Source organism: Citrobacter sp. wls615, assembly GCF_005281355.1.
Classification (GTDB): domain Bacteria; phylum Pseudomonadota; class Gammaproteobacteria; order Enterobacterales; family Enterobacteriaceae; genus Citrobacter; species Citrobacter werkmanii.
Map to the genome: position 1 here is coordinate 115,344 of NZ_SZXM01000027.1, position 115,343 is coordinate 230,686.

The window sequence follows — 115,343 nt, forward strand, 5'->3', positions numbered from 1 at the left end:
TAATTGCGGTGGCGCAAAGCGTCGGTTACTTAATACCGGAAGTTGGGCCCTGACCTGCTTCACCCGCTCTGCTGAAACCTCGGCCATAATCAGCGCAGGCGTTTCTGCCGCGGCGGCAATGGTCACGCCAAAAGGATCGATGACCCGGCTTTGACCAATGTTCTTATTACCACATTCTCCTGCCGCAATAACATAGCAAGTGGCATCCAGGGCTCTTGCCGCCAACAATGTTGCCCAGTGATGCTCTTTTAGTGCTCCCCGCACCCATGCGGCAGGTAAAGCGAGTATGTCTGCCCCCTGCAGAGCGTGCGCTAACGCCAGCTCAGGGAAACGCAGGTCATAGCAGGTCATCAACCCTACCTTTAATCCGTCTACGTCCAGCAGCGGCGCTATGGCGTCTCCAGCATCGACATTCCGCGACTCCTGAATCGCGAACGCGTCGTAAAGATGCAATTTTGCATAATGGGCAACCACCCGGCCTCCTCGTAACGCCACCAACATGTTAAATGCCCGGCCTGGCACAGAAGGAACATGAATCGTCAGGATTGTCGTCATCTCATTTTGCGCGCTTTCCTGGAGTAAACGTGTCAGAAACCCACCCTCCAGCAATTGTGCTGACTTTACTGACAGGTCAGGGTCAATATCGTTACGGGCCAGCAACGCCTCCGGTAGTACCAACAACGATACTCCCTCTCCTGCGGCCTGAGACATCAATGATGCACAGGTTTCTGCATTCCTTTCCCACGAAGGTCCCACGGCAAACTGCCCTGCTGCAACGAACATATTCCCTCCAGAAAAGTTTGTCAGGCTCGCCAACAACGATTATTCAGCGTTACACTCACCCTATATACAATCAAATAGCAGGATTTAGCAGTGTTACAACTTCTTTTAGCGGTTTTTATCGGTGGTGGTACAGGTAGCGTAGCAAGATGGATGTTGAGCATGCGCTTCAACCCACTGCATCAGGCTATTCCATTCGGTACACTGGCGGCAAACTTACTTGGCGCGTTTATCATTGGTATGGGTCTGGCGTGGTTTAATCGTATGACAAACATCGATCCAATGTGGAAGGTTCTGATTACTACCGGCTTTTGCGGCGGGCTGACAACGTTCTCCACCTTCTCGGCAGAGGTCGTGTTTTTACTTCAGGAAGGACGCTTTGGCTGGGCTATGGTGAATGTGCTGGTTAATCTACTGGGATCATTTGCGATGACCGCTCTGGCATTCTGGCTGGTTTCTGCCTCTCCCGCACATTAGAGCGAAAAAAACCCGCAATTAAGCGGGTTTTGAATGCTTGCTGTCGTATGCTTACAGAGCGATTACGTTTGCAGCAGAAGGGCCTTTGGCACCGTTAGTGATTTCGAACTCTACGCGCTGACCTTCAGCCAGAGTTTTAAAACCATTGGTCTGGATTGCAGAGAAGTGTACGAACACGTCTTTGCTGCCATCTTCCGGAGTAATGAAACCGAATCCTTTGGACTCATTAAACCACTTAACGTTACCTTTAATCTTAGACATCAAAATTACCTTTACATGAAAAATAGACACAAATGCTGTGTCGGGTATCAGTACAACAATTGTGGTGCGCTTTGTCCAGTCGAACTTTATCAAAAAGTGATAAATGTCGCGTTATTTTTCAGTGAGAGTTGCCATCTATCTGTTTTTTAATGATTTTTAATACCTGGCTGACACTACAGGTAGCCTATCAAAACTGGAAGCGTAACCACGCAAAGTAGACGTTACCATTGTTATAGGTTCCTGGAATGTAGGTCATCTGGAACGTTGCCGGACCATAACCAATTGACGCCAGCGGTAACAGCACCGGCACGGGTATGTAGTTCCAGTTATCGCGCGCGGTAAAGCCAGCAGTAAAGCCAAGGCCGGTATGGAAGTTTTCATCAGGCAGCGGACGCCATGTTTTCTCCCAGCCGTAGCCGCCAATCGGTTCCCATTTATTGTAGGAATCCTTAAAGGCCATAATATAAAGCCCGTGCCAGTTTCCTTTATCATCCCAGCGGGATTGGCCAAATCCTGCCCCCCAAGGTCGCTCGTTGTAGCGATCCGTTTTTTCTTTATCGTAAGCAAAACGGGCATGCCAGGTAATAGCCGGTACATACAGATCATAATGTTCCGGCTGCTGCCAGGTTTCACTGACATTATCTTTAAACGTGGCAAACCAGCCTTTATCTTCAGCAGCCCCCTGGGGAATGAAAGCTAACTGAATAAAAAGAAATGAAAAAATGAGAAAATATCGTTTAGCGACAATCACAACTTAATTACCATCCTGGGAGTTATTAGCAATTGTAGCAAACTCAACCTTAATGTTAACTTAACAAAAATGCGCAGGTAAAAAATCAGAATATTCTTTGGATAATGCTTATAAGATGATTCCCCTCTATTTACTGGGCTTTATTACAGGGATAAGTTTCTCTTAATTGCTATTAAATTGTTCTTTTCAAACGTGACAAGCAAATAAAGAAACAACAATTTAACATTTTAATATCAAAATACGCACAACAGCAATGCGTTTCACAGTTTTTGCCGGGGAGATTCTTTTTTAAACCACGATGTTGAAAAAACAGTCTGGCCATCGGTTGAATCCGTATTTTTATTGATTTCAATCAGCAATAGTTATCGGTTTATTAGGCACATTCTGTCACCACTTTTTACTTTTTTTAGTTTTTTTACTTTCTGGGCAGCAATGCGACAGGGGAAACAATGTTGACATTTATTGAACTCCTTATTGGGGTTGTGGTTATTGTGGGTGTGGCGCGCTACATCATCAAAGGTTATTCCGCCACCGGCGTACTGTTTGTTGGCGGTCTGGTTTTGCTGATTATCAGTGCGGTGATGGGACATAAAGTTCTGCCTTCCAGCGCAGCAACGACAGGCTATACTGCTACAGACATTGTTGAATACATTAAAATTTTGCTGATGAGCCGCGGTGGCGATCTCGGCATGATGATTATGATGCTGTGTGGTTTTGCCGCCTACATGACGCATATTGGCGCGAACGATATGGTAGTTAAGCTGGCCTCCAAACCGCTGCAATATATCAACTCACCTTATCTGTTGATGATTGCCGCCTATTTTGTCGCCTGTCTGATGTCGCTGGCAGTCTCGTCAGCTACCGGCTTGGGTGTATTGCTGATGGCAACGCTGTTCCCGGTCATGGTAAACGTTGGGATCAGCCGTGGCGCCGCGGCGGCCATATGTGCCTCCCCCGCTGCAATCATTCTTTCACCGACATCCGGTGATGTGGTGCTGGCGGCAAAAGCCGCAGAAATGCCGTTGATTGATTTCGCGTTTAAAACCACGCTGCCAATTTCCATTGCCGCCATCATTGCTATGGCGATCGCACACTTTTTCTGGCAGCGCTACCTGGATAAAAAAGAGAACATTTCTCACGAAATGTTAGACGTGGCAGAAATCACCACTACCGCGCCGTCTTTTTACGCCATCCTGCCGTTTACACCGATCGTAGGCGTCCTGATTTTTGATGGTAAATGGGGTCCACAGCTGCACATCATTACGATTCTGGTACTGTGCATGCTCATCGCCGCCGTTCTGGAATTTATTCGTGGATTCAACACTCAAAAGGTGTTTTCAGGTCTGGAAGTCGCTTACCGTGGCATGGCGGATGCCTTTGCCAACGTAGTAATGCTGCTCGTTGCAGCGGGTGTTTTTGCCCAAGGGCTGAGCACCATCGGCTTTATTCAAAGCCTGATTTCTATCGCCACCTCGTTTGGCTCAGCGAGTATTATTCTGATGCTGGTACTGGTGATCCTGACCATGCTGGCGGCCATGACCACGGGTTCCGGTAACGCCCCGTTCTATGCTTTCGTTGAGATGATCCCGAAACTGGCACACTCTTCCGGCATTAACCCGGCTTACCTCGCTATCCCGATGCTTCAGGCTTCCAACCTCGGGCGTACCATATCTCCGGTCTCCGGCGTCGTTGTGGCGGTGGCAGGGATGGCGAAGATTTCTCCGTTCGAAGTCGTGAAACGTACCTCGGTTCCGGTACTGGTCGGACTGCTGGTGGTGATTATCGCCACCGAAGTGATGGTACCAGGCTCTTCTTCAGCCGTTGTTGGCGGCTGACTTTCATCGAAATGTAGGCCGGATAATGCATTTACGCCGCATCCGGCATTTCAACCCCGTTGCCGGATGGCGATGCTAAAGCATCTTATCCGGCCTACTTCAGAAATCAGCATTTAGCCGCCGTGATAAATACGCTGCGGCCTGCCTACCTTCCCGTGAATAATCTCCGCGATAATCAAATGGCGGCTGGCACAGTACTCCAGATAGCGTCTGGAGGTCGTACGACTGATGGTGAGCGCCTGGGCGATCGTTTCCGCAGTATGATGTACCGTCGGATCGGCAAATAGCTTCAGCACCGCATTCAGCGTTAACGCATCAATCCCGGTCGGCAAATCGCCTTTCGGCTCGCCGCGCGCGTAGGCGTTAAACATTTCATCAATCTGCTTTTGACTAGCGTTGTCATTGCCTGCCAGCATGCGTCTGCGCTGTTGATACCGCGTAAGCGTCTGCCCCAACCGCTCGTAAGCGATAGGTTTGACCAGATAATCAAACGCGCCGCTGCGCACGGCCTCGGAGACCGTTTCCATATCGCTGGCCGCCGTGGTAAAGACCACACCGCCCGGATAGCGCGCCTGGGTCAGCTCATGCAACAAAGTAATACCCTTACCGTCCGGTAAGTAGTTATCAAGAAGAATCAAACCGGGCTTAAAACGCTCAATCATCATTCTTGCCTGCGCAAGATTACCCGCCAGCCATATCTGGCTGAAGCCGGGTATATGGCGGATATATTCAGCATGCATTTCCGCCAGTAGCGTTTCATCCTCAACGATCAGTAGCGTTAATGGTTCCGTCATTATTTTTTTTCACTTTCGGAAGAAATAAAGAAAATAAGGTGCCGCAAGGGGAGTTATCTTCGAGCGTAATCACCCCGTTACAGCGCCTCACATAACTTGCAATCAGATACAAACCGATGCCATGTTCGCCTGGTTCATCGGTACGGGTGCTTACACCCTGTTCAAATATTTTTTCACGCAATGCTTCCGGCACACCGCATCCCTGATCGGCAACTTCGATGACCACATCATCCCCTTCGTCGCTCAAATAGAGTTCGACGACTTTGTTGCCTTGCTGGGTGCGTAAACTCGCTTCAAATGCATTATCAAGCAGATTGCCAACAATTGCTGCAAACTCTGTGCTATCCAGCCCTTCAGGCAGTTGGTGCAGTCGGCTGCCAGGAACAATGGCCATCGTAAGACCCAGTTCCCGCGCACGTTGTACCTTACCAAATAACAATCCCGCCACCTGACGATCGGCAAAGGCGCCGCGCAGGCTGTCAATCAGTTGCTGCTGTGCCTGTGACTCTCCCTGAACCATAGCCAGCACCCGGTCATACTCTTTCATTTGCAGCAGGCCATTGATGGTCGACATCCAGTTCAGGTGCTCATGACGCAGCGTTCTCAGGCTCTCAACATACTGTTTGATTTGCGTTAATTGTGCATTAAGGGTAGCAATTTCATCTTTACTACGAAAACTGATAATGGCGCCGAGCAGGTCGTCACCGGAGCGAATCGCCTCACGGTTGGCGATAACGCTCAACCCATTAAAATTAACCATCGCATCCTGGCGTTGTTCCGCAATCTGCTGGGTGAAAAAGTCCGATGGCTGAACGACTTCATTTACCGGTTTGCCCAGCCACTTTCGACCCGGCGATGACAGCCCCAGCATTTTCCTCGCACTGCGGTTAATCGCGGTGATATATCCGTCAGGATCAACGGCAATCAACCCTTCATACACCGAGCTGAACAGCGCTTCCTGCTGACGCACCACCCGCGCGATTTGTTTAGGTTCCATCCCTAACATCTGCCGACGAATATGGGCAGCAAAAAACCAGGAGAGCAGCATAAGTACCAACAACAACAGGATAAATACCCCAGCCATTGGCAGTAAGAAATCCGATCGCCAGCTGTCAATTTTACTGATCAGATAGCCAATTGAGACCACGCCAATGATTTTGCCATCGTCATCAAAGATAGGAGTTTTGGCGCGCATTGCCATCCCAATAGATCCTTTACCGGTAATAAAGTAGCTCTCACCTTTTTCCAGCGCGCCAGGCTTGGTGAACTGCATCGGGTAACCAATTTTTTCCGGGTTCGGATGATAAAGACGAATGGAGTGCGTATCTCCAATAACGACATAGTCGAAATCAGTCCCACTCTGTAGTTTGTCGGCAATAGTCGCCAGACGCTTGTAATCACGATGCTTCACCGCCGCGATGATGCTGTCATTAGAGGCGATGATTTTGGCCTGGTTCATTGCCATATCACGGACGTGTGTCGTCAGATAATCTTCAAAACTGGCGGTAAAGTATTGTGCTAACGCTGCGATAATAAGAACAGAAACGACCAGAATGAGCAGAAAGATGCGTAACGGAAACGCCAGACTGCGAAAAAAAGGAAACCGTGTTTTATTTTTCTGCTCTGCCATAATTTTTCCTCACCGACGTTACCGAAACTTATTTTCTATTGTAGTTGTAATAAAAATGTTTTATTTAAAAGTCACGGTATAAAACAGGATCGTTGCAGATTCCCCACCTTAAATCAATTAAACAAATTAAAACCGCGCACTATTTCCGAGTTAAATTAATTAAAAAACTTAAAACCATAAAACACATTAAAACCTTCTAACTTATTGTGAAATAAATCAAAAATTACCTCCAAAATACTCCTTACGATGTATGCAGCAGGGAAAAAAAGAAATACTCCGTAATAAAAAATCATTCCCTTCAATTGCAAACGAAACGTTATCAGGTTGCTAATCAGAGCAACAAAAACAGAAACCCAGTAACAAATATAGCGTCGGGGCTCTATTCACTATGTTCGGTAATAATATATTCACGCAAGTCAAACGCTCAGAAAATAAAAAGATGGCGGCTATCGCGCAATTTCTGAAAGAGAACGATCTGAGCGTTGATACCACCGTCGAAGTATTTATCACCGTCACCCGTGACGATCGCCTGATTGCCTGTGGCGGTATCGCCGGAAATATCATTAAGTGCGTCGCGATTTGTGAGTCCGTGCGCGGTGAAGGCCTGGCGCTGACGCTGGCGACAGAACTCATCAACCTCGCCTATGAGCGCCACTGTACGCACCTCTTCATCTATACCAAAACTGAGTACGAATCGCTGTTTAAACAGTGCGGCTTTTCCACGCTCACCAGCGTGCCCGGCATTATGGTATTGATGGAAAACAGCACCACACGGCTGAAACGCTACGCCGAATCGCTGGCAAAACAGCGTCATGAAGGGAAAAAAATTGGCTGTATCGTCATGAACGCCAACCCCTTCACCAACGGTCATCGTTTTCTGATCCAACAGGCGGCCGCGCAATGTGACTGGCTGCATCTGTTTTTGGTGAAAGAAGATACCTCGCGTTTTCCGTATGAAGACCGACTGGATCTGGTACTCAAAGGGACAAAAGACATTCCGCGTTTAACCGTGCATCGCGGTTCGGAATACATCATTTCCCGCGCCACGTTCCCGTGCTACTTCATCAAAGAGCAGAGCGTTATTAACCACTGCTACACCGAAATAGACCTGAAAATCTTCCGCCAGTACCTGGCCCCGGCTCTCGGCGTTACGCACCGTTTCGTGGGTACCGAGCCGTATTGCACCGTCACCTCCCAGTACAACAACGATATGCGTTACTGGCTGGAGACCCCAACGCTTCCCGCCCCACCGATTGAACTGGTGGAAATTGAGCGGCTGTGCTTCCAGGAGATGCCGATTTCCGCCTCCTGGGTGCGCAAGCTGCTGGTTAAAAAAGATCTCACGGCTATCGCATCCCTGGTTCCTGACGCCACGCTGCGCTATCTGCAAAGCATGGCTGAACGAGCCTCATCGGGTGCGGCAGTCCGCCAAAATACCCCCGCATTAGCAACAGGTGAAAAATGAAAATAAACCAGGCAGCCGTCGCAGGCACACTCGAGTCCGGTGATGTGATGATCCGCATCGCCCCACTCGATTCGCAGGATATTGACCTGCAGGTTAACAGTAGCGTCGAAAAGCAGTTCGGTGATGCCATTCGGGCCACCATTCTGGACGTACTGTCCCGCTACAACGTACGCGGCGTGCAATTAAATGTTGATGATAAAGGCGCACTGGACTGCATTTTACGTGCGCGACTGGAAGCACTACTGGCCCGCGCTGGCGGTATTCCGGCACTGCCATGGGAGGATTGCCAGTGATTGCCGAATCTTTGCAACAACGTAAAACCCGTACCCGCCGTAGCATGTTGTTCGTACCGGGCGCCAATGCCGCCATGGTCAGCAACTCGTTTATCTACCCGGCTGATGCGCTGATGTTCGACCTGGAAGACTCCGTCGCGCTGCGTGAAAAAGATACCGCCCGCCGCATGGTGTACCACGCGCTGCAGCATCCGCTGTATCACGACGTTGAAACCATCGTGCGCGTGAACGCCCTCGACTCCGAATGGGGCATCAACGATCTCGAAGCTGTTGTGCGCGGCGGCGCTGACATCGTGCGTTTACCGAAAACCGATACCGCACAGGATGTCACCGACATTGAAAACGAAATCCTGCGCATCGAAAACGCCTGCGGACGTGAGCCCGGCAGCACCGGCCTGTTAGCCGCCATCGAGTCGCCGTTAGGCATTACCCGCGCGGTAGAAATCGCCCACGCTTCAGAACGCCTGATTGGTATTGCCCTGGGTGCAGAAGATTATGTGCGTAACCTGCGTACTGAACGTTCCCCGGAAGGGACTGAACTGCTGTTTGCCCGCTGCTCTATTTTACAGGCTGCGCGCTCTGCCGGTATTCAGGCGTTCGATACCGTCTATTCCGATGCCAACAACGAAGCAGGTTTCCTGCACGAAGCCTCACACATCAAGCAGCTGGGTTTTGACGGCAAGTCGCTGATCAACCCTCGCCAGATTGAACTTCTGCACAACCTGTATGCCCCGACGCGTAAAGAGCTGGCTCACGCCCGTCTGGTGGTGGAAGCCGCTGAAGCTGCCGCCCGCGAAGGTCGTGGCGTGGTTTCCCTGAACGGCAAGATGGTTGACAGCCCGGTTATCGAGCGCGCCCTTCTGGTTATCTCCCGGGCAGAACTTTCCGGCATTCGCGAAGAATAAGGCAAAAAAATGACGCAGAAAATCGAACAGTCTCAACGCCAGGATCGCGTGGCGACCTGGAGCCGTCATGCAGAAAGCGAGCTTTCCGCTTATCAGAGCACCGCAAAAGCAGAACTGCAGGCGCAAAAACCGCGCGACAAAAAGCTGTGCGCTAATCTGGAAGACGCTATTCGTCGTTCAGGTTTACAGGATGGTATGACCATCTCTTTCCACCACGCATTTCGCGGTGGCGATCTGACGATTAACCTGGTGATGGACGCCATCGCCAGCATGGGCTTTAAAAATCTGACGCTGGCCTCAAGCTCCCTGAGCGACTGCCATGCGCCGCTGGTTGAGCACATCCGTCAGGGCGTGGTCAGCCGAATTTATACCTCCGGGCTGCGTGGCCCGCTGGCAGAAGAGATCTCTCGTGGTCTGCTGGCTGAGCCAGTGCAAATCCACTCCCACGGCGGTCGTGTACACCTGGTGCAAAGTGGCGAGCTCAACATTGATGTCGCATTCCTCGGCGTACCGTCCTGCGACCAGTTTGGTAACGCTAACGGTTATACCGGTAAAGCGTGCTGCGGTTCACTGGGCTATGCCCGCGTCGATGCCGAAAACGCCAGACAGGTTGTCCTGCTGACAGAACAGCTGCTGACCTATCCGCATAACCCGGCCAGCATTACCCAGGATCAGGTGGATCTGATCGTGCAGATCGACCAGGTCGGCGATGCGGACAAAATTGGTGCGGACGCGACCCGTATGACCACCAATCCACGTGAATTGTTGATCGCCCGCAGTGCGGCAGACGTCATTGCTAACTCCGGTTACTTCAATGAAGGCTTCTCATTGCAGACAGGCACCGGCGGCGCATCTCTGGCCGTTACCCGTTTCCTGGAAGACAAAATGCGTAGCCGTGACATCCATGCCGATTTCGCGCTGGGCGGCATCACCGCCACCATCGTTGATCTGCATGAAAAAGGCTTAATCCGCAAACTGCTGGATGTACAAAGCTTCGACAGTGCCGCCGCGAAATCTCTGGCCCGCAATCCAAATCACATTGAGATCAGCGCTAACCAGTACGCTAACTGGGGCTCGAAAGGCGCATCCGTTGACCGTCTGGACGTTGTGGTCCTGAGCGCATTAGAAGTCGACACCAGCTTCAACGTTAACGTACTGACCGGCTCCGACGGCGTACTGCGTGGCGCTTCCGGTGGTCACTGCGATACGGCTGTGGCCGCAGCGCTTTCCATCATCGTCGCACCGCTGGTTCGCGGACGCATCCCGACACTGGTAGATAACGTGCTGACCTGCGTAACCCCAGGTTCCAGCGTTGACATTCTGGTTACCGACCACGGTATCGCCGTCAACCCTGCCCGCCCTGAACTGGCGGAACGCCTGCAGGAAGCTGGCATGAAAGTGGTGTCGATTGAATGGCTGCGCGAACGTGCCCAGCAGTTAACCGGTCAACCGCGCGCCATCGAATTTACCGACCGCGTAATTGCCGTTGTGCGCTACCGCGATGGTTCGGTCATTGACGTTGTGCATCAGGTGAAGGAATAAGCCATGCACCTGCTCCCTGAACACGCCACCTGCCACGCGGTCTCCATTCCCGGGCTGCTCGCCAGCCGCGATGAGAGACAGGCAAGGCAGCATGCCTGGCTCACGCGTCATCACGCGCCACTGGTCTCGTTTACCGTGGTCGCGCCAGGTCCGGTTAAAGACAGCGAATTAACCCGTCGCATCTTTAATCACGGCGTCACCGCCCTGCTCGCGCTGGCGGAAAAATCCGCCTGGATTGTCAGGGAGCAAACTGCGCTGGTCTCTGCCAGCGGACCGGAAGGCCTGCTGGCCATTGAGGCTCCGGCCCGGGACCTCAAGCTCGCCACTATCGGACTTGAGCATTCACATCCGCTGGGACGGTTATGGGACATCGACGTCCTGAACCCTGAAGGGGAAATTCTGTCCCGGCGTCATTTCGCGCTCCCTGCCCGCCGCTGTCTGCTGTGCGGGCAAAGCGCTGCCGAATGCGCGCGGGGTAAAACTCACGCGCTTTCCGACTTACTCATTCAGATGGAGGCACTGCTGCATGATGCCGATTCCCGCAACATCAACTCATAACGCAGTCCTTCCTCTGGATCTGCCTGCCGCTTACGCCATGCTGGCGTGGCGCGCCATGCTGACGGAAGTCAACCTGTCGCCCAAACCGGGTCTGGTAGATCGTATTAATAACGGCGCGCATAAAGATATGGCGCTGGAAGATTTTTATCGCAGTGCTGAAGCGATTCAGACATGGCTACCGCGTTTTATCGAATACGGCGCATTTAGCGCACAGCAGTCGCCGGAAGATGTCCTGCAAGGACTGCGTCCTCTGGGCATGGCCTGCGAAGCCGATATGTTTCGCGCCACTGCCGGAGTGAACACCCATAAAGGCAGCATCTTCTCGCTGGGATTACTGTGCGCCGCCATTGGCCGCCTGCTCCAGCTCCGCCTGAGCGTTACCGCTGAAACCCTTTGCTCTACGGCAGCAACATTTTGCCGTGGCCTGACCGGGCGCGAACTGCGCCAGAACAACCAACAACTCACGGCCGGCCAACGTCTTTATCAGCAACTGGGATTAACCGGCGCCCGCGGCGAAGCCGAAGCAGGATATCCCCTCGTTATTCAGCATGCTCTGCCGCACTACCGTGCGCTGCTGGCTGAGGGCCGCGATCCTGAACTGGCGTTACTCGATACGTTACTGCTGCTGATGTCTGTCAACGGCGACACCAACGTGGCTTCCCGTGGTGGCGCAGAAGGTTTGCGCTGGCTACAGCAGCAGGCCTCCACCTTGTTACAACAAGGCGGGATTCGTACCCCTGCCGATCTCGAATACCTACGCCAGTTCGACCAACAGTGCATTGAACGCAACCTCAGTCCCGGGGGCAGCGCCGATCTGCTGATCGTCACATGGTTCTTAGCTCAGATTTCACAAGTTCATCATTATCACAATTAAAGATCCTTTCCGGAGAATCACACACATGTCTTTAGCAAAAGATAAAATTTGGAAGTTACTGGCCCCATTGGTAGTCATGGGCGTCATGTTTCTTATCCCCGTCCCTGATGGCATGCCCCCACAGGCATGGCACTATTTTGCCGTGTTCGTGGCCATGATTGTCGGGATGATTCTGGAGCCAATTCCGGCAACAGCAATCAGCTTTATCGCCGTGACGATCTGCGTTATCGGCAGTAACTATCTGCTGTTTGACGCTTCCGAGCTGGCCGACCCGGCATTCAAAGCGGGTAAGCAAGCGCTGAAGTGGGGTCTGGCGGGCTTCTCCAGCACCACCGTGTGGCTGGTGTTTGGCGCGTTTATTTTCGCACTGGGTTATGAAGTTACCGGCCTGGGTCGTCGTATCGCGCTGTTCATGGTGAAATTCATGGGTAAACGTACCCTGACGCTGGGCTATGCGATTGTTATTATCGACATCCTGCTGGCGCCGTTTACACCGTCCAACACCGCGCGTACCGGTGGTACCGTATTCCCGGTTATCAAAAACCTGCCGCCGCTATTTAAATCATTCCCGAACGATCCTTCCGCGCGCCGTATCGGCGGATATCTGATGTGGATGATGGTCATCAGTACCAGCCTGAGCTCCTCTATGTTCGTGACCGGCGCGGCGCCGAACGTACTGGGTCTGGAATTCGTCAACAAAATTGCTGGCATTCAAATCAGTTGGCTGCAATGGTTCCTCAGCTTCCTGCCGGTCGGTATTATTTTGCTGATCGTTGCGCCGTGGCTGTCCTACGTTCTGTACAAACCAGAAGTCACTCACAGTGCTGAAGTTGCCGCATGGGCCGGTGAAGAACTGAAAACCATGGGTAAACTGACGCGTAAAGAACTAACCCTGATCGGTCTGGTTCTGCTCAGCCTGGGTCTGTGGGTCTTCGGGGGTAAACTGATTGATGCCACCGCGGTGGGTCTGCTGGCCGTTTCCCTGATGCTGGCGCTGCACGTTGTACCGTGGAAAGATATTACCCGCTATAACAGCGCATGGAACACCCTGGTTAACCTCGCCACGCTGGTTGTTATGGCAAATGGTTTGACCCGTTCAGGCTTCATCGACTGGTTCGCGAACACCATGAGCACGCACCTGGAAGGTTTCTCGCCTAACGCGACCGTGATCGTGCTAGTGCTGGTGTTCTACTTTGCTCACTACCTGTTTGCCAGCCTTTCCGCACACACCGCCACCATGCTGCCGGTTATTCTGGCGGTCGGTAAAGGTATCCCAGGCGTTCCAATGGAACATCTGTGTATCCTGCTGGTGCTGTCCATCGGTATCATGGGCTGCCTGACTCCGTATGCAACAGGCCCTGGCGTTATCATCTACGGTTGTGGTTATGTGAAGTCCAAAGACTACTGGCGTCTGGGAGCTATCTTCGGCGTTATCTACATCGCTATGCTTCTGCTGGTCGGTTGGCCGATTCTGGCAATGTGGAGCTAATCATTCCTGCTCACGCCTGATGAAAATGATGCCAGTCAGCTAATCCTGACTGGCATTTTTTATGATTAAATAGATGATATTCAGAATTTATATAAGTATCCGAAATCATCATGACATCAACGTGGCGTTATTCTTCTTTACTGGCAGCACTTATGCTCCCAGTTTCTGCGGCTCAGGCCGATGAACTTCAGGCAAAACAGTACGCTGATTTTGACCGCTACGTGCTGGCCCTTTCCTGGCAAACCGGTTTCTGTCAAAGCCAACACGAGCGTAATCGTCAGGAGCCTGACGAATGTCGTCTGCAAAAAGAGAGCGCGGACAAAGCGGATTTCCTGACCGTTCACGGCCTGTGGCCCAGCCTGCCAAAATCGATCGCCGCTCGCGGAGTAGATAACCGCCGCTGGATGCGTTTTGGCTGCGCAACGCGTCCCATTCCTAACCTGCCTGAAGCGCGTGCCAGCCGTAAATGCGCAGCACCTGAAACCGGCCTGTCACTCGAGAGTGCGGCGAAACTGAGCGCGGTGATGCCCGGGGCTGGCGGAACATCCTGTCTGGAACGCTACGAGTATGCCAAACACGGCGCCTGTTTTGGTTTTGATCCCGACGTGTACTTTGGCACGATGGTGCGGCTGAATAATGAGGTTAAGAACAGTGAAGCGGGCAAGTTCCTCGCGGATAACTACGGTAAAACCGTCAGCCGCAACGCATTTGACGCCGCTATCGCCAAAAGCTGGGGCAAAGAGAACGTCAAAGCCGTGAAGCTAAGCTGCCACGGCAATCCGGCTTATCTCACAGAGATCCAGCTATCCCTGAAAGCCGACACCATCAACCAACCGCTATCTGCGCAGTCATTCTTACCGCAGCCGCATCCGGGTAACTGCGGTAAACAGTTTATTATCGACAAGGCAGGATATTGAAAATAGCGACCGACGCCGCAGCCTGGCGTCGGTCTGCATGGTTAGCGTTTTGCTCGGGCGTCCGGGCGAACTAAATCAAAGCGGTGTGTTTCACTGATCGAATAATACGCCGTTGGCCCACCAGCACGCAGTACCGGTTTCGCTTTCGCCGTCTGATAGATGCCGTCTTCCAGGAGCGTTTCGTCTATGTGAATGCCTACCACTTCCCCCAATACCAGCCAGGTATCAACCGGTGAGCCATCAGCGGTAGTCAGTTGCAGGCTTTGCGATAAGCGGCACTCAAAATTAACCGGGCTTTGCGCCACGCGCGGCACGCCGACAATCCGGCTGTCGGCTTTACTCAGCCCAGCGGCAAAAAACTCGTCCTCACCGTGCGGCAAACTGGCAGACGTTTCATTCATCGCGCCAGCCAGTTCAAGGGTGGTCAGGTTCCAGACAAACTCACCGGTTTCGACAATATTCTGCACGCTATCTTTCCAGCCGCTGCTGGCAAAACCAATAATCGGCGGATGGTAGTTAAAGCAGTTAAAGAAACTGTACGGCGCCAGATTATGTCGCCCGTTGCTATCGCGCGACGCAATCCAGCCAATGGGGCGCGGTCCAATGATGGCATTGAGCGGGTCGTGCGGTAAGCCGTGTCCCTGTGATGGTTGATAGAAATACATAGCCTTCTCTGGTGTCGTTAACGGTAGCGCAGCACGAATTATGCTTCGCTCATCTCCCTGGAAAAAGAGGATCAGCGTAGAACAATCCGTTAAAGATTACGACTGAATAAAGTTAAGCAGATCGCCATTGATCTGCTGTTTATGGGTGGTGCAAATGCCGTGAGAACCACCGGCATACACCTTCAACTGCGCGTCCGGCAATATTTCTGCCGCGACCTTGCCGCAGGTTTCAAACGGGACAATCTGATCGTCATCGCCGTGGATCACCAGCGTCGGGATGGTCATTTTTTCGAGGTCGCCACGCAGGTCTGTTTCTGAAAACGCATGAATGCAGTCGTACAACGCTTTGATAGACCCTTGTAAGCCCTGTTCAACAAAACTTTCCCGGACAGCTTTCGACTCTTTCGCGCCCGGACGGTTATAACCATAGAATGCCGCGGTCAGTTCATAGAAGAAGGCGGCGCGATCGTTCACTACCCCTTCCCGGATGCCATCAAACACCTCTTTCGGCACGCCATTCGGGTTAAAGTCGGTCTTGATCATGATGGGCGTCACCGCGCCAATTAACACCGCTTTTGCCACCCGCTGCGTCCCATGGCGACCAATGTAACGCGCCACTTCCCCCCCGCCGGTAGAGTGCCCAACGTGCACGGCATCTTTAAGATTGAGATGCGCGGTAAGTTCAGCCAGATCGTCAGCATACTGATCCATATTGTGGCCATCCCACGGTTGGGCCGAGCGGCCATGTCCGCGCCTGTCATGGGCGATCACACGAAATCCTTTCGACCCAAGAAACAGCATCTGATCCTCAAACGCATCTGCCGTCAGCGGCCAACCATGGCTGAACACGATGGGCTGTCCACTTCCCCAGTCTTTAAAATGCAAATAGCTGCCGTCTTTTAAGGTAAGTTTGTCGTACTGGCTCATGAGATCTCCTGTAGCGGAACACTGAGTTGTATTGACGCACCCGCAACGAGCGCTTAAAAAGCATAATGCAAATTGGAGAACGATCACGTTTTTCGGCTAAAATCACAGCATACGCGACAATATTGATGATTTACCTGAATGTGAACTAAATCACTTCAAACATAGGGTAAGTCTCAGTATCATCATAAAAGCTAAACCCTTGCCGCCTGACGGTGAGGGTTTTCTTTTGGGATTATTTACCTGCGCACCCGCAGTATCGACGACATGGAGTAATAAATGTCCAGACCAACTATCATCATTAACGACCTCGATGCGGAACGCATTGACCGCCTGTTGGAGCAACCTGCGTTTGCTGGTTTACCGATTGCCGACGCCCTGAACGCTGAACTGGATCGCGCGCAAATGTGTTCTCCAGAAACCATGCCGCACGATGTCGTGACCATGAACAGCCGCGTGAAATTCCGCAATCTGAGTGATGGCGAAGTCCGTGTGCGTACCCTGGTGTATCCGGCCAACATGACTGACAGCAGCACGCAGCTTTCCGTCATGGCGCCTGTTGGCGCGGCACTTCTGGGTCTTCGCGTTGGCGACACCATTCACTGGGAACTGCCGGGCGGTACCTCAACACACCTCGAAGTCATCGAACTTGAGTACCAACCAGAAGCTGCGGGCGACTACCTGCGCTAACTCTGTCTTATCAAAGCTATTCGCTTTATCTTGCAGGGGATGCATCTGCATCCTCTTTCCGGTTACTCCTCATCTCCCTACCCTCGCGTTATTTCCTGTTCGCAAAACATAAATCTGTGCCGTGACTGACAGAATCATTTTTAATACTATGCTGTTATGTGTTCATGTAATGACAAGGAGAATGTTTATGTACAACACAATCATAATGCCTGTTGATGTATTCGAAATGGAACTGAGTGACAAGGCTATTCGCCATGCAGAATTCCTGGCACAGGAAAACGGCGTTATCCATCTGCTGCATGTGCTGCCAGGCTCAGCGAGCTTAAGCCTGCACCGCTTTGCGGCTGACGTTCGTCGTTTTGAAGAGCATCTGCAGCACGAAGCGGAAACGCGCCTGCAAACAATGGTCGGTCACTTCAGCATCGATCCTTCCCGCATTAAACAGCACGTGCGCTTTGGTAGCGTCCGTGACGTGGTCAACGAGTTGGGTGAAGAGTTGAATGCAGATGTGGTGGTCATTGGGTCGCGTAACCCGTCCATCAGTACCCACCTGCTCGGATCAAACGCCTCCAGCGTTGTCCGCCATGCTACTCTGCCGGTATTGGTTGTTCGTTAATAACGTCTGATTTGCTGTAAAAACCCCCTGCCAGGTTAACATCTGACAGGGGGTTTTATTATCGTGCAATCAATACAAATGACCGATATTCACGATGGTGCTGACCGTATCGCCAAAGAATGTCAGACGACTGAGGATTACGCCAACAAACAGCAGAACAAACAACGCTTTTGCCCGACGTTCGCCCTGACGACTCAACACAAAGGCCAGCGCCAGACAAACCAGGCTCGCCAGATAAAGCGGCGAGGTCAGCCAGGCATGCGCGGTCATCTGCATAATGGTCCCGCCGCTTAACCAGATAATTGGGGCTGCGATCATGACCGCCATACAAACAACAATTCCCTGGCGTAATGCGGCAATGGTAGGTGCGAGATTAAGCAGCGGAATCGCCGCACAACCCATAACCCACACGGTGATGAAGAACAGCAGCATCGTCAGACCGTTGGCGATCGCCACCATCGCCGGTGCGGCATAGGTCATACCCTGTACCGCCACCAGCGCAATTCCAAGGACAGACGCCAGAACAGCCGGAACCTTGTGCCCTTTTGCCAGGAACGTCACGCCCACCGCCGCGCCATATAAGGTTGCGCCAAGAATTTCACGGCTCAGCCAGGCGTGCTGCAGGTTTATCAGGGCGTTGTAGGCACGGTCCGGATGCGCAAGGTGCAGGATCGCTGCCACGGACGCAGTCGCCAGAACCAAACCGGTAACCAGCCAGTACAAGCGTTTGCTTTCCAGTTTTCCTTGCAGCGTGCGTAGCGTCAAAATCAGCGTGATCCCAACCGACATCTGACTCAGTACGGTAAAAATGACCAGAGGAAGTTCATACTTTTCCATTACTTGACCTCCGGCTGCTTCGGTTGACGCGCCAGGATAAAACGCGTGCCCGGATTAAGCTGCGGCATGCGTGGGAACCCCGGCGGATACTGGACGGCATTGTTGGGTATCGGGTCGGCATCCAGATCGATTAGCGTCAGCGCCCCCACCGGACAAGCATTTACACATGCCGGTTGCATACCAACGTCAAGGCGTTCGTAGCACATGCTGCATTTTTCCGCCTTTTTCGTCTCTTCATTGAAACGCGGCGCTCCGTATGGGCAATTACGGATACAGTTTTTGCATCCAATACAACGTTCCGGGTTATGCACCACAACACCATCCTCACGTTTGGTGTAAGCCTCGACCGGGCAAGCCGCCAGGCAGGCTGGGTTTTCACAGTGATTGCAAGCCAGCGAGTAGAACGCCCGCTCTTCATGCGGATAAATTTCTTTATCCAGCGGATAGACGTAGCGCCAGAAACGTTCAGGCTCCAACTGGTTAAAACTCTTACACGCCATCGCGCAGCCACGGCAACCGATGCATTTATCGCTATTGACTAAAAACGCGCGTCTCATGCCGCTGCTCCTTTACTTACCAAAATGATATCCGCAAACTGACTGTGGATCGCCGCACCCGGTGCACCGGTTTTCATCAGCCCCATATCGGCCGGGGTATCCGCCACCACGTTTTGTACGTTGTATTTCCGTTTCGGAAACCACGCCTCGTACATCACCAGGAAATCTTCCGGAACGTTAGCGGTCACCTTCGCACGCAGTTCTACTTCACCTACGGTGTTAAACACTTTCACCAGGTCGTTTTCGGCAATGCCTCTTTTTTCTGCAGAAATCGGATGCATATAGACAAACGGCTCCGGATAGAAGACCTGCATCCAGTCAAGGTTGATAAATTGGGAGTGGATACCGAACTGCACATGCGGTGTAAACAGGTGGAATGGCAGTGTACTTTTCGCCTCCGATTTATATTCCGGCAGCGCCGTATGGCCATTTTTCTCACATAGCTCAGATTTGAATTCAAACTTTCCAGAGGGGGTTTTAAATTTACGGTCATACCAGGCCGCAGAACTCGGTAAAATGGCTTTTTTCGGGCCATCCAGCAAGTCATCCCAGGAGGAGATGCCAAACATTTTGCCCATCCCGTCATTGAATTCCTGGTCCAGCCAACGCTTATGATCGAACTCCTGTGGGAATGTGCAAGAACCCGGCTCCAGCTTGTTAATCGCCCGGGAGAGTAAAACGGCAATTTCCAGATCGCATTTCGCCTCATACATCGGCTTAATGGCCGGTTGGTTGATAGAGAGCCAGTAATGCCAGTAGGAGGCATCAACATTCCACTCTTCAAAGGCCGTAGTGACCGGTAAGACGATATCGGCGTGCTGGACGGTTTCATTAAAGAACTGATCGGCGCACACCACCATTTCCAGTTTTTCAAACGCCTTTTCCATCTTACTGCGATCGAAATCCTGAGCAAACGGGTTCTTACAGGCGACCCAAAGCATACGAACAGGCGGTTCGTTGGCTTCCAGAATTCCCTTGGCGGTCTGGTTGATATTAAGAGAACGATCGGAATATTGCGCCACTGCCCCAGCAGAACCGAACTCACTGGTTGTACCCGCTGCTCCAGGCATACCGATGGAGCCTACCGGTGGCTTTTGCAGCATGGCATTGTAGTTAAAGCCCCAGGTATGCAGATGCCCATAACGAGCGCCGCCGCCTTCAATACCGATATTACCCGTCATGGCGACGAAAGCATCAATGGCACGAACATTCGCGCCACCATTAACATGGCGCTGCATGCCATAACCAATCCACACGGTAGCAGGATTAACCGCCGTAAATTCTTCCGCCAATTGACGAATGACATCCGCAGACAAACCACAGATTTCAGCCGCCCACTCAACGGTCACACTGTTGCGCAGATAGGCTTCGAATTCCGGGTAACCATGAGAATAGTTGTTGACGAAATCCTGGTCCACCAGGCCTTTATCCACCAAATGGCGTGCCATACCCAGCGCCAGCGCACCATCAGAACCTGGACGAACGCGTAAATAAAGATCGGCTTTTGCGGCGGTCTGCGTTAACAGCGGATCGATAACGACCACTTTCGCCCCTTTCTCCCGCGCCTGGTAGATATACTTCATGGTGTGCATTGAGCACCATGCCGGATTAGCACCCCAGATGATGATGTATTTTGCTTTCACAAAATCTTCCGGGTCGTTACACCACATATCGCCCATATCGTAGTTCTGGGCATCGATACCGGCAAGCCAACAAGGCGTTCCGGCAAAACGGGTGGTGTAACCCAGCGAAGACATCATCCCTTCAACCGCATAGTTCAATACCCCGAATTTGCCGGAATATTTGGTCATCGCCAGGCCCAGCATTGAACCATCTTTCTTTTTGATCTCCAGCATCTTGGTCGCAATGCGCTGCATTGCTTCGTCCCAGGAAATACGACGCCAGTTACCGCTACCGCGAACATCCTGAACCATTGGATATTTAATGCGATCCGGGCTGTATACCCGACGCGGGTAGCTCAACCCTTTAACACAGGGTGCTCCATGCGTAAACGTTGACTCAGGCGCGCCTTCTACAAAGGTGATGACATCGTCCTTCACCCATGTTTTCAGGCTACAGGTGTCATAGCAGTTACGCGGACAGGCGTTGCGATAAATTTTGTAGGTTTTCGGGTTAAAAGGAATGGGCGGTTGCGCTAATGCGCAACGTGAAGTCAGCAGTCCCCCTGGTAGGGCAGCCACCGTGCCAAGGGCAATCAACCCTTTCAAAAATGAACGTCTGTTCAGAACTCCCGGTTCATTGCTCATATGATACTCTCGTGTTTAATTCATCAAGCCAAGAAGACAATTTTCCCGCTACGGTTCTCAACGTGGCGGTCTGTGCATTTATCTTTATTTTTTCTATAAAATCGGGAACCCAAACCACTATATACTCATTTACATATCGAGTGAGGGCAGTCTGATATTCTGCTGATGCCCGGGCGTTTACCGATAATAAAACGGCCAACTCCAATACATATGAAATATGATCATCAGGAATATTATTCACATGATTTATAGATAGGCCGATATTTGCCATGAATTCCCGAATACTCAGGGTTGATTGACCCATAACAAGAGCATCTTCTTCGAGATAAACTGAAGCAAACGGTGCGGCCTTGAGCGCCTGCGGCCCGATAAAGAGTGCATTGAAGTCATACTCCGCTTGCAGCCACTCGTGCTCTGTCAACGTCGAGGCATTTGTATCCAGCGCGGAATAAGCTTTTTTCAGCGTATTACTATCAGAAGAAATAAAAAAATCACGCAACAATAACCCTGTCGATTCAAAGATCGTCAGGGTTTCATATATTTCACCCATGAATTAACCAACCATTTATTCACACAAGAAATGAAAACATAGTGCAGGTTAATATAATAAAGAAAATGCCTATTCTTTTTTTGATAAAACTAATAATCAGGCTAATTAAATGAATATTTAATGCAGTTTATTGTTTCAAGAATTGACAATCTGAAAGCGCGGAAATAAAAAACCGCCAGCGGATGACTGGCGGTTTTGGCATGCAGGTGAGTCTTACTTTTTTATGCTACTGTTGTGCGAATCAGATAATCAAAAGAGCTTAACGAGGCTTTCGCGCCTTCGCCTGTCGCGATGATGATCTGCTTATACGGTACGGTTGTGCAGTCACCCGCAGCGAAAACACCTTTCACGTTGGTTTCGCACTTCGCATCGATGATAATTTCACCCATGCGGTTGCGTTCAACGGCGCCTTCCAGCCAGTTGGTGTTCGGCAGCAGACCAATCTGTACAAAGATACCTGCCAGCTCCACACTGTGAATATCTCCGCTTACGCGGTCACGATACTCAAGACCAGTCACTTTGCTGCCATCGCCTTTTACTTCTGTCGTTTGCGCATTCAAAATGATGTCGACATTTTTCAGACTGCGTAGTTTATTCTGCAGTACCTGATCGGCCTTCATTTCAGGAGCAAACTCCAGCAGCGTCACATGTTCAACGATGCCCGCCAGGTCGATAGCGGCTTCAACACCGGAGTTACCGCCGCCAATCACCGCCACGCGCTTGCCTTTAAACAGCGGACCATCACAGTGCGGGCAATAGGTTACGCCTTTGGTGCGATACTGATCTTCGCCCGGAACGTTCATGTTGCGCCACTTCGCGCCGGTCGCGATGATAATACTGCGCGCTTTCAACACCGCGCCGGATGCCGTTTCAATCTGATGCAGACCACCTTCCTGCGCCGCAGGAACCAGTTTGCTGGCGCTTTGGCTATCGATAACGTCAACATCATAGTCATCAACGTGGGCTTTCAGCGCGCCCGCCAGTTTCTGGCCTTCGGTTTTTGGCACCGAGATATAGTTTTCAATATCAACGGTATCCAGAACCTGGCCGCCAAAGCGTTCGCCCATCAGACCGGTGCGAATACCTTTACGTGCAGAGTACACCGCAGCAGCAGCTCCCGCAGGGCCGGAACCAACAATCAGTACGTCATAGGCATCACGCGTGTTCAACTCCTCAGCCGCACGTTTCTCTGCGCCGGTATCCACTTTCGCCACGATCTCAGTCAGCGTCATGCGGCCCTGGCCGAACTCTTTACCGTTCATAAATACCGCCGGAACGCCCATCACGTTGCGATCGGTGATTTCGTTCTGGAAAGTACCGCCATCAATCGCCGTATGCTTGATGCGTGGGTTCAGTACCGACATCAGGTTCAGCGCCTGCACCACGTCCGGACAGTTATGGCAGGAGAGTGAATAATAGGTTTCAAACTCAAAATCGCCGTCGAGATCGCGGATCTGCTCCAGCAACGCCTGCGCCTCTTTTGACGGATGACCACCGGTCCACAACAGCGCGAGCACCAGCGAGGTAAATTCATGGCCCAGCGGAGAACCCGCAAAGCGCGGCCCCTGGTGAGAGCCAGGATTGGTAATCAGGAACGATGGCTTACGCACTGCCAGAGTATTGTCTTCTGTAAAGGTGACTTTTTCTGACAGTTCAGCAATTTCAGTCAGCAGTTCCTTGATTTCTGCCGATTTAGCGCTGTCATCCAGCGTAGCAATCAGCTCAACAGGTTTGGTCAGTTTCTCAAGGTAAGCCCTGAGCTGGGTTTTCATATTTGTGTCGAGCATTCTTCTTCCCTCTCTGAAAACATCATCATGCAAGCCGACTTCGCGGGACTGCGTTAATGCAACTTGCGTCATGGTGCTGGAATGAAACAGGCGCAAATTTGCGCCTGTGGAATGCCGGATGCACTACGTTTATCCGGCCTATAAATTAGCTTAGATTTTACCAACCAGGTCTAAAGATGGAGCCAGAGTTGCTTCACCTTCTTTCCATTTAGCCGGGCAAACTTCGCCTGGGTGGGATGCAACATACTGTGCGGCTTTAATTTTGCGCAGCAGGTCAGAAGCATCACGACCGATACCTTCAGCGGTAACTTCGATTGCCTGGATGATACCCTGCGGGTCAACAACAAAGGTTGCGCGGTCAGCCAGACCTTCATCTTCACGCATGTTGTCGAAGTTACGGGTCAGGGCGCCAGTCGGGTCGCCGATCATCGCATATTTGATTTTTGCGATGGTGTCAGAGCTGCTGTGCCATGCTTTGTGCGTAAAGTGGGTATCGGTAGAAACAGAGTAAACGTCTACGCCCAGTTTCTGCAGTTCTTCATAATGGTCTGCAACGTCGCCCAGTTCGGTCGGGCAAACGAAGGTGAAGTCAGCCGGGTAGAAGAAGAAGACGCTCCAGCGACCTTCGGTATCTTTCTCGGTTACTTCGATGAACTCACCGTTTTTGAACGCCTGGTTTTTGAAAGGTTTAATTTTGGTATTAATCAAAGACATCTGTACTTCCTCCGTGTTTTCGTTGAGAGATAAGTTAACGAAAATCTCTTCAAAGGGCTAATGCGTTTCCTTTATCAAATCAATAAGCGTTAACTAACAACTTACTCAATCGAACCTAAAAGACAAAAGTAAAAAAGGCCCCCTATGCAGGGAGCCTCATTACCCGAGCTACCCGCAGGTAACGTCAGTACCAGCAGAGCTGGCTATGTGTTGCGCTCTACATTACCTTAACAAAGGTCGTAACAGCGATTGGGATTACATCACCCAACTAAAGAAAGGGCAATCGACAGACTGTCGATCTTACCTATGGCTGTGATAGGTTTTGCAATTCAGTCCCCTTTCCTTCTGATTTTATAAGGAAAATCAATGTTTAAACGTACCTTACTCTTATCATTGCTTCCCGCTATTGTCCATGCCGAAGATCTACCTGCCCCTGTTAAAGCCATTGAGAAACAGGGTATTACCATCGTGAAGCCCTTCGACGCGCCAGGTGGAATGAAAGGTTATCTTGGTAAATACCAGGATATGGGAGTAACCATTTATGTCACTCCTGACGGCAAACATGCCATCTCCGGTTATATGTATAACGAAAAAGGGGAAAATCTTAGTAATACGCTGATAGAAAAAGAGATCTATGCCCCAGCAGGGCGCGAGATGTGGCAACGAATGGAAAAAGCCTCGTGGATTCTGGATGGAAATAAAGAGGCTCCGGTAATTGTCTACGTGTTCGCCGATCCCTTCTGCCCTTATTGCAAGCAGTTTTGGCAGCAGGCGCGTCCGTGGGTCGATTCCGGTAAAGTTCAGCTGCGTACGCTGTTAGTGGGCGTAATCAAACCCGAAAGCCCGGCAACAGCTGTCACAATCTTGTCGGCAAAAGATCCGGCCAAAACCTGGCATGACTATGAAGCCTCCGGCGGCAAAATGAAGCTGGAAATTCCTGCCTCTCTCCCGCCCGAGCAGATGAAGATACTCAATATCAACCAAAAGTTGATGGATGATTTGGGCGCTAACGTGACGCCAGCCATCTACTACATGAGTAAAGACAATACGTTACAACAGGAAGTCGGGTTACCCGATAAGGAAAAATTAAACATTATCATGGGAAATAAATAAAGGTAACAAAATGAGTGATTGTTATCGTTCTCATTTCAATCACTCAGTACAATTCTTTTTTTCTCGTAAAAATTAAGCACTCTGTGTTATGTTAGTTTAAATTAATCGGTCATTAAGCACTGAATCATAAAGCCTGTAAATAAGTACATTTTAAATTATTTCATATTTTAATTATTTCAAATTTTACCGTCAAAGGAAAGTATACATGGCTAATCTGTACGATCTTAAAAAATTCGATCTCAATCTGCTCGTTATTTTTGAATGCATCTACCAGCACCTGAGCATCAGCAAAGCCGCGGAAACACTTTTTATTACTCCTTCAGCCGTGAGCCAGTCGCTACAAAGATTGCGCACGCAACTCAACGACCCGCTGTTTGTTCGTTCAGGAAAAGGAATTGCACCCACAGTGATGAGCATCAATTTACACCACCACCTCGAGAATAATCTCAATCATCTGGAACAAACGATAAATATTATGCACAGTTCCAGCCTGAAGAAAAAATTCATTATCTATAGTCCGCAGATTATACATAACATATATGCTAGCACATTAGTTAATCTCATCAGAGAGGATAAGAATGTTGAAATCGAACACAATGACATATTAATGACCTCAGTGTTGGCTGAAGAACTGCTAGCATACCGCAAAGCAGATGTGGTCATCACTGCATACCCTGTTGAGAACCGTTCGATTATATGTAGTCCGTTTACAAAGGTCGAAACAGTTTTGGTCTGCAGTAAAAATCATCCCAGGATTAAGGGTAAAACGACTTTAACTAAAATACTTGAAGAGGAGTTTTCCCTGCTGAACACTGAAGATGCCGGTGTAAAAAAATACCAGTCTCAAGCAAATTCCTTTTTACAAAATAGAAAAATAGGCTTTTCCAGTAATTCACTCATATCAATTATTAACATCATTGCCAACACCGATATTATTGGCTTGCTTCCCAAAGCAACATATGAACTATACTCGTCTGCTTTGAACTTAAAAGAGATCGGCATTGATATTGAGATGCCATCATTAGATTTTTTTATCATGTATAATCGCGCCTCGCTAAATAATAAAAGCTTTGAGGCATTTATAAACAAAATAAATGACAAAGAACACTAATCTTATATATTTTGCCAAAGACAAATTGACGCCACGAATAAACCATGAGTGATAAATTCATTCCGTAAATATATTTAAAAGTTGCACGTCGCGTAAATTAGCCTATCTTATTACAAGTATACATTGGAGATGTAACTCATTTATTATTTCAATATGGACTTGCTATGTCTGTTTACAAAATCCCGCTTGGACAAAATGTTCTGGAAGCGTCCCTGGAACGCATTGCCTGGACTCTGGAAGCCCTGCCTCGCGTATGCGTGTCATTTTCAGGAGGAAAAGATTCCGGTCTTATGCTACATCTTACGGCCACCTTTGCCCGCCAGTTACATAAAAAAATTAGCGTACTATTTATTGACTGGGAAGCTCAGTTTTCTTGCACCATCGACTATGTTCAAACATTGAGAGAGCATTATTCTGACGTTATTGAAAAATTTTATTGGGTTGCATTACCTCTAACCACGCAAAACTCACTTTCACAATATCAACCCGAATGGCAGTGCTGGGAGCCGAATATACAGTGGGTTCGTCAGCCGCCGACCGATGCCATTACCGACCCTAATTTCTTTTCTTTCTATCAGCCCGGCATGACCTTTGAACAATTTGTTCGCGAGTTTGCTGACTGGTTTTCAGAAAAACGACCAGCCGCGATGATGGTCGGCATTCGCGCGGACGAGTCCTATAACCGCTTTGTGGCCATCGCCAACTCGCGTAAGCAACGTTTTGCCGATGACAAGCCGTGGACGACGGCAGCGCCAGGTGGACACACCTGGTATATTTATCCGTTATATGACTGGAAAACAGCCGATATCTGGACATGGTTTGCAAAGACAAAAATGCCATGCAATCCCTTGTATAACCTGATGTATCAGGCCGGGGTTCCAACACGATATATGCGTATTTGCGAGCCCTTTGGACCGGAACAACGCCAGGGGCTGTGGCTGTACCATGTCATTGAGCCACAGCGATGGGCGGCTATGTGCGCCCGCGTCAGCGGCGTTAAAAGCGGCGGGATTTACGCCGGTCATGACAACCATTTTTATGGCCATAGGAAAATACTCAAGCCTGAACATTTAAGCTGGCAAGAGTACGCCATGCTGCTATTAAATAGCATGCCAGAAAAGACTGCAGAGCATTACCGCAACAAAATCGCCGTCTATATACAGTGGTATAAGAAAAAAGGTATGGACAATATCCCGGAAAGCCAGGAAAGCGATATTGGTTCCAGGGATATCCCCTCATGGAGAAGGATCTGCAAAGTACTCCTGAATAATGATTACTGGTGTCGAGCACTTTCGTTCAGCCCCACAAAAACGAAAAACTACCAGCGATATACTGAACGAATGAAAACCAAACGCCAGGAATGGGGGATCTTATGCAGCAACGACTAACTCAGGAACTCACGGACTTTCTTTCTGGTTTGCCAGAAAAAGATAGAATTGAAGCCATTAATGAATTCAGAATGGCAATCCACAGCGTCAGTCCATTTCGTGAAGAACCAGTAGATTGCGTGTTATGGATTAAAAGCGATCACATTTCGCCCAATGATTACAATCCTAATAACGTTGCGCCGCCGGAGAAGAAGCTGCTGTTGAAATCCATCGAAGCGGATGGCTTCACCCAGCCGATTGTCGTGGTTCACTCAACGGAAGAAGAGTATGAAATCATCGATGGCTTTCACCGCCATGAATTAGGTAAAAACAAAGCATCGCTAAAACCGCGCTTAAAAGGCTATCTGCCCGTCACCTGCCTGCAACGCAATCGTCATGAGCGTATGGCGGCGACAATCCGCCACAACCGCGCTCGCGGACGCCACCAAATCCACGCCATGTCGGAAATCGTACGTGAATTATCGCAACTGGGCTGGAGTGAAGAAAAAATCGCTAAAGAACTCGGCATGGATAACGACGAAGTATTGCGACTGAAACAAATCAACGGCCTGCAGGAGTTATTTGCCGACCGTCGGTTTTCCAAAGCCTGGACAGTGAAATAATTACAGCGAAACCAGACGCTCTGCGGCTGCTAACAGCGTCGATTCTTGCTTGGCAAAACATAGGCGGATCAGCTTATGCGGGAAAGGATCGGCGCAGAACACCGACAGCGGTATCGCCGCAACGCCCACTTCTTTAGTTAACCACTGACAAAACTCAACGTCATTAAGCGTTGAGACTGCACTGTAATCGACCAGCAGAAAGTACGTCCCCTCACACGGCAGAATTTCCAGTCGACTGTCGCGTAACGCATTCACCAGTACATCACGCTTTTTCTGATAAAACGTGGGCAGCTCGCGGTAGTGTATTGGGTCCTCCCGCAGCATATCCGCCAGCGCCAGCTGAGCCGGCGTGTTGACTGAGAACGTCAGGTACTGATGGATTTTGCGTAGCTCGGCGCTAATGGCGGCGGGTGCAACGCAATAGCCAACTTTCCAGCCGGTCATATGATACGTTTTACCGAATGATGAAACGGCAACAGCGCGTTCCCGTAGCTGCGGATGAGCCAGCACGCTCGCATGTCCATGAGCGGCAAAGCAGATATGCTCATAAACTTCGTCGCTGATAACAAAAATCTCACGCTCTTTAATCGCCTGCCATAACGCATCAAAATCAGTGCGCTGCCAGACGGTCGCAGATGGGTTATGCGGTGTATTGAGGATCACTAACCGGGTACGCTCGCTGAGCAACGTGGCAAATTCCTGCCAGTCCACACGAAATAACGGCGGTTGCAGCGCAATACGTTTCACCACGCCGCCGGATAACGCCACCGCAGGCGCATAGCTGTCGTAGCTCGGATCAAAACAGATCACTTCATCACCAGGCCGCACCAGCGCCGTAATCGCTGCATACAATGCTTCTGTGGCCCCAGCCGTGACGGTGATCTCACTTGTCGCGTCGGGCTTATAGCCGTACAACTCCGCTGTTTTATCGGCAATGGCTTCGCGCAGCGGCTGCACGCCCGTCATCGGCGCATACTGGTTAGCGCCATGCGCAACATGATATGCCAGACGTTCCTGCAAGAAATGTGGACCGTCAAAATCAGGAAATCCCTGCGAGAGGTTAATGGCCTGATGCTGCTGCGCCAGCGCGCTCATCTGCGTGAAGATTGTGGTGCCCAGATTAGGCAGTTTACTTTGCACAATCAGCGGGTTATTACTCATTATTGTTATCCCAGAGAGTGATGTTGTTGTTGAAGCCACTATAGCACGATGCTAGTATTTGGCAATCAAGACGTTCAGACGTCTATATAAATATAACCTGCCAGGACAGGACAGCCAAAAGGACAACACAACATGAGTAATACCGAGATTCGCGTCGTCACCGGCCCGGCCAACTATTTTTCCCATCCCGGCAGTTTGTCGAGACTCAACGATTTTTTCACAACCGACCAACTCTCACGCGCTGTCTGGGTTTACGGTGAGCGCGCCATCGATGCGGCCCGCCCTTATCTGCCAGAGGCTTTTCATCTTGCCGAGGCTAAGCGCCTACTGTTTACGGGACATTGCAGCGAAACCGATGTTGCTCAACTGGCAAAAGAATCGGGAGATGATCGCAGCATCGTGATTGGCGTGGGCGGCGGTACACTGCTCGATACGGCTAAAGCGCTGGCTCGCCGCCTTGACTTACCTTTCGTGGCGATCCCGACCATTGCCGCCACCTGCGCGGCCTGGACGCCGCTTTCCGTCTGGTACAACGATGCCGGTCAGGCTCTGCATTTCGAAATATTCGACGATGCCAATTTTTTGGTGCTGGTTGAGCCACGAATCATACTCAACGCGCCTGAAGAGTATTTACTGGCCGGTATTGGCGATACGCTGGCGAAATGGTATGAGGCAGTGGTGCTGGCTCCGCAGCCAGAAACGTTACCTCTGACCGTACGTCTGGGCATCAACGGCGCGCTGGCCATCCGCGACGTCCTGCTGGAAAGCAGCGAGCAGGCGCTGGCAGATAAGCAGCGTGGTGAACTAACCCAGGCGTTTTGCGACGTGGTGGATGCGATTATAGCCGGCGGCGGCATGGTTGGTGGTCTGGGCGAGCGCTACACCCGTGTGGCGGCGGCACACTCGGTCCATAACGGTCTGACCGTCCTCCCGCAAACGGAGAAGTTTCTCCATGGCACCAAAGTGGCGTATGGCATTCTGGTGCAGAGCGCATTACTTGGGCAAGATGATGTTCTGGCGCAACTTGTCACCGCTTATCAGCGCTTCAATCTCCCCACCAGGCTGGCCCAGTTAGACGTGGATATCGCAAATCGCGCTGAGATCGATAAGGTGATTGCGCATACCCTGCGCCCGGTGGAATCTATTCATGCGCTGCCGGTAACGTTAACGCCAGATACCCTGCGCGCAGCATTTGAGAAAGTAGAATCGTTGACGGTGTGACTATGGTGCAGGTTGCCTGATGACGGCTTCGCCTTATCAGGTCAACGACGACTAATTATAACGGCAAATGCTCACAATAATTCGAAGAGTTGTAGGCCGGATAAGCGTCAGCGCATCCGGCAAAAAATTAACAGCACTTCGCGCCGCCTTTCCCCCCATAGCGCGCATCCTGCCGCTCGCGGAAAAACTCTTCGTAGGTCATTGGCGTCTGGTCCGGGTGCGTGACACGCATATGCTCAACATAGTTGTCGTAATCCGGCACACCGATCATCAAGCGGGCGGTTTGCCCTAAATACTTCCCGGCTTTAGCGAGTGTTTCAAACATAGTGATTCCCTGGCGTACAAACGCCCTCCCTGTTCAGGGGAGGGCTATGTTGGTTAAGAGAATATTAATGCGCGCCTTTCGCCTGCGCCACGATCTCTTCGACATTCTCAGGCATCGGTTCGTACGGCGTTTCTTTCGACGTCGGTTTGTCCTCTTTCAGTGCTGCCAGCGCAGTTTTAATCGAGAACAGACCCAGCACCACGACGACCACCATGAAGAATATGGTAAGACCCGCATCCAGACGGTTGTTAAACACCAGTTGCGTCAGCTGCGACTGGGTGTATTGCGCCGGAATATTACCGCTGTCGATCATCGCCTGGAACTTGTTGGCGATAGCCAGGAAGCCAATTTTCGCATCCGGGCTAAACGCTTTCTGCCAGCCCGCAGTCAGAGTACAAATCAGCAGCCAGGCCGTTGGCACCAGCGCTACCCATGCGTAGCGCTGACGTTTCATCTTGAACAGCACCACCGCACAGAGCATCAATGCCATACCGGCCAGCATCTGGTTGGCGATACCAAACAACGGCCACAGGGTGTTGATACCGCCCAGCGGATCCACCACGCCCTGGTGTAAGAAGTAACCCCAGGCCAGTACGCACAGCGCTGTAGCCAGCAGGTTCGCAGGCAGTGAATCGGTACGTTTCAGGCTCGGTGATACCACGCCCAACAGATCCTGCAGCATAAAGCGTGCGGCGCGTGTACCGGCGTCAACCGCCGTCAGAATAAACAGGGCTTCAAACAGAATGGCAAAGTGATACCAGAACGCCACATCCATCATGCCGCCCAGCGCACCATGCAGAATATACGCCATCCCAACGGCCAGCGTCGGCGCACCGCCTGCGCGGGAAATTATGGATTGTTCGCCGACTTCATTGGCGATTTGATGCAAGGTGTCTGGGGTAATAGCAAAGCCCCAACTGCTGACCACCTGCGCCGCAGAAGCCACGACATCCGCCGTACCCGCCGGAGCCAACACCGCCATCGGGCTGTTCATCGCGAAGTACACGCCTGGATCGATGATGCACGCGGAAACCAGCGCCATAATGGCGACAAAGGATTCCATTAACATTCCGCCATAGCCGATAAAACAGGCCTGCCCTTCGTTCGCCAGCATCTTCGGCGTGGTACCGGAAGAGATCAGCGCGTGGAAGCCAGATACCGCACCACAGGCAATGGTAATAAACAGGAACGGGAACAGGTTACCGGTCCAGACCGGGCCAGTACCGTCAACAAACTTGGTCAGCGCAGGCATGGTCAGCGTCGGACGCATGATCAGAATACCCACCGCCAGACCAACAATGGTGCCGATCTTCAGGAAGGTAGAGAGATAATCACGCGGGGCCAGCAACAGCCATACTGGCAGCACGGCAGCGACAAAGCCGTAACCCACCAGCATCCACGTCAGTTGTACGCCGGTAAAGTCAAAATACGGTGCCCAGGTCGGACTTTCGGCCACCCAACCGCCGGAAATAATGGCAAACACCAGGAATACCAGACCGATGACCGACACTTCGCCAATGCGGCCCGGACGCAAATAACGCAGGTAGATCCCCATAAAGATCGCCAGCGGAATGGTAAATGCGACGGTGTAGGTTCCCCACGGACTGTGAGTCAGCGCTTTCACGACGATCATCGCCAGTACCGCGAGGATAATCACCATGATCATAAAACAGGCTACCAGCGCAATAACGCCCGCCGTTGGGCCCATTTCTTCTTTCACCAGTTCGCCAAGGGAACGACCATCGCGACGGGTAGAAACAAACAGTACCATGAAGTCCTGCACTGCCCCCGCAAGTACCACCCCGGCAAGCAGCCAGATCATCCCCGGCAAATAACCCATTTGTGCCGCCAGCACCGGTCCGACTAACGGACCCGCCCCGGCAATCGCCGCAAAATGGTGACCGAACAGCACTTTTTTATCGGTAGGAACATAATCCAGACCGTCGTTATGGCGCACGGCTGGCGTCATACGCGTTGGGTCCAGCGCCAGCACATTTTTCGCAATGTACAGGCCATAGAAACGGTAAGCGATAAGGTAGACACAGACCGACGCCACGACTATCCACAACGCGTTGATCTGTTCACCACGGTTTAATGCGATATAGCCGAGGGCAAATGCTCCCATAACGGAGAGCACTGTCCAGACGAGGTACTTCCCTGATTTATTCATATTGATTATCCGTTGTCCAGGTCAGAGAGATGTTACATTTTGTTTCTATAACATCTTTTCTGAATTTAACAACATGACAACCATGCAAACCCGAAGTATCACTGAATTTTTACATTGCAGTGTTAACTAGATCACTTCATTTACCTGTTAACCCTGCAATTTCATTTTACTTTGCCGGGCGACTTCACCCCATCACCGCAGTACCTAATCGGCAGGTACAACAGCGTCGTCCTTGCTCATCAAAGATAACGATTTCCCAGCTTTGGTTCTGCCGTCCAAGATGCAATGGCTGGCAAACACCGCGCACTTTGCCCTGTGAAACCGCCCGATGGTGCGTGGCGTTCAGTTCTGTACCGACCACACACTGCCCGTCGCGGGTCATCAGATAACCCGCCATTGAACCCAACGTTTCGGCCAGTGCCGCCGACGCGCCACCGTGCAGCAAACCAAACGGCTGATGCGTGCGGGTATCAACCGGCATTTCGGCCTCCAGCACATCATCGCCCAGCCGGGTATAAAGGATGCCTAAGTGCGCGACCATGGTGTTGCGGCTGGTGGCATTTAATTCGTCCAGCGTGAGATGGCGTTTCCAGATCATCATCATGCTCCCAGCGTTGAGCCGCCATCCACCACGATATCCTGTAGCGTAATGTGGCTGGCAAGGTCGGAGGCGAGGAATAAAATGGTGTTGGCGATCTCCTGTGGACGGGCGATTTTCCCCAACGGGATACCAAGCTTAAACTGCTCGCCAAACCCGCGAATACGCTGCTGTTCCGCGTCATCACTGACCCATAACGTGCGCTGCATGTCAGTATCGGTCGAGCCTGGCGAAACCACATTACAGCGCACACCGCTGCCCGCCAGTTCCAGCCCGACGGTGAGCGCCAGGCTTTTTAGCGCAGCTTTTGACGCTCCATAAGAGCTCATGCCGATACGCGGCGTGTGCGCCGCATCCGACGCCACGGTCACGATCGCCCCGCCCTGCTGACGACGAAACTGCGCCATCGTCTGCTGAAACAGATTGAACGCGCCGCCAACGTTAACGGCAAACGTCTGCTGCCACTCCTCAGCGCTCAGTGCGTCAGTGGCCCCCATGCGCAGAATACCGGCGGCATTGACCAACACATCCAGCCGCTCGCACGCTTTAAGGACGCGCTGGCACACCTCAGCCACCTGTCCGGCATCGGCCACATCCAGCACTTCGGTCGCAAACGGGTAATTATCCTGAGGAAATTCACGATCGAAGCCAGTCACCTGCGCACCTGCTTTCACAAATGCCAGTGCCGTAGTGTAACCAATGCCTTTTCCCGCGCCGGTTACCCAGACAGTTTTCCCTGCAAACTCAAATCCGGCCATCAGTTCACCTCGCGGGAGAGCAACTTCCACCAGGCGTCTATGGTCGGATTTTTCGCCAGCATCACGAAATCAATATCGCCATGAACTTTACGCCAGCGTGCCGCCAGCGCCATCATGCGCACGGAATCCAGCCCGTAGTCGATCAGGTTTTCGTCATCCATTGGCTCCTCGGACTCATCCAACAACGGCAGAATAACGCTGCGCAGCGCCTCTTTACTCGCCGGGACCGGCGTCGGCAAAAGTTCCTGGGTCATCACCACCCGACCGGAGCGTCCGGCCACATATTTCAGCGACATTAGATGTTCATCACGGCTGAAGTCCGCCAGCGCATCGGCGACCATAAACGGCTTGATATCGCGCATAAAAGCGTCCGTCGCAGTGGTCATGCAGCCAATATGAGCATACACACCGGTAATAATCAGTTGATTACGTCCGGTTTCCTTGAGCATCTGCTCCAGCGGAGATCGATGAAATGCGCTATAACGCCATTTCACCAGAATGGTATCCGCTTCATCCGGCGCCAGCGCCTCAACGATCTTTTGTTGTTCCGGGGAACGCGTCAGGCCCGGTCCCCACATATCATTGAGCAGAGCGCGATCTTCATCACTCTGTTCTTTCGGCTGAGCGGTGTAATACACCGGAATGTTATGCTCTTTGCAGTACTGGCGCAGCGCGGCGATGTTCGCGATGACCTGCTCCATCATCGGGCAGTTATCGCCCCAAAAGCCGATAAAATAATCCTGCATGTCGTGGATCAGCAGAGCAGCGCGTTCAGGGTCAAATACCCAGTCGACTTTGTTCACCGGAACATCGAGCGCCGTTGGTAGCGCATAAGCCTGCAGTTTAGGAATTGCCATTTCTATTTCTCCTTCAGGCCAGTGAACGTGATGCCAGCCACTGACGTAATTGTTTTTTATCCACTTTACCGACCGGGGTCAGCGGGAGTGACTCAACGCACTCCACGCGGTCAGGTAATTTGAATTCCGCCACGCCCTGGTCGCGCAGGAAACGGCGCACCTGCACCGCGCGCAGCGGCTCTTTCACCACCAGCCAGGCACAGCTTTTCTCGCCCATCAGTTCGTCATCCATACTGACCAGGGCCGCATGGATCACCAATGGGTGGCGTAACAGCAGATTTTCAATTTCTTCTGCTGCGATCTTCTCGCCACCCCGGTTGATTTGATCCTTTTCACGTCCTTGTACGGTGATATAGCCATCCTGATCGATAGCGATCAGATCGCCGGAGCAGTAAAAACCGTTGGCATCAAAAGCGCTGGCGTTGTGCTCCGGGCTTTTGAAATAACCGCGGAAGGTGTACGGACCACGCGTCATCAGACGTCCGGTCTCTCCCTGGGCTAAGGGGTTGCCGTCAGCGTCTGCTACCCAGACTTCATCATCGGGACACATCGGACGACCCTGGGTATTGATGATGCGCTCAGGACTGTCGTCCAGACGGGTGTAATTCACCAGCCCTTCCGCCATGCCAAAGACCTGCTGCAACTGGCAGCCAATCTCCGCTGGAATACGCGCCGCAAGCGAGGCAGAAAGCCGTGCCCCACCAACCTGCAGCAGCGTCAGCGAAGCCAATTGCGCATTACTCCCCCACTCCGCAATCGCCTGCAGCCACAGACTCACCGCCGGCGGCACCAGCGCCGTGACGTTAACCTGATGCTGTTCAATCAGTGGGAAACACAGGGTTGCGCTCGGGTCAGCCGCCAGTACCACGGTGCCGCCAGCCAGGAACACGCCCAGCGCGCCAGGCGAACTCATGGCGTAGTTATGCGCCGCCGGGATCGCGCACAGATAGCGCGTTTCCCCGGTGAAGCGGCAGATCTCATTACTGCGTCGCACGCTGTAGTAGTAATCGTTATGAGTACGAGGAATAAGCTTTGGCGTGCCGGTGGTACCGCCGGAAAGCTGGAAGTACGCCACCTCATCAGCAGGCGATGGCGTCGCGGTAAAATCAGCCGCAGGCTGGTCTATCGCCGTTTGCAGGTTATGTTCGCCTTCATCATTGCGCAGTTGCACCACGCGCACTGAATTGTGTTCAGCCACAAAGGTATTGAGAAAATCTTCCCCGCTAAACAGCGCATGCTGGCGATCGGCAATCAGCAGCGCCGGTTCAACCTGTTTGGCATAGGCGTTGAGTTCGTTACGCTGATGGCTGAACAGGGCCAGCACCGGAGCGACACCCAGCTTGAGTAACGCAAAGAAGGTGATGTACAGCTCAGCCACATTGCCCAACTGCACCAGCGCGGTTTCGCCAGGTTTGATTCCCTGACGACGCAGGCTGCAGGCGAGATTGTCAGTGGCCTGATTCAGCTGGCGATAGCTCAGATGGCGTTCGCCATCGATTACCGCCGTATGGTCGCTCTCGGCGTGACGGGTCAGAATGTCGGTCAGCGGCAAATCCTGCCAGTAGCCTTTTTCACGATAACGGCGGGCAAACTCCTCCGGCCAACGGGTGAAAGGAATACTCATCATGACTCCTTAATGCAGTCCAAAAACATTCAGCATGGTGGCAAGCTTGGCTCCCGTTTCACGCCATTCCGCAACCGGAGAAGATGCAGGCACAATTCCGGCGCCGGCAAAGAAACGAACCTGATTACGCAGCAGCTTCGCGCAGCGGATCGTCACCACCCATTCGCCGTTGCCTTCGGCATCACACCAGCCGACAATGCCGCCGAACAGTTCGCGATCGAACGGCTCCAGCTCGGCGATCAGCTTGCGCGCAACCTGATGCGGGAAACCGCTCAGCGCAGGCGTCGGATGCAACAGGCACGCCAGCGTCAGCGCGTTTTCCTCTGCGTTGGCTTTACCTTCAAACGGCGTACCGAGATGCCAGAGCGTAGGCGTAGTGACCAGTTGCGGAGAGGAAGGTAGTTGCAGTTCACTGCTGCGATCGCGCAATACCGTTTTCATCGCCTGCGTCACCAGGTCGTGCTCATGGCGGTCCTTCTCAGACGCCAGCAGGCGGATCCCTGCTTCGCGATCCAGCACATCATCAGGCTGACGACGCGCCGAACCGGCCAGCGGCAGCGAGCTAAAACGATCGCCCTCTTTGCGTAACAGCAGTTCCGGGCTGGCGCCAATCAATACGCCACCGTCTTCAATAGGGACATGGAAGTTGTAACTCGCCGGATTTTGCGCCACCAGACGCTCAAGTAACGCCCCACTGTCAATATTGGCATCGGTGGTGATATCGATCAGGCGTGACAACACCACTTTGTCGACTTCCGGGGTTGCCGTCAGCGCCGCCGCCCGGGCAACCATCTCTTCAAAAAAGTCCTGTTCCGGAATCGATTTACGCTCAACGACGTTTAATGACTGATGCCGATTAAAGTAACGTGATGATTGCTGCTTTGCCGTGCGAGAGAAGCTCTGCCACGATTGGGGAATAAACAGCGATGATGGCTGGCGGGTATCGAAAGGAATTGCCCCGACCATGATGGGGTTAGCGATGCCCTGTGATTTGGCATCAGCAAACAGTGCGTGCATTTTGTGTTGGAAAGGGCTGTCTGGCGAATCGCCATCAATTGCCGGTTCCGCATAGCGGGCGAAGCATCCTGACGTCGTAAAACTACGATACGGCGACATAAAGAAAAAAATGTCGGGAGCGAGCGTCGGCATAGTCTGCGTTTTTTCCTCGGCCAGTGACATATCCATATCATCCTCCAAAAATGATAAAGGCTCTAATAATGATTATCATTTATATTTTCGGTCGCTAACCTAAAAGCAAAGCGGCTGTATGTCAACTCTTGTGGCAGCACAATGTGCGACTTTGGCTTGCATCCTTGCTCGCTAACAATGAAAATGAGAAGCATTAACCATACTGATAACAGGAAGCTGATTCGTGAGTCTCCCCTCTTTTTGTCGCACCGTGCTTTTATTGACTGGTGTGTTTATTTCAGGAGTTTCTTTAGGTGACGCCGCCGACTGGCCGCGTCAGATCACCGACAGCCGTGGCACGCATACGCTGGAGCATAAGCCGCAGCGCATTGTCTCCACCAGCGTCACCCTTACCGGCTCGCTGCTGGCGATTGATGCTCCGGTCATCGCCAGCGGCGCCACCACGCCGAACAACCGCATTGGCGATGCGCAGGGCTTTTTACGTCAATGGAGCGATGTGGCCAGGGAACGCAAACTCAGCCGTCTGTACATCGGTGAACCGAGCGCTGAGGCCGTAGCGGCACAAATGCCGGATCTGATTCTAATCAGCGCCACCGGCGGCGACTCCGCCCTCGCGCTATACGATCAGTTGTCCACCATCGCGCCCACGCTTATCATCAACTACGACGACAAAAGCTGGCAGTCGCTGCTGACGCAACTGGGTGAAATTACCGGTCAGGAACAACAGGCAGCAGCGCGTATTGCCGAATTTGATAAGCAACTGCAAGCGGTTAAGCAACGTATCACCCTGCCACCACAGCCGGTCAGCGCGCTGGTCTATACCGCTGCGGCGCACAGTGCCAATCTTTGGACGCCTGAGTCGGCACAGGGCAAGCTGATGGAACAGCTAGGCTTCACGCTGGCGCCGCTACCTGCCGGTTTGCACACCAGCCAGAGCCAGGGCAAACGCCACGATATCATCCAGCTTGGCGGTGAAAATCTGGCGGCAGGCCTGAACGGCGAAGCGCTGTTCCTGTTTGCTGGCGACAGCAAAGATGCCGAAGCCATTTATGCCAATCCGCTTCTGGCGCATCTGCCAGCCGTGCAAAATAAACGTGTTTACGCCCTGGGCACGGAAACCTTCCGTCTCGACTACTACAGCGCGACGCTGCTGTTGCAACGTCTGTCAGCTCTCTTTTAATCGCCAGCGCCGGATGCGGCTAACGCCCTATCCGGCCCGTCAGGCATTCACTGGCATTTGCCGGAATCGACGTAGTTCCCCCAGCAACAGCAGCAGTAGCAGACCAACAATCACCAGCCCAAATCCACTCACGCTTGCCGAGGCGACGGGCGTCATCATCGCCCCCAAACCGCCTAACAGCGCCGCGCCAATCGCATCCCCGGTGACGTTCTGCGCCGTCCACAAACCGTTAATTCGCCCGAGCATCGCTTCTGGCGTTTGCGTCTGTAACAGGGTGTACTGCAACAAAGAACTAACCGCACTTAACCAACCGAACAGCGCCAGGCAGACTACCCCAAGCTCCCAGACCGGCATCAAGCCAAACAGGCCGATAGCCAGGAACGAAGCCACGGTAGAACCCAGCATGATCAGTCCCGGACGAACGCTGTGCGCTAGCTGTCCGCTGGTCAATGCCCCCACCGCCGCGCCAAGAGGAATAGCCGCATACAGCAAACCTATTTGCGCGCTCGACATCTGCCAGTTAATCGCCAGCGCCGGATACAGCACGCGCACGGCGCTCGCCATGGTCAACAAGCCCCCGAGCAACGCAATGCCGCCAATCAGCGGACTGGCGAGCAAAAAGCGAAATGCTGCCAGCAGCGATTTCAGCGGATGCTCGCGCGGCTGCGGCGGTGGAGGTAACGTGGGAAGGCTCAATAGAGGCAGTAAGGTTATGAACGTGCCTGCCGCCGCCAGCCCGTAGTTCCAGGCCACGCCGCCGGTCGCCAGCAGCACTCCGCCAAGCATCGGCGAAATGACCGAACCCAAACGCACCGTCAGCATGGTAATCGCCCCGGCCTGCATCAGGTTTTCCCGCCCGACCAACGCCGGCGTTGCTGCCAGCAAAGCCGTCACGCCCAGCGAGGCAAAGAAACCGTCCCATAAGCCAAGCAGATAAATCGCCAGTAACGACGGTTCGGGTAGCAGCGCATTCAGACACAAACCAATAAAGCCGACGCCACAGGTTCCACGCGCCAACAGGATCACCTTTTTACGCTCATAGCGGTCGGCCAGTACGCCACCAACCATCAGGCCAATAAACATCGCGCTGCCGGTCAACGTCACCGACAAACCGACTTGCCAGGTCGACTGGGTCATCATCTGGATCTGTACCGGAACCGCCACACCGAGTAGCCCCAAAGAGACAATGGAAATAAAACGAGCGAGGAAGACGGCGCGAAATGCAGGGTGGGTCTTTAACAGGCTGAGATTAAGCAGCCAGGATTGTCGATTCATTACAGAGCCTTACCAGGTACTTTTTCAATATCCATTCGATGGCTGCACATGCTAACATATCCAAATAAGATCGATAACGATAATTACTATCATTATCAGGGAAGTTGATATGTCATGCTCTGTTTCCGCGACACGCGCCTTCGCCGTGCCCGGACTATTGTTATTACTTGTTCTCACCACGGTATTAAGTCTGGTTATTGGCGCAAAATCGCTACCTGCCTCCGTGGTGCTGAACGCACTCTCCGGCAGTTGCCAAAGCGCGGATTGCACCATCGTGCTGGACGCGCGACTGCCACGCACGCTGGCAGGACTGCTCGCCGGCGGCGCGCTGGGTCTGGCGGGCGCATTAATGCAAACGCTCACGCGTAACCCGCTCGCCGATCCGGGGATCCTTGGCGTTAACTCTGGCGCCAGCTTCGCCATCGTGCTGGGCGCGTCGCTGTTCGGTTTCTCTTCGCCACAGGAACAATTGCTGATGGCTTTTGCCGGGGCGCTGGCCGCCTCGCTGATTGTGGCGTTTACCGGTAGCCAGGGCGGTGGGCAGCTCAGCCCGGTACGACTGACGCTGGCGGGCGTTGCGCTGGGTGCAGTGCTCGAGGGGCTATCCACCGGCATCGCCCTACTCAACCCGGACGTCTACGATCAGTTGCGTTTCTGGCAGGCCGGTTCCCTCGATATCCGCAGCCTGCAAACGCTGAAGGTAGTACTGGTGCCGGTATTGATTGCCGCGGCTGTCGCATTGTTCCTCAGCCGTGCCCTGAATAGCCTGAGTCTCGGCAGTGACACCGCAACCGCGCTTGGCAGTAAAGTCGCTCGTACGCAGTTTATCGGCCTGCTGGCGATCACTGTCCTGTGCGGCAGCGCGACCGCGATTGTTGGTCCTATCGCCTTTATCGGCCTGATGATGCCGCATATGGCGCGCTGGCTGGTAGGCGCCGATCACCGCTGGTCATTGCCCGTCACTCTGCTGGCAACCCCCTCTCTGCTGTTAATTGCCGATATTATCGGTCGTGTGATTGTCCCCGGTGAGCTGCGTGTTTCGGTGGTCAGCGCGTTTATCGGCGCGCCGGTGCTTATCTTTTTGGTACGCCGTAAATCGCGCGGGGGTGGCGCATGATGCATCGCTCACGTCGCCTGATCATCAGCAGCATGCTGCTGGTTGTAGGTTGTCTCGTCGTTGGATTGTGGAGCCTGCGTAGCGGCGTCGTTACGCTGGAAACTCAGCAAATTATTGCCGCTCTGTTCGGCGATGCGCCGCGCAGTATTACGCTGGTGGTCACCGAATGGCGTTTGCCACGCGTGCTCATGGCGCTATTGATTGGCGCAGCACTGGGCGTGAGCGGCGCAATATTTCAGTCGCTGATGCGCAACCCGTTGGGCAGCCCGGATGTGATGGGTTTCAATACCGGAGCCTGGAGCGGTGTACTGGTGGCAATGGTGCTGTTCGGTCAGCATCTCACCGCTATCGCACTGGCGGCTATGCTGGGTGGGATCCTGACTTCACTGGTAGTCTGGGCGCTCGCCTGGCGTAATGGTATCGACACCTTCCGGCTAATAATTATTGGTATTGGCATACGCGCTATGCTGGTGGCGTTCAACACCTGGCTGCTACTGAAAGCATCATTAGAAACCGCGTTAACAGCCGGACTGTGGAACGCCGGATCGCTCAATGGCCTGACCTGGGCCAAGACCTGGCCTTCTGCCCCGCTGATTATTGTGATGCTGGTGTGCGCCACACTGCTGGTGCGCCGGATGCGTTTACTGGAAATGGGTGATGACAGCGCCTGTGCGCTTGGCGTCAGCGTTGAGCGTTCGCGTCTGATGATGATGCTGGTCGCCGTGGTACTGACCGCCGCCGCCACCGCGCTGGCAGGTCCAATTTCCTTTATTGCTCTCGTCGCCCCGCATATTGCGCGTCGACTTAGCGGCACATCCCGCTGGGGATTAACCCTGTCAGCGCTGTGCGGCGCATTGCTGCTGCTGATGGCGGATTTATGCGCCCAACAGCTGTTTATGCCTTATCAGCTTCCGGTGGGTGTGGTCACCGTAAGCCTCGGCGGTATTTATCTTATCATCTTGTTAATTCAGGAGTCCCGCAAAAAATGATCGAATCAGTTGCCCGTTTGCGCGGCGACCAGTTAACGCTGGGTTATGGCAAGTTTACCGTAGCGGAAAACCTCAATGTGTCGATTCCCGACGGTCACTTTACCGCGATCATTGGGCCAAACGGCTGCGGGAAATCAACGCTACTACGTACACTGAGTCGTCTGATGACACCCGCACACGGCAAGGTTTGGCTCGACGGTGAGCATATTCAGCACTATGCCAGCAAAGAGGTCGCACGCAGAATAGGTTTGCTGGCGCAAAACGCCACCACGCCGGGTGATATTACCGTACAGGAGCTGGTTGCTCGCGGGCGTTACCCACATCAGCCGCTGTTTACCCGCTGGCGGCAAGAAGATGAAATCGCGGTAAACACAGCGATGCAGGCCACAGGGATCACGCATCTGGCAGCGCAAAGTGTAGATACTCTTTCCGGCGGGCAACGTCAGCGCGCATGGATTGCAATGGTGCTGGCGCAGGAAACATCGATTATGTTGCTCGATGAACCCACCACCTGGCTGGATATCAGCCATCAGATTGATCTGCTGGAGCTGCTCAGTGAGCTAAACAGGGAGAAGGGTTACACGCTGGCCGCCGTTCTACACGATCTCAATCAGGCCTGTCGCTACGCCACGCATCTGATTGCGCTTCGTGACGGAAAAATTATTGCCGAGGGGGCACCGGAGGAGATTGTTACTGCGGAGCTTATCGAAAAAATCTATGGATTACGCTGTATGATTATCGACGATCCGGTTGCCGGCACGCCGTTAGTGGTGCCACTAGGGCGCAACAAATAACGAGATTTAACGTATGGCGGCTGCCTGCCGCCATACGCCAATTAATCACACCAGTTGCTGATCAATAAACGTCATTTTTTGCTTACGCGACACCATGGCGTAGTTCAGCAGAACGCCGCCACAAGCCACCATGCCACCCAGTAACGCCGCCAGAATAACGATTATCGATTTAGCCGGACCATCTTTTTTCACGGGCAGTGAAGGTGAAAGCTGATATTTAAACGGCGTAAATTTTACGTCACTCACATTCATCGCTAACAGCTGATCAACGTGATATTGGCGGTTACGTAATTCTCCGTTAATCTCCGCAACATCTGTTACTGATTTTTCTATTTCTAATTTACGCGAGATACCGTCAGCGCCCAGTGAAATAGAGAAATCAGGGTCATCTTTCACCGCCTGGCCATTACTGTAGACCGGCTTTTTAATCCCGGCGGCATTCGCAATTTCCAGGGAGTAGTTGAGCCGCTGGATATTTGCTTCCATCTGGTTTTTGAGCCTGACGCGATCCATCGCCAGTCTTTCTTTCTCATAACTGGTTTTGATGAACAGTTTATTGCGAATATCTTCCAGCGTTTCTTTCACTACAATATCAGAAATATATCGGATATATCCCTGTAGCACAGACTGGGCTTCTTCGGCCTGAGGGGCGGTAAAGCTCAGCGTCCACGCGGTATACAGCGAGGTCTCATTCTTTTTGTCACGGTTGGCGTCAACCGCGGTCATTTTTTCACTGAGCCTGACGATTGCGCGGTGCAGGTCCATTTCGTCAATATCAGCGCCTTTCAATTGATCCATCACATAGGGTGAAGAACGCAGATAAACTTCTAACAATGAAGGCGACTGGAATTTTTTGATAAACAGGTTAAACACATCACCACGGCTAACGCCAATATCCATATCCAGTACGCGCAATTTGGTCAATGTATTCTCGAGGTTCTGCCACTGAACCGGTTCTGCTGGGGTCACGATGGCCTGACTGGTCCATTTTTGCGGCAGCAGGAAAGAGACCAGGATACCCACAAAGGCAAAGGCGAAAACGGTAGCCACAATTTTCGTCCTGGCGCGCCATAAGATTTCGATCAGGTTAACCAAATCTATTTCGTTGGTGTTTACCGTAGGCTGAGGATAGGCAGTAAATTCCGAAACGTTGTCTTGCTTAATATTTAATGATGACATGTTGCGTGACCTGAAAACTTTCCCAAATGAAAAACACTCCCGTGGGAGAAGTCTACCAGCTAGTCAGAATTATCTGAAACTTTCTTTGCGCATCCGCCCCTACCAAAAATTATCTTCGGAATTTATTCACTCTCCTCGCCAACCCATCCCACATCAAAGTAACAACCCCACAACATGACGCTGCATTATGGGGTTGTTCGATCGCCGCAATAGCAAAAGTGACTTTGTTACACAGATTGATTAATCAGCGCATTAATTACAGGCCCTATCGTCTCAAAGGCGGTGGGGGAAATGATGTCGACATGCGCGCAGTCCTGACGATAAACATCCAGACTGGATATCCATGGTGACCAGCTACGTTCAGGGCTAACGTCCTGCGGTAATGTGCGTTCAGCAACAAACAACGTCGCGTGGCCCGCAAAAGGTACGCTGTGGGCTGTGGTTAACAGGCGAACCGCATCGGCATAATTACCTTCAATAGCGTTGAATAACGCGTCAGACGCATTGCCCTGCTGTGCGGCCAGAAACGCTTCACGTTCACGCTCGATCTCCGCCAGTACGGCAGGATCCAACCCATTAGCCTCTTTTTCCTGCCAATTTTGCGTTTCCGGCGGCCAGGTATCCAGCAGCCCCAGAAAGGCAACTTTCTCACCCCGGGCGAGTAAACGCGCGGCAATCCCCTGCGCCAAAGTGCCACCCAGCGAATAACCTAATAAATAGTATGGACCGTGAGACTGCTGGTTAAGCAGCGTTGCCAGATGATGGTCACATACCGCATCGAGGTTTTCCGCCGTTTGCATGGGTCCATCCGGTCGCGGTGACTGAATGCCTATTATCGACCACTGTGGACTGAGGTAACGCGACAGCACGCTAAACTGCCAGGCAAAACCCGACGCCGGATGGAAGCAAAACAGCGTTGGGCCGTGACTTTCACGCAGCGGCAGCAGCGTCTCAAATCCCAGACGCTGCGACTGTTCATCATCATGGTTCTCCAGCAATGCGCTGAGTTGTTCAACGGTAGAAGCCACCATAATCTGACCTGGCGTCACCTGTCGTTCAAACAGGCGACTCAATTGTGCCGCCAGCTTCATCGCCAGCAGAGAATGTCCGCCCAGCGCAAAGAAATCTGCCTCCACATCATTGACCTCACAATCCAGCAAGGCTGCAAAAGAGTGCGCAATGGTGGTTTCGATCCCAGGGCGCGGCGCACGTCCCGTTGTACGCGACGTTAACTGAGGCATCGGTAGCGCTTTACGATCCAATTTACCGTTCGCGCTGAGCGGCAGCTCCGCCAGTTGCAACAATACCGTCGGCACCATATGCGCTGGCAGTTTTTCGCGCAGACTCTCCCGCAATCCAGAGGTGTCCAGCGGTAAACCCGATTGCGACACCAGATACCCCACCAGTTGACGCGCATCGCCGCCGGTCGCCGCCGCCTGATTAAATACGCAGGCATGGGCAACAGCATGCTCGACATCGGGCAGTTGCTGCATCACTCGATCAATTTCCCCCAGTTCAATACGCTGTCCGCGAATTTTGAGCTGGTCATCGCTGCGCCCGAGATATTCCACCGCGCCATTTTCCAGCCAGCGGGCCACATCCCCGGTACGGTACATGCGTTCACCGGCATTAAACGGATCGGCGATAAAGCGGCTTGCCGTCAGATCCGCTCGTCCCAGATAGCCCTGCGCCAGTTGGATCCCCGTCAGGTATAGATCGCCCGCTACGCCGAAGGGCACCGGACGCATCATGGCATCAAGGATCCGCAAACCGGTGTTCCATATCGGATAACCAATCGGCACGCTGTTGCCGGTTACGGCGGCGAGCGCTTCCCCCCAGGCCGGATACCAGCTCACATCGACCGCCGCTTCGGTTGGTCCGTATAAATTGTGCAATGGCGCATGGGTCAACTGTTCCCACTCACGACACAAATCTGCTGGCAAGGCTTCGCCGCTGCAGAATACCCGCTTCAGCGAGGCACAACTTTCCTGCGCAGTTTCCGGCGTCAATGACGCAATAAAAGCAGCCAGCATGGAAGGGACAAAGTGAGTGGTCGTCACCCCGTATTGGGCGAAGAATTGCTGCATCGCCAGCGGGTCGCGGTGTGCCTCAGGTTCCGCCATCACCAATTTTGCGCCGGCTATAAACGGCCAGAAAAATTCCCACACCGAGACATCAAAACTGCACGGCGTTTTTTGCGCCACCACATCCTCTGCCGTTAGCGGATAGTGATTTTGCATCCACAGCAGGCGGTTGACGATGGCCGTTTGCCCGACCATCACCCCTTTTGGTCTGCCGGTAGAACCGGAAGTAAAAATAATATAGGCCGTATGATTAGGTTGAGAGAGGGCCAACGGCGCGGTATCTCCCACAGGCAGCGGCGCGTTGTAGCACAGGCTTTCCAGTCCTGGGATATCGCCAAAGCGCGCCAGTTGCTCATCGGTTGCGATCAACAATTTTGGCTTCGCGTCTTCGAGCATCATCCGCAGGCGATCGTCCGGGTATCCGGTATCCAATGGTAGCCAGGCGGCGCCGGCTTCAACAATACCGTGCAGCGCCAGCGTCAGGAACACGGAACGCGGTAATGCTACCGCAACGCTGTCACCTGGCTGTACGCCACGCGCACGCAGTAGCTGCGCCAGCGCCACAACCTGCTGGCGCATTTCGCGATAGCTTAACTGATAGCGAGCATCGGCCAGCGCCGGGGCATCCGGCGTTTTATCGGCCTGCTGTGCCACCAGCGCGCTCAGCGTAGTGGACGGGATCTCCACCGTCGTGTCGTTAATCTTCGCCAGCCGCTCATACTCCGCTGGCAACAGCATCCCGGCCTCACCACAGCGTAGCGCCGGATTGTCGGCAAACTGTTCGATAAGCGCGGTTAAACGCGATGCGTGTTGCGCCAGCGTCGCGGCATCGTAACGCTGTTTATTGGCGAGGATTTCAATACTCAGCCCACCGTTTTCATCCGGGAATAGCGCCAGCTCAAGATCGTTGACCGGGCCTGTCGCCAGGGTATGGGTCTGCGCCTGAACGCCCGGAATATTCAGCTGATAATCGAATATTTTCACGTTCAGCACCGGGCCGAACAGCGGCTCGGCACCAGCTGCGCGCCCGCTATCGCGAACAATTTGTTCAGCGTCATAACGCTGATGTCGCCGCATTTTCTTCAACTGCGCTGCCAACCGCTGGGCCAGCGCAGGCAAGCTTTCTGCCGCATCCAACCTCACGCCAAAGGGCAAAACGTTTAAAACCGGTCCGGTGGACGTGAGCGCCGCCGATCCCATACGCCGCATAAAGATAAACCCGGCGGCATAATCCATTCGGCTGCATAAACGTCCCAGCCACAAAGCCACCAGCGCCAGGGCAAGATCTGCTCGCTGAACGTCAGGCATCCGTGCCGCAAGCTGACGGAACGCTCCTTCTGGCGCGGTTAGCTTCAGACGAATAATATCGGCACTGGCCGAACGACCCGGCAACGGTTTGTCCGACAACGAGGCCGGGGGCGGTAGTTGCTTGCGTTGCTCGGTCCAGTAAGCACCATCACGTTGCCAGGCATCGCTTTGACGATACTGTTGGTACTCTTCCACGACCTCGGCGAATGGCGTAAAAGGCGAGTCTGCCGTGGATTGTCCACACTGCCATGCGCTGTAAATGGCGGCTATCTGGCGGGTAATGGCCGGGAAACTGAAGCCATCAACCAGCAGATGATGATAACGCTGATACCAGTACCAACGTTTATCTCCCACCTGAATGAGCTGATGGAAAACCAACGGTTTAGCGCCATCAGCGCGTAAGTCCTGTTGCAGATCGGCCTGCATCAGTGCGCGGGCTACTTCATGTGGGTTGGCATTTTCACGTAGATCGAGGATTTCAGGTTGCGCAAAAGTGAGCGTAGGATCGACCCATTGCCAGACCTCGCCGTTATCTTCGCTAAACCGCATCCGCAGAGTATCAGCCTGATCCAGACCGGCAACGATTGCCTTTGCCAGCAACGGCGCGTTCAGTTCACCGGTTAATTCTACATAGTGCGCAACGCTCCATGCCGAGGGCAAGGTGGAGAGTTTTTCCGCCATCCAGATCCCCGGCTGAGCCGCGACTAACGGTAAACGCTGAGTCATGGAGCCTCCTGCACATCAACGTAGTTTGCTGGCGTCAGGGTGGTCCAGTTTGCGTCCAGCCATTGCTGGCAGGCTTCCGGCGATTGCGGTTCGCACGCGACTTGCCAGCCAGCAGGAAGGGAGCACTGCTGCGGCCAGAGGCTAAACTGACGCTGTGGGTTTTGCAGAATGTAAAACTGGCCCTGCGGATTATCGAAGGGGTTACTGAATTCCATACTCAACTCCTGTCGTGGAACATCGTCCGGTTAAATCGTCTCGGAAAGCGGCTGCCAGAGCGTCATTAGCCCTTGCATCAGGCCGCCGCGCCAGCAAAGCGCATCGTGTCCGCCATCAACCTGACGCCAGAAAATAGATTGTGGTGCAGAGGGTAATTGGGCATATAGCGCCTGATTGGCACGAAAAATTATCGGCTCGCGGATCCCGGCCTCCAGAACGATACGCAGTCCCTGAACGCTGACCTGCCCGCTCTTCAGTTGCTCAACAATCGCCCCATCCTGATGACCGCCGCGATGCGGCCACCAGTAAGAACCGGACTGGCTAAGCACACAGCCGAAGCGCGCGGGCCAGTTCAGTCCCGCATACAGCGCAGACAACCCGCCAAAACTTTGTCCGGCGACCACCGTGCGCTGCGGATCGTCACTGAACGCAGTGGTCGTCTTTACCAGCGGCAATAGCTCCTGCTGTACCGCCAACCAAAAATCGGCGTTACACGGCAGTTCGCAACTACGATGAGATGTGTCGATCGCGTCAATCAGAAGATATACGGCGGGTGGGAGATCTCCGCGGTGCGTGAGCGCAGCCAGTGCAGGCCAGACCGGCATACTTTGTGCCCAAAACTGACCGTCCAGCAGGATAGCCAGCGGACGCGCTTCTGGTCGGGCGTCACCGGTGGTAAATACCCATACGCGACGCGTATTCCCAAGCCTGGTGCTGTGCCATTGCAGGCAAACTGCGGGGCAATCGGGATCTTCAGGCTGATCCCATCCAGGCTGTACGGGAGCGTCTGGCATTTCCAGCGCAGACACCGCATGGCCACGACCTCCCCGCCAGCTCTGAGGATTAAGAGGATCGGCAATCGCCTGCGGTAACAATTGTCGCCAGCCTTCACGCAACACAGTTCGGTCAGGCGCTTCACCCGCCGTCAGCGCGGAAAAAATATCGTCCCGAGCGGTGGGAATGAAACAGTAGCTACCGCGCCAGTGGGCGCTGAGGGAAACACTCCAGCACCAAACATTCGTACCGCTAATACGTTGCATCGACTGAGGGGGGACATTTTGATGGTGGTCGGTGACGCCGGTGATATAGACCCACACACGACGAATGGCTGACTCTTTTTCCGTTCCCTGCGGGTCACGCCACCAGAAGGTTACCCGATAATTTCCGTTCTCTTCACGCTCCCACTCCGGGCCTTTTTTCGACTGCCACCACGCTTCGCTTCCCGTCTTTAACGTCGTCACCGCCATAACCCCATGTTTACTGTGAATTTTTATGATTCAGCGTGAAATATATTGATAATATTATTGATAACTATTTGCATTTGCAATAGCGTATTGTCGCGCTGTGGGAAGCGCGCACAGTTTTTCACCACTTATAAACCGACCTGGCGCTGCGTACTTTTTCTGGAATGGAGAGTTTACGCGGATGCGGGCGACATCAGACCAAATGCCGCACCACGGCACATGGGTTCTCGTGGCTAAAAGAACAGCAGGACATACAATGAACAACAAGATTCATTCACTGGCCTTATTGGTCAATTTAGGGATTTACGGGGTAGCACTGCCAGCAATGGCAGAAGATCAAACTGAAAACGCCGCTGTCTCTCATGAAGACACCATCGTCGTTACCGCCGCTCAGCAGAACCTGCAGGCGCCGGGTGTTTCAACCATCACCGCGGATGAAATCCGTAAAAATCCTCCCGCCCGAGATGTGGCGGAAATCATCCGTACCATGCCTGGCGTTAACCTGACTGGTAACTCAACCAGCGGCCAGCGCGGTAACAACCGTCAGATTGATATTCGTGGTATGGGTCCAGAAAACACCCTGATTCTGATCGACGGTAAACCGGTGACCAGCCGTAACTCCGTGCGTCAGGGCTGGCGCGGCGAGCGTGATACCCGCGGCGATACCGCCTGGGTACCACCGGAGATGATCGAGCGTATTGAAGTGCTGCGTGGTCCTGCCGCCGCACGTTACGGCAATGGTGCTGCGGGCGGCGTGGTGAATATCATCACCAAAAAAGGCAGCAATGAATGGCACGGTTCGTGGGATACCTATTTCAATGCCCCGGAACACAAAGACGAAGGCTCGACCAAACGTACCAACTTTAGCCTGAACGGCCCATTGGGCGGGGATTTCAGCTTCCGTCTGTACGGTAATCTCGATAAAACTCAGGCCGACGCATGGGACATCAACGACGGTCACCAGTCGGCTCGTACAGGGTCATACGCCGATACGATGCCAGCCGGTCGTGAAGGGGTAAAAAACAAAGATATCAACGGCCAGCTGCGTTGGGATTTTGCTCCGATGCAATCGCTGGAGTTTGAAGCAGGCTACAGCCGCCAGGGCAATCTGTATGCTGGCGACACTCAGAACACCAACAACGATAACAAAACCAATGGGCTGGTAAAAAAATACTACGGTAAAGAAACTAACCGTATGTACCGCCAGAACTATGCGCTGACGTGGAACGGCGGTTGGGACAGCGGCATTACCACCAGCAACTGGGCGCAGTACGAACACACCCGCAACTCTCGCTTAGGTGAAGGTCTGGCAGGAGGTCTTGAAGGATTATTTAACAGTAATCATTTTACTGACACTGACCTGGCGGATGTCACTCTACACAGCGAAATTAGCATTCCATTCGACCTGTTGGTTAATCAGAACCTGACGCTGGGTACCGAGTGGAATCAGCAGCGTATGAAAGACATGAGTTCCAATACCCAGACGTTTATGGGGGGGAACATACCGGGTGCCAGCAGTACAGATCGTAGCCCGTATTCACAAGCTGAAATTTTCTCTCTGTTTGCTGAAAACAACATGGAACTGACCGACAGCACCATGCTGACGCCGGGTCTGCGTTTCGATCACCACAGCATTGTGGGCGATAACTGGAGCCCATCGCTGAACCTGTCTCAGGGGCTGGGCGACGACTTTACGCTGAAAATGGGCATCGCGCGCGCCTATAAAGCACCTAGCCTGTACCAGACTAACCCGAATTATATTCTGTACAGCAAAGGCCAGGGTTGCTACGCCACCGGTTCTGCCACCGGTATTGGCTGCTATATGATGGGTAACGATGACCTGAAAGCTGAAACCAGCATCAACAAAGAGATTGGTCTGGAGTTCAAACGCGACGGCTGGCTTGCAGGCGTTACCTGGTTCCGTAACGATTACCGCAACAAGATCGAAGCGGGAACCGCACCGCTAAGCAGAACGTCAATTACCCAGAAAAACCCGACTACGGGCAAAGAAACAACAACCTACACCGATATCTATCAGTGGGAAAATGTGCCTAAAGCGGTGGTTGAGGGTCTGGAAGGGACGTTGAACGTGCCGGTTAGCGAAACCGTTACCTGGACCAACAACATCACTTACATGCTGCAAAGTAAGAATAAAGAGACCGGCGAACGCCTGTCGATTATTCCTGAGTACACGCTGAACTCAACGCTGAGCTGGCAGGCACGCGAAGATTTGTCACTGCAATCAACCTTTACCTGGTACGGCAAACAGCAGCCGAAAAAATATGATTACCAGGGCAAACCGGTTACCGGCAGTTCGGCGAGTGAAGTCAGCCCGTACAGCATCGTCGGTCTGAGCGCGACCTGGGATGTGACGAAAAACGTCAGCCTGACCGGCGGCGTGGATAACGTCTTCGACAAACGTCTGTGGCGTGAAGGTAATGCCCAAACCACCAGTGATATCAAAACTGGCTACTATATGGCGGGCGCAGGCGCATACACCTATAACGAACCGGGCCGCACGTGGTTCATGAGCGTGAACACGCACTTCTGATAACGTTTATCCCTCTCCTCGCCTGTGGGGAGAGGGAAATCATCGCTAGCATGCACACCACGCACACACCGCTCACTTTCGCAGACCACACGCTGCATATTGTCGAGTTTGATCCCGCCAGCTTTCATGAGCAGGACCTGCTCTGGCTCCCCCACCACACTCAGCTTCAGTCCTGTGGACGTAAGCGTAAAGCTGAGCACTTAGCTGGGCGTATTGCCGCCGTACACGCGCTGCGCGAATTTGGCCTCAAAACCGTACCCGGCATCGGCGCGCAACGCCAACCGTTATGGCCGCAAAATCTGTTTGGCAGCATCAGCCATAGCGCATCAACTGCGCTGGCGGTGGTGTCGACGCGTCCCGTTGGAGTGGACATCGAAACTATTTTTCCACCACCAGCCGCCGTTGAGCTGGCTGACAGCATTGTCGATAACCACGAACGACAGATTATGCATCACGCCAACCTGCCCTTTCCACTCGCCTTAACCCTGGCGTTCAGCGCAAAGGAGGGCCTGTATAAAACGTTTTCGGAACACACTACGGCGTTACCGGGGTTCGCCAGCGCTAAAGTTACCGCCCTCACCCCAACCCAGATAACCTTACGAATCCAGCCCTTATTTTCGCAAAGCCTCGCCGGGCAGGAAATTAACGTTCGCTGGTTTCAGCGCGATCGCCAGGTCATTACGCTGTGCGACGTTATTTTTTAACAAACTCACCAATCGCCTGATACGTAGCCTGCGCCTCCTGCGGAACTTTATCCTCCAGCATCAAATATGCGTGCGTCATCCCAGGAAAGTGCACATGCTGAACGGATATCCCCTCCGCCTGCAATCTGGCGACAAATGCAAAACCCTCATCCCGTAACGGATCCAGCCCACCACTGAATACCAGGGTAGATGGAAAATTCTGGCTCAGCGGCAGATAAAGCGGAGACACCTGTTTACGATCTTCTCCATTGCGGAAATATTGCTGAAAATACCAGCGTATTTTGCTTTCATCCAGCAGCTTTCCTGAACCGTTTTCCTGTACCGACGGCCAGTTCAGGGTGTAGTCCAGGCTCGGATAAATCAGCACCAGGCGATGAATAAATCCCGGCAGCTCACGGGATAAAGCAGCGGCCAGCGTCGCGCTGAATGCACCGCCGCCGCTGTCACCAATAAGCGTAAGTTGGCGAGTATAAGGAATATGCTGACTTTCGAGCAGCGACCAGACGTGTTCTATCGCGGCTTTAGCATCGCAAAGACCCGCCGGGTAAGGATTTTCTGGCGCACGTCGATAATCAACCGCAACAACGGTATTTTTTGTCGCCATCGCCAGATGTCGGGCGATAGGGTCGTACACCTCCACCGAACCACTCAGATGTCCGCCGCCATGGATAAACACCACCACCTTCGGCTCTGTAGTAAGTGTCGGGCGATAAATCCGTACCGGAATGCGACGCTCCCCGGTATCCACTTCAGTATTGATAATCGCCGCCATCGGCTCCAGGGCGGATACATTCGCTTTTGTCAGCGCCGCTAATCCTGCTCGAGAGCTGAGCGTGTCGTAGACGGGATTGGGATTATGGGGTTGCGCGGCGAGAAAATCAGCCAGCGGCGCGGGCGGTGTTTGCGCCACCGGACCGTGTTCCTGTTGCCAGCATTGTTGATAACCTTGCTGTTGCATCTGCACTGTCTCAGCGTTGACGACCTCACAGGAAAAGCACTCTGCCATCGACCTGCGTTGCCGCCCATGTTCATCAAAGTTGTCGGCAGCCAGCCAGCGCTGCAATGCGGCATCGCGCTGCGGCCATTCGCTATCAATTATTGATAACCAGTCGCTGTCGCGGTTGCGCCCCTTACGCACAATCTTCTGGCGAAAACGCCCTTCAAAGATAAATCCAAGACGCTCTGCCGCCCGTCGCGACGCCGTATTCAACGAATCGCATTTCCACTCCACACGACGGTACCCTAACGCAAACGCCTGACGCAGCAGCAGCCAGACGCTTTCGGTGCCGAGTACCGTATTTTTCATGCGCGGCGACCAGGTCACATGACCAATTTCGACCGAGCCATGCTCCCGCTCGATCGCCATAAAACACACCAGGCCAACGGCACGCCCGGAACGCTGTTCAATTACCGCATAAGGAACCAGAGAGGCGTCAGTGGATTTTGCCGTGATCCAGCAAGCCGCGGCTTCAACGCTCGTTGGGCGAGAGCTTGCAAGCCAGGTCCAGTCGCGATCGTCGGGTGCCTGCGCATAGGCATCAAACAGGTCGGCGGCATGGCTGTCAGCATCCAGAGGAACCAAACGGCAGTACTGCCCAACAAGCTCTTCCCGTGGCAGCACGGCGGCACCTTTCCAGTCCGGAACAACATCGCCGACTGTCTGTCCATACAGATTTATTTCCGGCACGACTCAACCCCTGTTGCGAAGCAAAAAATAGTTATAGCACCTGCCATTTCGCCTTCAAAGCGTCGCCAGAAGATTTTGACAACGAACAGAAAATCAGCAGCGCTTCTATACTCTAAGGATTCAATCAACGCTGAAGAGAACCCTATGTCACTACCCGATTTTCATGTTTCCGACCCTTTTACGTTAGGCATTGAACTGGAAATGCAGGTGGTTAATCCCCCAGGTTACGACCTGAGCCAGGATTCTTCCCGGCTGATTGACGCCATTAAGCCGCAGCTTACTGCCGGGGAGGTGAAGCACGACATCACCGAAAGTATGCTGGAGATGGCAACCGGAGTTTGTCGCAATATCGACCAGGCTGATGCTGAATTGTCGGCCATGCAGCAGGTAATCATGCGGGTTGCGGCAGAGCATCACCTCGCCATCTGCGGCGGTGGTACGCACCCATTTCAAAAATGGCAACGTCAGGAAGTCTGCGATGACGAACGCTATCGACGTAACCTGGAAAATTTTGGTTATCTTATTCAGCAGGCGACCGTTTTCGGTCAACACGTCCATGTTGGCTGCGCCAACGGTGATGATGCCATTTACCTCCTGCACGGGCTGTCGCGATTTGTTCCTCATTTTATTGCGCTCTCTGCCGCCTCACCTTATATGCAGACATCCGACACGCAATTTGCCTGCTCGCGCCTGAATATATTCTCCGGATTTCCCGATAACGGTCCGATGCCATGGGTGAATAATTGGCCGGAATTTACGGGACTATTTCGTCGCCTGGCTTACACCAGCATGATTGATAGCATTAAAGATTTGCACTGGGATATCCGCCCCAGCCCGCACTTCGGTACGGTTGAGGTTCGGGTAATGGACACTCCGCTGACACTTAAACACGCGGTCAATATGGCGGGACTGATTCAGTCCACCGCCCACTGGTTACTCACCAAACGTCCATTCAAACACCAGGAACAGGATTATTTACTGTATAAATTCAACCGTTTTCAGGCCTGCCGTTTTGGTATGGCGGGAATCGTCACTGACGTGAATACGGGCGATGGGCATCGCCTGGCGGATGACACGCTACGGCTGCTGGAGAATGTCGCCGCCTCTGCGGACAAAGTGGGTGCGACCAGCGCGATTGAAGCCTTACGCCTACAGGTTAAAAATGGTCATGATGAAGCACAGAATATGCGTGATTTCGTGGCGGGAGGCGGATCGTTGAGTGGTCTGGTGAAAAAACACTGTGAGATTTGGGCAGGGCTTTAGGCGGGGGATTTGCGTTGCCCGCTGAGATCCCGGACAATGGTATTTTAACTCAAGTTTAACAATACCATGAGACACCCGCTTGAATCGCTGATGACCGCCGCAGGGATCCTGCTGCTGGCTTTTCTGTCCTGCCTGCTCTTGCCCGCCCCTTCACTGGGCCTGGTGCTGGCGCAAAAACTGGTTGCCACTTTTCATCTGATGGACCTCAACCAGTTTTACACGTTGCTGTTTTGCCTGTGGTTTTTACTACTGGGGGTGATTGAGTATTTTGTGCTGCGCTACATCTGGCGGCGCTGGTTCTCGCTGGCGGATTAAACCTGCGAGAACCCGGTGCCGTTAATGCGTTCGGCTATGATTTTCTTTGCGATAAGCGCCAGGCGGTTGACTAAACGTACGGGTAAAAATACGCGTAAAGGTCTGCTGCGAATCAAATCCGTACTTCAAACAGATGTCGTACACTTTCTGATCGGTATCGCGTAGATCGCGCGCCGCCAGCAACAGCTTACGCTCGCGGATGTAACGCCCCAGACTCTCACCTTTGTACTGCATAAAAAGACGCTGTAGGTGCCATTTTGAATAACCCGCATGGCGGGCAATATCATCAATGCGCAATGGTTGATTCAAATTATCATCAATCCATTCAACAATCGTATCAATTACCTGAGCAGAAATCGTCATCATGCTCTCCCCTGTGTTCATTGATTCGCCTGCTGCCACCAGGCCGTAAACGTTTGGTCCGGTTCGGACAGGATTACCGGTTCACCCAGCATCGGCGTCAGCAGTCGGTAATCTTGTTGGCGGCTGGCAAGCGCCAGTCGTTTGTACGGATCATCCCAGGTATGTTTCGCCAGAACAAAACGACCTGCGTGCCCGGGTAAAACGGCTTTCGCATGCAGATCCGCCGCGGCCTGAGCCGTCTCTTCCGGCATCATGTGAATAAACTTCCAGTCCAGGTCATACTGACCGTTCTCCATAATCGCCAAATCAACCGAGCCAAACTGCTCGCCAATGGCTTTAAAATGCGGGCCATAGCCGGAATCCCCGCTGTAATAAATGTTTTGTTCCGGCGTTTCAAACATAAAGCTGGCCCATAGCGTCTGATTACGCTTAATGCCTCGTCCCGAAAAATGGCGGGCTGGCAGAACATGCACAATCAGTGAGTCCGTCACTCTGACGGACTGATTCCAGTCACGTTCGTCGATTATTTCGCTGCGCATTCCCCAATAACGCAGATGCGACCCCACCCCCAGCGGCGTAATCACCCGCTTAATCTTTGGCATTAACGCCTTGATGGTGGCGAGATCCAGATGGTCATAGTGATCGTGCGAGATGATAAGCAGATCGATCTCCGGCATTGTCTGTGCGGTCCACGGATAATCCCCGGCAAAGGCTTTATTCAGAAATGAAAACGGCGCGGCATAGTTGCTGAACACCGGATCAAGCAGGATGCGTTGACCCGCCATTTGCAAATACCATGAAGAGTGACCCAGCCAGACCAGAGTATCCTGCTGCGGCGGTAACCCGGCGAGATCGCTCGCCACCAACGGTAACGGCTGTGCTGGCCGCGCATTTTCACGCTTAGCGACCAGAAACTCCCACCAGGCCGCCAGCATACCTTTGTTACCGGTATAGCCCGGTGTCGGCAGTTGGTTATGAAACTGTCCATCACGATAGTGTGGCGACTGTTCAACCTGACTCAGTTGTGCCCCTTGCGGCGCCTGGCCAAATCCGGCATTGAGTACAAACGGTAAACTTGTAGCAGCGGCAATAAGCATAATAACAACCACACAAACTGTGAGACGCTTCATATCCTGACCTTAAACGCGCCTCCTTTCCGCTGGTTTGCGCGACTGACTCTTGATTATGAGTGAGTAAGCACTCATTATAGAAATCGAAAGTTCGCCGTCAAGATGATTTTCAATCTTTGACATTCGCCGTTGCGGTGCTGCAAAGGCCGTGATTCAATCATGTTTTTTACAGACTTAAGGGTAAAGTGTAGTGGCTCGTCCGAAGAGTGAAGACAAAAAATTGGCATTACTGGAAGCTGCAACCACAGCATTTGCACAATCAGGTATTGCGGCCTCTACCGCCGTAATCGCGCGCAATGCAGGGGTTGCGGAGGGAACGTTGTTTCGCTATTTCGCGACCAAAGATGATTTGATCAACGAACTTTACCTCTTTTTAAAACACGATCTCTGCCAGTCGATGATGGCAAATCTGGATCGCTCAGTGACCGATGCCAAAACCATGACTCACTACATCTGGAATAGCTACATTAGCTGGGGTCTGAATCATACCTGCGGACATCGCACCATTCGCCAGTTGGCCGTCAGCGAGAAAATCAGTAAAGAAACAGAACAGAAGGCTGACGATATGTTCCCGGAACTGCGCGATCTTTGCCATCGCTCCGTGCGACCTGAATTTATGTCGGACGAGTATCGCGCCTTTGGCGACGGGCTTTTTTTAACACTTGCAGAAACAACCATGGAATTCGCTGCCCGCAATCCTGCCCGCGCAGCTGAATACATTTCGCTGGGGTTTGAAGCCATGTGGCGCGCCCTGACTCGCGAGGAAAAATAATGGACGGAAAGACACTGCATGACTGCGCAAAGCGCCTTGCGCTAGAACTGCCTTTCACCGAGCACTGCTGGCCTTTTGGCCCGGAATACGACGTGTTCAAGGTCGGCGGTAAGATTTTCATGCTGGTGTTTGAACATCACGGACGCCCGCTGGTTAACCTGAAATCCGATCCGCAAAAATCATTGTTAAATCAACAGATCTACCCCAGCATTGAACCCGGTTATCACATGAATAAAAAGCACTGGATCTCAGTCTATCCAGGCGACGACATTACCGAGTCATTGCTGACGGACCTGGTGAATGACTCATGGCACCAGGTAGTGGATGCCCTACCCAAACGAGAGCAAAAGCACCTGCGCCCTGTCTGATTTATCGTTAACGTCGATAAGTGTTTTTGCATTTTTCTGTCTTATCTTTTTTCTGCTAACCCTGTACCCTGCTGGAACAAAACGCACCCGCAGGGTAGGAAAATCACCAGGAGTAGTTATGGATATTGTTTCTGTCGCCTTAAAACGTTACTCCACTAAGGCATTCGATCCGAATAAAAAACTGACCGCTGAGCAGGCCGAAAAATTAAAAACGCTACTGCAGTTTAGTCCGTCCAGCACCAACTCTCAGCCGTGGCACTTTATCGTTGCCAGCACTGACGAAGGTAAAGCGCGCGTGGCGAAATCCGCAGCCGGTGGCTTTGTATTCAACGAGCGTAAAATGCTGGATGCATCCCACGTTGTGGTGTTCTGCGCCAAAACGTCGATGGACGATGCGTGGCTGGAGCGCGTTGTCGATCAAGAAGAGTGCGATGGGCGTTTCGCTACCCCGGAAGCCAAAGCCGCTAACCATAAAGGCCGTACTTTCTTTGCCGACCTGCACCGCAAAGATCTCAAAGATGACAACCACTGGATGGCGAAACAGGTGTACCTGAACGTCGGCAACTTCCTGCTGGGCGTTGCGGCGATGGGGCTGGACGCGGTGCCAATCGAAGGCTTTGATGCTGCAGTAATGGATGCGGAATTTGGTCTGAAAGAAAAAGGCTACACCAGCGTGGTCGTAGTCCCGGTAGGTCATCACAGCGTGGAGGATTTCAACGCTGCGCTGCCGAAATCTCGTCTGCCGCTGGAAACAACGCTGACGGAAGTCTGATTTTTTCCGTCACGCCCGATGAGTATCACTGCCATCGGGCGTATCACTACTGATTCAACCACGCCAGAGCCTGCTCCCCCGCTTCATCCATCGGTAAATAAACCAGCAGCCGCGAACCATTACGCGGGGCGGAATACCAGTACATTTGCTGCAAGCTAAAACGTCCTAGCTGCGGATGGACAAAGTTTTTGACCTGATTTTCCACACCGCGAACGTCATAACGCTGATGCCATAATGCTTCAAATTCAGACGATGCGGCAAAAAAGCGTGCCAGTTTATTTTCCCAAACAGGATCGCTGCGATGTTCCGCCATTGCCGCACGGAAATAAGAAACAAACGTCGGTAATACATCGCAGTTTGCTATACGGCTACGCCAGGTTTCATTGGTGAGATAGAGGTAAATACAGTTGCGGTCTTCGCTCGGGAGCGTGGAAAAATCAACGCCCATCAACCGGCAAAAACTCTCATTCCAGGCCACGATGTCAAAACTGGGTTTCTGAATACTGGCGGGCTGCGGCATCAGACTGTCGAGCATTTTTCGGGTGCCTGGTGTGATCCCTTCACACACCATCACCGGCGTAGATTCCGGTGGCGTCAATCCGGCCAGCACAAACAGGTGGCGGGTTTCCAGCGGACTGCATTGCAGCGCATTCGCCACATTCAGCAAGACCGCTTGCGACGGATTGACCTCTCGCCCCTGCTCCAGCCAGGTGTACCAGGTGACGCCCACGTTAGCCAGCATCGCGACCTCTTCGCGGCGCAGACCGGGCGTTCTTCGCCGCCCAATGCGCGGCAGACCCAGACGCTGCGGATCGAGGCTTTCCCGTCGCGCACGTAAAAACGCGCCAAGCTGCTTGCGGCTATCATCGGGGAGGATAACCGCGGATTCCTGTTGCGCTATTACCGCCATAGACTCTCCAACATAGTAGTACCAATACCAGTATAATCAGGAACTGGTACCCGTTTAATTTTTCAGTGATGCTACGTCCATCTGCAAAATGATGCAATGGAGTTACTATGAGTACATCAACTGTTTCACCCGGCCGCATAGGGTTGCTCCTGTTATTGACAGGCCAAATGCTCCCGCTCATTGATACATCAATTACCAATGTCGCTCTGGATTCCATTACCCAGTCGCTCCAGGCCACTACCACGCAGCTTGAACTGATTGTCGCTTTGTACGGGGTGACTTTCGCCGTTTGTCTGGCGCTGGGCAGCAAACTTGGTGATAACTATGGTCGCCGCCGCCTGTTTATGGCGGGCATCGTACTGTTTGGCATCGCCTCCCTTTTTTGCGGGATGGCGAATTCCATTCACATGTTGCTGAGTGCTCGTGTTCTACAAGGTGCGGGTGCGGCGCTGATCGTGCCACAGATCCTCGCCACCCTGCACGTCACGTTGAAAGGTCCTGCACATGCGCGGGCCATCAGTTTGTATGGGGGAATTGGCGGTATCGCTTTTATTGTCGGCCAAATGGGCGGAGGCTGGCTGGTTTCGGCAGATATTGCAGGACTGGGTTGGCGCAACGCTTTTTTTATTAATGTCCCGATTTGTCTGTTAGTCCTGATGTTCAGCCAACGCTATGTCCCTGAAACCACCCGTGAAACCCAAACCCGCATCGACTGGCTGGGCACCAGTAGTCTGGCTGTGATTCTCTGCTGTTTGCTGTTTCCTATGGCATTAGGCCCAGAAACCGGCTGGCCGTGGGAGACGCAGGCTGCACTGGTCGCTATTCTGCCTTTAGGATGGTGGATGCGCAGCAATGCGTTACGACAAGAACAGAACGGGCAACATCCCCTCTTGCCGCCACGCCTGTTGAAACTCAGCAGCATCCGGTTCGGTGTGCTGATTGCATTACTGTTTTTTAGCGCATGGTCAGGATTTATGTTCTGTATGGCGCTGACGTTACAGGCCGGGCTGGGTATGGCGCCATGGGAATCCGGCAATAGCTTTATTGCGCTTGGCGCAGCTTATTTTATCTCTGCATGTTACGCCCCGAGATTAATTGCCCGCTATAGCACAGGGCGTATTCTGCTCACCGGACTGGTTATTCAGATCGCTGGATTAATAGGGTTAATGATGACCTTCTGGTATTCCGGTATGCATACCTCGGCCTTTACACTCGTTCCGGCTACGGCGTTTATCGGCTATGGTCAGGCGCTGATTGTGAACAGTTTTTATCGCATCGGTATGCGCGATATCGCCACGCACGATGCGGGGGCCGGAACCACCATTCTGAGTACGTTGCAGCAGGCGACATTAGGACTCGGACCCGCCGTCTTGGGGGCGCTGTTCCTGCATCTGCAGCAACATTACCATGGTGATTACACGCGCTCGGTTATCGGTTTCTTAGCCGTCGAGGCCACAATGATGACCGTGTTGTTACTGACTACCCTGTTATTTCGCCGTACGCTGAATATCAACCCGGCGTGCGTCAGCATCGCTGCAAAATCGTAGGTCAGAATAACGTAATTTGCATAAGCTCCCAACAGCGGTCATCATAGGCCGCTGTTTATTAAGGAGACATTATGCAGGAATTGATATCTCAGGTAGAAGAGCTCGGCATTGAAATAAATCACACTACCTCGCTGGTGATGATTTTTGGCATTATTTTTATCACCGCCATTATTGTTCACGTTATTTTGCACTGGGTGGTATTACGCGCATTTGAAAAGCGCGCGAACGCCAGCTCCCGTCTGTGGCTACAAATCATCACGCAGAACAAGTTATTTCACCGGCTGGCATTCACCCTGCAGGGTATCATTGTCAATATTCAGGCCGCGCTGTGGTTACAAAAAGGCAGCGAAGCCGCAGAGATATTAGTGACCTGTGCACAGCTGTGGATCATGATATACGCCCTGCTGTCCCTGTTCTCCCTGCTGGACGTTATTCTCAATCTGTCGCAAAAACTCCCTGCTGCATCTCAGCTACCGTTGAAAGGTATATTCCAGGGAATCAAACTGATTGGCGCAATTATCGTTGGGATTTTGATGATTTCCCTGCTGATTGGTCAGTCTCCGGCAATACTAATAAGCGGCCTGGGCGCCATGGCCGCCGTCTTAATGCTGGTATTTAAGGACCCTATCCTCGGTCTGGTGGCCGGGATCCAGCTTTCAGCGAACGATATGCTCAAACTGGGCGACTGGCTGGAAATGCCGAAATACGGCGCAGACGGCGCGGTTATCGATATTGGTTTAACCACCGTAAAAGTGCGCAACTGGGATAACACCATCACCACTATTCCCACCTGGTCACTGGTATCGGACTCTTTTAAAAACTGGAGTGGGATGTCAGCTTCCGGTGGTCGACGCATTAAACGCAGCATCAGCATTGATGCCACCAGCATTCATTTTCTTGACGAAGACGAACGCCAGCGACTGCATAAAGCACACCTGCTAAAGCCGTATTTAACTACGCGTCATCAGGAAATTGACGAGTGGAATCAGCTATTGGATGCGCCTGAATCGGTATTGAATCACCGCCGGATGACCAATATTGGCACGTTCCGTGCCTATCTGAACGAATATTTACGTCACCATCCGCGGATTCGCAAAGATATGACGTTAATGGTACGCCAGCTTGCGCCGGACGATCACGGTTTGCCGATCGAGATTTATGCTTTTACTAATACGGTAGTCTGGCTGGAATATGAAAGTATTCAGGCTGATATCTTCGACCATATATTTGCCGTGATCGAAGAGTTTGGCTTACGCATTCATCAGTCGCCTACCGGAAATGATATTCGCGCATTGTCAGGGATCTTTCAGCGTTAATCAGCAATGAGAAGCAGTGACCGATCTCATCACCAGGATGAGATCGGTCAGATATTAGCGGGATTTGCGGCGCAGCAGTTTGAAGGCAACAAACAGGAACAGGATCCATATTGGCAGCAGAATAGCGGACAGGCGCATATCATCCATGGTGCACATCAGCACCAGAATCATGCCGAGGAAGGCAATGCACAGATAGTTTCCGGCCGGATACAGCAGCGCCTTGAACTGGGTATCACGTCCTTTGCGGCGCATCGCCGCGCGGAATCGCAAATGCGCCAGACAAATCATAATCCAGTTTAGTAGCAGCGTCGCGACAACCAGCGCCATCAACAGACTGAACGCTTTTTGCGGCAGCACATAGTTGATCAATACCACCAGTGACGTAATCGCGCCGGACAGAATCAATGAGTTCACCGGTACGCCACGACGACTGACGCGAGTTAAAAACTTCGGCGCATTTCCCTGGACCGAGAGGCCAAACAGCATGCGGCTGTTCGAGTAAACCCCGCTGTTATAGACCGACAGCGAAGCCACCAGAATGACAAAGTTCAGCGCAGAAGCCACCACGTTACTGTCAAGATTATGGAAAATCATCACGAACGGGCTGCTATTCGATTTCACTTCCACCCACGGATACAAGGCCAGCAGCACCACCAGAGAACCGATGTAAAACAGCAGAATACGGTACACCACCTGGTTTACCGCTTTCGGAATACTTTTCTGTGGATCCTGCGCTTCCGCGGCGGTGATCCCTATCAATTCCAGCCCGCCAAATGAGAACATAATCACCGCCAGCGAGAGGATCAATCCATTCCAGCCAGTGGCAAAAAAGCCGTTGTAACGCCAGAGATTATCGATGCTCGCATGTTCCCCGCCGTTACCGGAAAACAGCATCCAGATGCCAAAGCCAATCATGCCGATAATGGCCAGCACTTTAATCAGCGCAAACCAGAATTCCGTTTCGCCATATAGACGTACGTTAACCAGATTGACGGCATTGATGATCACAAAGAAAGCGGCAGCCCAAATCCAGGTGGGGACGTCGGGCAGCCAGTACTGCATGTAGATTCCGGCCGCTGTCAGCTCCGCCATGCCAACCAGCACAAACATCACCCAGTAGTTCCAGCCGGACAAAAAGCCAGCAAAAGGTCCCCAGTATTTATAGGCAAAATGGGCAAACGATCCGGAAACGGGTTCTTCCACCACCATTTCGCCCAGTTGACGCATAATCAAAAAAGCGATGATTCCGGCTACGCCGTAACCCAGTAACACCGCAGGCCCCGCCATCTGAATGGCCGGACCAATGCCCAAAAACAGGCCGGTTCCAATTGCGCCGCCCAGCGCAATTAACTGAATATGGCGGTTTTGCAACCCCCGATGAAGCGTCGGCTCATTCGTCGACGCGGCATCAGACACGCTGGTGTCAGATGCAGTTGACGCGTTTTTCACGCCCTTCCCCTGTGTCGTTTTTATTGAAGGGGCTTCTTTTAACATTTCAACCTGGTTGCCGCAAGGCGCAATCGTTTAACATCATGGTTGTCAGCGATGCCTGAGCAGTTGTTATTTTTCATGGGTGGGCTCCTTACCAGAGTTCACGCTTTTCATAATTACAGTGAATTATTCTGGACGAAAAGGTATTGCAGGCCACAGAATGCACCTTACTGTTTTTCTAACATTTTCAAACGGGTGGGCCTGTTGTATTTAAGCCATTCGTTTTTGAGTCAGGCCAGGCAACGACTGTCATGAATAAGATCATCAAACGACTGGAAATCGTCAAAAGCGCTATTGAACTGGAAGATGAGGAGATTATTTTCCAGCAGGTGGCGCATCTGAAAAATGAGCCTTTGTCAGTCGTGCCAGACACCATCGTGCAAGCGATCGAAGCCCGGCGCTTTAGCGATGCTCTGCGTGAAATCACGGCCTGGCTGCAATCTCAGCGGGCGGTCTCTACGTGGCAGGATCCTGCGATTGCGGCGAGTAAACTCGAACTGAAAGCGCTTGAAACACAACTGCGTGACCTGATTGATAAGCGCAACACACGCATTCAAATCCTCGATGATTTCAACGATCTATACCATCTTCGTCTTGGGCCGCTGATGAGCCGCATCCTTGAGTTGCGTAAGCAACTGGCCGTCAGCGCCCAACGTAAACAGGAAGCGGAGCGAAAGCGCCGGGAAAAAGACTATAAATCCTGTCAGCACTATATTTCCCAGGCCGTTGAGCAGTTGGCCAGACTCAATCAGCAATGGATGAACCAGCACTCAGATTCGCGCGAATCTGTCGAAACCCGGCAACGCATTCAGCAACAAACGGAGCTGATCACCGCCCTGCTGGCAGAGATTCGTGAGCTGGAAAACGACTTTTCTCGCCAGGACGACAGCGCGACTCGCCAGGCACAAGAAGAGGCCAGTCATGAATATGATGAATATCAGGAGCAGCAGCAGGACGCACAGCATCGTTTTACTCGCGACCAACGACTTTCTGCCAATGAGCGTAACGAGCTAAAACGCCTGTGGCGGCAGGCCAGTCGTCTTTGCCACCCGGACGTGGTGGCGGATGATCTGAAAGAGAAAGCGCATCAGATGATGGTGCAGCTTAACCAGGCGCGCCAAAATGCCGACCTTGCCGCCGTACGGGCGTTACTGACCCAGTTACAAAGTGGTCTCGAACCGATGATGGCGAGCGACCGATTGAACGATCTGCAGCATTTACGCAGCAAAATACAGCAGCTTAGAGAACAAATTAACGCACTGCTTAAAGAGATTACCGAACTAGAGGCTGAAAACGCCTGGCGCCTTGCTTCCTCCGTGACCGATAAAGAGGCTTACTTCTCAGACCAGCAACGGGCGCTGACGGAAATCCGCAACTCGCTGGAACAACAGGTGCAACAGGTCGAGCAGGAGCTGTTAGCGGGCTGAGCGCTAGCAGCGAAGTAAGCAGGTAAAATGACAACGGCAAGCAATATGCTTAAATAAAGCACAAAAAGACCAACTCAGAATAAAAATCTAAGAATATTTATTTAATTGGATAAATCATCTTAGATTTAACTGCTTTTAGATGTTTTATGTAAATTTTGTGATATTTCCATCTTTCCTGGTTCCCCTCGCCCTTTCTTCCTAATCTTAATTAAGAATTCTCCTACCCACCAACCAGTCCATCATCACAAGCTAGCATTCCTTTGAAATATAATCATTTTTAAATAAATCGCCGCCAATAATACCAGGAATATCCTGCCTTTATGGAAAAGGTTGGCTCATTCTTATGGTGATCCATAAGCGAAATCTATCAATCATCTGCTCAGAGGTGATATAAACGATTTATCTTAAATTTTAACAAAGTGTAATATCTACTTTCAGAATAGTTAATGCTTCAAATAAATACAGAAAATATCTGTTGAATTGGCAATAAATAAGGATACGTTCAAACCAAAGAACGTTATACGAGATTTAATTAACATTCCACGCGTCGCAAGAAACTCTTTTTTCAGCCAGAAAAAAGAGGCGACCGCTTGCATTAAAATTTCAAGGAGATCGTAATGTCTAAGGCTATTTTTTTGGGTGATTCACTTTATCCCTGGCTAGGCATGCGAGAAATTCTACGTGGTTCATCCTTATATATTGATATCACATACCACTCCTCTCAGTCGTTTTCAGCAGTCAAGTTCCTGCCAGATGACACGGATTACATCATTATTAATCCTGACAAATCAGATTTTTTAAAATATGCCAGGATTATCCGCAGCATAGCTATCCGCCCTGCCACAAAAATTATTGTTTTGGCAGATGAAGCCACCTTTTCTCTTTTTCAAACCGTTTGCGGGAAGAACATGCAATTACTCGATCAAGATGCCAGTCTCGATCGGTTACTGCATGCCGTTACATGTATCATACAGAATAAAAAACAAAATAATATCAACGCACTGCGTATCAAAATCACCGCAAACGAATTCAATGTGATGATGATGCTTGCCCGGGGTTGGTCACTGGCACAAATCGCCGGGGCATCACAAAAAAGTGAAAAAACCATCGGGGCGTACAAAAGCAACATTGCCAGAAAGCTCGGTAAAAATAACACCCGGCTCAAGTACACCATTTCCCACTATAGCCAGCCATAACTGACTTATTTAAGGACAATTATCACGGTTATTATTTAAAGCTGTCCTTTCGGCTCACTTTTTAATTCCGCATCGCTCGGAAGGGAACCCTATTTCCCAAAATCACCATACCGGGTAACGCGTCCGCGGGCCAATCATAGCCAACAACTCAACGTATTAACACATACATAACAGGAATGTAGACGAGGGTTATATATGAACAAAGTTTACAGCATTATTTGGAACGCGGCGCTCGGTATCTGGGTGGTCGTTTCTGAATTAACTAAAGGTAAGAAAAAAAGTAGTTCACGTAAAACTGTCGCCGTCCTCGCTGCTGGCGCATTAAGCGGAGCGTCGATGATGGCCTCGGCTGATCCGATTATTGATACCGGCGATCATAATATTTCTACTGACTACCAGCGAGGAATTTCCGCTGGCGTTTATGAGGGAATTCATAACTACGGCTTCTTATATGAAGATAATACCACTGGTCAGGCGCTCAATATCAGCGGCGCGATCCCGGCGATTACCCCAGGCCAAAGCGGCGTTGTTGAGTCCACCACCATCAGAGAGCTGCTGCAAACCGGAAAAATCACGCTTAAGGCTACCCTGGCGTTAGCTGGCAATATCAGCGGTAAAGGCCAGTTGCACCAGAGCGGCAGCGGTATTACGGAACTGCAAGGTGAAAACAGCTACAGCGGCGCAACGTTAATTGCCAACGGCGTACTGCGGGCGGGTAACACCAACACCCTGAGTAGTGCGTCACACCACTACGTGGTCGCTGACACCATGTTGAACACGCAAGGGTATAACCAGACAGTTGCAGGCCTGAGCAACGGCGGTGATGTCTCGCTCATCGGCCAGCAGACTGGTACAACGTTAACCGTCAAAGGGGATTACGTCGGCGAAAAAGGGACCATCAACATGGCGGCCATTCAGAATGGTAGCGGTGCAGGCATTGCCGACCGTCTGATTATCGATGGCGGTAACGCCAGCGGGAGTACGCTGCTGAACGTTGATGGTTCTGGCCTCGGCGCGCCGACCGTCGGTGATGGTATCGAAGTAGTTACGGCGCTCAATGGCGCAACCACCACCGCGCAAACGTCGCGTGACGCCTTCCATCTTGCCGCCGATCGTATGGCAGCAGGCGCGTTTGAGTACCAACTGCATGCGGGCAATGCTCAGGGTCAGGGGGAAAACTGGTATCTGAGAAGCGAATACCGTCCGGAAACCATGCTGTATTCTGGCCTTGCCAGCGTTGTGCGCCAGGGTGACATTAGCCTGCTGGGTAACATGCACCAACGTATGGGCGACGAGGTTAAACTGGGTATTGACGAAGATAATCGCGCCTGGGCGAGAATGCTTGGCTACTCCGGAAAAACAAAACTGGATGATGCGGCCGGGACACAAACCAGCTCCCATACCATGGGTATTCAAGTCGGCGTTGACATGTATGCTAACGAAAACTGGAAAGCCGGGATGTATACCAGCATCCTTGACATCGACAGCAACGTGAAAGGCACGAAGACAGGCAGCGACGGCAAAGGTGGAAACATCGACGACAATGCGTTTTACGTCGGCGGTTACGCCACCTGGTTCTCGGGCGACGGGATGTATGTTGATAACGTCCTGCAGTACGGTAACCATAAATCTCGCCTGGCGGCGACCGGGAACAACGGTTCTTATACCGTCAAAGGCAACACGCTGACGGCGTCAACAGAGATGGGTAAATCGTTCCGTCTGGGTTCAAGCGCCTGGAGTCTGGAACCTCAGGCTCAGTTGATCTACCAATACAGCGATTTTGATAATGGTCGGCTTGATGGTGTGACCCAAACGAAAGTGAAAATGGACACCGCAGATTCCTTTACCGCCCGTCTGGGCGTACGTCTGGTTGCTGACTATGACACTAACCATGGCAAATTCCAGCCGTACGGCAGGGTAAACGTCTGGCAGGGTCTGGGTTCAAAAGACAAAACGCACTTTAGCAATGCGGTCGCCACCACCACGCTGGAATCCTCACAGCAGTACTCCAGCACTGAAGTTGCGGCCGGTCTGTCCTGGTCAATCGACAGAAACGTGCAGGTCTACGGTGAACTGGGTACGCAATTCAGCAACGGTGGCAGTAAGTCGCAAGTTGAAGCCCCGATCAATGCTTCCATTGGCTTTAAGAAATCGTTCTAAGCAGCCATAAACTTACCAGCCCTCTGTTCTGCAGGGGGCTTTTTTTGCTTTGCAGTTTGCAGGGTCGGGAAATATAAAAAGGAGAGATTAACGATTATACTGCGTCAGGAGTAACGGGATTTCTTCTGCTAACACCGGCGGAGAAATGAAAAAGCCCTGAATTTTGTCACAGCCAATCTGCATTAAACGGTCCAGTTGGGACTGGGTTTCCACCCCTTCGGCGAGAACTTCAATACCAAAATTGTGTGCCAGTGAAATAATGCCCTCCACAATCTTTGTCGATCGGGTATCGGGCTCAATGCCAGCAACAAATTCCTTATCAATTTTTAGGGTATCAAAAGGATACTTCAGCAGATAATTAAGATTCGCGTGACCGGTACCAAAATCATCAAGAGCGAGTTTAACCCCGATATCCTTTAGCTCCAGCATATTGTTAACCGCTATTTGGCTGTCGCGCAGTGGTGACGTTTCCGTCACCTCAATTTGGCACCGATAAGGCGGTAGCCCACAGAGGGTGAGATTACGTCTGACGCGTTGGGGTAAGAGAGGGTCACAAAATTCAAGTGCGGAAATATTGATTGATAATACAAGAGGATCGGGCCAGGAAGTCGCCACATCCCAGGGGGTGTGGGTAACCATGTCTTCAATTGAAATGATATTGCCGCTGTCTTCCAATAACGTAATAAAAATATCGGGAGAGATCATCCCCATCTGAGGGCTGTTCCAACGCATTAATGCTTCAAATCCGCTAATTTGCTGAGTGTGCAAATTAAAAATGGGCTGATAAACCATATAAAACTGACTGGTATTCAATGCCTGTTCAAGCGCGGTGAGCACCTCGTTGGAATTAAACATTCCCTCTACCTCTATAAATCATATAATTTAAAACCAGTCAACATCGCTCCCGAATTATATCTACTATGGGATGTTTTACATCAGAAAAGAATCACCAGACTAGGGTAAAAAAGACATACGATGGGTGAATCTGACAATTAATTTATTTAAATCAGAAGTATTGTTCAGTCCCAACTTGGCGACGACTCGCATTTTATGAGCCTGAATGGTTTTATAGTTAAGGTTTACTAACTCAGAAATTTCTTTAGCGGTATAACCACTTACCAGCAAACTCAGGATCTGCTGTTCCCTTTCAGTTAACCTTTTCTGCGAACGATACAGCCGGGGATTCCATTTCCCGACCGACAACGTCGCCAATTGACCGAAATCTCGCAGTGAAGATTTCTCAGTCAACACTATTGCTTTCTCAATATATAATAACTCCACGCATAATTTCGCCACCAAACTGTCAGCTACAATGACTACGACGTTATTATAGAACTTGAATCGATTTTTATTCAGAAACTGTACGACGTCTGAACACGGTTGTTCATTATTAATGATATTAAAAATCATGGTTTGATGCTGACATAATGATGACTGATGCAACATATCCTCAAACTGGAATGTTTGTACGGGTACATGTTTGCTGGTCAGGTAGGCGAACATACCGTTGCCCACAAAATTATCATTGCCACACATCAACATCCTGTTTACCGCTCCTTATAAGCTTCTGATCTTGTTACTCATTAAAAATTTGATAATAATTTTCTCGACTTCAGCCTCTTCACGACGATTTTTAAAATCGAACTCACACGAGATCTGATGACAGGAGTACAACTGATTATCCTCATCAAACTCATTGATCGTGACGACATCGATCACTTTTAAATCCAGCTGTAAACTGCCAAACGTATCAAACTCCAGCGAGGCATTTTTAATCACCGCATCTTTATAAACAAAGCGGGTATTTACATCTTTAACAATTAACGCACAGCCACCCTGAGAGATGTTTTTAATCCTGAAAGAGTAGTTTTCTCCGTTTTTGTAACGACCAAAACAGAAAAAGTCATAACCCTTCAGGAAGGAAAAACGCTGATTTTGTCGCTGCTGGGCAAAGAAAATCATATCCGGGATGAGGTAGGATAATCCTGCCTCCGCACCTGCGGGTGGAGTTTGTTCAAATCTGGCACTAAATTTTACAATCCCGCTTTCGCTGTGCAGGATAAAGTATTGGACCTTTTCAGGCACAATCTCTTCATGGCCGGAGATGACAAACCGTTCGAAATCGACCTTCTCTAGCTGTGTGATAACGCTACTGTTTTCGCATAAGACTTCCAGTTTCGTTTTCTTGTGCAGCTCTTCACGAAGGATAGCGATGATTTCAAACTTGTTGTCCTTTGCTAATCCAAAGCTCATTCTAAAACCCTTATTTCCATATTTAAGATATGTCCCGCTTTTGGTTACCCAAAAACGCGAGATCAGCATCCGCCCTGGTGCTTAATTACCATAGTGGATTCCATGTCAGACAGTTGGTTAAAAATTAAGTTTTTAACTATCTTTAGCCAATTATTGATACGTAAAAACATTTAATCAGGATAATTCTAGCTTAAGCCGCGCTTAAAACTACGCGAACTTATGGATTAACTATAACAAAAATGAATAATAATTTTATTTAAGATGCGGTTTTGAGATAACAAATAGCAAGAATTGCACAGAAAAAAACAAAGAAAAATGAAGGTGTTGGGATGGTTGGGCAATGCGCAGGTTGTCGCGCTTTTGTCGTCAGTGCGTATGATGCTTACATCTTCATATCATTAACTGCCAATACAGCCTGACGCGTGATTGTTATAAAGTGAATAATAACATTTTATATATTAAATAAATTTCCCTTAAGTCAGAAAAAAGCCAGCATCCTGCTGGCCCGGCAAATACCGAATAGAACTAGAGTGGCTTGCTATCTTACAGAGGGTACAACGTTAAAAATTCAATACCGCTGCTTAATTATTGATCGAGATGAGTCTGCGATGATCATCACTGCTCCCGCCAGCATTAGCGTGTCTTTCAATACCAGACGCCCGGCCCCGGACAAGTACGGAAAACCATGATGTAAATCGCCCAACGGCATTACCCATGCCTCTGGTGTGGTAATCAAAAAGGATAAGGTAACAATCGGCGTGGCAAATGCCAGTATGCCGCCAATTAATCCCAACCAACGGCTAACAGGATTTGCCAGCACCAATAAAGCGATAAGAACTTCGACTACGCCCAGACCATTGGAGAATGTATAGGTATTATTCGCCGCCTGCCATTCACGCTCCTGTGGCTTAAACTCACCTTCGTGGGTTAAATGCTGCTTATACTCTTCTGGATGTTCATAAAAAAATGACATTACCGGGCTATTAGCAACAAATGGCGTAATACTGTCAGCTTCGTAAGGTACAAATTTTAATAACCCAATCCAGATAAAAACAATTGCAATGCTCAGGCGAATTAAGGTCAATCCAATTTTATCGCCCTTACTGAGTAAACGCAGATACTTTTCCATGCAGGCTCTCCTCACTTGTATAAAATTGCCGTTGCGTGAGTGCTGCCATCAATGCGCATTGAGGTGATTTTCCAGGACGTTGCATTATTTTCCTGCGCCAGTTTCGCAATAGCATCCTCTATTTCGGAAGGCGCACCAGATATGGCAGACACGCTAACATGGACAACTTCGGTTTGCGCCAATGCGGAAAATGTCACCGGTGCAGTCAGTAACGCGGTCATTAGTAACGTAGTTTTAAACATGTTCATTCCTATTTCCATTAAACAGTGATTTCAGTGGCACTATAATAAAACATGCCAATTTATTTTATTTCATCCAGGACGCCAGAATAACTGTCAATGAGTATCCAGCCGTTAAAAAGACAAAAAAAGCCCCACACGGGTGGGGCAAACATGCAGACTACGCTTTTATTATTTAACGAGAGAAAAGAGATCGTTTAATGATTCACTCATACTCGGATGGGTAAATATTTGATCGCGTAAGGTTGTATAGGGTAATCCTGCATCCATAACCGTCTTGATGATATTAATCATCTCATGTGAATCCACACATAATAGCGAAACACCTAATATCTGTTTCGTTTCACTATCCACCACCGCTTTAAGTACGCCGCGTGTGTCATCCATCACTCGCGCACGCGGAATCGCCGCCACCGGCAGCGTGACTACCTGCACAGAAGCACCGCTGGCGCGAGCCTGTTCTTCGGTCATCCCCACGCGGGAAAGCGGCGGCGTCATAAAGACGGAATACGGTATATTTTGACGATCGCCGGTGTGACGTCTCCCCTCGCCTAACAGGTTGTCACGCACAATACGGAAATCATCCAGTGAAATATAAGTGAACTGCAACCCGCCGGTAACATCGCCCATTGCCCAAATATTATCTGCCGATGTACGCAAATATTTATTCACAATAATGGCACCGCGGTCGTTTACATCCACACCCGCTTTCTGCAACTGCAGGTTTTCGGTCGCCGGTTTGCGGCCCGATGCCACCAGCAGCGCATCCACAGTCTGAGCGCCCTCAGGCATTTTCACCTGTACCGCGCCGTCCCCGGACGAAACCGCCTGTACGTTGGCGTTAAGGATAATCTCAACGCCTTTGTCGCGTAAAATCCTGGCGATAGTTTCGGCAATATCCCGATCTTCACGGGCTAAAAACAGCGGAGCGGCTTCATAAAGGGTAACTTTGCTGCCGAAGTTAGCAAACATTGATGCGAACTCCACACCAATGTAACCGCCACCCAAAATTCCCAGACGTTCAGGCCGTTGCGTCAAATTCAACAGCCCGGTGCTGCCAAACACCCCCGGTGTGGTGGTTAACCCTTCCACGTCTGGAACCGTTGACTGCGCGCCGGTATTAATAAAGATCTTCTCGCCGCTTAGCTCAATCGCGCCTGTTGACTGCACGACTCGCACAGTATGGTTATCGACAAACTCAGCACGACCGTCGATCACATCGACATTTTCCAGGTCGGCCAGATTATGGAAGTTTTTATCGCGCAGGAAACTGACAACGGCAGCCTTGCGCTGCATCGCCGCAGCAAAATCATGTTGAAGTTCAGCGTCATGTACCAGGGTTTTGGTTGGAATACAGCCGATGTTGATGCATGTCCCGCCATACATGGTGTTCGACTGTTCAACAATCGCCACCCGCCAGCCCGTTTTTGCCAGGGTAGCTGCCAGCGTTTTACCCGCTTTGCCAAATCCAATAATAATCGCCTGATACTGATTCATGCTCTCTCCGCCTGGTCACTGTTCATTTGTTGAACTGAAGTATAGGGGTAACCAGACAAGGGAAATGTATCCAGAACGCGCTTATTACTGTTAAATCGTCTAAATCACTTTTAACCTCTTTTCATGAAACACATAAGCATAATAAATTAACACCTTGAAGGTATTACTTTAATTTAAACTTGACGAGATAATTCCGCCAAAACAATAGTGATTAAAACTGCCCAGGAGTCTTCATGGATGCCCTTAGTCGATTACTCATGCTTAACGACCCGCAAGGCTCGATCGATCAAAACTGTTTGTTGAGCAGAAACTGGCAACTGCCGCATGCGGCGGGCGAGCTATCCGTTATCCGCTGGCATACAGTCACTCAGGGAGCAGCCCAACTTGACATGCCTGACGGGACATCTTTCACCCTGCGACCAGGGACTCTCGTTATCCTGCCGCAGAACTCCGCCCATCGACTTTGCCAGTCAGGGGATGAACAAACGCATATCGTTTGCGGTAGCCTGCGACTGCACGCCACCTCACGCTATTTTTTAACCGCGCTGCCGGAAGCACTGATTCTGGCGCCTGAAGAAAAGAGTCCCGTCAGCCATTGGCTCAAGGCCGTGATTGCGCTATTGCAACAGGAATCCATTAGTGGGCTGCCGGGTTCCAGCGCTGTATGCAGCCAACAATGCGCCACGCTGTTCGCCTTAGCCGTTCGTGAGTGGTTAACCAGAGCATCGCCCGCACAAAACGTGTTGAATTTACTGCTGCACCCCAAACTCGGAGCCGTGGTGTTTCTGATGCTCGAATCACCGTCCTTTGCGTGGACCGTCGAAGAGCTGGCGAAACGCGTACACATGTCGCGGGCCAGCTTTGCGCAATTATTCCGTGAAGTCTCAAACGCCACACCGCTGGCGGTGTTAACCACTTTGCGCCTGCAAATCGCCGCTCAGATGTTGTCACGCGGATCTCAACCATTGATTGTGGTAGCTGAATCGGTGGGCTACGCCAGCGAGTCATCGTTTTATAAAGTCTTTCTACGCGAATTCGGCTGTACGCCGGGCGAGTACCGCAAACGCGTGAAAGCGCTGGAAGCATAGAGCTACGCCTGCTTCGGGGTACAAACCGAAGACAGGCGTATGATTGATAAGGTTACTTTTGCTTGCGATGTCTGTGCAGCCACATCAGCTTATAGGCTGCCGGAATAATGAATAGCGACAACAGCGGCGCAGTAATCATCCCGCCAATCATCGGTGCGGCGATGCGGCTCATCACTTCTGACCCGGCTCCTGTCCCCCACAAGATGGGCAACAGCCCGGCGATAATCACCGCCACGGTCATCGCTTTCGGGCGCACGCGCAGTACAGCGCCGTGATATAACGCTTCATCCAGTTTATCTGCCGTAAAGGTTTGCGGATTTTCCAGCGCAGGCTCTGCTTCTATGGCGTGGCGTAGATACATCAGCATCACCACGCCAAACTCCGCGGCCACGCCAGCCAGCGCAATAAACCCGGTTCCGGTCGCAACCGACATATGGAACCCCATCCAGTAGAGGAACCAGATGCCTCCTACCAGCGCAAAGGGAACGCTGGTGATAATCAGCAGCGCTTCGCCAAAGCGACGGAAAGCCAGATAAAGCAGGACGAAGATAATCATCAGCGTCATCGGCACCATCAATTTGAGCTTATGGCTGGCGCGTTCAAGCAGTTCGAACTGACCGGAGAACGCCACGCTGGTCCCCGGCTTTAACTGTACCTTTTCCGCGATCGCTTTTTGCAGATCGTTCACCACCGAAACCATGTCACGATCGCGGGCATCGATGTAAATCCAACTGGTGGGTCGCGCATCTTCGGTTTTTAACATTGACGGCCCAGAAACGACCGTGACATCCGCCACATCAGCCAGGGTGATTTGCTGTTTCATGGGGGTCAGAATGGGCAAATTACGCAGCGCTTGCGGGCTATCGCGATAGCTCTGCGCATAGCGAAGGTTGATAGGATAACGCGCGATCCCTTCTACCGTTTCGCCCACCATCGCGCCTCCCACAGCGGAGGTCACAAACAGCTGTACATCGCCAACGGTCATGCCATAACGGGCCGCTTTCTCACGATTAATATCCACGTTGAGATAGCGTCCCCCTACCAGACGCTCAGCTAACGCAGAGGCGACGCCCGGCACGGTTCTGGCCACCTCTTCAATTTGTTCCGCCGTGGCGTCGATATCAGCCAGAACGTTACCTGACACTTTAATCCCAATAGGGCTTTTTATCCCGGTAGAGAGCATGTCGATGCGGTTACGAATAGGTGGTACCCACAGATTCGCCAGCCCCGGCAAGCGCACGGTTTTGTCCAGCTCGGCGATAATTTTGTCCATCGTCATACCCGGACGCCACTGATCCTGCGGCTTCAGTTGGATCGTCGTTTCAACCATTTCCAGCGGCGCGGAATCTGTTGCGGTTTCCGCCTTGCCGGTTTTACCAAATACGCGCGCCACTTCAGGAACGGTCATGATCAGCTTATCGGTTTTTTGCAGCATGTCCGCCGCCTGCGCCGCCGAAATCCCCGGCAGTGTCGAAGGCATATACAGCAAATCGCCTTCATTAATCTGCGGCAGGAATTCACCACCGACTTTATTCAGCGGGTAGATAACCGTCAGTATTGACAGCACCGCGACCAGGATTGTGGTTTTGGGCCAGTGCAGCACCTTCAGCAATAGTGGATGGTAAATACGGATCAGGAAGCGGTTAAGCGGATTGCTGCTTTCCGCCGGTATTTTCCCGCGGATCCAGAACCCCATCAGGATCGGAATAACCACAATGGCCAGAAACGCCGCGCCCGCCATGGCATAGGTTTTGGTGAACGCCAGCGGACCAAACAGCCGCCCTTCCTGCCCTTCAAGGGTGAAAATAGGAATAAATGACAACGTGATAATCAGCAGGCTGATGAACAATGCCGGACCGACTTCCACCGAGGCGTCGGTAATGACCTTCCAGCGCGTGGCGTTATCCAGCGTTTCACCCGGATGCTGATGCCCCCACTCTTCCAGTCGCTTATGGGCGTTCTCAATCATCACGATTGCCGCATCAACCATCGCCCCGACGGCAATAGCAATTCCCCCGAGCGACATAATATTGGCGTTCAGCCCCTGGAAATGCATCACGATAAACGCGATACACAGCCCCAACGGCAGGGAAATAATCGCCACCAATGCCGAACGCAGATGCCACAGGAACAGCGCGCACACCAGCGCAACGACGATAAACTCCTCCAGTAGCTTGTAGCTCAGGTTATCAATGGCGCGGTCGATAAGCTGACTGCGATCGTATGTTGTAACTACCTCAACGCCTTCCGGCAGGCTGCTTTTCAGCGTATCGAGTTTGGCTTTAACGGCGGAGATCACCTCACGCGCATTTTTACCGGATCGCAGAATAACCACGCCACCCGCGACTTCGCCTTCGCCATTGAGTTCGGCGATCCCACGGCGCATTTCCGGCCCAATCTGGACGCGTGCCACATCGCGCAGATAAACCGGTACACCATCGGCCCCGGTTTTCAGGACGATGTTATTAAAATCATCAAGCGTTTGCAGATAGCCACTGGCACGAACCATATATTCGGCTTCGGCCATCTCCACCGACGAGCCGCCCGCTTCCTGATTTGACGTATCCAGCGCAGATTTCACCTCCGCCAGGCTGATGCCATATTGCGTCAGCTTCATCGGGTCGATAACTACCTGGTACTGTTTAACCACGCCGCCCACCGAGGCCACTTCCGCCACGTTAGGAATCGTTTTTAACTCATATTTTAAGAACCAGTCCTGAAGAGAACGTAATTCCGCGAGGTCATGTTTTCCGCTGCGATCCACCAGCGCATATTCAAAGATCCAGCCGACGCCCGTGGCGTCCGGCCCCATTTCAGCACTAACACCTGCCGGTAATTTTCCCTGCACCTGGTTGAGATATTCCAGTACGCGCGAGCGCGCCCAGTAAGGATCGGTACCATCCTCAAAAATGACGTACACGTAGGAATCGCCAAACTGCGAGAAGCCGCGCACCGTTTTCGCGCCGGGTACCGACAGCATGGTGGTGGTCAGCGGATAAGTGACCTGATTCTCAACGATTTGCGGGGCCTGTCCGGGGTAGCTGGTTTTGACTATCACCTGGACATCAGAGAGATCGGGCAGCGCATCAACCGGCGTGTTAATGATGGTCCAGGTTCCCCAGATGCTGAGAAACAGCGCCCCCATCATCACCAGGAAACGGTTTGCCACTGAACGGCGGATAATCCATTCAATCATTTATCATATCCTCAATGTGAATGGGTCGCCTGGGCCGGCATCGCGCCTGCGTCTTGCGCACCACTGTTCTGGGCGCGCATACGGTCAAGGGCACCAGAAATATTCGCCTCGGAGTCAATCAGGAACAGACCGCTGGACACCACTTTTTCACCTTCAGTCAGGCCTGAGCGAATAGCCGTCTGCCCCTGAGATTCATGGAAAACAGCCACCTGCTTCGGCACAAATCGACCTTCCTGATCAACGGTAATCACCCGCTGTTCGGTACCCGTATCAATTAACGCTTTAGACGGGATCAGCAGCATCGGCTCGCTTTGCGTTTTCAATTGCAGGTAAGCATTCATTCCAGGCTTGAGCGCTTCGTCGGGGTTATCAACCTGCAAACGCAGCTGGAGGGTACGCGTGGTGGCATCAACGCTTGGCAAAATACTCCACTTACTGATGGTGAATGGCTTATCCGGCCAGGCAGGAACCGTGATGCGAAATTGCGAGGCGTCTTTAATCAGCCAGGCAATAGATTCCGGGACCGACGCGCTGACCCATACCGGATCCATTCCCTGAATTTTCGCGACCACATTGTCTTTAGAAATGTTCATGCCGGTACGCAAATCGAATGCGGTGATCACCCCATCAATGGGGGCTTTCAGGGTAAAGCGGGTCTGAATTTTACGCGTCGACTTTAAACGCTGGATATCCGCTTCCGGCATACCGGCAAGGCGTAATCGCTCCAGAATCCCTTCCACCTGCGTCGCGCTGCCGCCGGTCTCGCGCAGCAGCAAATATTCGCTCTGTGCCTCAACCCAGTCAGGAATCGTCAGGTCAATGAGCGGAGAACCCTTCTTGATTTTGTCACCCACGGTAAGCGGGTAAACCTTCTCGATAAAGCCAGCGGAGCGTGCCTGGACAATAACAAACTGGTATTCGTTATAGCTCACGTTAGCCGGGAAAGTTTGCGCATAGTGCAGTGGTCCCCGACGCACGGGTTCCGTTTTTAGCCCCAGATTCTGGGTCTGAGTGGGATCGATGCGCACACCAGGTGCTGACGCGCTTGCGGTCTCTTCATCGGCATATTTCGGGATTAAATCCATATCCATGAACGGCGATTTGCCCGGCTTGTCAAAACGCGTATTCGGATACATGGGGTCATACCAGAACAGAACTTTTCTGGCTTCTTTTGGCGAAGCCTGTCCGGTTTCGGTCGATACTTTTGCGGATGAATAATAAGTATAAACACCGACAGAAATAATTCCGCCTGCAATCATGCCAGCGAGAATAAGCGCGGTATTTTTAATATTTAAAGACGCCATAATGATTTCCATTGCGCGATAATCTCACCCGCGCTCGCAAGAACCCGGGCAAGAATTAAAGAGACCAGCGAGAACGTTATTTATTGATGTGAATATCGCGTAAAACAGAGATATTTCCCTGCTGAACAAACGTAAACGCGACCTTATCACCCGGCTTAATATCGTCAGCCCTGGTATCGGCCACCAGCGTAAAACGCATCGTCATGGCCGGCCAGTTCACCGCCGGAATATGATCATGTTTAATCGTGACTTTTTTACTCTCCATATCAACAGCTTCAATCACCCCGGTAGCGCTAATGCGTTGTTCCTGCTGAGCCGCCGGCTGCATATTCATCATCTCGCTATGTTGATGCTCATTGGCCTGAGCGTTAAATATGACCACAGAGAAAAGGCTTAACAGCACGGCTTTGGCGGTAGTATTCATAATTGATGCTCCTGAAAAGTTAATATTAAGGATTACTCCACCCAACCGCCGCCTAAGGCAGCAAACAGCTTAATTTCATTAACCTGCTGGGAGTAATTAAGATCGAGCAGCGATTGCTGCGTGGCAAATAAAGAACGTTCAGCATCCAGAACTTCGATATAGCTAACCGCGCCATTCTGATAAAGCGCTCTGGCGCGTTGTAGCGTGATTTGCAATGACGCCAGGTAGCGCTGCTGGCCGCTAATTTGCTCGGCAATGCTTTGGCGCAACGCCAGCGCATCCGCCACCTCTTTAAATGCGCCCTGAATCTTTTGTTCGTAATTCACCACCGACTGCTGTTGGCGAATTTCAGCCAGATCGAGATTGGACTGATTACGTCCGGCGTTAAAAATGGGAATATCTATTTTGGAGACAAAATTCCACATGCCGCTGGCAGCATTAAATAAGCTGGAGAGATCGCTGCTGCTACTGGACACAGAGCTGGTCAGGGTAATCGACGGGAAAAATGCCGCCCGCGCGGCGCCAATATTGGCATTCGCCGCCATTAATCCGTGCTCAGCTTCCATAATATCCGGGCGCTGCAACAGTATCTGCGACGAGAGTGATGGCGGCAGCGTAACCGGTTTAATATCTCCGCGACTGAGCGCCCGATCCTCGGGTAATTTTCCGTAGGTACCCAGCAACAGTTGCAGCGCGTTATTCGCCTGCGCCAGTTCACCTTTACGCTTCGCGATTTCGCTGCGCGTACTTTCAATCACGCCCCGCGCCTGTTCCAGCGCCAGTACGTTAGTGCTACCGGTGACCAGTTGTTTTTCAACAAAGGCGTAGGAACGCTGATAGTTTTGCAGCGTTTCTTCGGCAATTTGCAGTTGTGCATAAGCCAGACGCTGATTGAAATAACTTTGCGACACGTTAGAGATTAATGAGATATGTACCGCCCGACGCGCCTCTTCGCTGGCAAAGAAATTCTGTCGATCGGCTTCACTCATATTTTTCAGCCGACCAAAAAAATCCAAATCGAAACTGAGATTCAGCCCGGCCTCGAATTCGCGATCGGTGCTGCTGTCGCCTTTTAATTTACCGCTGTAGGTACCGCTGGAGCCTGCCGTAATTTGCGGATAGCGGTCAGCGTCCGTGACGCCATATTGCGCTCGCGCCTCCTGAACCTTCAGCACTGCCATACGCAAATCGCGGTTATTGACCAGCGCCTCACCAATCAGCGCCTTCACCTGGTCGTCAACGAAGAAGGTTCGCCAACCGGTGTCCTGATAATTCCCAGAGGCTGACACCAGCGCATTCTGGCTTAAGGAGAATTGCTGTGGCACCGGTAAAGCCGGGCGCTGATAGTCCGGCGCTAATGAACAACCGGCGAGAACGAATATCGCGCTGAGGGTAAGAAGCTTAAATTTGCTCATAGTTCTTCTCGTCCTGACCGGACTGATGACCCTAAAATATGTAGGAATTTATAGGGTTGTACTTTAACGAAGTGACTCTGTTTAACCGGTGACAGGAAAATGACAAAACTGTCATTTTCCCAATAACCGATTGCTATCCGATCCCGCTTCCCTAGAATTGAAAGTCCGCACAACCAGTGCGAGAAGGAGAATGCGATGAAGGTTTTGATAGTCGAAGATGAGAAAAAAACCGGTGAATACCTGACGAAAGGCCTGACGGAAGCGGGTTTTGTCGTGGATTTAGCGGATAACGGCCTGAACGGGTATCACCTGGCGATGACCGGCGATTACGACCTGCTCATACTCGACATCATGCTGCCGGATGTAAACGGCTGGGATATCGTGCGGATGCTGCGTTCCGCCAACAAAGGAATGCCCATTCTTCTCCTCACCGCACTGGGTACCATTGAACATCGGGTTAAAGGTCTGGAATTGGGTGCTGATGATTACCTGGTTAAACCGTTCGCCTTCGCCGAACTGCTGGCACGGGTCAGAACGTTGCTACGTCGAGGCGCGGCGGTGATTGTCGAAAGCCAGTTTCAGGTCGCGGATTTAATGGTCGATCTGGTCAGCAGAAAAGTCACCCGCAGCGGTACGCGCATCACCCTGACCAGCAAAGAATTTACGCTGCTTGAGTTTTTTCTGCGCCATCAGGGGGAAGTTTTACCCCGCTCGCTGATCGCCTCCCAGGTCTGGGATATGAATTTTGACAGCGATACAAATGCCATCGACGTCGCAGTTAAGCGTCTGCGCGCCAAAATTGATAACGACTTTGAGCCGAAACTGATTCAGACCGTACGCGGCGTAGGATATATGCTTGAGGTTCCTGATGGCCAGTAAACGATGGCGACGCCCTTTTTCGCTGGCGACACGACTGACCTTTTTTATCAGCCTGGCGACAATTGCTTCATTTTTCGCCTTTGCATGGATAATGATCCACTCCGTAAAAGTCCACTTCGCCGAGCAGGACATCAATGACTTACAAGAGATTAGCGCCACGCTGGAGCGGATTATTAGCCAACCCAACGAGCCAGAATCACTCCGCCTGGAAACGCTAAAAAATGTGGTGGCGGGTTACTCGAACGTCATTATTTCTCTGGAAGATAGCAATCAGAAGGCTATTTTTCATTCACCTGGCACCCCGGATCTCCGGCAATTTATTGCCAGTGCAAGGCCGGATAAAAATGCCCATGCCCGCGATGTCTTTATTATATCTGGTCCCATGCTGCAAACGCCCAAACATACGCACGGGCAGATGACATCATCAAACTGGCGCATGATTCGTTTGCCTGTCGGACAGCTTGCCAATGGAAAACCGGCATATACGCTGTACCTGGCGTTATCGATCGATTTTCATCTGCACTATATTAATGACCTGAAAAACAAACTGATTATGACAGCATCGCTGATTAGTATGATGATTGTTTTTATCGTGCTGTTCGCCGTTTATAAAGGCCATGAGCCTATCCGTAATGTCAGTCGCCGCATCCAAAATATCACCTCGAAAGATCTCGACGTACGCCTCGACCCGCAAGCCGTGCCTATTGAACTGGAACAGCTGGTAAGTTCGTTTAATCACATGATCGAACGCATCGAGGATGTTTTTAAACGTCAGTCGAATTTCTCAGCGGATATTGCCCATGAGATCCGCACCCCAATTACCAACCTGGTCACGCAAACAGAAATTGCGCTGAGCCAGACCCGTAGCCAAAAAGAGCTGGAGGACGTGCTGTATTCCAATCTCGAAGAATTTGGCCGGATGTCGAAGATGGTGAGTGACATGCTGTTTCTGGCGCAAGCGGACAACAATCAACTGATCCCGGAAAAGACCGCGCTCAATCTGGCTGATGAGGTCAGTAAAGTGTTCGACTTTTTCGAAGCCTGGGCAGAAGAGCGTGAGGTTGGTTTACGCTTTGAGGGGCGCGAATGCTGGGTATCGGGCGATCCGTTAATGTTACGCCGGGCAATGAGTAATCTGCTTTCAAACGCCATGCGCTATACGCCAAAAGGCGAGTCAGTGACCGTGCGGGTGAAAGAGGCCGATGAACAGGTGCAGATAGTCGTTGAGAACCCCGGCCCGCCAATTCCTCCGCAACATCTTCCGCGACTGTTTGACCGCTTCTATCGGGTAGATCCTTCCCGGCAACGTAAGGGAGAAGGCAGCGGTATTGGCCTTGCGATCGTGAAATCGATAGTCATTGCCCATCAGGGAAAAGTTGCGGTGACATCTGATTCACATGCCACCCGCTTTATTCTGACGCTGCCCCGGCATGCAATTTAATCTTTAGTGACGACGGTTAAGTCATTCCTGTTCTCTGACTTAACCGTCATATTCCTGTCACGTCGCTGACAGCGTGCGCTAATTATAATTTCTTCCGTAAACCCACACAGGAGAAATATGATGAATAAGATGTCCTCTTTTTTAGCTATCGCGTTTTTTATCTCAGCGGGCGTTAATGCGGCAGAAACGTCATCCCATGCACAATCATTTTCACAAATGAATGAACATGAAAAAGCGATGGTAGTACATCAGTCGACAAATAATGCTCATTCCTATGCCCATGAGCAACAGGCGGAAAAACACCGTGCGCAGGCAAACTCTGCACAATAACGGATAACGCCAAAGGGCGCTGCGATCACAGCGCTCTCAAAAGCAGTGCGATACAGTATGCCGTTTTAAGACTGGAGTCAGGCATGGCTTTAACCCTCACGGTATTGCTTGAAAACCGGCGCGCTGCTGGTGCAGATAAATCATTACGGGCAAAGCCTGGATTAAGTCTGTTAATTCAGGATGAAACCACCACCATACTGTTTGATACCGGGCCGGATGACAGCTTCATACTAAACGCTGCGCAAATGGGGATCGACCTGACGCAATTAACCGCCGTGGTGCTGTCACATGGTCATTACGATCATTGTGGCGGCGTCCCCTGGCTTGCCGATAACAGCCGTATTATTTGCCATCCTCAAATAGCCTGCGAGCGTTACGCGTCGATAACGCTTGCGGGAAAGCCGCGACAAATTAAAAAACTCTCCCGCGATAACGACTACTCTCGTCTGAATATGGAATACACCCGCGAACCGTTGGCGATAAGCGATCGTTTTTTGTGGTCCGGGGAAATTAGCGTACCCACACCGCAAGCCTACGGTATTATTCGCGAGAAAACGCCTCAGCCGGATTACATCAGCGATGAAGGCGTATTGATCTATAAATCTGACCGCGGGCTGGTGATCATTACCGGCTGCGGGCACCGGGGAATAGAAAATATCGTCCGCCATTGCCAGAACATCACCGGCATTGGCAAAATTCACGCCCTCATCGGTGGGTTCCATTTACGCGCCGCCTCCCCCGCTAAGCTGTGGCGGACGCGGCAATTTATTAAGCAGCAGCAACCGGAAAAACTGCTCGGCTGTCATTGTACCGGTTCGTGGGGACGGATGTGGCTACCGGGAACAAAAGCCCCGGCAACGGGGGATGTCATCGTGCTGGCGAACTAAAGGCGGTAAAACGTGCTCCACATCTGCATTAGAAAACGGGAACTTACGTTCCCCGTTTATCATTAACGACAATTATGCACGTAACCTTGATCTGGTCACTTATTATACAGAGACAACCTTGGATACACTCAGGATAGAGGTAAACAAACAGGAGGTAGTGAATATGTATCGCTCAATTCTGGTGCCCATTGATATCTCTGAAGCCGATTTAACCCGCCATGTTGTGCCGCAGGTTCAGGCGCATGCCAAAACCGCCAAGGTCCATTTTCTGGCCGTTATTCCTACCGTTCCGTTCTATGCCTCGCTGGGACTGGCCTACTCTAGCGAATTCCCGGACCGCAGTGGTCTGCAGGCCAAGGCCAGCGAAAAACTCGAAGAGATTGTTAAGCAATTCAACATTCCTGCTGGCAGGAGTCAAATCCACGTCGTTTACGGCCCGCCGAAGGATCAGATCCTCAAACTGGCGGAAGCGGTTGACGCCGAACTTATCGTCATCGCCTCGCATAAGCCCGGTTTTAGCACCTACCTGCTGGGTTCAACGGCTTCTGCCGTAGTGCGCCATGCAAAATGTCCGGTGCTGGTTGTACGTTGACACTGGCTAACACAATAAAAACGGGCGTAAATTTTCGCCCGTTTTTATTCCGACGCAGATCAGCACTCAGTGCTGATAACCCAGCACGGGAATGCGCACAGCCAGCAAGATGTGTGCAACGCAGTCTTAATGAAGTAGAAATATGGCTGGAAAAGAAAGGTTCTTAGCGGTACGCAGAAGCTAAGAATTGGGGCTTACTTTGAAATGGTACGCCCTGTAGGATTCGAACCTACGACCTACGGCTTAGAAGGCCGTTGCTCTATCCAACTGAGCTAAGGGCGCATTGTGAAGTGATAACTTCATGCAGAGAAACGCGTGAATTATACGGTCAGCGCTTGCTGAGTCAATGCCTTTTGTTTCAGTTGCTGGCGAAGTGTACGAATGTTGATTTTTTCTGGCCGTTCAAGGGTATCCAGGAAATCACCTGGTAACAACTCAGCCCGCATAGCGCCAGATTTAAGGATACATGTATTTAGAATATTTATGATTTTGCTTAACATTCCCCTACCCTCTTTCCAGCGGTTCAGGAACTCTTCAATGTTAAGTATCGCCATCAAGGAAGAAAATAGTCACTTCGAACACGGGCTGAAAATCATTATTTCCCATCTGGCAAATCAGTGGCATCAGGAGATTAGTTTTTTGCCTGTCGAGGATATCGATCGCGCCGACATCGCGTTTATCTCACTGGATGAAGATTGGCTCAGCGCCGAATGCTATCAGGTTCCGGTTCACACCAGGCGCCAACACCGGGTGGTTATCTGCAACAGAAACGATAAAGATAAGCTGATGTTCCGGCCCTGCCTGTACATGTTGCCGCTGATCTATCGGGAAGATGACGTTGACGAAATCACCAAAAAATTAGTCCTCATCTTGCAAAAACGCGCGTTACGCAACAGCGTACCGGCGACTATCTGCCATTACTGCACCACCCGCAACTTTTCTATCGCAGAGCGCCAGTTCTTAATGTTTCTTGCCAGCGGGTATACGTTAGCCGAAACCGCTCACCTGCTCTCAATCAGCGATATCCATGCCAAAGCAACCCGTCGCAGCATTATGAAAAAGCTGCACGTGAAAAACGATCAGCAATTCTTAAGATACATCCGGGCGCATCTGAACTTTCTACAAAATTAGGTGGAACTTCTCCGCCTAATTTTTTATTGAGAAATATCTCACCATCAATTAAGTATCGGCTCCTACTGTACCTGGCAACTGACTGCCAGAATAATCCAGTCATACTATTCATGAGGTAACCGAAAGGTACACCCGGTAATATTTTAACTAATCCCAGAGAGAGGTTGCACTGGATAAAACGATCTTTTGGGCATTGAGTAAGACATCAGAAAACTTCCGGCAGATTATTCTGATGGGATACTCAATTGCCAGTCTGGTGATTGTTGAAGACATTGAAACCCAACGGCACAAGGGAACTCACCGTCGCGCTGGAAAAATTTGGGTCAGGGATGTTTGTTGTCAGCAATTTATCCAGACCTGCCGCAACAGAAATGGAATGGAAACGGATGCACAGCGCAAAACGCCGGGAACGACATCGCCGTATACGAAACGCTAACTGTACCCATCAATATCCCCACTGTACCTCACAAGTATTCGACCAAATCGAGTATCTGGCGCAAAAAATCGAATACACCATACCGGGCGATACTATATCTCAGGCGATTATTACAGGGGACTATTATCTTGCCTATACACTGAGCCGCCATTTATTCTCAGGCACGCGCACCGCGATCTTCCGGTCCATTGAATCGGCGCTGGTCTGCCTGCAAAAGTCGGTCATTAGTCAGTTAGTGGTTGATATGGAAGGCTTAACAAGCTCTTACTTCGATATTCTTCAGTGCCTGCGTCAACTAATTAAACAGCGGAATGATATCCAAATCTTCATATTGCTTTCCAGTCATGATGAAGATCTTAAAACCTTTATATCACTGTCTGGCCCCTTTTATATCTTATCACGCAGTCTACACCTCCCAGAGATGCGTCAGGCGTTATTATCCCCGGTGCTAAATTATATTCATTCGAGGCGCATAAAGCAGGTCGATTGGGAGATGGTGACCTTACTTTTACAAGGTAACTCCTTAAAAAAGATTGCGCAGTTACAGACACAACCCTACCACCGCATCATCTATCGCCTGAACCAGCTGATTACCCGCCTGGGATTACCAAACCGGCAGCGCTTTTTGCATCTGATACATCGTCTCAACGTTACCTCTCATCATTTAATTTAACACCATAACTCCATGTACAGTAAGATTTTTTAAGAAATTACTTATTTTCACATGAGAAAACTGATCCAATTTTCACAAATATTTAATATTTACAACTATTCCTGGTATTATAGATACCGCCTCTTCCATACTTAACCTTACTGTTTCTGCGTACATCGCTCGAAAATAGTGTTCCCGTTGACTTAACAAAACCTAAACAATTAGCTTATTGTATCGTTTTTACTATTTAAAATAAATTTTCAATCTGCCATAATTCGAACCACAGATAAATAATGCCAATAGCCATTAACACATCTGGATCTTTCAGAACATCCTAACTGCCATTAACAATCGGGATGTTGTAAGTCTTTTCCGAAAGAGCGGAGCAGGTATAATCCTCACTGTTTCCTGATTAATTGTTAGTTTTTCCAGTGTGAAATGGATGTTCCACAAATTCATTGTTCTGTAGAAGAACAACCGAATAAACAAGGACGAAATAGTATTTATTCGGTTCTCCTCAGAACAACTCTTGGCTATTTGACAATATTATAACGCCTGATGTTTTATCAAATTCGCAAGATACGCAAACAGTTTGAGGCATACAACAATGAAACCAGCATCCGTTATCATTATGGACGAACACCCTATTGTCAGAATGTCGATAGAAGTACTCCTCGAAAAAAACAGTAATATTCAGGTTGTGCTGAAAACCGATGACAGCCGCGCGGCAATAGAACATCTACGCACGTACCCTGTCGATCTTGTCATCCTGGATATTGAACTGCCTGGCTCTGATGGCTTTACATTACTCAAGAGAATAAAATCATTGCAGGAGAATACTCGGGTGCTATTTCTGTCTTCAAAATCTGAGTCTTTTTATGCCGGGCGCGCTATTCGCGCCGGGGCAAATGGTTTTGTCAGTAAACGAAAGGATCTAAATGATATCTACAATGCGGTAAAAATGATTTTATCAGGATATTCTTTTTTCCCTTCGGATACACTGAACTTTATTAACAATGTAAATGTGCAAAAAGGTGTATTAAATGATATGCCGCTCTCTAACCGCGAGGTGACGGTTTTGCGTTATCTGGCAAACGGGCTATCCAACAAGGAAATTGCTGAACAGTTGCTACTCAGTAATAAAACGATTAGCGCTCACAAGGCTAATATCTACTCCAAGCTCGGTTTACATACCATCGTTGAACTGATCGACTACGCTAAAATGCATGAATTAATGTAACAACACTCCCGGCGAGATGTCGTTCGGGAGTGTTTTGTCAGCGCAATGATTAGTTATAGTTAATCATAAACGTGGCATCAGCTCTGGCGACACCGGGCTGCACCCCATCAGCCAGCGCGATATAGTTGGCAAAAAAAGTCAGCGTGGCATTGCCATTCTCATCAATACCGACGGTCTGGCTGGCCTGCTCAAGCGGCAATCGCGTCCGGTCGCTATCGCGCAGCTCAATAGCCACCTTTTGCGCCATAAGCGCGTTATCGAGCGCCAGTAGCGTAGTGCCTGGGGCCGGGGTCCCGGAAAACGTTATCGACGCGGATCCCGGCGGGCAGCCTTCAAGCTTCAGCGTAAACGAGACCGGTTGGGTGGTGTCGCCGCTGGTCTGTAACTGCTTTGTCGGCCAGGTGCCTAAATCAACCGACTTATTGCTGTCGCTGGCAATCACCGCGCAGGTAAAATCCACCACGTTACCGCGCAGTTCAATATTGATTTCTCCCAGCGACGAGGCGGCCTGGCATAACGCGCTAAATGCCAGCATCGGCATAATCGCCAGAAATGCCCATGCGGCGGGCTTTTGCTTATTAGTCATAGTCCACTCGTAGATAGCCACGGGCAGTAAAAGGCCCTTCCGTGGGTTTATTACCCGTCACGCTGACCGGCCATGTCCGGATCCCAACACTCGCCGCGGCGTTGTCGTCCAGTTGAAATGGAATAGTGCTGGACAGATTGTTAGGCGTAAGCGGATTACCGCTGCTGTCGGCAACAATGAAACCTAAATCCGGGTTGTTTGAAACCATCATTTGCCCGGAGGCTTTCTCCGCTTCTACCCGCATGGTCAAGTAGGCCTGAGTGGCAACGTTGGTGCATTTTATGGCCACCGTTTTAGTCTGCGGATTAATACCTTCGGGCTTGTTGCCCGCGCCCGCCTTGCTAAACAGCGATGCGCCAATATCGCCAAAATCAAACTCGACAATCTGTCCGGCGTTCACTTCACAGTTTTGTGGAACCTCCACCTTACCGCTGTAACTAATGGTGTAAACCGGCGTACTCAGCGCATCTCCGGTACTGGTAGTGACATAGACTCTGAACATCGTCTGCCGGGGGATAGGTACCATGTTAATAAACGAGCGAATCACTTTTAATTTAAATACCAGGTTGGAATCCTGTACGCCAAAAGGCTTCTGCTTTGATACGTTTGAGTCAACCCCCATCCGGATATAATTGCGCGGTGGATAAAACAACCCGGCGTAGCTGTCGGTGATGCTCATAGCCCCCAGCAGGTAGTCATTGAGTTTCAGGTACTGAAAACCGCCCTCGGTACTTTGAACCGGAAGTTCAGTGACATAGCTTCGATAGGTGTAATCCACCTTCGTCCCTGCCGGACAGGTGGCATTGACGCCAATCCAGCCTGATTTTTCCGGCAACGTCACCACCTGTCCCGGCTGGTTGTTGCTGCTGTTAAAGACATTCGACAGATCGTAAAAAACATCCGTTGGTGTGCCATTCGAATTTTGGCAGACCGTTGCCCAGGACGGTTGCGCCATCAGCAGTAACGCGCTTGCCAGTAACAAACCTGTTTGTCGTTTCATCGTATTATTCCTGTCGTGCCGCTGGCGATTCGCACGTCACATTCGTGAGCGTCACCGCCTGTTTCAGGCTCTCTTCAGGCAAGGCATAATGCGCCACGCAACGAGCGTTTGCGCCTTCCCCCCATTGGATCAGCAACTCGCCTTTAAGCGGCAGGCCGCTCAGGTAAATTTGCCCGTCTTCACCCACCATACTGGTCACGCCGCTGGTGTTTTCACGCACCACGGAGCCAAATGGCACAGCTTTACCGGCATATTTCGCCGTCATCAGCGCCCGCACACCGATACGTGTATCAAACGCCGCTCGCACCAATGCCCCTTGCGTTGGCACGACGCTGCTGACGTTGTTTTCCACATCGGTATTGTTATTCATCGAATTGGTGTCTAACGCGACGCGGTTATAGCGATAGACGGTGGCATACGGCATCACCGCGTATCCACGCCAGTCGGTCTGCACGCCGGTCTGGTTTTCTATCCGCACGCCCTGAGCGCCTGGCGCTTTGATCAACACATTGGTATCGCCGAGCGGCTGACTAAGCGTAATGCCGTCCGCATGTCCTACCACACCGCCGGAAAGCTGCCAGTTGTAGTCATGCTGGTCGCGGTCGTAGTTGTATCCCACACCAAGCGTGCCATAGGCCGCCTGCCAGTTAGCGCTGGCGTTTCCGCTGTAACCATTAGTACTGCTGTGACCCTGATTCACGCTATAGCTCAGGTTACGGCCATCCAGCAACGTACCGCCGATCCCGCTCTGCCAGCTATTTTGTCCGTTGCTATTGCGGTTGGCATTAAAGGTGGCGTAGGTGCGATCGAAGGCATTATCACGCGAGTACCGCCGCCCGCTCAGCAAGCTGAACGGGATTGACATATTGAACGCCAGGATGCGGTCAGTATCGGAGATGCCGACCGATTCATTCCACGACCAGGAGAGTGAATAGCTAATCCCCTGCCAACCGCTGGCATAGCCCAGTTGATACCAGGTATTGGTGTCAGAAGTATTCCAGTACGTTTGCTGGCTACCCGAAATATACAGCGATCCGTAATCCCCCAGATTCTGCGAAATGTTGATCTGGAAACGGCCTTTCTTGCTGTAGCTCAGATTGTGGTAACTCTTCACATCCGGCACGTCGTGGCGATTGCCTTCACTGTCGTATTCGTACTCATAGCCTTCCATACTGCGATACGCGACATCGTCGAGGGTATAGAAGCCACGCGTAGAGTAGCGATAGCCCAGAAGCTGAAAGTTAGTGCCAAAATTGTTCAATGACTTCGCATACAGGAAACGCAAAGACTGCCCCTGGTGCGTACTGTCATCCGCCAATTGGCTGCGCGCATGGGTTAAATCGACGGAAACTGCCCCCCAATCCCCCAGATTTCGCCCGGTACCTAAAACCAGCGCGGTGTAACGTGAGGCTAACTGTGTACCACCATAAGCGGTATAACCCGCTGGTAACCCGGCGATTAATGTTCCCTGGAAAAAGAACGGTGAGGATTGCTGACTATTGCCGCTGCGAAAATCCCCGGCAACCACGTCATACTTGAAACGCCCTTCTCGCTGTAACAACGGAACCGTGGAGTACGGCACCGTATAGCGCTGCTGGCTACCGTCTTTCTCATCCACCGTCACCTCAAGGTCACCGCTGGAGGAGGTCGGGTTAAGATCGGTTATCGCAAAAGCGCCAGGTGAAACATAGCTTTGATAAATCACGTAGCCATTCTGACGAATAGTCAGTTTCGCTGCGGTACGCGCAATGCCCCGCACGGTAGGCGCATAGCCTTGCAAGCTGTCGGGATACATACTGTCTGAGGAATAGAGTCGCGCGCCACGAAACCCGACGCTGTCAAAAACATCATTTCCGGTATTGCTGTCGCCCATCACCAGTTCACCCTTCAGCGGGATAACCGCGCGCTGAAGCCATGTACCGATGTTTTTCCAGCTTTGTGAATGGTATCCGTCGCCTTTGGAATAGCTCCACGCGCCGTTGTTCCTCAGTCGCCAGGGACCATAGTTCAGGCCACTCAACATGCTCAGGAAATAGCTGTCAGTATCGCTCCCACGGCTACCGGTAAAGTTATAGTTAATCAGCGCCGCCGGGATCCCTTCATCCCACTCGTCCGGTGGAATGTAGCCGCGCGCGCTGTTTAACATCGACGCCTGCGGCAGACTGATATTTAAGCGCAAAGTAGAAAAATCAAAGGCAATTTCACTGCCGGGAATCGCCTCAGGCAAATTGATACAGGTCGCGTTCGGCTCCTTACTGAGTGCCGGAAACGCGGCAATATTAACACCCAGGCGCTTCACCCAGTCGAGTCCAAAGCATGGCATCAGTCCGCCAGACTTCTCCCCGGCTTTTCCCGCACTGCTGGCAAAACGAATGTCCTGGGTAGCAACGAATTCATCATTGCGCCAGATATCCACACGATAAACGCCTTCAGGCTGATGATTACCTTTTTCAAAACGTGATAAATCCGCCACGGTTGCGGTATCCGCAGATAAAAATGCCGGATTAAAATAGCTTTCCCCATGGCTTAAAGAGGGAAAGAGCGCCGCCAACGTGGACAACGCCACCCCCGCCAGCGGTGGCGTAACCCCCGGTAACAGGTCAGGAAAATACGTTGTCTTATTCATCGTTATCTCAACGCACGCTTACCGTTTTGGCGGTGGTCACCGCGCCATAATCATTGACCGTCTGGAAAGTAACGTTGCCCTGTACGCCCGTTGGCAGCAGTACCTGCGTATCGCTTTTCGGTGCAACCATGACGTTATCGATCTTCGTTTTCCCCACATTAAGGTTGACCAACGTGACGTAATACGCAGACGGATTGTTGATTTTCAGGTGGTTGCCGGAACGGGAAAACTGCAGCATGCCGGGAGCATCTTCCGGGATGTGCGGCAGATTATTTGGGCGGACAAAAAGTTTAATGCGCGACAAAATCGCCAGTTGCAGAACGTTTTTACCCTCAAGGCTGTTCTTATTGACTGACGGAATGGCTTTCACGTTCATCCAGAACAGCGACTCACGGTCTTTGGGCAGTGGCGCGCCTGCGTAAATGATACGCAGCGTATTTTCGCTTTTAGCCTCACTGACAAACAACGGAGGCGTCACGACAAACGCTTTTTCTTTAACCCCTGCGCTATTCTCGATCCATGAATTTACCAGGTAACGTTCTTTGGTATCGCTATTGCTAATCGACAGCGAAGTTTGTTTGGCATCAGCTGGATAAATAACACGGGTAGCGCCTAATGCAATGCCTCCGGCTGCCTGCACACTGGCAGCAGAAAATAAGGCCAGTAAAAGGATAAAACCTGATTTTAGATTATTAAACATAGCTACAAATACCTTTGATGCGATTATCGTTGGGAAATAAATCAGGGATAAACCAACGTAAACCACACGTCTGAACGAAGTATTCCCGGTGTGATATTTTCCGAGACGGCCCGATAGCGAGCAGTGAAATGAAACGTCATCTCTTGGGTGATAATCGGCGCGTAATGAAGCGGTAGAGCATTCGGAATTATTTGCTGTTGTCGCTCGTCAAATAGCGCCAGACCAACCCCCGAAGATGCAGACGCATCGCCGCTGGCCAGAAATACCTGCGGATCTTCCGCTGGCGTCACACCGGCAAACGCAATCCCGACGTGGTCATAAACATCAGAACTACACGACGTTAATCGCAGTGAAAACGGTACGCTGGTAGAGGCAAAGCTTCCCGTTCCGGAGAAGGCATTGGTACGATATTGCCCCATTTGCACCCGCAAATTCTGGCTGTCGGTGGCGACCGTGCAGGCGCCGTTAACGAGCTGCCCTCGTAAGTGGAGGCGTCCGCTTTCCAGTATTACCGTATGAGCAAGCGCAGGCATTACGCACAGCATTCCCGCCAGCGCCACGCCTTTCCCTATCATCTGCCGCATCCTTTTTCATCCCCGGATATTGCCTCATCCAATGAGGCGAACATCATCCTTGCGCGAATCAAAACGGCTTATTCGTACTTCATGATAAACGTCGCGTCGGCATTCGCCTGGCCCGGCGTAGTGCTGTCCGCCGTCGCTTTATAACGGGCAGAGAAACGCAGGGTGTTGGTCCCTTCTACCAGCGCCTGAGCGGTAGAGAAGGTTGCCCCATCAGGCTTCAGCGCGGTGGACGTATTGTCCAGAATTTCAATCCCTACACCGCCCGCGGTAGTGCTGTTATCCGAGGAGGAAACGGCCAGCAGGTTATTGTTAGTGAGGTCGGTCTGACCAGAGAAAGCAACCGCGGCGGTCGCAGCCACTTTCGGGTCACAGTCGTTCAGTACGATAGTGAACGGAATTTGTGCCGTCGTATCGCCTGCTGCAGCAAAACTGGCGGTACGATATTGGCCTAACGTAACAACCTGATCGGATGACTGAGTGCTGACTGCACAGGCTGCATTGACCAGTTCACCTTCAAAATGCACGGTACCACCGCTAACGCTTACCGGATCGGCCGCAACCGCTGCGCCCGCAACTAACATCAGGCTGGCAATAACAGAAGAGGTCATTAATTTACGTTTCATGGATTTCCCTTGAATTACATACATCCGGCTCCGGCGTCCTGCGGGATCCGTTTGAATCATTATCGACATTAAATGTCAGGCTAATTATCTCTGCATCCTGTAAAGATATATATCGCAAGAGAATTAGTTAATTACCCCTACTCTCCTGAGTATTTGATTCACTAATTAATCTTCGCGAATATGACTATTCGTCACAGTGTTAAATTAAACATTTCAATTAATGAAAAATACCTGCAAATCCTTTTAATGCTCCTGGCTAATTCTTATTGGGATCCAGGAAAAGTCTGGGTAAAAATGAGGTAAAAGACACCATAATCAGACGTAACAGACTGGTTTACGGTGCATTAACCTTGAAAACACCAGGGTGATGAGTTGTTTCATTGACGTTAAATTTAATTAGCATGATCATGAGTTATGTGAACGGTCTCAGCGTCTGAACCGACCCTGCCCGCTGACCACGTTCCCCGCAATCGCACGTAAAAACGCAAACGAAAACTGACAGCACGTTCTGCTTCTGACAAAATAGTGACATCCCCTTCGATTTAACGTAACAGACGGAATCCTCTCTCTGATGGCAGCAAAGATTATTGACGGTAAAACGATTGCGCAGCAGGTGCGCTCTGAGGTTGCTCAAAAAGTTCAGGCGCGTTTAGCGGCTGGATTACGCGCCCCAGGCCTGGCTGTTGTGCTGGTAGGTAGCAACCCGGCTTCGCAGATTTATGTCGCGAGTAAACGCAAAGCCTGTGATGAAGTGGGGTTTGTCTCCCGCTCTTATGACCTGCCTGAAACCACCAGCGAGGCGGAGCTTCTTGAGCTGATCGATACGCTCAATGCAGATACCACCATCGACGGTATCCTGGTACAACTGCCATTACCGGCAGGTATCGACAACGTTAAAGTGCTGGAGCGTATTGCACCGGATAAAGACGTAGACGGTTTCCACCCGTATAACGTTGGTCGTCTGTGTCAACGCGCGCCGCGTCTGCGTCCATGTACTCCGCGCGGGATTGTCACTCTGCTTGAGCGTTATAACATCGATACCTATGGTCTGAATGCCGTAGTGATTGGCGCCTCAAATATTGTCGGACGCCCGATGAGCATGGAGCTGCTGCTGGCTGGCTGCACCACCACGGTCACCCACCGATTCACCAAAGATCTGCGTCGCCACGTAGAACATGCGGACCTGCTGATTGTTGCTGTCGGCAAACCTGGCTTTATTCCCGGCGAGTGGATCAAAGAAGGTGCGATTGTGATTGATGTCGGCATCAACCGTCTGGAGAATGGTAAGGTTGTTGGCGATGTGGTCTTTGAAGATGCTGCCGCGCGTGCGTCATATATCACGCCGGTACCGGGCGGCGTAGGCCCAATGACTGTCGCCACACTTATCGAAAACACGCTACAGGCGTGTGTTGAATACCATGATGTAAAGGACGTTTAAGATGGCCACATTTTCACTGGGTAAACACCCTCACGTTGAACTCTGCGATTTGCTGAAGCTGGAAGGCTGGAGCGAAAGCGGCGCCCAGGCAAAGATTGCTATTGGCGAAGGTTTAGTGAAGGTCGATGGCGCTGTTGAAACGCGCAAACGCTGTAAAATCGTTGCCGGACAGACCGTCAGCTTTGAAGGCCACAGCATTAACGTCGTGGCGTGATCCCGAGTGCCGGATGAGGTTAACGACGCATCCGGCCTACCGATCATTCCATCGTAGGCCGGATAAGGCGTTAGACGCCATCCGGCAATAGAGAGTTACTTACGACGCCAGGTGGTGCCCTGCGGGCCATCTTCCAGCACGATGCCCATCTCGTTGAGACGGTCACGCGCGGCGTCAGCTGCCGCCCAGTCTTTGGCTTTACGCGCATCCAGACGCTGCTGAATTAACGCTTCAATTTCAGCAACTTCACCGTCATTCGCCTGCGCGCCGCTTTGCAGGAACGCTTCCGGATCCTGTTCCAGCAGGCCCAGCACGCTGGAGAGCTTGCGCAGATGCGCAGCCATACCGTTAGCCGCCACCATATCTTCACCCTTCAGGCGGTTAACTTCACGCGCCATATCAAACAGCACGGAGTAAGCTTCCGGCGTGTTGAAGTCATCGTCCATCGCTTCAATGAAACGCGCTTCAAAGTCCTCGCCACCCGCAGGGGCAACGGATTTGTCGGTACCACGCAGCGCGGTGTACAGACGTTCCAGCGCAGAACGCGCCTGTTTCAGGTTCTCTTCGCTGTAGTTCAACTGGCTACGGTAATGACCCGACATCAGGAAGTAGCGAATGGTTTCGGCGTCGTAGTATTTCAGCACGTCGCGTACGGTAAAGAAGTTGCCCAGCGATTTGGACATTTTCTCTCGGTCAACCATCACCATCCCGGAGTGCATCCAGTAGTTCACGTATTCGCCATCGTGCGCACAGGTGGACTGCGCGATTTCGTTTTCATGGTGCGGGAACATCAGGTCCGAGCCACCGCCATGAATATCGAAATGGTTGCCCAACTGTTTGCAGTTCATCGCCGAACACTCGATATGCCAGCCCGGACGACCTGCGCCCCATGGAGACGGCCAGCTCGGTTCGCCCTCTTTGGACATTTTCCATAACACGAAGTCCATCGGGTTGCGCTTCACGTCAACCACGTCAACGCGAGCGCCCGCCTGCAACTGATCCAGATCCTGGCGTGACAGCTGACCGTAGTTCGGGTCAGTCGGAACGTCGAACATCACGTCGCCGTTATCGGCGACATAAGCGTGACCTTTGGCGATCAGCTGTTCGGTGATCTCAATAATCTCGGCGATATGGTGCGTAGCGCGAGGTTCCAGATCCGGGCGCAGAATATTCAGCGCATCGAAATCGCTATGCATTTCCGCAATCATACGATCAACCAGCGCGACAAAGCTCTCGCCGTTTTCATTCGCGCGCTTGATGATTTTGTCGTCGATATCGGTAATGTTGCGCACATATTTCAGCTTATAGCCGAGGAAGCGCAGATAACGCGCAACGACATCGAAAGAAACGAAAGTACGTCCGTGGCCAATATGACAGAGATCGTAAACGGTAATACCACACACGTACATGCCGACTTCCCCGGCATGAATAGGTTTGAATTCCTCTTTTTGGCGCGTCAGTGTATTAAAGATTTTTAACATCGAAGATTCCGTGTAGACGTGTGTGGATAGTAAAGTCTGTATAATACCCATAATTTAGACCGGAAGCAGCACACTTTGCGAGGTGATCGCAGCTTGCGGTTATGCTATAACACACCCCTAACTCTGACCCTTGACAGGGTCGAAGCACCAATCTATCGGAACAGGATGCAAAAATGGTTACTTTCCACACTAATCACGGCGATATCGTAATCAAAACGTTTGATGATAAAGCGCCTGAAACAGTTAAAAACTTCCTGGACTACTGCCGCGAAGGTTTTTACAACAACACCATTTTCCACCGTGTTATTAACGGTTTCATGATCCAGGGCGGTGGTTTCGAGCCGGGCATGAAGCAAAAAGCCACGAAAGAAGCGATCAAAAACGAAGCGAACAACGGTCTGAAAAACACCCGTGGTACGCTGGCAATGGCGCGTACTCAGGCTCCGCACTCCGCAACCGCACAGTTCTTCATCAACGTTGCTGACAATGACTTCCTGAACTTCTCCGGCGAAAGCATGCAGGGTTGGGGTTACTGCGTGTTTGCTGAAGTTGTTGAAGGCATGGACGTGGTTGATAAAATCAAAGGCGTTTCCACTGGTCGCAGCGGTATGCATCAGGATGTGCCTAAAGAAGACGTCATCATCGAAAACGTGACCGTCAGCGAGTAATCGTGGCGACACTGTTTATTGCAGATCTTCACCTCTGCACAGAAGAACCGGCGATCACCGCCGGTTTTCTGCGTTTTTTAGCCGGTGATGCGCGACAAGCCGATGCGCTGTACATTCTCGGCGATCTGTTCGAAGCCTGGATTGGCGACGACGACCCTAATCCACTGCATCATCAAATAGCCGCGGCGATAAAATCACTGGCTGATTCCGGCGTTCCCTGCTTTTTTATTCACGGCAACCGTGATTTTCTGCTCGGCAAACGTTTTGCCCGTGAGAGCGGCATGACCTTACTGCCCGAAGAGAAAGTGCTCGACCTGTATGGTCGCAAGGTACTGATCATGCATGGCGACACGTTATGCACCGATGACGCCGGCTATCAGGCGTTTCGCGCAAAAGTGCATCAATCCTGGTTACAAAAACTATTCCTCGCCCTGCCATTATTCATTCGCCAACGTATTGCCGCGAAAATGCGCGCCAACAGCAAAGCAGCCAACAGCAGTAAGTCGCTGGAGATCATGGATGTGAATCAGCAGGCCGTTATTGCCGAGCTGGAAAATCATCAGGTCCAGTGGTTAATTCACGGTCATACCCACCGTCCGGCAGTACACGAACTTACGGCCAATGGGCAACCCGCCTTCCGCGTAGTATTAGGCGCCTGGCACAGCGAAGGTTCGATGATCAAAGTCACACCACACGACGTTGAACTGATCGCATTTCCATTTTAACTCCCCCGTCAAAACGCTTGCTACACAGGCTACGCAATCGTTTTCCTTGACGGTGAATTATGCTATTCTCTGTGGCCTCAAAAGTCGAGTGTAGTGCACCACAGGAGTTTTCAGACGCATGTCTTCCCGCAATAATCCGGCGCGTGTCGCCATCGTGATGGGGTCCAAAAGCGACTGGGCTACCATGCAGTTCGCCGCCGAAATCTTCGAAATGCTGGACGTTCCACATCATGTTGAGGTCGTCTCTGCTCACCGTACCCCAGACAAACTGTTCAGTTTCGCCGAAGGCGCTGAAGAGAACGGTTATCAGGTGATTATCGCCGGTGCCGGTGGTGCTGCACATTTGCCTGGTATGATTGCGGCGAAAACGCTGGTGCCTGTTTTAGGCGTTCCGGTACAAAGCGCAGCGTTGAGCGGCGTAGACAGTCTCTACTCCATCGTACAGATGCCTCGCGGTATTCCGGTGGGCACGTTGGCGATCGGCAAAGCGGGCGCGGCCAATGCGGCCCTGCTGGCCGCGCAAATTCTGGCAACACACGACAAAGAATTGCATCAGCGTCTGGCTGAGTGGCGTAAAGCGCAAACCGACGAGGTGCTGGAGAACCCGGACCCGCGAGGTGTCGCATGAAGCAGGTCTGTGTACTCGGCAATGGTCAGTTAGGACGCATGCTGCGTCAGGCCGGTGAGCCGCTGGGGATTGCGGTCTGGCCCGTCGGGCTGGACGCCGAACCCGCTGCCGTTCCTTTTCAGCAAAGCGTGATCACCGCAGAGATTGAGCGCTGGCCGGAAACGGCGCTCACTCGCGAACTGGCGCGTCATCCGGCGTTTGTTAACCGCGACGTCTTCCCGATTATTGCTGACCGTCTGACGCAAAAACAGCTTTTTGACAAACTCAACCTGGCGACTGCGCCATGGCAACTGCTGGCGGATAAAAGCGAATGGTCTGCGGTGTTCGACAAACTCGGCGAGTTGGCGATTGTGAAGCGTCGCGTCGGCGGCTACGACGGTCGTGGACAGTGGCGTTTACGCGCAAATGAAACCGCACAACTGCCAGACGACTGCTACGGCGAGTGCATTGTCGAGCGAGGAATCAACTTCTCCGGTGAAGTCTCGCTGGTTGGCGCGCGTGCGCACGACGGCAGCACCGTCTTCTATCCGTTGACCCATAACCTGCATCAGGACGGCATTCTGCGCACCAGCGTGGTATTTCCGCAGGCTAACGCTAAACAACAGGCGCAGGCCGAAGCGATGCTCTCTGCCATCATGCAGGAGCTGGGCTATGTCGGTGTGATGGCGATGGAGTGTTTCATCACCCCGGAAGGTCTGCTGATTAATGAACTGGCTCCGCGCGTGCACAACAGCGGGCACTGGACGCAAAACGGCGCCAGCATCAGCCAGTTTGAACTGCATCTGCGCGCCATTACCGGCCTGCCGCTGCCGACGCCGGTGGTGAACAATTCTTCGGTGATGGTAAACCTGATCGGCAGCGACCTGAACTACGACTGGCTGAAGCTGCCGCTGGTGCATCTGCACTGGTATGACAAAGAGGTACGCGAAGGGCGTAAGGTGGGACACCTGAACCTGAGCGACAGCGATACCGCGCGCCTTAGCGCCACGCTGGAAGCGCTCATTCCCCTGCTGCCGCCGGAATATGCCAGCGGTATCATCTGGGCGCAGTCAAAGCTGAAATAAGCCATTAATGCCGGGGAGTTGATTTTATCCTTCCCCGGCCCCTCTTCTGGCGCGTAAAATCCCCTCCATTGCTGTTTTGTATTCTCAGGATCAAATATGAACGATGGAACGGACTATCGCGCGATTCTGCTCGCCGGTACGCCTATTATCGATGTACGCGCCCCCGTCGAATTTCAACAAGGCGCGATGCCGGGCGCAGTCAATCTCCCCTTAATGAACGATGACGAACGCGCCGCCGTCGGTACCTGTTATAAACGTCAGGGGCCTGAGGCTGCCCTGGAATTGGGCCATCAACTGGTCTCGGGTGAAACCCGCCAACAGCGCATGTACGCCTGGCAGGATGCCTGTCGTCAACACCCAAAAGGATATTTATGCTGCGCGCGCGGCGGTCAGCGTTCGCATATTGTGCAGCAGTGGCTGCACGAGTCCGGCATTGACTATCCGCTGATACAGGGCGGTTATAAGGCTCTGCGCCAGGCGGTCATACGGATAACGGAAGAATTGGTGCAAAAACCGATCGTCTTAATTGGCGGCTGTACCGGGAACGGTAAAACGCAATTGGTACAACAGCAGCCGAACGGTGTGGATCTCGAAGGACTGGCGCACCATCGTGGTTCCTCGTTTGGACGTACCGTGGAACCGCAGCTGAGCCAGGCGAGTTTTGAAAACCTGCTGGCGGTCGAAATGCTCAAAACGGACAGCCGACAGGATTTGCGCCAGTGGGTGCTGGAAGATGAAGGCCGGATGATCGGTGCTAACCATCTGCCCGAATGCCTGCGCGAGCGCATGACCGAGGCATCCATTGCGGTAGTGGACGATCCTTTTGAGCTGCGTCTGGAGCGCCTGCGCGAGGAATATTTCGTGCGCATGCACCACGATTTTACCCACGCTTATGGTGAGAGCCAGGGCTGGCAGGAATACAGTGAGTATCTGCACCACGGCCTGTTCGCTATTCGCCGTCGTCTGGGGTTACAGCGTTTTGCCGAGCTGACCGCCCTGCTTGACGTGGCTCTGCGCGAACAGCAGTCGACGGGCTGTACCGACGCTCACATGGGCTGGCTGGTGCCGTTACTCAACGAGTATTATGACCCGATGTATCGCTATCAACTGGAAAAGAAAGCCGCGAAAATCGTCTTTCGCGGCACATGGCAGGACGTGGCCGGATGGCTTAACGCGCAGTGATCAGTGTCTGTCGCGCTTATCCGCGCGTTTTGCCAGCCAGTCGCCCAGCACCTGGACAACCTGCACCAGAATAATCAGCGCGACAACGGTGACGATCATGACCTGGGTTTCATAGCGGTAATAACCAAAGCGAATCGCCAGGTCACCTACCCCGCCGCCGCCGACAATCCCGGCCATCGCCGAGTAACCGATCAGGCTCACCAGCGTGATCGTCAGCCCACGCAGCAGTCCCGCGCTCGCCTCAGGTAACAGAACGGTGCAAATGATGCGCATCGGGCTGGCACCAAAAGCTTCCGCCGCCTCAATAATGCCTTTATCCACTTCACGTAGCGCGCTATCCACCAGCCGGGCATAAAAAGCAATCGCCGCCACCGACAGCGGGACCGATGCCGCAATCGGCCCGATGGTGTTCCCGAGCAAAAACTGGGTGAGCGGTAGCAGCAGCACCAGCAGGATCACAAACGGTACCGAGCGGATAATATTCACCAGCACGGAGCTGAGCAGATACACAAAACGGTTCTGCCAGAATAAATGCCGGTCGGTGACGAAAATAAGAAAACCGAGCGGCAAACCGCCAATAATCGCCAGCACCGTTGAGATGCTCAACATCTGGAAGGTTTCATTAAACGCCAGCGTCAAATCAGGCAATAAATCATCCACGAATCACCTCCACTTGAGCAGTACGTTGACGAATATGTTCCACGGCGACATCCACCGCAGAAGGGTTATGCGGCGCGGTCAGTTGCACCACCAGAATCCCCAGCGCGCGTTCGCCGATATATTCAATTTTGCCGTGCAGAATGTTCACCGCCACGCCAAATTTAACGGCAACTTCTGACAGCACAGGCTGTTCCGCCGAATCGCCGATAAAAAGAATTTTTAGCAACTGGCCGGGAAGATGCTGGCGCAGACGTTCAGGTAACGTCAGATTGAGGGTATGCGACACCAGTTGCTGGGTGAAGGCATGCTGCGGGTGAGCAAAAACGTCAAACACCTCACCGGACTCCACCACCTTACCGCCTGACATCACCGCCACGCGATCGCAAATCGATTTGATCACGTTCATCTCGTGAGTGATCAGCACGATCGTGATCCCCAACTGTTGGTTGATCTGCTTAAGCAACGCCAGAATCGTGGCCGAGGTTTCGAGATCTAACGCGGAAGTGGGTTCATCACACAGTAACACATCCGGGTGATTGGCAATCGCACGGGCAATGCCCACGCGCTGCTTCTGACCACCGCTGAGCTGAACCGGAAAACGGTTCGCCTTATCAGACAGTCCGACCAGCGCCAGAATCTCCGTGACGCGTGGAGCAATCTTGCTGCGTTCCCATCCGGCAGCCTTCAGGCTAAAGGCAACGTTTTGCGCCACGGTGCGAGTATGCATCAGATTAAAGTGCTGAAAAATCATGCCAATGCGCTGACGCGCTTTACGTAACTGCGTTCCTTCCAGCGCAGAAATTTCTACGCCGTTTACCTTCACGCTTCCCTGGCTCGGACGCGTTAAAGCGTTCAAGGTGCGTAGTAGCGTACTTTTCCCCGCGCCGCTGGTTCCGACAATACCAAATATCTCGCCCGCGCCAATGTGCAAGCTGACATCATCAACCGCCCGGGTTGAGGGTCCACGGCCTGCGGTAAAATCCACGCAAACCTTTTCTATCTCAATCATATCCACCTCAGAAATGCGAAAAGGGCAGTCGCCGCTGCCCTGTTAATCCTTGCATGCAGCGATTATTGGGCTGCCGACATCCATTCCGGTTTCTGGAAGGCGCTGTAGATGTTTTGCGGATCGTCGATCACCGCGCGATACGCCGGCGACTTCACCGCTTCAACAATATCTTTCGCGAACGGTTTATCCGCATCTTCACTGCGTACCGCAATGATATTTTTCAGGTTTTCGTCCAGATGCTCTTGCTTGATGGCGCTGGAAAGATCCAGTTTTGCCGCCACGGCAAAGTTACCGTTGACCAGCGCGCCGGTCACACCGTCCAAAGTGCGCGGTAGTTGTGCCGCTTCCAGGGGTTTAAACACCAGCCCTTTCGGGTTGCTGGCGATATCACGCTCGGAGGCTTTCGTGGGATCGATATTGTCTTTGATGGTGATAAGACCAATGGATTGCAGGAAACGCAGACCGCGGGCCAGGTTGGTCGGATCGTTGGACAGCGTGATCACATCCCCTTTTTTTAACTCATCCAGGCTTTTGATTTTGTGCGAGTAAAACCCCATCCCAGCCGTCGGGACCACAATCAGCTTGCTCAGCTTTAGCCCTTTATCGGCGGTGAATTTGTCAAAATAGAGCGAGTGCTGGAACAGGTTGGCATCAATGCTGCCGTTGGAAAGCGCCATATTCGGCTGCACGTAGTCGCTGAATTCGCGCACCACCACCTTGTAACCTTTCTCTTTCAGCGTAGGGGCAATGGCCTGTTTCACCATATCGCCGTACGGCCCAGGCGCGACGCCAAACACGATGGTATGCGGGTCACTGTTCGCATGAGCAAATTGTAAGCCGCAGGCCAGTAACAGCGCCCCGGTCGCGACGCGTAAACTCTGACGCAATCCCATATTTTCTCCATTTTAACGTTGTGGTGTCATGTCTCACGCCGTTCAGGCGGCGTTGTTCTCATTGGCCTGATAGCAGGCAGATTTCTAACATGACACAGATCACAACCCGCTGTCCTTGAAATTATTTCATGATGTTGCGAAGTATGTCGTTGAATGTGCAAGGAAGGTGCTTATGCGTTTTTCGGCAAGGGAGAGTAAAAAACCGGATAACGCCCTGGTTACCCGGCTTTGGAAGGAAAATTGACTTAGAAGTCGTAACGCAAACGCACCAGGTTCATATCGCCCAGGTTGTCGGTGCTGGAGGTAAAGACGTGTTCGTAATCCACACGGAAACCGTAATCCAGCTGGAAGCTGATACCCACACCGTTGTCGGTACGCAGATAGTTACGACCATTCACGTACTCGATACGATCGCCCATAAAGTAAGGCTGAACAGATTTCAGCGCATACTGACCAACCGGGAAGGTGTAACCTGCGAAGTATTCCAGACCCCATGCATCACCGGCAAAGTAGTCGTTAACCGAAACTTTTTTGGTGGTCATGAAGTTTTGATACCAGCCGCCGCCCATTGAGAAGGTCCAGTTGTCCGGTTTCCAGCTCAGTGCGGTACCGACGATGTTTTGATCGTAGGTTTTGTTGCCGTCGCCGCGCATTTCCGCACGGGTATAGTTCCACGCGGTGCCCCAGGTCAGGTCATCGGTGATGTGATAATCCACACCCAACGAGCCGCCGCCTTTACGCTTGTAGCGCAGGCCGTTGTTCGGGTTGTAATCATCGCTGAACAAATAAGATGCATAGAGATCAACATCACCCACCGTTTTCTTATACTTCAGCGATTTACGTGTACGATAGGAACCGTCATAGTCGCCATTGATACCGTTACCTGGCGCCTGACCGATCATATCGTAGTCCCAGATATCCGTTTTCGCCCCGACCACGTCATAGTAAATGCTGTTCTGTTGACCGAAGGTCAGCGTACCCCAGGTCGCGCTCTTCAGACCGGTGTACAGCATACGACGCGTGGTGTCGTTGGCGCCGTCAGCGTAGTGATTATCCCAGTTGAACATGGCCGGGAAGTTAACGCCCAGCTCGTAGTAGCTCACCCAACTGATGTCATCAAACAGATAGTAGTCTGCGGCGAAGCGGAAACGGGTCCCGCCGTCGAAACCATTACGTTTGTAGCCATTCTTACCATCGTCACCGGCCATATTCTGGAACTGCGGACGAATACTACCGCCGACGGTGAAGTTAAGACGGCTTAGCGGATCGCCCGCCTGCGGATCTTGTTTCAGGACCGTGATTTCCGCCTGGGAAGCGAAAGTCGTTAATGCCACTGCTGCGCCGATCGATACCGCCAGCGCCGTTTTTTTTATAGTCATTATTTGTACCTTGATAGATAGCCTGCCAATTATTCAGCATACAAATATTAACGTTTATTAATACACTCGTGTTGTCGGGTTTTTATTGTTCTGTGCTGTTAAATATCAAGGAGTTATCAATTTGTGCTACATAGATAAAAAAACGCACCGATTTAAAAACCGGTGCGTAATCATCACTGACAGGAATTAACTACTGAACTGACGGAACAGCGCTTTACCTTTTAGCAGACGTGAACCGAGCCATCCGCCGCATAGAGAGAGGAGCAATGCCCCACAAAGCGGCAACACAACCCACAGCCGCCAGTCTGGCTCCCACGGGAAATCAAATACGCGGGTTTGCAATACCGCCAGCGCGGTTTCCGCACCGATGGCCGCCACCAGCCCGGCGACCATCCCGAGCATGGCGAACTCGCACCACAGCGTAGTACGCAGCAATTTCTTGCCTGCTCCCAGCGTGCGCCAGACCACCAGTTCCTGATGACGTTGACGCATCCCCACCTGAACCTGTGCCAACAGCAACAACATGCCACAGGCGGTAACCAGCACCACCATCACCTCCAGCGCCCTACTTACCTGCTCCAGCACCTGGCCCACCTGTTTGAGGATGGCGCCTATATCCAGCAGGCTGATGGTCGGGAATTCGCGGTTAAGCTGCGTCAACATGCCGTTGCCGTTCTCCCAACGAAAGCTGGTTAACCAGCTCTGGGGCTGATCGTCCAGTGCCCCGGAAGGGAAAATAAAGAAGAAGTTAGGCCGCAGGCTTTCCCAGTCCACTTTACGCAGGCTGCTGACCGTGGCGCTGAAATCCTGGGTATCGCCCATAAAGGTCACCCGATCGCCGAGCTTCACGTTTAACCGCTTCGCCAACCCTTCTTCCATCGATACTTCACCCGCTTTTGGCGGCCAGCTTCCGGCAGTTATCGGGTTATGATCTGGTCGGGTATCCTGCCAGGTCAGATTAAGCTCACGGTTAAGCGCCTCATCCTGATTGCCTTCGGTCGGCTTATCGTTAATGGCTGTCAGACGCGCCCGTACAATCGGATAGAACGATTCCGGGATCACCTGATGTTCCGACAAGAATGACTTCAGCGGTACAACCTGCTCACTGGCAATGTTGATCAAGAAATAATTGGGACTTTCTGGCGGCATTTGCTGCTGCCAACGGTCAAGCAGATCGCCACGCAGCACCAGCAGCAACGCCAGCAGCATAAAGGAAAGTGAAAATGCCGACAGCTGGCTGAGCGTTGACCACGGCTGGCGCAACAGTCGACTGACCGCCAAACGCAACGGCAGCGAGGTGAGCGTCAGACCACGCAGCACATTGAGCAGCATCCAGCCGAGCACGCCGCACACCAGCGCCAGTACCACCGCCCCGGCCAGCACGGCCCATAACAGCAGGCTTCCCCCCATCAGTCCAGCGAGCAGGACGACCACAACGACCAATACTACCGGCAAATAAAACTTCAGCGGCCAGACGTTTGCCACCACGTCACGGCGTAACACACGTAGCGGCTGCGTCGCCAGCAGTAGCCGATAAGGACGCAACCCGACCAACAGCGAAATTACCGTCATGGTGCCTAAGGCCCACAGCCACGGCCAGGGGCTGGCGGGCGGCAGCTCGCCGGGCAGGACCGGCTTGAGTAACACCACCAGTGCGTGCTCAAACAACAGCCCAAAAAGCCCACCGGTAACACCAGACAGCGCCAGCACCATCATCCATTGACCAACAATCAGCCTACGCAGTTGCGCTCTGCCCGCGCCGAGGGTTTTCAGTATAGCCACCAGATCGTAACGGCTGCGGCAATAATGGCTCATCGCCACAGCAACCGCGGCGACCGCCAGCAGCAGCGTTAACAGCGCCGACAACAGCAGGAACTGTTGCGAACGCTCCAGAGATTTCCCCAGCGCGCCTTCATCCTGCTCCAGCCCGTACCAGCGCTGTTCAGGCTTTAGCTGCGGCAACAGCCATTTTTCGTACGCGTCCAGTTGCTGCGGCGTTCCGCCAAATTTATAGCGCCAGGTCACGCGGCTTCCCGGCTGGACCGCCGCCGTTTTTTCGACATCCGCCATGCTCATCATCAGGCGCGGTGCTATCTGGAACGGATTAAAACCGGAGTCCGGCTCCTGCACCACTTCTCCAGCGATGCGCAGCGTGGCATCACCGACGTCAATAGAATCACCGATTTTTAGATTGAGCAGCGCCATCAGGCGCGGGGCCAGCAACACCATGCCCGGCTGTGGTTTCAACCCCGGTGGATTAGTTTGTAACGTGCCGTACATCGGATACACGTCATCTACCGCTTTGACGTTCGCCAGTTGCGGCGTGTCATGGGCAAAAGTCATGGTCGCAAAAGTCAGTTGCTCGCCGACTTTCAAACCCCGCTGCCGCGCCTCGTCAATCCATGCTTTCGGCACGGTGCGTGAACTTTGCAGCGCACGATCTCCCGCCATAAACTCGCGGCTTTGCTGGCTCAACCCTTTTTCCATACGGTCGCTGATATTCCCCAGCGCCAGAACGCAGGCCACCGCCAGGCTCAGCGCCAGCCAGACAATCAGTAGTGAAGGCGAGCGCCATTCGCGCCAGAACCAGCGTGCAATCATGCCTCCTCCTGCAACTGTCCATTCACCAGACGTAAGCGCCTGTCGCAACGCGCCGCCAACTGCGGGTCATGCGTCACCAGAATCAGGGTGGTGCCGTGTTCCCGGTTCAGAGAAAACAACAGGTCGGCTATTTTGTCTCCGGTCTGGCGATCGAGGTTGCCTGTCGGCTCATCGGCAAACAGCACATCCGGACGCCCGTTAAATGCCCGCGCCAGCGCCACGCGCTGCTGTTCCCCGCCGGAAAGCTGGGCCGGAAGATGATCCAGACGTTTTCCCAGCCCAAGTTGCTCGAGCAACGTTTTTGCCCCGTCGCGGCTTTTTCCGCTGTTTTCACCACGCAACAGCGCGGGCAGTTCGACGTTTTCCAGTGCGTTCAGGGTCGGGATTAACATGAATGACTGGAAAACGAATCCCACATGTTTTGCCCGCAGCTGCGCCCGGGCTTCTTCATCCATGGTATGTAGCGCCAGCCCCACCAGACTCACTTCACCGCTGGAACCATCGTCCAGCCCGGCGAGGATCGCCAGCAACGTGGATTTTCCCGATCCCGACTCGCCAATCAGCGCAATGGTCTCGGCGCGTTTGACAACCAGTTCAACTCCGGTAAGGATGGATAGCTCATGATCACCCTGACCGACGGATTTCTTAAGATGATGAACTTCAACAATGTTTTCCGCTGGCATTGGCCTTTCCTGTTCCTGGTCCTGTTAACTTTCCGCGCCGCCGCTGCGGACACGTTATTAATTCTGGGTGACAGCCTGAGCGCCGGATACCGTATGTCCGCCAGCGCCGCGTGGCCTGCGCTACTTAATGATAAATGGCAAACCAAAACGCCAGTGGTGAATGCCAGCATTAGCGGCGACACCTCGCAGCAGGGCCTGGCCCGTCTGCCTGCATTACTCAAGCAGCACCAGCCGCGTTGGGTACTGGTCGAACTTGGCGGCAACGATGGCCTGCGGGGCTTTGCGCCTGCGCAAACCGAACAAACCCTGCGCACGATTTTGCAGGACGTGAAAGCGGCAAATGCCGAACCGCTATTAATGCAAATTCGTCTGCCGGCAAACTACGGTCGCCGTTATAATGAAACCTTTAGCGCGATTTATCCAAAGCTCGCCAAGGAGTTTGATATCCCTCTGCTGCCCTTTTTTATGGAAGAGGTGTATCTGAAACCCCAGTGGATGCAGGATGATGGTATTCATCCTAATCGTGACGCCCAGCCGTTTATTGCCGACTGGATGGCGCAACATCTCACTCCTCTAGTTAATCACGACTCGTAATTCAACGGAGATCCCGACAGGTAAAGTTATGCAAAAATCGGTCTTAATAACAGGATGTTCCAGCGGAATCGGCCTGGAAAGCGCGCTTGAGCTAAAGCGCCAGGGTTTTCAAATTCTGGCTGGCTGCCGCAAACCTGACGATGTCGCGCGTATGAACAGCATGGGATTCACCGGCGTATTGCTGGATCTGGATTCACCCGAAAGCGTGGATCGCGCCGCCGATGAGGTGATCGCCCTGACCGATAATCGTTTATATGGGATCTTTAACAACGCCGGATACGGCGTCTACGGCCCACTGCCCACGATTAGCCGTGAGCAGATGGAGCAGCAGTTTTCCGCCAACTTCTTTGGCGCACATCAGCTTACCATGCGCCTGTTGCCCGCCATGCAACCTCACGGCGAAGGGCGCATCGTGATGACCTCCTCGGTAATGGGATTGATCTCCACACCGGGACGTGGTGCCTATGCCGCCAGTAAATATGCGCTGGAAGCCTGGTCCGACGCGCTGCGTATGGAGCTGCGTCACAGTGGGATTAAGGTCAGCCTGATTGAACCAGGCCCCATCCGCACCCGCTTTACCGAAAACGTTAACCAGACGCAGAGCGATGCCCCCGTCGAAAACCCCGGCATTGCCGCGCGGTTTACGCTGGAACCACAAGCGGTTGTCGCCAAAGTGCGTCACGCATTTGAGAGCGACAAACCGAAGCTACGTTATCCGGTTACGCTGGTGACCTGGGCAGTTATGCTGCTTAAACGCCTGCTGCCAGGCCGCATAATGGACAAAATTTTACAGGGTTGAGTTGAAGCTCGCGCGTCAGCCCCCATGTAACAAGAAATCGACAAAAGAGAGTAACTCCATGTCCACACAGAATATTGTTAATATTAATGAATCGAACCTGCAGCAGACCCTTGAACAGTCGATGACCACGCCGGTCCTGTTCTATTTTTGGTCTGAGCGCAGCCAGCATTGTCTGCAATTAACGCCGGTGCTGGAGAGCCTTGCCGCCCAGTATAATGGTCAGTTTATTCTCGCTAAACTCGACTGCGACGCCGAACAGATGATCGCCTCCCAGTTTGGTCTGCGCGCGATCCCTACGGTTTATCTGTTCCAGAACGGTCAGCCGGTAGATGGTTTCCAGGGTCCGCAGCCGGAAGAGGTTATTCGTGCGCTGCTGGAGAAAGTGCTGCCGAGCGAAGAAGAGCTGAAAGCACGCCAGGCTATCGAGTTTATCGAAGCCGGTAATCACGCGGATGCGTTGCCGCTGCTGAAAGAAGCCTGGCAACTCTCCAACCAGAGCAGCGAAATCGGCCTGCTGCTGGCGGAAACGCAAATCGCCCTCAATCGTTCTGACGATGCCGAAGCGGTGCTGAAAACAATTCCATTGCAGGATCAGGATACCCGTTATCAGGGGCTGGTCGCACAGATTGAACTGCTGAAGCAGGCGGCGGATACGCCGGAAATCCAACAGTTGCAGCAACAGGTTGCCAGCAACCCGCAGGATGCCGCGCTGGCCACGCAATTAGCCATCCAACTCCATCAGGTCGGACGTAACGAAGAATCGCTGGAATTGCTGTTCAGCCACCTGAAGAAAGATCTTACGGCTGCCGACGGTCAGGCGCGTAAGACCTTCCAGGAGATCCTTGCCGCACTGGGAACCGGCGATGCGCTGGCTTCGAAATACCGCCGCCAGCTGTACGCGCTGCTGTACTAATCCGTTTGATTTGGCCCGATGGTGCTTGCGCTTATCGGGCCTGGAAATTCAACAAATACCGCTCCCTCCGGCATCACATCACGTCTTCTTCAAATGCGTTACGACTAATTGGTGGCGTGAATTATAGAACTTCCGATAGGTCAGGTAGCAGGCAATAATGGTTGACAGGCTGGCGGTCGAAAGCAGCATAAACGTCACCATAATCTGATACTTAATCGCTTTTACCGGGTCAATACCGGCAAAAATCAACCCAGACATCATCCCCGGTAAACTCACCAATCCCACGGTCTTGGCAGAATCGATCGTCGGGATCAGCGAGGCGCGAATGCTGTCGCGAATCAGCGGCGCGGAGGCCACCTTCGGCGTCGCGCCGAGGCTGAGCTTTTCCTGGATTTGCTGCTGTTCACTGTTAAATCGCTGCCCCAGATTGTTGTAACACAGCCCCACCGCCACCATCGCATTACCTGCAATCATCCCGGAAATTGGAATAACCTGCATCGGCGTGAACTCAATAGAGCCGGACAACACCAGTACCGACAGCGTCAACCCCGCCCCAACCGTAATGGCAATAAACGACGAGAGAAAAGCGTTATCAATATATTTACTGCGTTTTTGCGCGTTATAGGCGGCGTTAAAACAGATAAACAGCACCATCAATAAGGTCAGAATGCTGTGATTGACGCCGAAAATATATTTCAGTACATAGCCGACGATAATAAGCTGAACCACAGCCCGGCAAACGCTCCAGAGAATATCTTTTTCCAGCGCCAGTTTTTCTTTGTTACTGATCAGTATGGCGACCACCACCAGCATCATCGCTAACGCCAGTGATTCATTGGTAATATTATGCTCGTTCATTGCTGACTTCCTGCATTTCTCCGGCGTGCGGTTGAAGAGTGATGACATTATCCGCGTGATTAATCTCATCTTTATCGTGCGTCACCCACAGCACGGCAATATTCTTGTCGCGAACATAGTGGTGAATTAATTCATTCACGTTACGTTTGTTGGACTCATCCAGTGCGCTGGTGATTTCATCAAGCAGCAGGATTTTGGGCAGAAACTGTAAATTACGAATTAACGAGACGCGCTGCTTTTCGCCGCCGGACAGTTCATTGATCCCTTTTTTGAGAATACTTTCGGGCAACTCAAAACGGGCCAGGTCTTCCAGAAACACATCCGGTTCCGGGCGTTTATCGCGGATTTGCCAGGGAAAAATGAGGTTGTCGTAGACGGTGTCACCAAACAAAGCGGGCGTTTGCGCGCAATAAGAGACCTGCTGGCGATAAGCTTCAGGCTTAAGCGTTGATATCTCCTTACCCTCAAAAAGGATTTCACCGGAACTCGGACTAATTAACGACGCCACAATTTTCAGTAACGTACTTTTACCGCAGCCGGACTGACCGGTAATCAGCTTAAATTCTCCGGCATCGAGATTAAAACAGATGTTATTGAGAACCTGCGTCGCCCCCGCCTGCCAGGCGACATTTTTCAACTGAAGCAAAATGCTGCTTTCTTCCATTATCGATCCTTTTTTACCTCTTTCGTGCAGACAGTCTATACCCAAAATAATTCGAGTTGCATGAAGGCGGCAAGTGAATAAATCTCCAGTCACATAGCTAGCTATGTGACTGGAGTGAACGAACGTAGCTAACGCACATGCAGCTTGAAGTATGAAGGGTATATTCCTGTAATTTATTATAGGGGAGCCACCTTGATTAATCGGGTATAATTTGCCTAATGAGGCAGTAAAGGACAGCACAACAGGAGGTTTCATCAATGCTCATTTTTATTCCTATTCTTATTTTTGTCGCGCTGGTC

At 52.0% G+C, this 115,343-nt stretch carries 109 protein-coding genes, 1 tRNA gene and 3 pseudogenes (2 of these 113 cut by a window edge); 54 read left to right on the plus strand and 59 right to left on the minus strand.

The features are described from left to right. Positions 1–783: the 5' portion of a deaminated glutathione amidase gene (locus FDX04_RS10230; protein WP_042309822.1), read on the minus strand. Its footprint begins 6 nt before the window's first position; the window shows 783 of its 789 coding nt (coding positions 1–783); it begins with the start codon at positions 781–783; its stop codon lies off the left edge, out of view. Positions 784–873: 90 nt separating this feature from the next. Here FDX04_RS10230 and crcB point away from each other — a divergent pair, with 90 nt between their 5' ends. Beyond that, complete coding sequence (gene crcB / locus FDX04_RS10235; protein ID WP_003831281.1) at positions 874–1,257, plus strand: fluoride efflux transporter CrcB; 384 nt, start codon at positions 874–876, stop codon at positions 1,255–1,257. Between the two features lie 51 nt (positions 1,258–1,308). Here the strand turns inward: crcB and cspE are convergent, their stop codons facing one another. After that, on the minus strand, positions 1,309–1,518 hold the full coding sequence (gene cspE, locus FDX04_RS10240; RefSeq protein WP_000034825.1) for a transcription antiterminator/RNA stability regulator CspE: 210 nt from the start codon (positions 1,516–1,518) through the stop codon (positions 1,309–1,311). Positions 1,519–1,705: 187 nt separating this feature from the next. Further along, entirely contained in the window at positions 1,706–2,269 is a 564-nt protein-coding gene (gene pagP, locus FDX04_RS10245; protein ID WP_038638726.1) for a lipid IV(A) palmitoyltransferase PagP, read from the minus strand. A 449-nt stretch (positions 2,270–2,718) separates the two neighbouring features. Between pagP and dcuC the strand changes: the two genes are divergently transcribed. Next, complete coding sequence (gene dcuC, locus FDX04_RS10250) at positions 2,719–4,104, plus strand: anaerobic C4-dicarboxylate transporter DcuC (protein ID WP_061381653.1); 1,386 nt, start codon at positions 2,719–2,721, stop codon at positions 4,102–4,104. A 113-nt stretch (positions 4,105–4,217) separates the two neighbouring features. On the opposite strand, the gene dpiA is transcribed toward dcuC, so the two are convergent. Both dpiA and dpiB read right to left on the minus strand, forming a co-directional pair. Further along, a complete protein-coding gene (dpiA, locus tag FDX04_RS10255) occupies positions 4,218–4,898 on the minus strand; it encodes a two-component response regulator DpiA (RefSeq protein ID WP_137360496.1) in 681 nt (226 codons plus the stop codon). Further along, on the minus strand, positions 4,867–6,528 hold the full coding sequence (gene dpiB, locus FDX04_RS10260) for a sensor histidine kinase DpiB (protein ID WP_137360495.1): 1,662 nt from the start codon (positions 6,526–6,528) through the stop codon (positions 4,867–4,869). The genes dpiA and dpiB overlap by 32 nt, the downstream gene beginning before the upstream one ends. Positions 6,529–6,916: 388 nt before the next feature. Between dpiB and citC the strand changes: the two genes are divergently transcribed. From citC to rna, 8 genes are all read left to right on the plus strand, one after another. After that, positions 6,917–7,993 (plus strand): [citrate (pro-3S)-lyase] ligase, encoded by a 1,077-nt coding sequence (gene citC / locus FDX04_RS10265; RefSeq protein ID WP_137360494.1) that lies wholly within the window; start codon positions 6,917–6,919, stop codon positions 7,991–7,993. Then, positions 7,990–8,286 (plus strand): citrate lyase acyl carrier protein, encoded by a 297-nt coding sequence (citD, locus tag FDX04_RS10270; RefSeq protein WP_003831276.1) that lies wholly within the window; start codon positions 7,990–7,992, stop codon positions 8,284–8,286. The genes citC and citD overlap by 4 nt, the downstream gene beginning before the upstream one ends. Beyond that, complete coding sequence (locus tag FDX04_RS10275) at positions 8,283–9,191, plus strand: aldolase/citrate lyase family protein (RefSeq protein ID WP_137360542.1); 909 nt, start codon at positions 8,283–8,285, stop codon at positions 9,189–9,191. The genes citD and FDX04_RS10275 overlap by 4 nt, the downstream gene beginning before the upstream one ends. Before the next feature lie 9 nt (positions 9,192–9,200). After that, positions 9,201–10,733, plus strand: a complete 1,533-nt coding sequence (gene citF, locus FDX04_RS10280) for a citrate lyase subunit alpha (protein ID WP_042309829.1) — start codon at positions 9,201–9,203, stop codon at positions 10,731–10,733. Between the two features lie 3 nt (positions 10,734–10,736). Continuing rightward, positions 10,737–11,291, plus strand: a complete 555-nt coding sequence (citX, locus tag FDX04_RS10285; RefSeq protein ID WP_137370882.1) for a citrate lyase holo-[acyl-carrier protein] synthase — start codon at positions 10,737–10,739, stop codon at positions 11,289–11,291. Beyond that, the gene (citG, locus tag FDX04_RS10290) at positions 11,260–12,165 is read left to right on the plus strand and encodes a triphosphoribosyl-dephospho-CoA synthase CitG (RefSeq protein ID WP_137370883.1); all 906 of its coding nucleotides are present in this window, start codon (positions 11,260–11,262) and stop codon (positions 12,163–12,165) included. Before citX ends, citG begins: the two co-directional genes overlap by 32 nt. A gap of 25 nt (positions 12,166–12,190) precedes the next feature. Then, the gene (citT, locus tag FDX04_RS10295; protein WP_038638704.1) at positions 12,191–13,654 is read left to right on the plus strand and encodes a citrate/succinate antiporter CitT; all 1,464 of its coding nucleotides are present in this window, start codon (positions 12,191–12,193) and stop codon (positions 13,652–13,654) included. Positions 13,655–13,764: 110 nt separating this feature from the next. Further along, positions 13,765–14,571 carry a ribonuclease I gene (gene rna / locus FDX04_RS10300; RefSeq protein ID WP_137370884.1) on the plus strand — a complete coding sequence of 269 codons (807 nt, stop codon included), beginning with the start codon at positions 13,765–13,767 and terminating at the stop codon, positions 14,569–14,571. A gap of 41 nt (positions 14,572–14,612) precedes the next feature. Here rna and FDX04_RS10305 read toward each other — a convergent pair whose 3' ends face one another. Continuing rightward, positions 14,613–15,236: a flavin reductase family protein gene (locus tag FDX04_RS10305; protein ID WP_042309838.1), complete on the minus strand. Its 624-nt coding sequence runs from the start codon at positions 15,234–15,236 to the stop codon at positions 14,613–14,615. A gap of 96 nt (positions 15,237–15,332) precedes the next feature. Beyond that, positions 15,333–16,163 carry an alpha/beta fold hydrolase gene (locus FDX04_RS10310; protein WP_038638697.1) on the minus strand — a complete coding sequence of 277 codons (831 nt, stop codon included), beginning with the start codon at positions 16,161–16,163 and terminating at the stop codon, positions 15,333–15,335. 276 nt (positions 16,164–16,439) lie between these two features. Here FDX04_RS10310 and rnk point away from each other — a divergent pair, with 276 nt between their 5' ends. Together rnk and uspG are read left to right on the plus strand one after the other, a co-directional pair. Beyond that, complete coding sequence (gene rnk, locus FDX04_RS10315) at positions 16,440–16,850, plus strand: nucleoside diphosphate kinase regulator (RefSeq protein WP_005120853.1); 411 nt, start codon at positions 16,440–16,442, stop codon at positions 16,848–16,850. Positions 16,851–17,037: 187 nt separating this feature from the next. After that, entirely contained in the window at positions 17,038–17,466 is a 429-nt protein-coding gene (gene uspG, locus FDX04_RS10320; RefSeq protein WP_016152215.1) for a universal stress protein UspG, read from the plus strand. Between the two features lie 69 nt (positions 17,467–17,535). Here the strand turns inward: uspG and FDX04_RS10325 are convergent, their stop codons facing one another. The 6 genes from FDX04_RS10325 to ahpC all read right to left on the minus strand — a co-directional run bounded on the left by FDX04_RS10325 (position 17,536) and on the right by ahpC (position 24,178). Beyond that, a complete protein-coding gene (locus tag FDX04_RS10325; RefSeq protein ID WP_137360491.1) occupies positions 17,536–18,303 on the minus strand; it encodes a DmsC/YnfH family molybdoenzyme membrane anchor subunit in 768 nt (255 codons plus the stop codon). Continuing rightward, positions 18,303–18,860 carry a 4Fe-4S dicluster domain-containing protein gene (locus FDX04_RS10330; RefSeq protein ID WP_042309843.1) on the minus strand — a complete coding sequence of 186 codons (558 nt, stop codon included), beginning with the start codon at positions 18,858–18,860 and terminating at the stop codon, positions 18,303–18,305. The genes FDX04_RS10325 and FDX04_RS10330 overlap by 1 nt, the downstream gene beginning before the upstream one ends. Further along, a complete protein-coding gene (locus tag FDX04_RS10335) occupies positions 18,857–21,127 on the minus strand; it encodes a molybdopterin-dependent oxidoreductase (protein ID WP_137370885.1) in 2,271 nt (756 codons plus the stop codon). The genes FDX04_RS10330 and FDX04_RS10335 overlap by 4 nt, the downstream gene beginning before the upstream one ends. Further along, a complete protein-coding gene (locus tag FDX04_RS10340; RefSeq protein ID WP_137360489.1) occupies positions 21,117–21,677 on the minus strand; it encodes a molecular chaperone in 561 nt (186 codons plus the stop codon). The genes FDX04_RS10335 and FDX04_RS10340 overlap by 11 nt, the downstream gene beginning before the upstream one ends. 221 nt (positions 21,678–21,898) lie before the next feature. After that, on the minus strand, positions 21,899–23,464 hold the full coding sequence (gene ahpF / locus FDX04_RS10345; RefSeq protein ID WP_137370886.1) for an alkyl hydroperoxide reductase subunit F: 1,566 nt from the start codon (positions 23,462–23,464) through the stop codon (positions 21,899–21,901). A 150-nt stretch (positions 23,465–23,614) separates the two neighbouring features. Next, positions 23,615–24,178: an alkyl hydroperoxide reductase subunit C gene (gene ahpC, locus FDX04_RS10350; RefSeq protein WP_004859485.1), complete on the minus strand. Its 564-nt coding sequence runs from the start codon at positions 24,176–24,178 to the stop codon at positions 23,615–23,617. A gap of 366 nt (positions 24,179–24,544) precedes the next feature. On the opposite strand from ahpC, the gene dsbG reads away from it, so the two are divergent. The 4 genes from dsbG to FDX04_RS10370 all read left to right on the plus strand — a co-directional run bounded on the left by dsbG (position 24,545) and on the right by FDX04_RS10370 (position 28,392). Further along, the gene (dsbG, locus tag FDX04_RS10355; protein WP_137370887.1) at positions 24,545–25,291 is read left to right on the plus strand and encodes a thiol:disulfide interchange protein DsbG; all 747 of its coding nucleotides are present in this window, start codon (positions 24,545–24,547) and stop codon (positions 25,289–25,291) included. A gap of 205 nt (positions 25,292–25,496) precedes the next feature. Further along, complete coding sequence (locus FDX04_RS10360) at positions 25,497–26,402, plus strand: LysR family transcriptional regulator (RefSeq protein ID WP_137360486.1); 906 nt, start codon at positions 25,497–25,499, stop codon at positions 26,400–26,402. A gap of 164 nt (positions 26,403–26,566) precedes the next feature. After that, positions 26,567–27,790, plus strand: a complete 1,224-nt coding sequence (locus tag FDX04_RS10365) for a phosphoadenosine phosphosulfate reductase (protein WP_137370888.1) — start codon at positions 26,567–26,569, stop codon at positions 27,788–27,790. Then, positions 27,775–28,392: a ParB/RepB/Spo0J family partition protein gene (locus FDX04_RS10370; protein ID WP_137370889.1), complete on the plus strand. Its 618-nt coding sequence runs from the start codon at positions 27,775–27,777 to the stop codon at positions 28,390–28,392. The genes FDX04_RS10365 and FDX04_RS10370 overlap by 16 nt, the downstream gene beginning before the upstream one ends. Here the strand turns inward: FDX04_RS10370 and FDX04_RS10375 are convergent, their stop codons facing one another. Continuing rightward, a complete protein-coding gene (locus tag FDX04_RS10375; RefSeq protein ID WP_079225047.1) occupies positions 28,393–29,553 on the minus strand; it encodes a pyridoxal phosphate-dependent aminotransferase in 1,161 nt (386 codons plus the stop codon). A 132-nt stretch (positions 29,554–29,685) separates the two neighbouring features. Here FDX04_RS10375 and FDX04_RS10380 point away from each other — a divergent pair, with 132 nt between their 5' ends. After that, positions 29,686–30,774 carry an oxidoreductase gene (locus FDX04_RS10380; RefSeq protein WP_042309859.1) on the plus strand — a complete coding sequence of 363 codons (1,089 nt, stop codon included), beginning with the start codon at positions 29,686–29,688 and terminating at the stop codon, positions 30,772–30,774. 127 nt (positions 30,775–30,901) lie between these two features. On the opposite strand, the gene FDX04_RS10385 is transcribed toward FDX04_RS10380, so the two are convergent. The 7 genes from FDX04_RS10385 to entC form a co-directional block, all read right to left on the minus strand. Continuing rightward, positions 30,902–31,099: a YbdD/YjiX family protein gene (locus FDX04_RS10385; protein WP_003022064.1), complete on the minus strand. Its 198-nt coding sequence runs from the start codon at positions 31,097–31,099 to the stop codon at positions 30,902–30,904. A gap of 64 nt (positions 31,100–31,163) precedes the next feature. After that, positions 31,164–33,269, minus strand: coding sequence for a pyruvate/proton symporter CstA (gene cstA, locus FDX04_RS10390; protein WP_006685575.1), 2,106 nt, complete (start codon positions 33,267–33,269; stop codon positions 31,164–31,166). Between the two features lie 184 nt (positions 33,270–33,453). Further along, positions 33,454–33,867 (minus strand): proofreading thioesterase EntH, encoded by a 414-nt coding sequence (gene entH / locus FDX04_RS10395; RefSeq protein WP_042310169.1) that lies wholly within the window; start codon positions 33,865–33,867, stop codon positions 33,454–33,456. Between the two features lie 2 nt (positions 33,868–33,869). Then, positions 33,870–34,625 (minus strand): 2,3-dihydro-2,3-dihydroxybenzoate dehydrogenase EntA, encoded by a 756-nt coding sequence (gene entA, locus FDX04_RS10400; protein WP_137370890.1) that lies wholly within the window; start codon positions 34,623–34,625, stop codon positions 33,870–33,872. After that, positions 34,625–35,482: an isochorismatase gene (locus FDX04_RS10405; protein WP_137360480.1), complete on the minus strand. Its 858-nt coding sequence runs from the start codon at positions 35,480–35,482 to the stop codon at positions 34,625–34,627. The genes entA and FDX04_RS10405 overlap by 1 nt, the downstream gene beginning before the upstream one ends. 13 nt (positions 35,483–35,495) lie before the next feature. Continuing rightward, a complete protein-coding gene (gene entE, locus FDX04_RS10410; protein ID WP_137360541.1) occupies positions 35,496–37,106 on the minus strand; it encodes a (2,3-dihydroxybenzoyl)adenylate synthase EntE in 1,611 nt (536 codons plus the stop codon). A gap of 9 nt (positions 37,107–37,115) precedes the next feature. After that, positions 37,116–38,291, minus strand: coding sequence for an isochorismate synthase EntC (entC, locus tag FDX04_RS10415; protein ID WP_137360479.1), 1,176 nt, complete (start codon positions 38,289–38,291; stop codon positions 37,116–37,118). 187 nt (positions 38,292–38,478) lie between these two features. Here entC and fepB point away from each other — a divergent pair, with 187 nt between their 5' ends. Further along, positions 38,479–39,435 carry a Fe2+-enterobactin ABC transporter substrate-binding protein gene (gene fepB, locus FDX04_RS10420; protein ID WP_137360478.1) on the plus strand — a complete coding sequence of 319 codons (957 nt, stop codon included), beginning with the start codon at positions 38,479–38,481 and terminating at the stop codon, positions 39,433–39,435. A gap of 39 nt (positions 39,436–39,474) precedes the next feature. Here the strand turns inward: fepB and entS are convergent, their stop codons facing one another. Then, on the minus strand, positions 39,475–40,710 hold the full coding sequence (gene entS, locus FDX04_RS10425; RefSeq protein WP_137360477.1) for an enterobactin transporter EntS: 1,236 nt from the start codon (positions 40,708–40,710) through the stop codon (positions 39,475–39,477). Positions 40,711–40,819: 109 nt separating this feature from the next. On the opposite strand from entS, the gene fepD reads away from it, so the two are divergent. The 3 genes from fepD to fepC are packed head-to-tail and all read left to right on the plus strand — an operon-like array spanning position 40,820 to position 43,610. Beyond that, on the plus strand, positions 40,820–41,827 hold the full coding sequence (fepD, locus tag FDX04_RS10430) for a Fe(3+)-siderophore ABC transporter permease (RefSeq protein WP_137370891.1): 1,008 nt from the start codon (positions 40,820–40,822) through the stop codon (positions 41,825–41,827). Further along, on the plus strand, positions 41,824–42,816 hold the full coding sequence (gene fepG / locus FDX04_RS10435) for an iron-enterobactin ABC transporter permease (RefSeq protein WP_170972911.1): 993 nt from the start codon (positions 41,824–41,826) through the stop codon (positions 42,814–42,816). The genes fepD and fepG overlap by 4 nt, the downstream gene beginning before the upstream one ends. Beyond that, positions 42,813–43,610, plus strand: coding sequence for an iron-enterobactin ABC transporter ATP-binding protein (gene fepC / locus FDX04_RS10440; RefSeq protein WP_137360475.1), 798 nt, complete (start codon positions 42,813–42,815; stop codon positions 43,608–43,610). Before fepG ends, fepC begins: the two co-directional genes overlap by 4 nt. Positions 43,611–43,655: 45 nt before the next feature. Here fepC and wzz(fepE) read toward each other — a convergent pair whose 3' ends face one another. The 4 genes from wzz(fepE) to fes all read right to left on the minus strand — a co-directional run bounded on the left by wzz(fepE) (position 43,656) and on the right by fes (position 50,370). Next, complete coding sequence (gene wzz(fepE) / locus FDX04_RS10445; RefSeq protein ID WP_137360474.1) at positions 43,656–44,789, minus strand: LPS O-antigen length regulator Wzz(fepE); 1,134 nt, start codon at positions 44,787–44,789, stop codon at positions 43,656–43,658. Positions 44,790–45,016: 227 nt separating this feature from the next. Beyond that, a complete protein-coding gene (gene entF / locus FDX04_RS10450) occupies positions 45,017–48,907 on the minus strand; it encodes an enterobactin non-ribosomal peptide synthetase EntF (RefSeq protein ID WP_137360473.1) in 3,891 nt (1,296 codons plus the stop codon). Then, positions 48,904–49,122, minus strand: coding sequence for an MbtH family protein (locus FDX04_RS10455; protein ID WP_079225062.1), 219 nt, complete (start codon positions 49,120–49,122; stop codon positions 48,904–48,906). The genes entF and FDX04_RS10455 overlap by 4 nt, the downstream gene beginning before the upstream one ends. 30 nt (positions 49,123–49,152) lie before the next feature. Further along, positions 49,153–50,370, minus strand: coding sequence for an enterochelin esterase (gene fes / locus FDX04_RS10460; protein ID WP_137360472.1), 1,218 nt, complete (start codon positions 50,368–50,370; stop codon positions 49,153–49,155). 253 nt (positions 50,371–50,623) lie between these two features. On the opposite strand from fes, the gene FDX04_RS10465 reads away from it, so the two are divergent. After that, complete coding sequence (locus tag FDX04_RS10465; RefSeq protein WP_137370892.1) at positions 50,624–52,918, plus strand: TonB-dependent siderophore receptor; 2,295 nt, start codon at positions 50,624–50,626, stop codon at positions 52,916–52,918. A gap of 50 nt (positions 52,919–52,968) precedes the next feature. After that, positions 52,969–53,622: an enterobactin synthase subunit EntD gene (entD, locus tag FDX04_RS10470; protein WP_137370893.1), complete on the plus strand. Its 654-nt coding sequence runs from the start codon at positions 52,969–52,971 to the stop codon at positions 53,620–53,622. Here entD and FDX04_RS24460 read toward each other — a convergent pair. Together FDX04_RS24460 and FDX04_RS24465 are read right to left on the minus strand one after the other, a co-directional pair. Next, positions 53,612–54,628, minus strand: a complete 1,017-nt coding sequence (locus FDX04_RS24460; protein WP_371415438.1) for an alpha/beta hydrolase — start codon at positions 54,626–54,628, stop codon at positions 53,612–53,614. The two genes, entD and FDX04_RS24460, sit on opposite strands and share 11 nt — an antisense overlap. Next, positions 54,620–55,309: pseudogene (locus tag FDX04_RS24465) on the minus strand (GNAT family N-acetyltransferase); the annotation flags it as partial. The pseudogene FDX04_RS24465 and the gene FDX04_RS24460, both read right to left, overlap by 9 nt. A 144-nt stretch (positions 55,310–55,453) precedes the next feature. On the opposite strand from FDX04_RS24465, the gene FDX04_RS10480 reads away from it, so the two are divergent. Both FDX04_RS10480 and FDX04_RS10485 read left to right on the plus strand, forming a co-directional pair. Then, the gene (locus FDX04_RS10480) at positions 55,454–56,572 is read left to right on the plus strand and encodes a YbdK family carboxylate-amine ligase (RefSeq protein WP_137360469.1); all 1,119 of its coding nucleotides are present in this window, start codon (positions 55,454–55,456) and stop codon (positions 56,570–56,572) included. A gap of 66 nt (positions 56,573–56,638) precedes the next feature. Continuing rightward, a complete protein-coding gene (locus FDX04_RS10485) occupies positions 56,639–56,887 on the plus strand; it encodes a DUF1158 domain-containing protein (RefSeq protein WP_079225076.1) in 249 nt (82 codons plus the stop codon). Positions 56,888–56,908: 21 nt separating this feature from the next. Here the strand turns inward: FDX04_RS10485 and FDX04_RS10490 are convergent, their stop codons facing one another. Both FDX04_RS10490 and FDX04_RS10495 read right to left on the minus strand, forming a co-directional pair. Continuing rightward, the gene (locus FDX04_RS10490; protein WP_003021996.1) at positions 56,909–57,250 is read right to left on the minus strand and encodes a RamA family antibiotic efflux transcriptional regulator; all 342 of its coding nucleotides are present in this window, start codon (positions 57,248–57,250) and stop codon (positions 56,909–56,911) included. A gap of 17 nt (positions 57,251–57,267) precedes the next feature. Next, on the minus strand, positions 57,268–58,380 hold the full coding sequence (locus FDX04_RS10495; protein ID WP_137370895.1) for an MBL fold metallo-hydrolase: 1,113 nt from the start codon (positions 58,378–58,380) through the stop codon (positions 57,268–57,270). A 190-nt stretch (positions 58,381–58,570) separates the two neighbouring features. On the opposite strand from FDX04_RS10495, the gene FDX04_RS10500 reads away from it, so the two are divergent. The 3 genes from FDX04_RS10500 to nfsB all read left to right on the plus strand — a co-directional run bounded on the left by FDX04_RS10500 (position 58,571) and on the right by nfsB (position 60,292). After that, on the plus strand, positions 58,571–59,152 hold the full coding sequence (locus FDX04_RS10500) for a TetR/AcrR family transcriptional regulator (RefSeq protein WP_061381627.1): 582 nt from the start codon (positions 58,571–58,573) through the stop codon (positions 59,150–59,152). Then, complete coding sequence (locus FDX04_RS10505; protein WP_137370896.1) at positions 59,152–59,520, plus strand: MmcQ/YjbR family DNA-binding protein; 369 nt, start codon at positions 59,152–59,154, stop codon at positions 59,518–59,520. The genes FDX04_RS10500 and FDX04_RS10505 overlap by 1 nt, the downstream gene beginning before the upstream one ends. A gap of 118 nt (positions 59,521–59,638) precedes the next feature. Beyond that, positions 59,639–60,292 carry an oxygen-insensitive NAD(P)H nitroreductase gene (gene nfsB / locus FDX04_RS10510; protein WP_137360465.1) on the plus strand — a complete coding sequence of 218 codons (654 nt, stop codon included), beginning with the start codon at positions 59,639–59,641 and terminating at the stop codon, positions 60,290–60,292. 46 nt (positions 60,293–60,338) lie between these two features. Here nfsB and FDX04_RS10515 read toward each other — a convergent pair whose 3' ends face one another. After that, the gene (locus tag FDX04_RS10515) at positions 60,339–61,202 is read right to left on the minus strand and encodes a helix-turn-helix transcriptional regulator (RefSeq protein ID WP_079225085.1); all 864 of its coding nucleotides are present in this window, start codon (positions 61,200–61,202) and stop codon (positions 60,339–60,341) included. A 107-nt stretch (positions 61,203–61,309) separates the two neighbouring features. On the opposite strand from FDX04_RS10515, the gene FDX04_RS10520 reads away from it, so the two are divergent. Beyond that, a complete protein-coding gene (locus FDX04_RS10520; RefSeq protein WP_137370897.1) occupies positions 61,310–62,749 on the plus strand; it encodes an MFS transporter in 1,440 nt (479 codons plus the stop codon). 71 nt (positions 62,750–62,820) lie between these two features. Continuing rightward, on the plus strand, positions 62,821–64,065 hold the full coding sequence (locus FDX04_RS10525; protein ID WP_137360462.1) for a mechanosensitive ion channel family protein: 1,245 nt from the start codon (positions 62,821–62,823) through the stop codon (positions 64,063–64,065). Between the two features lie 54 nt (positions 64,066–64,119). On the opposite strand, the gene pheP is transcribed toward FDX04_RS10525, so the two are convergent. Continuing rightward, a complete protein-coding gene (pheP, locus tag FDX04_RS10530; RefSeq protein ID WP_137370898.1) occupies positions 64,120–65,514 on the minus strand; it encodes a phenylalanine transporter in 1,395 nt (464 codons plus the stop codon). Positions 65,515–65,807: 293 nt separating this feature from the next. Here pheP and FDX04_RS10535 point away from each other — a divergent pair, with 293 nt between their 5' ends. From FDX04_RS10535 to FDX04_RS10545, 4 genes and pseudogenes are all read left to right on the plus strand, one after another. Next, a complete protein-coding gene (locus tag FDX04_RS10535) occupies positions 65,808–66,983 on the plus strand; it encodes a DnaJ family molecular chaperone (protein ID WP_137360460.1) in 1,176 nt (391 codons plus the stop codon). Positions 66,984–67,600: 617 nt separating this feature from the next. Next, complete coding sequence (locus FDX04_RS10540; protein WP_137360459.1) at positions 67,601–68,179, plus strand: LuxR C-terminal-related transcriptional regulator; 579 nt, start codon at positions 67,601–67,603, stop codon at positions 68,177–68,179. A 195-nt stretch (positions 68,180–68,374) separates the two neighbouring features. Next, positions 68,375–68,503 (plus strand): annotated as a pseudogene (locus FDX04_RS24670) (ESPR domain-containing protein); the annotation flags it as partial. Between the two features lie 261 nt (positions 68,504–68,764). Continuing rightward, positions 68,765–70,339 (plus strand): annotated as a pseudogene (locus tag FDX04_RS10545) (autotransporter outer membrane beta-barrel domain-containing protein); the annotation flags it as partial. Between the two features lie 87 nt (positions 70,340–70,426). Here the strand turns inward: FDX04_RS10545 and FDX04_RS10550 are convergent. From FDX04_RS10550 to rclA, 6 genes are all read right to left on the minus strand, one after another. Then, positions 70,427–71,194 carry a bifunctional diguanylate cyclase/phosphodiesterase gene (locus tag FDX04_RS10550; protein WP_042309909.1) on the minus strand — a complete coding sequence of 256 codons (768 nt, stop codon included), beginning with the start codon at positions 71,192–71,194 and terminating at the stop codon, positions 70,427–70,429. A 99-nt stretch (positions 71,195–71,293) separates the two neighbouring features. Continuing rightward, positions 71,294–71,875: a LuxR family transcriptional regulator gene (locus tag FDX04_RS10555; RefSeq protein WP_170975154.1), complete on the minus strand. Its 582-nt coding sequence runs from the start codon at positions 71,873–71,875 to the stop codon at positions 71,294–71,296. Positions 71,876–71,896: 21 nt separating this feature from the next. After that, a complete protein-coding gene (locus tag FDX04_RS10560; protein WP_085047572.1) occupies positions 71,897–72,592 on the minus strand; it encodes a flagellar brake protein in 696 nt (231 codons plus the stop codon). A gap of 568 nt (positions 72,593–73,160) precedes the next feature. Then, complete coding sequence (gene rclC / locus FDX04_RS10565) at positions 73,161–73,721, minus strand: reactive chlorine resistance membrane protein RclC (RefSeq protein WP_038638553.1); 561 nt, start codon at positions 73,719–73,721, stop codon at positions 73,161–73,163. 11 nt (positions 73,722–73,732) lie between these two features. Then, positions 73,733–73,963, minus strand: a complete 231-nt coding sequence (gene rclB, locus FDX04_RS10570; RefSeq protein ID WP_038643060.1) for a reactive chlorine resistance periplasmic protein RclB — start codon at positions 73,961–73,963, stop codon at positions 73,733–73,735. Between the two features lie 168 nt (positions 73,964–74,131). Further along, on the minus strand, positions 74,132–75,457 hold the full coding sequence (rclA, locus tag FDX04_RS10575; RefSeq protein ID WP_137370901.1) for a reactive chlorine resistance oxidoreductase RclA: 1,326 nt from the start codon (positions 75,455–75,457) through the stop codon (positions 74,132–74,134). A gap of 233 nt (positions 75,458–75,690) precedes the next feature. Between rclA and rclR the strand changes: the two genes are divergently transcribed. Then, on the plus strand, positions 75,691–76,545 hold the full coding sequence (gene rclR, locus FDX04_RS10580) for a reactive chlorine-specific transcriptional regulator RclR (RefSeq protein ID WP_137360453.1): 855 nt from the start codon (positions 75,691–75,693) through the stop codon (positions 76,543–76,545). Between the two features lie 52 nt (positions 76,546–76,597). On the opposite strand, the gene FDX04_RS10585 is transcribed toward rclR, so the two are convergent. The 4 genes from FDX04_RS10585 to FDX04_RS10600 form a co-directional block, all read right to left on the minus strand. After that, positions 76,598–79,741: a CusA/CzcA family heavy metal efflux RND transporter gene (locus FDX04_RS10585; RefSeq protein ID WP_137360452.1), complete on the minus strand. Its 3,144-nt coding sequence runs from the start codon at positions 79,739–79,741 to the stop codon at positions 76,598–76,600. 11 nt (positions 79,742–79,752) lie between these two features. After that, entirely contained in the window at positions 79,753–81,045 is a 1,293-nt protein-coding gene (locus tag FDX04_RS10590; protein ID WP_061381614.1) for an efflux RND transporter periplasmic adaptor subunit, read from the minus strand. A 76-nt stretch (positions 81,046–81,121) separates the two neighbouring features. Further along, on the minus strand, positions 81,122–81,469 hold the full coding sequence (cusF, locus tag FDX04_RS10595) for a cation efflux system protein CusF (RefSeq protein ID WP_137370902.1): 348 nt from the start codon (positions 81,467–81,469) through the stop codon (positions 81,122–81,124). Between the two features lie 32 nt (positions 81,470–81,501). After that, positions 81,502–82,884, minus strand: coding sequence for an efflux transporter outer membrane subunit (locus FDX04_RS10600; protein ID WP_137370903.1), 1,383 nt, complete (start codon positions 82,882–82,884; stop codon positions 81,502–81,504). A 195-nt stretch (positions 82,885–83,079) separates the two neighbouring features. On the opposite strand from FDX04_RS10600, the gene cusR reads away from it, so the two are divergent. The 5 genes from cusR (at position 83,080) to uspF (ending at position 87,013) form a co-directional block, all read left to right on the plus strand. Continuing rightward, positions 83,080–83,763, plus strand: a complete 684-nt coding sequence (gene cusR, locus FDX04_RS10605) for a copper response regulator transcription factor CusR (RefSeq protein WP_048226190.1) — start codon at positions 83,080–83,082, stop codon at positions 83,761–83,763. Continuing rightward, on the plus strand, positions 83,753–85,204 hold the full coding sequence (locus FDX04_RS10610; protein WP_137370904.1) for a Cu(+)/Ag(+) sensor histidine kinase: 1,452 nt from the start codon (positions 83,753–83,755) through the stop codon (positions 85,202–85,204). Before cusR ends, FDX04_RS10610 begins: the two co-directional genes overlap by 11 nt. A gap of 120 nt (positions 85,205–85,324) precedes the next feature. After that, positions 85,325–85,534 carry a hypothetical protein gene (locus tag FDX04_RS10615; protein WP_110498601.1) on the plus strand — a complete coding sequence of 70 codons (210 nt, stop codon included), beginning with the start codon at positions 85,325–85,327 and terminating at the stop codon, positions 85,532–85,534. 83 nt (positions 85,535–85,617) lie between these two features. After that, complete coding sequence (locus FDX04_RS10620) at positions 85,618–86,421, plus strand: MBL fold metallo-hydrolase (RefSeq protein ID WP_137366154.1); 804 nt, start codon at positions 85,618–85,620, stop codon at positions 86,419–86,421. A gap of 163 nt (positions 86,422–86,584) precedes the next feature. Beyond that, positions 86,585–87,013, plus strand: coding sequence for a universal stress protein UspF (uspF, locus tag FDX04_RS10625; protein WP_038638520.1), 429 nt, complete (start codon positions 86,585–86,587; stop codon positions 87,011–87,013). A gap of 205 nt (positions 87,014–87,218) precedes the next feature. On the opposite strand, the gene FDX04_RS10630 is transcribed toward uspF, so the two are convergent. Together FDX04_RS10630 and FDX04_RS10635 are read right to left on the minus strand one after the other, a co-directional pair. Further along, positions 87,219–87,295 (minus strand) — tRNA-Arg (locus FDX04_RS10630). A 38-nt stretch (positions 87,296–87,333) separates the two neighbouring features. Beyond that, a complete protein-coding gene (locus FDX04_RS10635; protein ID WP_137370905.1) occupies positions 87,334–87,513 on the minus strand; it encodes a hypothetical protein in 180 nt (59 codons plus the stop codon). Between the two features lie 37 nt (positions 87,514–87,550). Between FDX04_RS10635 and fimW the strand changes: the two genes are divergently transcribed. The 3 genes from fimW to fimZ all read left to right on the plus strand — a co-directional run bounded on the left by fimW (position 87,551) and on the right by fimZ (position 90,472). Further along, the gene (gene fimW, locus FDX04_RS10640) at positions 87,551–88,144 is read left to right on the plus strand and encodes a fimbria biosynthesis transcriptional regulator FimW (protein WP_137370906.1); all 594 of its coding nucleotides are present in this window, start codon (positions 87,551–87,553) and stop codon (positions 88,142–88,144) included. Positions 88,145–88,530: 386 nt separating this feature from the next. Next, positions 88,531–89,253 carry a fimbriae Y protein gene (locus tag FDX04_RS10645; RefSeq protein ID WP_137360538.1) on the plus strand — a complete coding sequence of 241 codons (723 nt, stop codon included), beginning with the start codon at positions 88,531–88,533 and terminating at the stop codon, positions 89,251–89,253. A gap of 586 nt (positions 89,254–89,839) precedes the next feature. Next, positions 89,840–90,472 (plus strand): fimbria biosynthesis transcriptional regulator FimZ, encoded by a 633-nt coding sequence (fimZ, locus tag FDX04_RS10650; protein WP_038638509.1) that lies wholly within the window; start codon positions 89,840–89,842, stop codon positions 90,470–90,472. Between the two features lie 49 nt (positions 90,473–90,521). On the opposite strand, the gene sfmF is transcribed toward fimZ, so the two are convergent. From sfmF to fimA, 6 genes are all read right to left on the minus strand, one after another. Next, the gene (gene sfmF / locus FDX04_RS10655; protein ID WP_038638506.1) at positions 90,522–91,058 is read right to left on the minus strand and encodes a fimbria assembly protein; all 537 of its coding nucleotides are present in this window, start codon (positions 91,056–91,058) and stop codon (positions 90,522–90,524) included. Beyond that, positions 91,051–92,058, minus strand: a complete 1,008-nt coding sequence (fimH, locus tag FDX04_RS10660; RefSeq protein ID WP_137370907.1) for a type 1 fimbria D-mannose specific adhesin FimH — start codon at positions 92,056–92,058, stop codon at positions 91,051–91,053. The genes sfmF and fimH overlap by 8 nt, the downstream gene beginning before the upstream one ends. Before the next feature lie 4 nt (positions 92,059–92,062). After that, a complete protein-coding gene (locus tag FDX04_RS10665) occupies positions 92,063–94,684 on the minus strand; it encodes a fimbrial biogenesis usher protein (protein ID WP_137370908.1) in 2,622 nt (873 codons plus the stop codon). A 7-nt stretch (positions 94,685–94,691) separates the two neighbouring features. Then, positions 94,692–95,384 (minus strand): type 1 fimbria chaperone FimC, encoded by a 693-nt coding sequence (fimC, locus tag FDX04_RS10670; protein WP_061381604.1) that lies wholly within the window; start codon positions 95,382–95,384, stop codon positions 94,692–94,694. A 41-nt stretch (positions 95,385–95,425) separates the two neighbouring features. Next, positions 95,426–95,959 carry a type 1 fimbrial protein subunit FimI gene (gene fimI / locus FDX04_RS10675; RefSeq protein WP_042309947.1) on the minus strand — a complete coding sequence of 178 codons (534 nt, stop codon included), beginning with the start codon at positions 95,957–95,959 and terminating at the stop codon, positions 95,426–95,428. Between the two features lie 77 nt (positions 95,960–96,036). Further along, on the minus strand, positions 96,037–96,591 hold the full coding sequence (gene fimA / locus FDX04_RS10680) for a type 1 fimbrial major subunit FimA (RefSeq protein ID WP_061381603.1): 555 nt from the start codon (positions 96,589–96,591) through the stop codon (positions 96,037–96,039). Positions 96,592–97,162: 571 nt separating this feature from the next. Between fimA and folD the strand changes: the two genes are divergently transcribed. After that, the gene (folD, locus tag FDX04_RS10685; protein ID WP_003021887.1) at positions 97,163–98,029 is read left to right on the plus strand and encodes a bifunctional methylenetetrahydrofolate dehydrogenase/methenyltetrahydrofolate cyclohydrolase FolD; all 867 of its coding nucleotides are present in this window, start codon (positions 97,163–97,165) and stop codon (positions 98,027–98,029) included. A gap of 1 nt (position 98,030) precedes the next feature. After that, positions 98,031–98,243 carry a ribosome-associated protein YbcJ gene (gene ybcJ, locus FDX04_RS10690; protein ID WP_016152124.1) on the plus strand — a complete coding sequence of 71 codons (213 nt, stop codon included), beginning with the start codon at positions 98,031–98,033 and terminating at the stop codon, positions 98,241–98,243. A gap of 95 nt (positions 98,244–98,338) precedes the next feature. Here the strand turns inward: ybcJ and cysS are convergent, their stop codons facing one another. Beyond that, positions 98,339–99,724 (minus strand): cysteine--tRNA ligase, encoded by a 1,386-nt coding sequence (gene cysS / locus FDX04_RS10695; RefSeq protein WP_137370909.1) that lies wholly within the window; start codon positions 99,722–99,724, stop codon positions 98,339–98,341. Positions 99,725–99,897: 173 nt separating this feature from the next. On the opposite strand from cysS, the gene ppiB reads away from it, so the two are divergent. From ppiB to mnmH, 5 genes are all read left to right on the plus strand, one after another. Continuing rightward, positions 99,898–100,392 carry a peptidylprolyl isomerase B gene (gene ppiB, locus FDX04_RS10700; RefSeq protein ID WP_003021875.1) on the plus strand — a complete coding sequence of 165 codons (495 nt, stop codon included), beginning with the start codon at positions 99,898–99,900 and terminating at the stop codon, positions 100,390–100,392. 2 nt (positions 100,393–100,394) lie between these two features. Beyond that, positions 100,395–101,117: a UDP-2,3-diacylglucosamine diphosphatase gene (lpxH, locus tag FDX04_RS10705; RefSeq protein ID WP_137360440.1), complete on the plus strand. Its 723-nt coding sequence runs from the start codon at positions 100,395–100,397 to the stop codon at positions 101,115–101,117. Positions 101,118–101,235: 118 nt separating this feature from the next. Continuing rightward, positions 101,236–101,745 carry a 5-(carboxyamino)imidazole ribonucleotide mutase gene (gene purE / locus FDX04_RS10710; RefSeq protein ID WP_042309959.1) on the plus strand — a complete coding sequence of 170 codons (510 nt, stop codon included), beginning with the start codon at positions 101,236–101,238 and terminating at the stop codon, positions 101,743–101,745. Continuing rightward, positions 101,742–102,809, plus strand: a complete 1,068-nt coding sequence (gene purK, locus FDX04_RS10715) for a 5-(carboxyamino)imidazole ribonucleotide synthase (RefSeq protein ID WP_137360439.1) — start codon at positions 101,742–101,744, stop codon at positions 102,807–102,809. The genes purE and purK overlap by 4 nt, the downstream gene beginning before the upstream one ends. A 96-nt stretch (positions 102,810–102,905) precedes the next feature. Further along, a complete protein-coding gene (gene mnmH / locus FDX04_RS10720) occupies positions 102,906–103,991 on the plus strand; it encodes a tRNA 2-selenouridine(34) synthase MnmH (protein WP_137360438.1) in 1,086 nt (361 codons plus the stop codon). Here the strand turns inward: mnmH and FDX04_RS10725 are convergent, their stop codons facing one another. The 6 genes from FDX04_RS10725 to ybbA all read right to left on the minus strand — a co-directional run bounded on the left by FDX04_RS10725 (position 103,992) and on the right by ybbA (position 111,216). Continuing rightward, positions 103,992–104,651: a methionine ABC transporter permease gene (locus FDX04_RS10725; protein ID WP_003831085.1), complete on the minus strand. Its 660-nt coding sequence runs from the start codon at positions 104,649–104,651 to the stop codon at positions 103,992–103,994. After that, positions 104,644–105,660, minus strand: a complete 1,017-nt coding sequence (sfbB, locus tag FDX04_RS10730; RefSeq protein ID WP_079225152.1) for a virulence-associated ABC transporter ATP-binding protein SfbB — start codon at positions 105,658–105,660, stop codon at positions 104,644–104,646. The genes FDX04_RS10725 and sfbB overlap by 8 nt, the downstream gene beginning before the upstream one ends. A gap of 62 nt (positions 105,661–105,722) precedes the next feature. Then, complete coding sequence (locus FDX04_RS10735) at positions 105,723–106,553, minus strand: MetQ/NlpA family ABC transporter substrate-binding protein (protein WP_038638419.1); 831 nt, start codon at positions 106,551–106,553, stop codon at positions 105,723–105,725. Between the two features lie 245 nt (positions 106,554–106,798). Beyond that, on the minus strand, positions 106,799–107,932 hold the full coding sequence (locus FDX04_RS10740; RefSeq protein WP_042310002.1) for a porin: 1,134 nt from the start codon (positions 107,930–107,932) through the stop codon (positions 106,799–106,801). A gap of 186 nt (positions 107,933–108,118) precedes the next feature. After that, complete coding sequence (ybbP, locus tag FDX04_RS10745) at positions 108,119–110,533, minus strand: putative ABC transporter permease subunit YbbP (RefSeq protein WP_137370910.1); 2,415 nt, start codon at positions 110,531–110,533, stop codon at positions 108,119–108,121. Next, complete coding sequence (gene ybbA / locus FDX04_RS10750; RefSeq protein ID WP_137370911.1) at positions 110,530–111,216, minus strand: putative ABC transporter ATP-binding protein YbbA; 687 nt, start codon at positions 111,214–111,216, stop codon at positions 110,530–110,532. Before ybbA ends, ybbP begins: the two co-directional genes overlap by 4 nt. Here ybbA and tesA point away from each other — a divergent pair. Genes tesA through FDX04_RS10765 form a run of 3 tightly spaced genes read left to right on the plus strand, consistent with a single transcriptional unit; the run spans position 111,184 to position 113,522 of the window. Further along, positions 111,184–111,810: a multifunctional acyl-CoA thioesterase I/protease I/lysophospholipase L1 gene (gene tesA, locus FDX04_RS10755; protein ID WP_003021850.1), complete on the plus strand. Its 627-nt coding sequence runs from the start codon at positions 111,184–111,186 to the stop codon at positions 111,808–111,810. The two genes, ybbA and tesA, sit on opposite strands and share 33 nt — an antisense overlap. Positions 111,811–111,838: 28 nt before the next feature. Continuing rightward, positions 111,839–112,609 (plus strand): SDR family oxidoreductase, encoded by a 771-nt coding sequence (locus FDX04_RS10760; protein ID WP_042310009.1) that lies wholly within the window; start codon positions 111,839–111,841, stop codon positions 112,607–112,609. Positions 112,610–112,667: 58 nt separating this feature from the next. Next, on the plus strand, positions 112,668–113,522 hold the full coding sequence (locus FDX04_RS10765; protein WP_042310010.1) for a co-chaperone YbbN: 855 nt from the start codon (positions 112,668–112,670) through the stop codon (positions 113,520–113,522). 78 nt (positions 113,523–113,600) lie between these two features. Here the strand turns inward: FDX04_RS10765 and fetB are convergent, their stop codons facing one another. Both fetB and fetA read right to left on the minus strand, forming a co-directional pair. After that, the gene (gene fetB, locus FDX04_RS10770) at positions 113,601–114,380 is read right to left on the minus strand and encodes an iron export ABC transporter permease subunit FetB (RefSeq protein WP_038638405.1); all 780 of its coding nucleotides are present in this window, start codon (positions 114,378–114,380) and stop codon (positions 113,601–113,603) included. Beyond that, positions 114,367–115,044 carry an iron ABC transporter ATP-binding protein FetA gene (gene fetA, locus FDX04_RS10775; protein WP_137370912.1) on the minus strand — a complete coding sequence of 226 codons (678 nt, stop codon included), beginning with the start codon at positions 115,042–115,044 and terminating at the stop codon, positions 114,367–114,369. Before fetA ends, fetB begins: the two co-directional genes overlap by 14 nt. Before the next feature lie 257 nt (positions 115,045–115,301). On the opposite strand from fetA, the gene FDX04_RS10780 reads away from it, so the two are divergent. Beyond that, positions 115,302–115,343 carry the 5' end (the start) of an SPFH domain-containing protein gene (locus tag FDX04_RS10780; RefSeq protein ID WP_003831073.1) on the plus strand. 876 nt of this gene lie beyond the right edge of the window, so 42 of the gene's 918 nt are visible here — the first part of the coding sequence; the start codon lies at positions 115,302–115,304; the stop codon falls past the right edge of the window.

What these genes read in the sequence shown, in the direction of transcription:
- FDX04_RS10370 (WP_137370889.1), top strand. Translation starts at nt 27,775, where the DNA reads ATGCAGCAACGACTAACTCAGGAACTCACGGACTTTCTTTCTGGTTTG.
- entS (WP_137360477.1), bottom strand. Translation starts at nt 40,710, where the DNA reads ATGAATCGACAATCCTGGCTGCTTAATCTCAGCCTGTTAAAGACCCAC.
- cysS (WP_137370909.1), bottom strand. Translation starts at nt 99,724, where the DNA reads ATGTTAAAAATCTTTAATACACTGACGCGCCAAAAAGAGGAATTCAAA.
- FDX04_RS10560 (WP_085047572.1), bottom strand. Translation starts at nt 72,592, where the DNA reads ATGAGCTTTGGATTAGCAAAGGACAACAAGTTTGAAATCATCGCTATC.
- dcuC (WP_061381653.1), top strand. Translation starts at nt 2,719, where the DNA reads ATGTTGACATTTATTGAACTCCTTATTGGGGTTGTGGTTATTGTGGGT.
- FDX04_RS10480 (WP_137360469.1), top strand. Translation starts at nt 55,454, where the DNA reads ATGTCACTACCCGATTTTCATGTTTCCGACCCTTTTACGTTAGGCATT.
- entA (WP_137370890.1), bottom strand. Translation starts at nt 34,625, where the DNA reads ATGGCCGGATTTGAGTTTGCAGGGAAAACTGTCTGGGTAACCGGCGCG.
- FDX04_RS10620 (WP_137366154.1), top strand. Translation starts at nt 85,618, where the DNA reads ATGGCTTTAACCCTCACGGTATTGCTTGAAAACCGGCGCGCTGCTGGT.
- FDX04_RS10465 (WP_137370892.1), top strand. Translation starts at nt 50,624, where the DNA reads ATGAACAACAAGATTCATTCACTGGCCTTATTGGTCAATTTAGGGATT.
- FDX04_RS10380 (WP_042309859.1), top strand. Translation starts at nt 29,686, where the DNA reads ATGAGTAATACCGAGATTCGCGTCGTCACCGGCCCGGCCAACTATTTT.
- purE (WP_042309959.1), top strand. Translation starts at nt 101,236, where the DNA reads ATGTCTTCCCGCAATAATCCGGCGCGTGTCGCCATCGTGATGGGGTCC.
- FDX04_RS10555 (WP_170975154.1), bottom strand. Translation starts at nt 71,875, where the DNA reads ATGTGTGGCAATGATAATTTTGTGGGCAACGGTATGTTCGCCTACCTG.
- entH (WP_042310169.1), bottom strand. Translation starts at nt 33,867, where the DNA reads ATGATCTGGAAACGCCATCTCACGCTGGACGAATTAAATGCCACCAGC.
- FDX04_RS10375 (WP_079225047.1), bottom strand. Translation starts at nt 29,553, where the DNA reads ATGAGTAATAACCCGCTGATTGTGCAAAGTAAACTGCCTAATCTGGGC.
- entD (WP_137370893.1), top strand. Translation starts at nt 52,969, where the DNA reads ATGCACACCACGCACACACCGCTCACTTTCGCAGACCACACGCTGCAT.
- rclB (WP_038643060.1), bottom strand. Translation starts at nt 73,963, where the DNA reads ATGTTTAAAACTACGTTACTAATGACCGCGTTACTGACTGCACCGGTG.
- FDX04_RS10600 (WP_137370903.1), bottom strand. Translation starts at nt 82,884, where the DNA reads ATGAGCAAATTTAAGCTTCTTACCCTCAGCGCGATATTCGTTCTCGCC.
- cspE (WP_000034825.1), bottom strand. Translation starts at nt 1,518, where the DNA reads ATGTCTAAGATTAAAGGTAACGTTAAGTGGTTTAATGAGTCCAAAGGA.
- sfmF (WP_038638506.1), bottom strand. Translation starts at nt 91,058, where the DNA reads ATGACTAATAAGCAAAAGCCCGCCGCATGGGCATTTCTGGCGATTATG.
- FDX04_RS10305 (WP_042309838.1), bottom strand. Translation starts at nt 15,236, where the DNA reads ATGTATTTCTATCAACCATCACAGGGACACGGCTTACCGCACGACCCG.
- ahpC (WP_004859485.1), bottom strand. Translation starts at nt 24,178, where the DNA reads ATGTCTTTGATTAATACCAAAATTAAACCTTTCAAAAACCAGGCGTTC.
- FDX04_RS10615 (WP_110498601.1), top strand. Translation starts at nt 85,325, where the DNA reads ATGAATAAGATGTCCTCTTTTTTAGCTATCGCGTTTTTTATCTCAGCG.
- rnk (WP_005120853.1), top strand. Translation starts at nt 16,440, where the DNA reads ATGTCCAGACCAACTATCATCATTAACGACCTCGATGCGGAACGCATT.
- ybbA (WP_137370911.1), bottom strand. Translation starts at nt 111,216, where the DNA reads ATGCCAGCGGAAAACATTGTTGAAGTTCATCATCTTAAGAAATCCGTC.
- FDX04_RS10735 (WP_038638419.1), bottom strand. Translation starts at nt 106,553, where the DNA reads ATGGGATTGCGTCAGAGTTTACGCGTCGCGACCGGGGCGCTGTTACTG.
- FDX04_RS10515 (WP_079225085.1), bottom strand. Translation starts at nt 61,202, where the DNA reads ATGGCGGTAATAGCGCAACAGGAATCCGCGGTTATCCTCCCCGATGAT.
- rna (WP_137370884.1), top strand. Translation starts at nt 13,765, where the DNA reads ATGACATCAACGTGGCGTTATTCTTCTTTACTGGCAGCACTTATGCTC.
- fimI (WP_042309947.1), bottom strand. Translation starts at nt 95,959, where the DNA reads ATGATAGGGAAAGGCGTGGCGCTGGCGGGAATGCTGTGCGTAATGCCT.
- FDX04_RS10360 (WP_137360486.1), top strand. Translation starts at nt 25,497, where the DNA reads ATGGCTAATCTGTACGATCTTAAAAAATTCGATCTCAATCTGCTCGTT.
- FDX04_RS10330 (WP_042309843.1), bottom strand. Translation starts at nt 18,860, where the DNA reads ATGAGACGCGCGTTTTTAGTCAATAGCGATAAATGCATCGGTTGCCGT.
- cstA (WP_006685575.1), bottom strand. Translation starts at nt 33,269, where the DNA reads ATGAATAAATCAGGGAAGTACCTCGTCTGGACAGTGCTCTCCGTTATG.
- FDX04_RS10525 (WP_137360462.1), top strand. Translation starts at nt 62,821, where the DNA reads ATGCAGGAATTGATATCTCAGGTAGAAGAGCTCGGCATTGAAATAAAT.
- dpiA (WP_137360496.1), bottom strand. Translation starts at nt 4,898, where the DNA reads ATGACGGAACCATTAACGCTACTGATCGTTGAGGATGAAACGCTACTG.
- citX (WP_137370882.1), top strand. Translation starts at nt 10,737, where the DNA reads ATGCACCTGCTCCCTGAACACGCCACCTGCCACGCGGTCTCCATTCCC.
- FDX04_RS10505 (WP_137370896.1), top strand. Translation starts at nt 59,152, where the DNA reads ATGGACGGAAAGACACTGCATGACTGCGCAAAGCGCCTTGCGCTAGAA.
- uspF (WP_038638520.1), top strand. Translation starts at nt 86,585, where the DNA reads ATGTATCGCTCAATTCTGGTGCCCATTGATATCTCTGAAGCCGATTTA.
- FDX04_RS10385 (WP_003022064.1), bottom strand. Translation starts at nt 31,099, where the DNA reads ATGTTTGAAACACTCGCTAAAGCCGGGAAGTATTTAGGGCAAACCGCC.
- rclR (WP_137360453.1), top strand. Translation starts at nt 75,691, where the DNA reads ATGGATGCCCTTAGTCGATTACTCATGCTTAACGACCCGCAAGGCTCG.
- entE (WP_137360541.1), bottom strand. Translation starts at nt 37,106, where the DNA reads ATGAGTATTCCTTTCACCCGTTGGCCGGAGGAGTTTGCCCGCCGTTAT.
- cusR (WP_048226190.1), top strand. Translation starts at nt 83,080, where the DNA reads ATGAAGGTTTTGATAGTCGAAGATGAGAAAAAAACCGGTGAATACCTG.
- citD (WP_003831276.1), top strand. Translation starts at nt 7,990, where the DNA reads ATGAAAATAAACCAGGCAGCCGTCGCAGGCACACTCGAGTCCGGTGAT.
- FDX04_RS10590 (WP_061381614.1), bottom strand. Translation starts at nt 81,045, where the DNA reads ATGGCGTCTTTAAATATTAAAAATACCGCGCTTATTCTCGCTGGCATG.
- purK (WP_137360439.1), top strand. Translation starts at nt 101,742, where the DNA reads ATGAAGCAGGTCTGTGTACTCGGCAATGGTCAGTTAGGACGCATGCTG.
- FDX04_RS10405 (WP_137360480.1), bottom strand. Translation starts at nt 35,482, where the DNA reads ATGGCAATTCCTAAACTGCAGGCTTATGCGCTACCAACGGCGCTCGAT.
- FDX04_RS10765 (WP_042310010.1), top strand. Translation starts at nt 112,668, where the DNA reads ATGTCCACACAGAATATTGTTAATATTAATGAATCGAACCTGCAGCAG.
- uspG (WP_016152215.1), top strand. Translation starts at nt 17,038, where the DNA reads ATGTACAACACAATCATAATGCCTGTTGATGTATTCGAAATGGAACTG.
- citC (WP_137360494.1), top strand. Translation starts at nt 6,917, where the DNA reads ATGTTCGGTAATAATATATTCACGCAAGTCAAACGCTCAGAAAATAAA.
- cusF (WP_137370902.1), bottom strand. Translation starts at nt 81,469, where the DNA reads ATGAATACTACCGCCAAAGCCGTGCTGTTAAGCCTTTTCTCTGTGGTC.
- fetB (WP_038638405.1), bottom strand. Translation starts at nt 114,380, where the DNA reads ATGAACGAGCATAATATTACCAATGAATCACTGGCGTTAGCGATGATG.
- FDX04_RS10495 (WP_137370895.1), bottom strand. Translation starts at nt 58,380, where the DNA reads ATGAAGCGTCTCACAGTTTGTGTGGTTGTTATTATGCTTATTGCCGCT.
- FDX04_RS10645 (WP_137360538.1), top strand. Translation starts at nt 88,531, where the DNA reads ATGCACAGCGCAAAACGCCGGGAACGACATCGCCGTATACGAAACGCT.
- FDX04_RS10665 (WP_137370908.1), bottom strand. Translation starts at nt 94,684, where the DNA reads ATGAATAAGACAACGTATTTTCCTGACCTGTTACCGGGGGTTACGCCA.
- citT (WP_038638704.1), top strand. Translation starts at nt 12,191, where the DNA reads ATGTCTTTAGCAAAAGATAAAATTTGGAAGTTACTGGCCCCATTGGTA.
- ybcJ (WP_016152124.1), top strand. Translation starts at nt 98,031, where the DNA reads ATGGCCACATTTTCACTGGGTAAACACCCTCACGTTGAACTCTGCGAT.
- FDX04_RS10585 (WP_137360452.1), bottom strand. Translation starts at nt 79,741, where the DNA reads ATGATTGAATGGATTATCCGCCGTTCAGTGGCAAACCGTTTCCTGGTG.
- fepD (WP_137370891.1), top strand. Translation starts at nt 40,820, where the DNA reads ATGTCATGCTCTGTTTCCGCGACACGCGCCTTCGCCGTGCCCGGACTA.
- FDX04_RS10520 (WP_137370897.1), top strand. Translation starts at nt 61,310, where the DNA reads ATGAGTACATCAACTGTTTCACCCGGCCGCATAGGGTTGCTCCTGTTA.
- fepC (WP_137360475.1), top strand. Translation starts at nt 42,813, where the DNA reads ATGATCGAATCAGTTGCCCGTTTGCGCGGCGACCAGTTAACGCTGGGT.
- fimC (WP_061381604.1), bottom strand. Translation starts at nt 95,384, where the DNA reads ATGTTTAATAATCTAAAATCAGGTTTTATCCTTTTACTGGCCTTATTT.
- ybbP (WP_137370910.1), bottom strand. Translation starts at nt 110,533, where the DNA reads ATGATTGCACGCTGGTTCTGGCGCGAATGGCGCTCGCCTTCACTACTG.
- rclC (WP_038638553.1), bottom strand. Translation starts at nt 73,721, where the DNA reads ATGGAAAAGTATCTGCGTTTACTCAGTAAGGGCGATAAAATTGGATTG.
- mnmH (WP_137360438.1), top strand. Translation starts at nt 102,906, where the DNA reads ATGAACGATGGAACGGACTATCGCGCGATTCTGCTCGCCGGTACGCCT.
- FDX04_RS10325 (WP_137360491.1), bottom strand. Translation starts at nt 18,303, where the DNA reads ATGGAAAAGTATGAACTTCCTCTGGTCATTTTTACCGTACTGAGTCAG.
- fetA (WP_137370912.1), bottom strand. Translation starts at nt 115,044, where the DNA reads ATGGAAGAAAGCAGCATTTTGCTTCAGTTGAAAAATGTCGCCTGGCAG.
- FDX04_RS10550 (WP_042309909.1), bottom strand. Translation starts at nt 71,194, where the DNA reads ATGTTTAATTCCAACGAGGTGCTCACCGCGCTTGAACAGGCATTGAAT.
- fepG (WP_170972911.1), top strand. Translation starts at nt 41,824, where the DNA reads ATGATGCATCGCTCACGTCGCCTGATCATCAGCAGCATGCTGCTGGTT.
- entC (WP_137360479.1), bottom strand. Translation starts at nt 38,291, where the DNA reads ATGGATATGTCACTGGCCGAGGAAAAAACGCAGACTATGCCGACGCTC.
- FDX04_RS10335 (WP_137370885.1), bottom strand. Translation starts at nt 21,127, where the DNA reads ATGAGCAATGAACCGGGAGTTCTGAACAGACGTTCATTTTTGAAAGGG.
- FDX04_RS10340 (WP_137360489.1), bottom strand. Translation starts at nt 21,677, where the DNA reads ATGGGTGAAATATATGAAACCCTGACGATCTTTGAATCGACAGGGTTA.
- FDX04_RS24460 (WP_371415438.1), bottom strand. Translation starts at nt 54,628, where the DNA reads ATGGCAGAGTGCTTTTCCTGTGAGGTCGTCAACGCTGAGACAGTGCAG.
- FDX04_RS10485 (WP_079225076.1), top strand. Translation starts at nt 56,639, where the DNA reads ATGAGACACCCGCTTGAATCGCTGATGACCGCCGCAGGGATCCTGCTG.
- ahpF (WP_137370886.1), bottom strand. Translation starts at nt 23,464, where the DNA reads ATGCTCGACACAAATATGAAAACCCAGCTCAGGGCTTACCTTGAGAAA.
- FDX04_RS10455 (WP_079225062.1), bottom strand. Translation starts at nt 49,122, where the DNA reads ATGGAATTCAGTAACCCCTTCGATAATCCGCAGGGCCAGTTTTACATT.
- FDX04_RS10740 (WP_042310002.1), bottom strand. Translation starts at nt 107,932, where the DNA reads ATGACTATAAAAAAAACGGCGCTGGCGGTATCGATCGGCGCAGCAGTG.
- FDX04_RS10635 (WP_137370905.1), bottom strand. Translation starts at nt 87,513, where the DNA reads ATGTTAAGCAAAATCATAAATATTCTAAATACATGTATCCTTAAATCT.
- fimA (WP_061381603.1), bottom strand. Translation starts at nt 96,591, where the DNA reads ATGAAACGTAAATTAATGACCTCTTCTGTTATTGCCAGCCTGATGTTA.
- citF (WP_042309829.1), top strand. Translation starts at nt 9,201, where the DNA reads ATGACGCAGAAAATCGAACAGTCTCAACGCCAGGATCGCGTGGCGACC.
- FDX04_RS10490 (WP_003021996.1), bottom strand. Translation starts at nt 57,250, where the DNA reads ATGACGATTTCTGCTCAGGTAATTGATACGATTGTTGAATGGATTGAT.
- FDX04_RS10540 (WP_137360459.1), top strand. Translation starts at nt 67,601, where the DNA reads ATGTCTAAGGCTATTTTTTTGGGTGATTCACTTTATCCCTGGCTAGGC.
- citG (WP_137370883.1), top strand. Translation starts at nt 11,260, where the DNA reads ATGATGCCGATTCCCGCAACATCAACTCATAACGCAGTCCTTCCTCTG.
- sfbB (WP_079225152.1), bottom strand. Translation starts at nt 105,660, where the DNA reads ATGATTGAGATAGAAAAGGTTTGCGTGGATTTTACCGCAGGCCGTGGA.
- ppiB (WP_003021875.1), top strand. Translation starts at nt 99,898, where the DNA reads ATGGTTACTTTCCACACTAATCACGGCGATATCGTAATCAAAACGTTT.
- tesA (WP_003021850.1), top strand. Translation starts at nt 111,184, where the DNA reads ATGATGAACTTCAACAATGTTTTCCGCTGGCATTGGCCTTTCCTGTTC.
- fes (WP_137360472.1), bottom strand. Translation starts at nt 50,370, where the DNA reads ATGGCGGTGACGACGTTAAAGACGGGAAGCGAAGCGTGGTGGCAGTCG.
- dsbG (WP_137370887.1), top strand. Translation starts at nt 24,545, where the DNA reads ATGTTTAAACGTACCTTACTCTTATCATTGCTTCCCGCTATTGTCCAT.
- FDX04_RS10610 (WP_137370904.1), top strand. Translation starts at nt 83,753, where the DNA reads ATGGCCAGTAAACGATGGCGACGCCCTTTTTCGCTGGCGACACGACTG.
- FDX04_RS10310 (WP_038638697.1), bottom strand. Translation starts at nt 16,163, where the DNA reads ATGAGCCAGTACGACAAACTTACCTTAAAAGACGGCAGCTATTTGCAT.
- dpiB (WP_137360495.1), bottom strand. Translation starts at nt 6,528, where the DNA reads ATGGCAGAGCAGAAAAATAAAACACGGTTTCCTTTTTTTCGCAGTCTG.
- fimH (WP_137370907.1), bottom strand. Translation starts at nt 92,058, where the DNA reads ATGAAACGACAAACAGGTTTGTTACTGGCAAGCGCGTTACTGCTGATG.
- nfsB (WP_137360465.1), top strand. Translation starts at nt 59,639, where the DNA reads ATGGATATTGTTTCTGTCGCCTTAAAACGTTACTCCACTAAGGCATTC.
- rclA (WP_137370901.1), bottom strand. Translation starts at nt 75,457, where the DNA reads ATGAATCAGTATCAGGCGATTATTATTGGATTTGGCAAAGCGGGTAAA.
- entF (WP_137360473.1), bottom strand. Translation starts at nt 48,907, where the DNA reads ATGACTCAGCGTTTACCGTTAGTCGCGGCTCAGCCGGGGATCTGGATG.
- folD (WP_003021887.1), top strand. Translation starts at nt 97,163, where the DNA reads ATGGCAGCAAAGATTATTGACGGTAAAACGATTGCGCAGCAGGTGCGC.
- FDX04_RS10365 (WP_137370888.1), top strand. Translation starts at nt 26,567, where the DNA reads ATGTCTGTTTACAAAATCCCGCTTGGACAAAATGTTCTGGAAGCGTCC.
- FDX04_RS10760 (WP_042310009.1), top strand. Translation starts at nt 111,839, where the DNA reads ATGCAAAAATCGGTCTTAATAACAGGATGTTCCAGCGGAATCGGCCTG.
- FDX04_RS10535 (WP_137360460.1), top strand. Translation starts at nt 65,808, where the DNA reads ATGAATAAGATCATCAAACGACTGGAAATCGTCAAAAGCGCTATTGAA.
- fimW (WP_137370906.1), top strand. Translation starts at nt 87,551, where the DNA reads ATGTTAAGTATCGCCATCAAGGAAGAAAATAGTCACTTCGAACACGGG.
- fimZ (WP_038638509.1), top strand. Translation starts at nt 89,840, where the DNA reads ATGAAACCAGCATCCGTTATCATTATGGACGAACACCCTATTGTCAGA.